102 protein-coding genes and 5 pseudogenes (1 of these 107 only partly in view) are annotated in these 114,783 nt (G+C 62.9%); 52 read left to right on the forward strand and 55 right to left on the reverse strand.

Annotation, left to right across the window (positions count from 1 at the left end; genetic code table 11):
* Positions 1-35 precede the first annotated feature (35 nt).
* Positions 36-470: pseudogene (locus tag N181_RS22025) on the reverse strand (VOC family protein).
* Positions 471-786: 316 nt separating this feature from the next.
* Here N181_RS22025 and N181_RS22030 point away from each other — a divergent pair.
* From N181_RS22030 to N181_RS22045, 4 genes are all read left to right on the forward strand, one after another.
* Positions 787-1,188 (forward strand): cupin domain-containing protein, encoded by a 402-nt coding sequence (locus N181_RS22030; RefSeq protein ID WP_037437360.1) that lies wholly within the window; start codon positions 787-789, stop codon positions 1,186-1,188.
* A gap of 46 nt (positions 1,189-1,234) precedes the next feature.
* A complete protein-coding gene (locus N181_RS22035; protein ID WP_037431910.1) occupies positions 1,235-2,554 on the forward strand; it encodes an epoxide hydrolase family protein in 1,320 nt (439 codons plus the stop codon).
* Positions 2,555-2,647: 93 nt separating this feature from the next.
* Positions 2,648-3,385, forward strand: a complete 738-nt coding sequence (locus N181_RS22040) for a response regulator (RefSeq protein WP_037431912.1) — start codon at positions 2,648-2,650, stop codon at positions 3,383-3,385.
* Complete coding sequence (locus N181_RS22045) at positions 3,385-4,710, forward strand: sensor histidine kinase (RefSeq protein WP_037431915.1); 1,326 nt, start codon at positions 3,385-3,387, stop codon at positions 4,708-4,710. The genes N181_RS22040 and N181_RS22045 overlap by 1 nt, the downstream gene beginning before the upstream one ends.
* A 64-nt stretch (positions 4,711-4,774) precedes the next feature.
* Here N181_RS22045 and N181_RS22050 read toward each other — a convergent pair whose 3' ends face one another.
* The 8 genes from N181_RS22050 to N181_RS22085 form a co-directional block, all read right to left on the reverse strand.
* Entirely contained in the window at positions 4,775-5,440 is a 666-nt protein-coding gene (locus N181_RS22050; RefSeq protein ID WP_037431936.1) for a VOC family protein, read from the reverse strand.
* A gap of 132 nt (positions 5,441-5,572) precedes the next feature.
* Positions 5,573-5,989 carry an organic hydroperoxide resistance protein gene (locus N181_RS22055; protein ID WP_037431919.1) on the reverse strand — a complete coding sequence of 139 codons (417 nt, stop codon included), beginning with the start codon at positions 5,987-5,989 and terminating at the stop codon, positions 5,573-5,575.
* Between the two features lie 349 nt (positions 5,990-6,338).
* A complete protein-coding gene (locus tag N181_RS22060; protein ID WP_037431920.1) occupies positions 6,339-7,385 on the reverse strand; it encodes an alpha/beta fold hydrolase in 1,047 nt (348 codons plus the stop codon).
* 144 nt (positions 7,386-7,529) lie between these two features.
* On the reverse strand, positions 7,530-8,474 hold the full coding sequence (locus tag N181_RS22065) for a GlxA family transcriptional regulator (RefSeq protein ID WP_037431922.1): 945 nt from the start codon (positions 8,472-8,474) through the stop codon (positions 7,530-7,532).
* Positions 8,475-8,572: 98 nt separating this feature from the next.
* A complete protein-coding gene (locus N181_RS22070; RefSeq protein ID WP_037431923.1) occupies positions 8,573-10,129 on the reverse strand; it encodes an MFS transporter in 1,557 nt (518 codons plus the stop codon).
* Between the two features lie 136 nt (positions 10,130-10,265).
* On the reverse strand, positions 10,266-11,069 hold the full coding sequence (locus N181_RS22075) for an SDR family NAD(P)-dependent oxidoreductase (protein ID WP_037431925.1): 804 nt from the start codon (positions 11,067-11,069) through the stop codon (positions 10,266-10,268).
* Between the two features lie 178 nt (positions 11,070-11,247).
* Positions 11,248-11,460: a hypothetical protein gene (locus N181_RS22080; protein ID WP_037431927.1), complete on the reverse strand. Its 213-nt coding sequence runs from the start codon at positions 11,458-11,460 to the stop codon at positions 11,248-11,250.
* A 32-nt stretch (positions 11,461-11,492) separates the two neighbouring features.
* Entirely contained in the window at positions 11,493-13,247 is a 1,755-nt protein-coding gene (locus tag N181_RS22085; RefSeq protein ID WP_037431928.1) for a cytochrome c biogenesis protein DipZ, read from the reverse strand.
* A 432-nt stretch (positions 13,248-13,679) separates the two neighbouring features.
* Here N181_RS22085 and N181_RS22090 point away from each other — a divergent pair, with 432 nt between their 5' ends.
* The 4 genes and pseudogenes from N181_RS22090 (at position 13,680) to N181_RS22105 (ending at position 16,879) form a co-directional block, all read left to right on the forward strand.
* The gene (locus N181_RS22090; protein ID WP_037431930.1) at positions 13,680-14,612 is read left to right on the forward strand and encodes a LysR family transcriptional regulator; all 933 of its coding nucleotides are present in this window, start codon (positions 13,680-13,682) and stop codon (positions 14,610-14,612) included.
* A gap of 143 nt (positions 14,613-14,755) precedes the next feature.
* Positions 14,756-15,469: an SDR family NAD(P)-dependent oxidoreductase gene (locus N181_RS22095; protein ID WP_037431931.1), complete on the forward strand. Its 714-nt coding sequence runs from the start codon at positions 14,756-14,758 to the stop codon at positions 15,467-15,469.
* A gap of 85 nt (positions 15,470-15,554) precedes the next feature.
* A pseudogene (locus N181_RS22100) lies at positions 15,555-15,790 on the forward strand (tautomerase family protein).
* An 87-nt stretch (positions 15,791-15,877) separates the two neighbouring features.
* Positions 15,878-16,879 carry a DMT family transporter gene (locus N181_RS22105; RefSeq protein ID WP_037431932.1) on the forward strand — a complete coding sequence of 334 codons (1,002 nt, stop codon included), beginning with the start codon at positions 15,878-15,880 and terminating at the stop codon, positions 16,877-16,879.
* A 293-nt stretch (positions 16,880-17,172) separates the two neighbouring features.
* Here the strand turns inward: N181_RS22105 and N181_RS22110 are convergent, their stop codons facing one another.
* The 3 genes from N181_RS22110 to N181_RS22120 form a co-directional block, all read right to left on the reverse strand.
* Entirely contained in the window at positions 17,173-19,083 is a 1,911-nt protein-coding gene (locus N181_RS22110; protein ID WP_060563889.1) for an adenylate/guanylate cyclase domain-containing protein, read from the reverse strand.
* Between the two features lie 217 nt (positions 19,084-19,300).
* On the reverse strand, positions 19,301-22,270 hold the full coding sequence (locus N181_RS22115; RefSeq protein ID WP_060563891.1) for a hybrid sensor histidine kinase/response regulator: 2,970 nt from the start codon (positions 22,268-22,270) through the stop codon (positions 19,301-19,303).
* A 37-nt stretch (positions 22,271-22,307) separates the two neighbouring features.
* Positions 22,308-23,957 carry a Glu/Leu/Phe/Val dehydrogenase dimerization domain-containing protein gene (locus tag N181_RS22120; protein ID WP_037431938.1) on the reverse strand — a complete coding sequence of 550 codons (1,650 nt, stop codon included), beginning with the start codon at positions 23,955-23,957 and terminating at the stop codon, positions 22,308-22,310.
* Positions 23,958-24,474: 517 nt separating this feature from the next.
* Here N181_RS22120 and N181_RS22130 point away from each other — a divergent pair.
* Positions 24,475-24,780 (forward strand): hypothetical protein, encoded by a 306-nt coding sequence (locus N181_RS22130; RefSeq protein ID WP_037431961.1) that lies wholly within the window; start codon positions 24,475-24,477, stop codon positions 24,778-24,780.
* Between the two features lie 108 nt (positions 24,781-24,888).
* Here N181_RS22130 and N181_RS34300 read toward each other — a convergent pair whose 3' ends face one another.
* From N181_RS34300 to N181_RS22145, 3 genes are all read right to left on the reverse strand, one after another.
* Positions 24,889-25,077 (reverse strand): hypothetical protein, encoded by a 189-nt coding sequence (locus N181_RS34300; protein ID WP_037431941.1) that lies wholly within the window; start codon positions 25,075-25,077, stop codon positions 24,889-24,891.
* Positions 25,078-25,183: 106 nt separating this feature from the next.
* Complete coding sequence (locus tag N181_RS22140; protein WP_037431943.1) at positions 25,184-25,531, reverse strand: hypothetical protein; 348 nt, start codon at positions 25,529-25,531, stop codon at positions 25,184-25,186.
* A 236-nt stretch (positions 25,532-25,767) separates the two neighbouring features.
* Entirely contained in the window at positions 25,768-26,259 is a 492-nt protein-coding gene (locus N181_RS22145; protein ID WP_037431944.1) for a hypothetical protein, read from the reverse strand.
* Positions 26,260-27,085: 826 nt separating this feature from the next.
* Between N181_RS22145 and N181_RS22150 the strand changes: the two genes are divergently transcribed.
* From N181_RS22150 to N181_RS22165, 4 genes and pseudogenes are all read left to right on the forward strand, one after another.
* Positions 27,086-29,260, forward strand: coding sequence for a polysaccharide biosynthesis protein (locus N181_RS22150; protein ID WP_234886022.1), 2,175 nt, complete (start codon positions 27,086-27,088; stop codon positions 29,258-29,260).
* Between the two features lie 323 nt (positions 29,261-29,583).
* A complete protein-coding gene (locus N181_RS22155; protein WP_086021520.1) occupies positions 29,584-30,780 on the forward strand; it encodes a glycosyltransferase family 4 protein in 1,197 nt (398 codons plus the stop codon).
* Between the two features lie 72 nt (positions 30,781-30,852).
* Positions 30,853-31,935, forward strand: a complete 1,083-nt coding sequence (locus tag N181_RS22160; protein WP_037431948.1) for a glycosyltransferase family 4 protein — start codon at positions 30,853-30,855, stop codon at positions 31,933-31,935.
* Positions 31,936-32,193: 258 nt separating this feature from the next.
* Positions 32,194-33,356, forward strand: a pseudogene (locus tag N181_RS22165) (calcium-binding protein).
* A 156-nt stretch (positions 33,357-33,512) separates the two neighbouring features.
* On the opposite strand, the gene N181_RS22170 reads toward N181_RS22165, so the two are convergent.
* The 8 genes from N181_RS22170 to N181_RS22205 all read right to left on the reverse strand — a co-directional run bounded on the left by N181_RS22170 (position 33,513) and on the right by N181_RS22205 (position 43,282).
* On the reverse strand, positions 33,513-34,475 hold the full coding sequence (locus N181_RS22170) for an NAD-dependent epimerase/dehydratase family protein (RefSeq protein WP_037431951.1): 963 nt from the start codon (positions 34,473-34,475) through the stop codon (positions 33,513-33,515).
* A 16-nt stretch (positions 34,476-34,491) separates the two neighbouring features.
* Positions 34,492-35,484 (reverse strand): ATP-grasp domain-containing protein, encoded by a 993-nt coding sequence (locus tag N181_RS22175; RefSeq protein WP_037431952.1) that lies wholly within the window; start codon positions 35,482-35,484, stop codon positions 34,492-34,494.
* Positions 35,481-36,221 (reverse strand): PHP domain-containing protein, encoded by a 741-nt coding sequence (locus tag N181_RS22180; protein ID WP_162832830.1) that lies wholly within the window; start codon positions 36,219-36,221, stop codon positions 35,481-35,483. The genes N181_RS22175 and N181_RS22180 overlap by 4 nt, the downstream gene beginning before the upstream one ends.
* A 41-nt stretch (positions 36,222-36,262) precedes the next feature.
* Positions 36,263-38,224 carry an asparagine synthase (glutamine-hydrolyzing) gene (asnB, locus tag N181_RS22185; protein WP_037431954.1) on the reverse strand — a complete coding sequence of 654 codons (1,962 nt, stop codon included), beginning with the start codon at positions 38,222-38,224 and terminating at the stop codon, positions 36,263-36,265.
* 42 nt (positions 38,225-38,266) lie between these two features.
* Positions 38,267-39,073 (reverse strand): 3'(2'),5'-bisphosphate nucleotidase CysQ, encoded by an 807-nt coding sequence (cysQ, locus tag N181_RS22190; RefSeq protein WP_037431955.1) that lies wholly within the window; start codon positions 39,071-39,073, stop codon positions 38,267-38,269.
* Positions 39,070-40,971 (reverse strand): bifunctional sulfate adenylyltransferase/adenylyl-sulfate kinase NodQ, encoded by a 1,902-nt coding sequence (nodQ, locus tag N181_RS22195; protein WP_037431956.1) that lies wholly within the window; start codon positions 40,969-40,971, stop codon positions 39,070-39,072. The genes cysQ and nodQ overlap by 4 nt, the downstream gene beginning before the upstream one ends.
* On the reverse strand, positions 40,971-41,870 hold the full coding sequence (gene cysD / locus N181_RS22200) for a sulfate adenylyltransferase subunit CysD (protein WP_037431957.1): 900 nt from the start codon (positions 41,868-41,870) through the stop codon (positions 40,971-40,973). The genes nodQ and cysD overlap by 1 nt, the downstream gene beginning before the upstream one ends.
* A gap of 182 nt (positions 41,871-42,052) precedes the next feature.
* Positions 42,053-43,282, reverse strand: coding sequence for an ROK family transcriptional regulator (locus tag N181_RS22205; RefSeq protein WP_037431959.1), 1,230 nt, complete (start codon positions 43,280-43,282; stop codon positions 42,053-42,055).
* Between the two features lie 207 nt (positions 43,283-43,489).
* On the opposite strand from N181_RS22205, the gene N181_RS22210 reads away from it, so the two are divergent.
* The 6 genes from N181_RS22210 to N181_RS22235 all read left to right on the forward strand — a co-directional run bounded on the left by N181_RS22210 (position 43,490) and on the right by N181_RS22235 (position 49,596).
* Positions 43,490-44,728 carry an extracellular solute-binding protein gene (locus tag N181_RS22210; RefSeq protein ID WP_037435525.1) on the forward strand — a complete coding sequence of 413 codons (1,239 nt, stop codon included), beginning with the start codon at positions 43,490-43,492 and terminating at the stop codon, positions 44,726-44,728.
* Positions 44,729-44,825: 97 nt separating this feature from the next.
* On the forward strand, positions 44,826-45,707 hold the full coding sequence (locus N181_RS22215; RefSeq protein ID WP_037431964.1) for a carbohydrate ABC transporter permease: 882 nt from the start codon (positions 44,826-44,828) through the stop codon (positions 45,705-45,707).
* On the forward strand, positions 45,707-46,552 hold the full coding sequence (locus N181_RS22220) for a carbohydrate ABC transporter permease (RefSeq protein ID WP_037431965.1): 846 nt from the start codon (positions 45,707-45,709) through the stop codon (positions 46,550-46,552). Before N181_RS22215 ends, N181_RS22220 begins: the two co-directional genes overlap by 1 nt.
* The gene (locus N181_RS22225; protein WP_172901069.1) at positions 46,549-47,574 is read left to right on the forward strand and encodes an SIS domain-containing protein; all 1,026 of its coding nucleotides are present in this window, start codon (positions 46,549-46,551) and stop codon (positions 47,572-47,574) included. Before N181_RS22220 ends, N181_RS22225 begins: the two co-directional genes overlap by 4 nt.
* A gap of 4 nt (positions 47,575-47,578) precedes the next feature.
* Positions 47,579-48,514, forward strand: coding sequence for a PfkB family carbohydrate kinase (locus tag N181_RS22230; protein ID WP_037431967.1), 936 nt, complete (start codon positions 47,579-47,581; stop codon positions 48,512-48,514).
* On the forward strand, positions 48,511-49,596 hold the full coding sequence (locus N181_RS22235) for an ABC transporter ATP-binding protein (RefSeq protein ID WP_060563893.1): 1,086 nt from the start codon (positions 48,511-48,513) through the stop codon (positions 49,594-49,596). Before N181_RS22230 ends, N181_RS22235 begins: the two co-directional genes overlap by 4 nt.
* Positions 49,597-49,611: 15 nt before the next feature.
* Here the strand turns inward: N181_RS22235 and N181_RS22240 are convergent, their stop codons facing one another.
* The 6 genes from N181_RS22240 to N181_RS22265 form a co-directional block, all read right to left on the reverse strand.
* Positions 49,612-50,424 carry an IclR family transcriptional regulator gene (locus N181_RS22240; RefSeq protein WP_037431973.1) on the reverse strand — a complete coding sequence of 271 codons (813 nt, stop codon included), beginning with the start codon at positions 50,422-50,424 and terminating at the stop codon, positions 49,612-49,614.
* Positions 50,425-50,475: 51 nt separating this feature from the next.
* Positions 50,476-50,859, reverse strand: coding sequence for a RidA family protein (locus N181_RS22245; RefSeq protein WP_037396206.1), 384 nt, complete (start codon positions 50,857-50,859; stop codon positions 50,476-50,478).
* A 34-nt stretch (positions 50,860-50,893) separates the two neighbouring features.
* Entirely contained in the window at positions 50,894-51,661 is a 768-nt protein-coding gene (locus tag N181_RS22250; RefSeq protein ID WP_037431974.1) for an amino acid ABC transporter ATP-binding protein, read from the reverse strand.
* A gap of 8 nt (positions 51,662-51,669) precedes the next feature.
* A complete protein-coding gene (locus N181_RS22255; RefSeq protein WP_037396212.1) occupies positions 51,670-52,329 on the reverse strand; it encodes an amino acid ABC transporter permease in 660 nt (219 codons plus the stop codon).
* A gap of 5 nt (positions 52,330-52,334) precedes the next feature.
* Positions 52,335-52,997 (reverse strand): amino acid ABC transporter permease, encoded by a 663-nt coding sequence (locus N181_RS22260; protein WP_037396216.1) that lies wholly within the window; start codon positions 52,995-52,997, stop codon positions 52,335-52,337.
* 66 nt (positions 52,998-53,063) lie between these two features.
* Entirely contained in the window at positions 53,064-53,906 is an 843-nt protein-coding gene (locus N181_RS22265) for a transporter substrate-binding protein (protein WP_037396219.1), read from the reverse strand.
* Positions 53,907-54,069: 163 nt separating this feature from the next.
* On the opposite strand from N181_RS22265, the gene N181_RS22270 reads away from it, so the two are divergent.
* The 6 genes from N181_RS22270 to N181_RS22295 all read left to right on the forward strand — a co-directional run bounded on the left by N181_RS22270 (position 54,070) and on the right by N181_RS22295 (position 60,814).
* Positions 54,070-55,128 carry a D-TA family PLP-dependent enzyme gene (locus tag N181_RS22270; RefSeq protein WP_037431976.1) on the forward strand — a complete coding sequence of 353 codons (1,059 nt, stop codon included), beginning with the start codon at positions 54,070-54,072 and terminating at the stop codon, positions 55,126-55,128.
* Between the two features lie 299 nt (positions 55,129-55,427).
* Positions 55,428-56,453: a sulfate ABC transporter substrate-binding protein gene (locus tag N181_RS22275; protein WP_037431982.1), complete on the forward strand. Its 1,026-nt coding sequence runs from the start codon at positions 55,428-55,430 to the stop codon at positions 56,451-56,453.
* Between the two features lie 6 nt (positions 56,454-56,459).
* On the forward strand, positions 56,460-57,317 hold the full coding sequence (cysT, locus tag N181_RS22280; RefSeq protein WP_037431978.1) for a sulfate ABC transporter permease subunit CysT: 858 nt from the start codon (positions 56,460-56,462) through the stop codon (positions 57,315-57,317).
* Complete coding sequence (gene cysW, locus N181_RS22285) at positions 57,307-58,194, forward strand: sulfate ABC transporter permease subunit CysW (RefSeq protein WP_037431979.1); 888 nt, start codon at positions 57,307-57,309, stop codon at positions 58,192-58,194. Before cysT ends, cysW begins: the two co-directional genes overlap by 11 nt.
* A gap of 15 nt (positions 58,195-58,209) precedes the next feature.
* Positions 58,210-59,316, forward strand: a complete 1,107-nt coding sequence (locus N181_RS22290) for a sulfate/molybdate ABC transporter ATP-binding protein (RefSeq protein ID WP_037435550.1) — start codon at positions 58,210-58,212, stop codon at positions 59,314-59,316.
* Positions 59,317-59,449: 133 nt separating this feature from the next.
* Positions 59,450-60,814, forward strand: coding sequence for an FAD-binding oxidoreductase (locus N181_RS22295; RefSeq protein WP_037431984.1), 1,365 nt, complete (start codon positions 59,450-59,452; stop codon positions 60,812-60,814).
* A 12-nt stretch (positions 60,815-60,826) separates the two neighbouring features.
* On the opposite strand, the gene N181_RS22300 is transcribed toward N181_RS22295, so the two are convergent.
* The 8 genes from N181_RS22300 to N181_RS22335 all read right to left on the reverse strand — a co-directional run bounded on the left by N181_RS22300 (position 60,827) and on the right by N181_RS22335 (position 68,822).
* Positions 60,827-61,330, reverse strand: coding sequence for an RES family NAD+ phosphorylase (locus tag N181_RS22300; protein ID WP_370008866.1), 504 nt, complete (start codon positions 61,328-61,330; stop codon positions 60,827-60,829).
* A gap of 60 nt (positions 61,331-61,390) precedes the next feature.
* Positions 61,391-61,762, reverse strand: coding sequence for an MbcA/ParS/Xre antitoxin family protein (locus N181_RS22305; protein WP_037431986.1), 372 nt, complete (start codon positions 61,760-61,762; stop codon positions 61,391-61,393).
* Between the two features lie 87 nt (positions 61,763-61,849).
* Positions 61,850-62,635 carry a crotonase/enoyl-CoA hydratase family protein gene (locus tag N181_RS22310; protein WP_037435553.1) on the reverse strand — a complete coding sequence of 262 codons (786 nt, stop codon included), beginning with the start codon at positions 62,633-62,635 and terminating at the stop codon, positions 61,850-61,852.
* A complete protein-coding gene (locus N181_RS22315) occupies positions 62,632-63,501 on the reverse strand; it encodes a hydroxymethylglutaryl-CoA lyase (protein WP_037431988.1) in 870 nt (289 codons plus the stop codon). Before N181_RS22315 ends, N181_RS22310 begins: the two co-directional genes overlap by 4 nt.
* Positions 63,498-65,486, reverse strand: coding sequence for an acetyl/propionyl/methylcrotonyl-CoA carboxylase subunit alpha (locus N181_RS22320; protein WP_037431989.1), 1,989 nt, complete (start codon positions 65,484-65,486; stop codon positions 63,498-63,500). The genes N181_RS22315 and N181_RS22320 overlap by 4 nt, the downstream gene beginning before the upstream one ends.
* Positions 65,468-65,884, reverse strand: coding sequence for a RidA family protein (locus N181_RS22325; RefSeq protein ID WP_060563895.1), 417 nt, complete (start codon positions 65,882-65,884; stop codon positions 65,468-65,470). The genes N181_RS22320 and N181_RS22325 overlap by 19 nt, the downstream gene beginning before the upstream one ends.
* 15 nt (positions 65,885-65,899) lie before the next feature.
* A complete protein-coding gene (locus N181_RS22330) occupies positions 65,900-67,507 on the reverse strand; it encodes a carboxyl transferase domain-containing protein (protein WP_060563897.1) in 1,608 nt (535 codons plus the stop codon).
* A gap of 151 nt (positions 67,508-67,658) precedes the next feature.
* Entirely contained in the window at positions 67,659-68,822 is a 1,164-nt protein-coding gene (locus tag N181_RS22335) for an isovaleryl-CoA dehydrogenase (RefSeq protein ID WP_037431993.1), read from the reverse strand.
* A 302-nt stretch (positions 68,823-69,124) separates the two neighbouring features.
* Between N181_RS22335 and N181_RS34110 the strand changes: the two genes are divergently transcribed.
* Together N181_RS34110 and N181_RS22340 are read left to right on the forward strand one after the other, a co-directional pair.
* Positions 69,125-69,268, forward strand: a complete 144-nt coding sequence (locus N181_RS34110) for a hypothetical protein (protein ID WP_162832831.1) — start codon at positions 69,125-69,127, stop codon at positions 69,266-69,268.
* 108 nt (positions 69,269-69,376) lie between these two features.
* On the forward strand, positions 69,377-69,607 hold the full coding sequence (locus N181_RS22340) for a hypothetical protein (RefSeq protein ID WP_037431994.1): 231 nt from the start codon (positions 69,377-69,379) through the stop codon (positions 69,605-69,607).
* A gap of 123 nt (positions 69,608-69,730) precedes the next feature.
* Here the strand turns inward: N181_RS22340 and N181_RS22345 are convergent, their stop codons facing one another.
* The 7 genes from N181_RS22345 to N181_RS22375 all read right to left on the reverse strand — a co-directional run bounded on the left by N181_RS22345 (position 69,731) and on the right by N181_RS22375 (position 77,488).
* The gene (locus N181_RS22345; RefSeq protein WP_037431995.1) at positions 69,731-70,435 is read right to left on the reverse strand and encodes a class II aldolase/adducin family protein; all 705 of its coding nucleotides are present in this window, start codon (positions 70,433-70,435) and stop codon (positions 69,731-69,733) included.
* Positions 70,428-71,900, reverse strand: coding sequence for an FGGY family carbohydrate kinase (locus N181_RS22350; protein ID WP_037432001.1), 1,473 nt, complete (start codon positions 71,898-71,900; stop codon positions 70,428-70,430). Before N181_RS22350 ends, N181_RS22345 begins: the two co-directional genes overlap by 8 nt.
* Positions 71,901-71,928: 28 nt before the next feature.
* Positions 71,929-72,777, reverse strand: coding sequence for a sugar phosphate isomerase/epimerase family protein (locus N181_RS22355; protein ID WP_037396323.1), 849 nt, complete (start codon positions 72,775-72,777; stop codon positions 71,929-71,931).
* Between the two features lie 2 nt (positions 72,778-72,779).
* Entirely contained in the window at positions 72,780-73,778 is a 999-nt protein-coding gene (locus tag N181_RS22360) for an ABC transporter permease (RefSeq protein ID WP_037431996.1), read from the reverse strand.
* Positions 73,775-74,776, reverse strand: coding sequence for an ABC transporter permease (locus tag N181_RS22365; protein ID WP_037431997.1), 1,002 nt, complete (start codon positions 74,774-74,776; stop codon positions 73,775-73,777). The genes N181_RS22360 and N181_RS22365 overlap by 4 nt, the downstream gene beginning before the upstream one ends.
* Positions 74,769-76,283, reverse strand: a complete 1,515-nt coding sequence (locus tag N181_RS22370; RefSeq protein WP_037431998.1) for a sugar ABC transporter ATP-binding protein — start codon at positions 76,281-76,283, stop codon at positions 74,769-74,771. The genes N181_RS22365 and N181_RS22370 overlap by 8 nt, the downstream gene beginning before the upstream one ends.
* A gap of 212 nt (positions 76,284-76,495) precedes the next feature.
* A complete protein-coding gene (locus N181_RS22375; protein ID WP_080577565.1) occupies positions 76,496-77,488 on the reverse strand; it encodes an autoinducer 2 ABC transporter substrate-binding protein in 993 nt (330 codons plus the stop codon).
* A gap of 240 nt (positions 77,489-77,728) precedes the next feature.
* Here N181_RS22375 and N181_RS22380 point away from each other — a divergent pair, with 240 nt between their 5' ends.
* The 6 genes from N181_RS22380 (at position 77,729) to paaX (ending at position 82,510) form a co-directional block, all read left to right on the forward strand.
* Positions 77,729-78,805 (forward strand): LacI family DNA-binding transcriptional regulator, encoded by a 1,077-nt coding sequence (locus N181_RS22380; RefSeq protein WP_037396289.1) that lies wholly within the window; start codon positions 77,729-77,731, stop codon positions 78,803-78,805.
* A gap of 28 nt (positions 78,806-78,833) precedes the next feature.
* A complete protein-coding gene (locus N181_RS22385; protein WP_080577566.1) occupies positions 78,834-79,322 on the forward strand; it encodes an Lrp/AsnC family transcriptional regulator in 489 nt (162 codons plus the stop codon).
* Complete coding sequence (locus N181_RS22390; RefSeq protein ID WP_037396292.1) at positions 79,319-79,945, forward strand: LysE family translocator; 627 nt, start codon at positions 79,319-79,321, stop codon at positions 79,943-79,945. The genes N181_RS22385 and N181_RS22390 overlap by 4 nt, the downstream gene beginning before the upstream one ends.
* Positions 79,946-80,099: 154 nt before the next feature.
* A complete protein-coding gene (locus N181_RS22395) occupies positions 80,100-80,552 on the forward strand; it encodes a helix-turn-helix domain-containing protein (RefSeq protein ID WP_037396295.1) in 453 nt (150 codons plus the stop codon).
* Between the two features lie 119 nt (positions 80,553-80,671).
* Positions 80,672-81,400, forward strand: coding sequence for a TfuA-like protein (locus tag N181_RS22400; RefSeq protein WP_037396298.1), 729 nt, complete (start codon positions 80,672-80,674; stop codon positions 81,398-81,400).
* Between the two features lie 222 nt (positions 81,401-81,622).
* Positions 81,623-82,510 carry a phenylacetic acid degradation operon negative regulatory protein PaaX gene (gene paaX / locus N181_RS22405; RefSeq protein ID WP_037432002.1) on the forward strand — a complete coding sequence of 296 codons (888 nt, stop codon included), beginning with the start codon at positions 81,623-81,625 and terminating at the stop codon, positions 82,508-82,510.
* A 28-nt stretch (positions 82,511-82,538) separates the two neighbouring features.
* Here the strand turns inward: paaX and N181_RS22410 are convergent, their stop codons facing one another.
* On the reverse strand, positions 82,539-83,009 hold the full coding sequence (locus tag N181_RS22410) for an Lrp/AsnC family transcriptional regulator (protein ID WP_037432003.1): 471 nt from the start codon (positions 83,007-83,009) through the stop codon (positions 82,539-82,541).
* A gap of 120 nt (positions 83,010-83,129) precedes the next feature.
* On the opposite strand from N181_RS22410, the gene N181_RS22415 reads away from it, so the two are divergent.
* The 9 genes and pseudogenes from N181_RS22415 (at position 83,130) to N181_RS22455 (ending at position 95,716) form a co-directional block, all read left to right on the forward strand.
* Entirely contained in the window at positions 83,130-85,208 is a 2,079-nt protein-coding gene (locus tag N181_RS22415) for an alpha-ketoacid dehydrogenase subunit alpha/beta (RefSeq protein ID WP_037432004.1), read from the forward strand.
* 2 nt (positions 85,209-85,210) lie between these two features.
* Positions 85,211-86,443 (forward strand): dihydrolipoamide acetyltransferase family protein, encoded by a 1,233-nt coding sequence (locus N181_RS22420; RefSeq protein WP_037432005.1) that lies wholly within the window; start codon positions 85,211-85,213, stop codon positions 86,441-86,443.
* A gap of 209 nt (positions 86,444-86,652) precedes the next feature.
* Positions 86,653-87,243, forward strand: coding sequence for an ANTAR domain-containing response regulator (locus tag N181_RS22425; RefSeq protein ID WP_014332127.1), 591 nt, complete (start codon positions 86,653-86,655; stop codon positions 87,241-87,243).
* Between the two features lie 46 nt (positions 87,244-87,289).
* Entirely contained in the window at positions 87,290-88,594 is a 1,305-nt protein-coding gene (locus N181_RS22430; RefSeq protein ID WP_050994641.1) for a CmpA/NrtA family ABC transporter substrate-binding protein, read from the forward strand.
* A 337-nt stretch (positions 88,595-88,931) separates the two neighbouring features.
* Positions 88,932-89,099: pseudogene (locus N181_RS22435) on the forward strand (ABC transporter ATP-binding protein); the annotation flags it as partial.
* A 7-nt stretch (positions 89,100-89,106) separates the two neighbouring features.
* A complete protein-coding gene (nirB, locus tag N181_RS22440; RefSeq protein ID WP_037396310.1) occupies positions 89,107-91,569 on the forward strand; it encodes a nitrite reductase large subunit NirB in 2,463 nt (820 codons plus the stop codon).
* A gap of 4 nt (positions 91,570-91,573) precedes the next feature.
* Positions 91,574-91,912, forward strand: a complete 339-nt coding sequence (gene nirD / locus N181_RS22445) for a nitrite reductase small subunit NirD (protein ID WP_037396314.1) — start codon at positions 91,574-91,576, stop codon at positions 91,910-91,912.
* Positions 91,913-91,914: 2 nt separating this feature from the next.
* A complete protein-coding gene (locus N181_RS22450) occupies positions 91,915-94,572 on the forward strand; it encodes a nitrate reductase (protein ID WP_037435568.1) in 2,658 nt (885 codons plus the stop codon).
* Entirely contained in the window at positions 94,544-95,716 is a 1,173-nt protein-coding gene (locus N181_RS22455) for a siroheme synthase family protein (protein WP_037432011.1), read from the forward strand. Before N181_RS22450 ends, N181_RS22455 begins: the two co-directional genes overlap by 29 nt.
* 26 nt (positions 95,717-95,742) lie before the next feature.
* Here the strand turns inward: N181_RS22455 and N181_RS22460 are convergent, their stop codons facing one another.
* Positions 95,743-96,237 carry an NUDIX hydrolase gene (locus tag N181_RS22460; RefSeq protein ID WP_037432013.1) on the reverse strand — a complete coding sequence of 165 codons (495 nt, stop codon included), beginning with the start codon at positions 96,235-96,237 and terminating at the stop codon, positions 95,743-95,745.
* Between the two features lie 127 nt (positions 96,238-96,364).
* Between N181_RS22460 and N181_RS22465 the strand changes: the two genes are divergently transcribed.
* A complete protein-coding gene (locus tag N181_RS22465) occupies positions 96,365-97,348 on the forward strand; it encodes a zinc-dependent alcohol dehydrogenase family protein (RefSeq protein ID WP_060563904.1) in 984 nt (327 codons plus the stop codon).
* A gap of 38 nt (positions 97,349-97,386) precedes the next feature.
* Here the strand turns inward: N181_RS22465 and N181_RS34950 are convergent.
* Positions 97,387-97,835 (reverse strand): annotated as a pseudogene (locus tag N181_RS34950) (pyridoxamine 5'-phosphate oxidase family protein); the annotation flags it as partial.
* A gap of 442 nt (positions 97,836-98,277) precedes the next feature.
* Here N181_RS34950 and N181_RS34955 point away from each other — a divergent pair.
* On the forward strand, positions 98,278-98,514 hold the full coding sequence (locus N181_RS34955; RefSeq protein ID WP_245290985.1) for a hypothetical protein: 237 nt from the start codon (positions 98,278-98,280) through the stop codon (positions 98,512-98,514).
* Between the two features lie 39 nt (positions 98,515-98,553).
* On the opposite strand, the gene N181_RS22475 is transcribed toward N181_RS34955, so the two are convergent.
* Both N181_RS22475 and N181_RS22480 read right to left on the reverse strand, forming a co-directional pair.
* On the reverse strand, positions 98,554-99,327 hold the full coding sequence (locus tag N181_RS22475) for a slipin family protein (protein WP_037396345.1): 774 nt from the start codon (positions 99,325-99,327) through the stop codon (positions 98,554-98,556).
* A gap of 14 nt (positions 99,328-99,341) precedes the next feature.
* A complete protein-coding gene (locus N181_RS22480; RefSeq protein WP_037435572.1) occupies positions 99,342-100,709 on the reverse strand; it encodes an NfeD family protein in 1,368 nt (455 codons plus the stop codon).
* A 310-nt stretch (positions 100,710-101,019) separates the two neighbouring features.
* Here N181_RS22480 and N181_RS22485 point away from each other — a divergent pair, with 310 nt between their 5' ends.
* From N181_RS22485 to N181_RS22510, 6 genes are all read left to right on the forward strand, one after another.
* Positions 101,020-102,024 carry a LacI family DNA-binding transcriptional regulator gene (locus N181_RS22485; protein WP_037396354.1) on the forward strand — a complete coding sequence of 335 codons (1,005 nt, stop codon included), beginning with the start codon at positions 101,020-101,022 and terminating at the stop codon, positions 102,022-102,024.
* A gap of 44 nt (positions 102,025-102,068) precedes the next feature.
* Positions 102,069-103,361 (forward strand): ABC transporter substrate-binding protein, encoded by a 1,293-nt coding sequence (locus tag N181_RS22490; protein WP_037432073.1) that lies wholly within the window; start codon positions 102,069-102,071, stop codon positions 103,359-103,361.
* 84 nt (positions 103,362-103,445) lie between these two features.
* On the forward strand, positions 103,446-104,387 hold the full coding sequence (locus tag N181_RS22495; RefSeq protein ID WP_037432022.1) for a carbohydrate ABC transporter permease: 942 nt from the start codon (positions 103,446-103,448) through the stop codon (positions 104,385-104,387).
* Positions 104,380-105,273, forward strand: a complete 894-nt coding sequence (locus N181_RS22500; protein WP_037396365.1) for a carbohydrate ABC transporter permease — start codon at positions 104,380-104,382, stop codon at positions 105,271-105,273. The genes N181_RS22495 and N181_RS22500 overlap by 8 nt, the downstream gene beginning before the upstream one ends.
* 3 nt (positions 105,274-105,276) lie before the next feature.
* Positions 105,277-106,998 carry a GH32 C-terminal domain-containing protein gene (locus N181_RS22505; RefSeq protein WP_037432024.1) on the forward strand — a complete coding sequence of 574 codons (1,722 nt, stop codon included), beginning with the start codon at positions 105,277-105,279 and terminating at the stop codon, positions 106,996-106,998.
* 22 nt (positions 106,999-107,020) lie between these two features.
* On the forward strand, positions 107,021-108,067 hold the full coding sequence (locus N181_RS22510; protein ID WP_037396370.1) for an ABC transporter ATP-binding protein: 1,047 nt from the start codon (positions 107,021-107,023) through the stop codon (positions 108,065-108,067).
* A gap of 35 nt (positions 108,068-108,102) precedes the next feature.
* Here the strand turns inward: N181_RS22510 and N181_RS22515 are convergent, their stop codons facing one another.
* From N181_RS22515 to N181_RS22530, 4 genes are read right to left on the reverse strand one after another with little or no spacing between them, the layout of a single operon-like run.
* Complete coding sequence (locus tag N181_RS22515; RefSeq protein ID WP_037396373.1) at positions 108,103-108,864, reverse strand: ABC transporter ATP-binding protein; 762 nt, start codon at positions 108,862-108,864, stop codon at positions 108,103-108,105.
* On the reverse strand, positions 108,858-109,928 hold the full coding sequence (locus tag N181_RS22520) for a FecCD family ABC transporter permease (RefSeq protein WP_037396374.1): 1,071 nt from the start codon (positions 109,926-109,928) through the stop codon (positions 108,858-108,860). The genes N181_RS22515 and N181_RS22520 overlap by 7 nt, the downstream gene beginning before the upstream one ends.
* Positions 109,925-111,061, reverse strand: coding sequence for an ABC transporter substrate-binding protein (locus N181_RS22525; protein WP_037432028.1), 1,137 nt, complete (start codon positions 111,059-111,061; stop codon positions 109,925-109,927). The genes N181_RS22520 and N181_RS22525 overlap by 4 nt, the downstream gene beginning before the upstream one ends.
* Before the next feature lie 51 nt (positions 111,062-111,112).
* The gene (locus N181_RS22530; RefSeq protein WP_037432030.1) at positions 111,113-112,246 is read right to left on the reverse strand and encodes an ABC transporter substrate-binding protein; all 1,134 of its coding nucleotides are present in this window, start codon (positions 112,244-112,246) and stop codon (positions 111,113-111,115) included.
* Positions 112,247-112,349: 103 nt separating this feature from the next.
* On the opposite strand from N181_RS22530, the gene N181_RS22535 reads away from it, so the two are divergent.
* Together N181_RS22535 and N181_RS22540 are read left to right on the forward strand one after the other, a co-directional pair.
* Complete coding sequence (locus tag N181_RS22535; RefSeq protein WP_037432032.1) at positions 112,350-113,159, forward strand: class I SAM-dependent methyltransferase; 810 nt, start codon at positions 112,350-112,352, stop codon at positions 113,157-113,159.
* A gap of 239 nt (positions 113,160-113,398) precedes the next feature.
* Positions 113,399-113,842, forward strand: coding sequence for a DUF4168 domain-containing protein (locus tag N181_RS22540; RefSeq protein ID WP_037396403.1), 444 nt, complete (start codon positions 113,399-113,401; stop codon positions 113,840-113,842).
* A gap of 75 nt (positions 113,843-113,917) precedes the next feature.
* Here the strand turns inward: N181_RS22540 and N181_RS22545 are convergent, their stop codons facing one another.
* Entirely contained in the window at positions 113,918-114,580 is a 663-nt protein-coding gene (locus N181_RS22545) for a DUF6766 family protein (RefSeq protein ID WP_037396385.1), read from the reverse strand.
* Between the two features lie 39 nt (positions 114,581-114,619).
* A protein-coding gene (locus N181_RS22550) for a hypothetical protein (RefSeq protein WP_037432035.1) crosses the window boundary here: on the reverse strand, positions 114,620-114,783 show its final stretch. Its footprint extends 319 nt past the window's final position; the window shows 164 of its 483 coding nt (coding positions 320-483); its start codon lies beyond the right edge, outside the window; it ends in the stop codon at positions 114,620-114,622.

The following is a 114,783-nucleotide window of genomic DNA, read 5'->3' on the forward strand; positions in this document are numbered from 1 at the left end:
GCGCCTCCAAACCCGACCTCTCCCGCGTCAGCGGGTTAGTTCAATCCTCTCCCGGTTAATTTGTCACTACAGCCTAGGAACTTGTTGCCTTCAGGGTCGCGGAAATATGCGCAGTACGGACCGTCGGAGCCTTCCCCTCTAGTGCCAGGCGCACCCTCGTCAGAGCCGCCGGCTGCCAAAGCGACCGCATGTGCCTCCTGAACCTGGGCACGAGAACGGGCCTCGAATGCCACCATCCCGCCATTGCCGACATTTGCCGTCTCGCCGTTGAACGGTCTGATCACGCCGAATTCGAGCGTCTTGAGCCCATAATAGACAGCTCTTCCGGGCTAAACGAGAACGTGCCCTATACCGAACACGGCGAGCAGCTTGTCATAAAACGCCGTTGCAGCATCCAGGTCGTTGGTGCCTACGGTGGAGTGCCCCCGCAGGCCGCGGATCTTCTCGGGTTGGGTTGTGATATCGTACATTGCGATCTTCCTCTTGCGTTGCGCTTGGCTAGGGAGCTGATTGCCCCTGCCCCCAGAGGAGATCGCGCGTCTTTGTGTATTGGTTTTTTCACCAAGACAGCCGGTGTGTATCGAACTGTAGGCAATGGCTGGTTGATACTCGCACATACGTCCTTCCTCGCGGATCCGGGACGTGAAATTCCGTCGGTACCTGCCGCGATACATGCCGTTACAAAATTCCCGCCCGGCCGACACATCGACAATACACGCCGAAGTCTAGATGTCAGCGCTTGCCTTAAAGATGAAGGCCCAACCAAGTGCGGGAAAGGATGACCTTATGAAGATGTCTCGGATCATGGCGGCTGCGCTGCTGATCGTTGGAAGCGGATTTGCGTTGCACGCGGCCAAGGCGCAGCAACCGGGAATCCAGCGCACCGACCTTCTGCAGCACGATCTCGGTGTGCCTGGCCGCGAAGCGGTCCAGGTGCGTGTTGACATCGAACCCGGCGCAGTCTCCATCAAGCACGCTCATCCGGGCGAAGAGGTGGCCTATGTTCTCGTAGGCTCGCTGGAATATCTGCTCGAGGGTCGAGCGCCGGTCACGCTTCATGCCGGCGAAGCGTTGTTCATCCCGGCCGGAGTGGCGCATGTGGCGAAGAATGTCGGCAGCGGTAAGGCATCGGAACTCGCGACATACATCGTTGAGAAAGGCACCCCGCTTGTCGTTCCGGTCAAGTGAGCGTTTCGACATGCATCCCGACAACTACAAAGAAGGAAGAGCGACAATGACCGCACAGGAGACGACCGACGCGTCCGCGCTGTCCCGCCGGGCTCTGCTCCTGAGCGGAGCCGCGCTGACAGCCCTTGGCATGTTTCGCCCTGCGAAAGCTGTCGCCGAAGCGGGCGCCACGATGCCTTTGAAGGGCGGCGACATTCGCCCGTTCCGCGTGGACGTTCCGGCGGCAGAGCTCGTCGATCTCCGCCGGCGCCTTGCCGCGACGCGCTGGCCTGACCCGGAGACGGTCGACGACCGATCTCAGGGTGTGCAGCTTGCAAAGCTTCAGGCGCTCGTGCGCCACTGGGAGGTGGCCTACGACTGGCGTAAGTCAGAGGCGAAACTCAATGCCCTGCCCCAGTTTCTGACGCGTATCGACGACCTCGACATTCATTTCATCCATGTTCGCTCGCCTCATGCGAACGCATTGCCTCTCATCATGACCCACGGCTGGCCCGGTTCTGTCTTCGAACTCCTGAAAGTCGTCGGTCCGTTGACCGACCCCACGGCGCACGGTGGGAGAGACCAGGACGCCTTCCATCTCGTGCTTCCGTCCGTTCCCGGCTTCGGCTTTTCGGAAAAGCCGAAAGGCACCGGCTGGAACCCGGAGCGGATCGCCCGCGCCTGGGACGTGCTTATGAAACGGCTTGGATATACGAGCTACGTGTCACAGGGCGGCGACTGGGGTGCCATTATTTCCGATGCCATGGGCCGCCAAGCTCCGCCGGGCCTGCTCGGCATCCATGTCAACAGGATTGAGCGCTCGACGACCATCCCGTCAGAAATTGCCAGGGCCCTGAGGAGCGGAGATCCCACGCCGGCAAGTCTGACGAGCGAAGAACGGGTGGTGTTTGACCAGGCCAGGGAGTTCCTCGGCAAGGGATTCGGATATGCGGCGATCATGGGGACACGTCCGCAAACCATCGGCTACGGTCTCGCCGACTCGCCAGTTGGATTGGCGGCGTGGTTCTATGACAAACTCGCCGACTGGGTGTTCACCCGTGGCGAACCGGAGCGCGCGTTGAGCCGCGACGATATCCTCGATAACATCACGCTCTATTGGCTGACGAACACAGGCACTTCGAGCGGCCGGATTTATTGGGAGAACAGTGCCGGCAGCGGCAAGTTGGCCCCTATCGCGATCCCGGCGGCGGTGACGATTTTTCCGGGCGAGGTTTACAAGCCGCCGAAAAGCTGGGCGGAAGGGGCGTACCACAACCTCATCTACTATAACCGAGTGGACAAGGGCGGCCACTTCGCCGCATGGGAAGAACCGGACCTGTTCAGCGCCGAGCTGCGCGCCGCTTTCCGGCCCTTGCGCCAAGCCTAACGCGTCTGCATCCTCGCTTCCGAACGGGCCGCGAGCCGGTGAATATTGCTATCACGGCTTAAGAGATGGGGCGTGAGCGGTGGAGATTACGCAATGGAGCATATCGACCACATCTTGATCGTCGACGACGACCGCGAAATCCGGGATCTGGTGTCAACCTACCTGAAGAAGAACGGTCTGCGCGTTACCGCCGTCGCCGACGGGCGGCAGATGCGCGCGTTCCTCGAGACCAATACCGTCGATCTGATTATTCTCGACCTCATGATGCCGGGCGACGACGGCCTGGTATTGAGCCGCGAGTTGCGTGTCGGCAGACACAAGGCGACGCCGATCGTCATGCTGACCGCCCGCTCCGACGAGATGGACCGCATCATCGGGCTCGAAATGGGCGCCGACGACTATCTCGCCAAGCCGTTCTCGGCGCGCGAACTACTTGCCCGCATAAAGGCGGTCCTGCGGCGCGCGCGCATGCTGCCGCCCAATCTGCAGATCTCGGAGGCCGGCCAATTATTGCGTTTCGGCGAATGGAAGCTCGACACGACGGCAAGGCACCTCGTCGATGCCGACGGCACTGCGATTGCGCTCAGCGGCGCCGAATACCGGCTGCTACGCGTTTTCGTCGATCACCCGCAGCGCGTCCTCAATCGCGATCAGCTCCTCAACCTCACGCAGGGACGCGAGGCCGAGCTCTTCGATCGCTCCATCGATCTCCTGGTCAGCCGGGTTCGCCAGCGCCTTGGCGACGATGCCCGGGAACCGACCTATATCAAGACCGTCCGCAGCGAGGGCTATGTTTTTTCGATGCCAGTCGAGATCGTGGAGCCCCGCTGATGGCGATGCCCGCATTCCTCAATGGAATTCGCCTGTGGCCGCGCACGCTCAGAGCGCGGCTGTTTGTTATCCTTCTTGCCGGCCTGACGGTCGCCCATGTCATGTCGTTTACGGCGCTGTTTTCCGAACGCTACATCGCCGCCAGGTCGGTGATGTTCAATACGCTCGAAAACGACGTCGCCACGTCGATCGCCATCCTCGACCGGCTCCCCGCGGCCGAGCGCGCCGCTTGGCTGGACCACCTTGATCGCGGATCCTACAGGTTCGTTCTGGGGCGCGGCATCCCCGGCAATCCCATGCTTGAGCCGGACGATGCCGAGGTCGCCTCCAAGATCCAGGCGGCCATAGGCACGAAATACCCGATCGAGGTCGAATCCATCCCCGGTGGAGCGCGGCGCCTCCAGGCACATCTTCGCTTGAGCGATGGCGAGCCGCTGACAATAGAGGTCACGCCAAAGGGCGTCATGCCCGTGGCCGACTGGCTGCCCTATGTGCTCATTGCGCAGCTTTCTCTGTTGGTACTGTGCAGCTGGTTTGCCATGCGCCAGGCAATCCGTCCCCTCGCCAATCTGGCGAGAGCCGCCGACACGCTTGATCTCAACAGCAACACGCCGCGACTCAGCGAAACCGGACCTAGGGAAGTCGCCTATGCGGCTACGGCCTTCAATGCGATGCGCGATCGCATCACGCAGTATCTGGAGGAGCGCGTGCAGATTCTGGCCGCGATCTCACATGATCTGCAGACACCGATCACGCGCATGAAACTCCGCGCGGAAATGGCTGAAGACTCCATCGACAGGGATAAGCTCATTCAGGACCTCGACGAGGTTGAACGTCTCGTCAAGGAAGGGGTCGCCTATGCACGCAGCGCCCATGGCAACGACGAAAAAGCCTCGCGCCTCGATGTCGCCTCGTTCATCGAGAGCCTGGCCTATGACTATCAGGATACCGGCAAGACGGTCACGGTCGGCGAAGTGAGCGACGGCGCAATCGTCACCCGGCCGCACGCTTTGAGGCGGATCCTCACCAACCTGATCGACAATGCGCTCAAATTCGGCGGCGCTGCGGAAATCGAGGCTCAGCGCCACGCCGACGACACCCTGGTCATAAAAGTCCTCGATCGCGGTCCTGGCGTCCCGGAAAGTCAGATGGAGGCCGTCATGAAACCCTTCTTCCGCTTGGAGCAATCGCGCAACCGCGACACGGGCGGGACCGGTCTCGGCCTCGCCATCGCCCAACAGCTCGCGACCGCGATTGGTGCCACGCTCACCTTGCGCAACCGCGACGGCGGCGGTCTGGTGGCGGAAATCAGTCTGCGACAATAGGCCCTCAGCCCCCTCGACAACACATCAGGGCCGCCTCGACCGCCCTGATGTGGCATCCATTTAATCACGTGGGCTGCGGCTCGCCAATCTGCTCCCGGACGATATACTCGGCGTACCAGATCGGCCAATCCTCGTCCCGGTGACCGAGCTGCTTCTCGTATTCGCCGTGGGCGGCCTCTGCGCGCCGGAAAGCGCCCGCAAGATCGGCGGCCGAGGCGAATGTCGCGGTGCTCGCGTCGATCCGCCCCGGCAGTCGCGCGGTGACTTCCTGGAAAAGCCAGCCGTTGCCATCCGGATCGCGGAACGAGGCATAGGAGCGGTAGCTGCGGCGCTCGGGATCCGCGCCGCCAACCCGGAGCCGACCAAACAGATACGGCTCGTCGTTACCCGCGTGCACGTCGCCCGCATGGAACACTTCGCTGATGTCGACGCCGCGGTCACGCAAGTCCTCGCGGGCGGCCTCTATGTCGGAAACGATGAGGTACAGCCCCTGGGCGGAGCCCGGTTCCGCATCGGTCACATTCTGCCCAAAGATGACCGAGGCGCCGGACCCGGGCGGGGTGAACTGGATCACCCGGTAGCCGTCATCCCCAGAAAAATCGGCATCGAGACGCCAACCGAGGCTCGCGTAGAATTCCTTCGAGCGCTCGACATCCGAGACGGGGACGACGATGACCTCGAGCTTCATGTCGATCGGCCGCGCTCTTTCGCTGTTGATTGCAGTGGTCATGCTTTTCTCCTTTGTTTGGGAGTCGGCGTCGCGCCTGTGCAAATTGATGCGCAGCGATCTGAACGCCGCCCCTGCGCGATGCCTGCTGGTGTTCCCGGCCGGAACCATCGGTCGGGAGCCATCTTCTCCGAGTCAGACGATGTTGATCTCGACTGCGATGTTGCCACGCGTCGCCTTGGAGTAAGGGCAGGTCTGATGCGCCCTTTCGACCAGCGCCTGTGCCGTGTCACGGTCGATGCCCGGAATGCTCACATTGAGCCGGGCCTGCAACGAATAGGCGCCTGCGCCGTGGCGCAGATCCACTTCCGCATCCACCGCCAGATCGGCCGGAAGTGTTATTTTCCGCTCGCTGGCCGCCTTTCCGATCGCCCCGATGAAGCAGGCCGACCAGCCGGCCGCGAAGAGCTGCTCTGGATTGGTCCCCGGCCTCGAACTGCCGGGTGAGGAAAGCTTGATGTCGAGGTGCCCGTCAGAACTGCGGGATGCGCCTTCACGGCCGCCGGTGGTGCGCGTCTTGCCTGTATAAAGTACTTTCTCGATCTCGGTCATGGTGTCCTTCCTTCGACAGAGTTGATGACGCCGAGCCAAATTGGCTTGTCGGACTGTCGAGGCACACATGCCGTTCCGCACGTGGATGGAATGTTTCGCGACCGGGCGGAAAAGTAAGCGAATGCTGGCAGAATGCGGAACGGACACACTACAATACGAACGCGGTGTCACAAGCGACGCGTGAAAGCCAGAAACAACGAGGGCATGTCGCCAGAAAGTGCGCCGCGATTTGAACAGGATGAAATATCAAAAGCGCGTCGCGCATTTGTTGAACGCGGACGCGCTTTAGAAGTGTACAGCGATCTTGATGCGTCTGAAAGGACGCGGCAGTCGAAGGCAGCAAAAGTGATCAGAAACGATCGACGTCAAAGACAGCCTGGGCAAAGGCCTGGGGCGCTTCCTGCGGCAGGTTGTGACCGATGCCGCCGGTGATCAACCGATGCGCGTACGTGCCGGAGAATTTCTTGGCATAGGATGCGGGCTTCGGATGGGGGGCGCCGTTGGCATCGCCCTCCAGCGTGATGGTCGGCACCCCGATGAGTGGGAATTCGGCGAGCCTTTCTTCCAGGTCGTCATATTTCCGCTCGCCGTCGGCCAGGCTGATCCGCCAGCGGTAGTTGTGGATCGTGATATCGACATGATCCGGGTTCTCGAAAGCCGCCGCGCTGCGGTTGAAGGTGACATCGTCGAAATTCCATTTCGGCGAGGCGAGCTGCCAGATAAGTTTCGCGAATTCCTTTCGGTTTCGCTCGTAGCCCGCGCGCCCGCGGTCGGTGGCAAAGTAGAACTGGTACCACCAGGCATGCTCGGCGCCGGGCGGCAGCGGCATCTTGTTGGCTTCACGGCTGCCTATGAGGTAGCCGCTCACGGACACAAGGGCCTTGCACCGCTCCGGCCAGAGAGCGGCGATGATATTGGCGGTTCGCGCTCCCCAATCGCAGCCGGCGATGACCGCCTTGTCGATCTCGAGCGCATCCATCAAGGCGACGATGTCGGCAGCGATCGCCGACTGCTGGCCATTTCGCGGCGTCTCCGCCGAAAGAAAGCGCGTCGTCCCGTAGCCGCGCAGATAGGGAACGATCACCCGATAGCCGGCCTCCGCCAGCAAAGGTGCCACGTCGACATAGGTGTGGATGTCATAGGGCCAGCCGTGCAGAAGGATGACCACAGGCGCGTCGCCCGCGCCGAGTTCGGCGTAGCCGACATTGAGGACGCCCGCGTCGATCTGCTTGAGCGAGGCGAAGAATGTGTTCGTCCCTGGCGCGATCGCCGGAGTGCCGGCATCACCGGCTGCATTTGCTGCGGCGAGGCCGCTTATGCCCAATTGCGCGGCGGCGAGCGTCAACGCCGCCACTCCCATGAACCGCCGCCGCGGCAGATTGATTTCCCCTGTCATCGATCTTCTCCGGACTGTGTGAACTGCAACAGCGGATTGCGATGTTCATGTATCTCCAATGTGAGTTCGCAAGACCCCGAATGAAAGCTCGTGTAGTTCACCCGGGCCCAGATACAGTCGGATACAATTCCACTGTCGGCTGCACTATGCAGATGCGCTATCGCGCGCATTTCGCCGGATCGTCTGCGGTGGCTGCCCGAGCGTGCGCAGAAAGGCGCGGCGCATGCGATCAGGATCCGCGAAACCGGTCTCCACCGCGATCACGTCCATGGGATGCCGACCCTGCTCCATCATCAGCCGGGCGGCCTCGACGCGGAGATTTTCCACTGCCTTGGCGGGTGACTGTCCCGTCTCGGACCGAAACGCCCGGCTGAACTGGCGCGGGCTCAGCCCCGCCGCATCCGCCAGTTCTTCGACCGACAACACGCCGCGGAGATGTGCTTTGGCGTAGTCGATCGATCTCTGGATCCGGTCAGACTTCGGCTCGAGTTCGAGCAATGCGGAGAACTGCGACTGTCCGCCGGCGCGTCGATGATAGATGACGAGCTTGCGAGCGACCGAGCGTGCGACGTCCTGACCGTGGTCCTTCTCGATCATTGCAAGCGCAAGGTCGATGCTCGCCGTCATCCCGGCCGACGTCCACACGCTGCCGTCGACGATGAAGATACGGTCTTCCTCGACCTGTACGGCCGGGAAGCGCTCCTGGAGCTGGCGCGCGAAAGCCCAATGGGTGGTGGCGCGGCGTCCATCCAGCAGCCCGGCTTCCGCAAGGACGAAGGCGCCGGTACATGGCGCCGCCACCCGGCGTGCCGTTTTGAGCGCGTGGCGCGCGAACTCGATCAGTGCCGGCGTCATCGGCTCGATCGTCGAGCTGGCGCCGAACATCACAGTATCGTAGGCGGTGCCATCGAAGGCCTTCGCGAGAACGCCGAAACCGGCCGACGACTTGACCTCGCCGCCCCTCTCCGAAAGCAGCTCTATCTCGTAAACCGGCTCGCCAAGGGCGACATTCGCCATCTCGAAGGCCGTGACCGCCGCGAAGCCCATGAGTTGGAACCCTGGAAAGACGACAAAGCCGATCCGATGCATGGCAATGACCCTCTGTCTGGAAATGCTGGATATACGATATTTGCGCCATGAGATAAACCGCCGTCGCGGGCAGACTCCCAGGCCGGCACTTCACAGTTTCACGGCGTTTCTCCTTGAGAGATCTTGACAGGGCGGCGCAATGGCGGAGAACGGCCTATTGCAGCGATTGCAACGGTGCCGAGCATCAGCAGGATGGCGACGACAAGAAAGCCATCTGCGAATGCGAGCGCCCATGTCTGCCGTTGTGCTCCGGAAGCAATCTGCGCTGATAGTAAGGCGCCCGCATCGTCGGCCATTCGGCTCGCAAGAGCTGCGAGGCTGGAGATTCGATCTACATCGAAGGCCTGGCCGAGCGACGCGCCTTCGAAGAGGGCGCCGGAATGAACCTTCTGACGCTCCGTGACGACGTTCGAGATGAAGCCGACGCCGAGCGTCGTGCCAACCAGATTGCTCATGTTGAATACGAGCGATGCCGTCGGGAGGTCCGCAGGCTTCAAGCTGCCCGTGCCGACGACCATGGCCGGAGCCAACAGCAAGAGCTGGCCCGCCGAATAGATGGCGAGCGCCTGCCAAAACTGCTCCCCAGCAGAGAGCGCCGTGCCATTGACCATGAGCGCAGTACCAAAGGCCAGGAGGACGACGCCAAGTCCCATGATCAGGCGCAGATCGCACAGATGCAGGAACCACCAGACCAGTGGCAGTGCGATCAGTTGCGCCGCTGCAGCCCACAGCATGAGTTCGGAGATTTCGAACGAGCTGTATCCTTGCACGATGGCGAGGAACTGCGGCACCAGATACGAGCTTACCACCAGGCCGGCACGCAAAAGGAAATTGAGCCCTATCGGAATGCCGAACCTCCGGGTGACGAGCAACCCTGGTGTTATGAACGGCAGTGGGGAGAAACGGATCGCGAATGCGAACCCGGCCCAGGCCGCAACGGATACGAGCGTGCCCCAGACGATCATTTCGCTTTCGAACCAGAAACGGCGCGTGCCTTGGTTGAGGACCAGTACCAAGCTCATCAGGGCAAGCGACAACAGCGTAATGGCCATCCAATCGGCCTTAAGGGCAGGCCAGTTGGGCGCATTGTTCGGAGCCCACAGACGGGCGGCAAGGGCGAGCAGCGCGCCGATTGCCGCCTGAATCAGGAAAAGGCTTCTCCAGCCGAAAATTTCCTCGACAAAACCAGAAATGACAGGCCCGGCCGTTCCGGCAAAGAGAAGCGAAAATGCCAGGATGATGACGGCATAAGGCAGGCGGGGACCGCCGGCGACCATGAAGATCGCGACGAAAGCCGCAGGCCCGTACCCACCGGCCGCGAAACCTTGCACCGAACGGAAGGCAATCATGGTGCCGAGATCGGCCGTTATCGCACAGGCGATCGCCGCCGCGGCGAACAGGACCGAACTTGCGACCAGATAGCGGCCGATACTCAACGCACCGATCAACAGGCCGGAGATGACAACCCCGACACAACTGCCCATGGTATAGGCAGTGAGTATCCAGGAACCCTCGTCCGCCGTGGAGGAAAGACCTCCCTGAATATCGGCGATGTTGGTCGACGCGAACTGCGCCGACAGATTCACCAGGAATGAACCCGCAAGCCCGGTGGCGAGAAACAGAACCTTTTGCGGTGTCAGTGCTGACCCGGTCATCTCACTTCTCCTCGGCTCTCGATGGATCGCCGCCCCCTCGCCGTCGAGCTTTGGGCGACCGGTCATGCATTGATCATGGAGGGTGCGGAACGCGCTCGACTTGGAGCGCGTTCAGCGTCGCTCCTGGACTGACACGCTACCTGATCGCGGCCCGATAGCGGGCGGCGGGGATATTGCGGGAAAGATGCGGCATGAGCTTTTGCCGCGCCGCTTCGTAGGTCTCCCAATCGGCAGCGTCCGGAAGCGATGGGATGGTGATCCGCTCGCCGAGATCGAAGCCGGCGAGCGCGGCGTCCACCATGTCCTCGGCAGGCATAACGATCTCACTCGGCACATGCTCGAGCGGCGTGCCGGCGATGCCCCAGAAATCGGTCGCGGTCGCCCCCGGGAGGACCGCCTGGATGCGGATGTTCTTATCGGCAAGTTCCTTCTGGAGCGACAGTGTGAAGGCGAGGACGAAGGCCTTGCTCCCACCATAGACGCCGTTCAGCAATTCCGGCGCGATACCGACGATCGAAGCGATGTTGATGATCGCACCAGTGCCACGGGCAACGAAGCCTGGGACCGCTGCGTAGGTCAGCCGCGTCAGCGCGTTGACGTTCAGCGCGATCATCTCTTCCATCTTGTCGATATCGGAAGCAAGCAGCGGGGCCGTAGCGCCGACACCGGCATTGTTGACCAGCAAGGTGATGCTGGCGTCGGTCTGAAGGATCTGCTCGACGCGGCCGAGGTCGGCCTTGTTGCCGAGATCCGCCGCGACCACCTCTACGGCGCGTCCGGTCTCGTCGGTCAGCCGTTTGGCGAGTTCATTGAGGCGAGCGCTGTTGCGGGCAACCAGGATCAGATCATAGCCCCTGCGCGCAAGGCGATCGGCATAGATCGCACCAATGCCGGAGGAAGCGCCGGTAATAAGCGCGGTACCTTTGGAATGCTGGGTCATGTGGGGCTCCATTCGGTTGGGTTTGGAGCCTTCATACTAGGGTGAAAGCGCTATGGCTCAAATGTCATAGATCCGGCTTTTTAGGACATGCAATGGCGCATCCTCAACCACCGTCAGGACATTCTAAGGGCCGACGCGTTCAACGCCGACCCATTCAGCAATAGACTATCGGACGCGGTCACCAGCGATAGTCCACCGAAGCCTCGGAGATGCCGGCTGCTGCAGACGCTCCCTGCATGCCGGCCGTCGGCCGGATGGCGCGGGCGTTGGCCTGCAGTGCTGGGCTGGCGAAGAGCGCCGCTAACGCGGACGGCTCCCGAGGGTCGCTGTCCCAGGCGCAAGGCGCGGCAGCGAGTGCGAAGACGGCAAAGGTGGTCACCAGAATGCGCATTTGAACTCTCCTCTTGTTTCTAACCACAATGATCATCCGAAGGTGAAAACGAAGGCTTCGACGCCCGGATCAAGGAAGCGTATCTCGAACGTCCGCTCGCGCACGTCTGCCGACTGGCGCACAAGCTGGTAAAGACGCGTCTCCGAGACCGTGCCATTGCCGTCGGGGCCGACGTCCGAGCCGTGATCCGGACCCGGTGCAACGCCGTCGACCTTCACCTGGAAACGCACTTTCTTTCCCCCTGCGCCCGGGCCCAGAACAAGGTGCAGGTCGCGTGCGCTGAACCGGTATGCGATGCCGCCGCCTGCCCGATTGAGCGTCGCTTGCTCGGCACCGACGGTCCAGTTTCCGGCGAGCCCCCACTGATTGCGGCGTGGCCTTCCAACTGTATAGTCGCGCGCCCCATCCGGCGTGACACCTTCGGGCGAGATGAAATTTCCGGCTCGCATGTAGCCGACATAGTCTTCGCCCGATTGGAGGTTGGCAAAATCGGGCGCGGCTTCGGCGCCTTTGGCGTTCGGCGTCACAAGGCCGCCATCGTCCTTTCGTCTGCCGGCCGCCTCCGCCAGCAGTTCCTGGATGACGCGCTCCGACTGAGCTTGGTCGCCCTCGCCGAAGTGATGGTGCCTGATCCGTCCCTCGGCATCGATGAAATAGTGCGCCGGCCAGTAGCTGTTGCCGAAGGCGCGCCAGATCGCGAAGTCGTTGTCGATCGCGACGGGATAGCCGATGCCGAAATCCTTCATCGCCCGTTTGACGTTGTCGATCCGCTTCTCGAAGGCGAACTCGGGCGCATGCACGCCGATCACGACGAGGCCCTGGTCCCGGTACTTCTCCGCCCACGCCCGGACATAGGGAACCGTTCGAATGCAGTTGATGCAGGAGTAGGTCCAGAAATCGACGAGCACCACCTTGCCGCGCAGTTGCTGCACCGTCAGCGGCTCGGAATTTAGCCACTCTACGGCGCCGCCTAGCGATGGGAAGATGCCCTCCACCGGCAGATCGCTTCGATAGGCCTGCTGCGGGTCGTTGGCGGCTGGTGCGGCGCTCGCCCTCGCCTCGGCGGAGTTGCCGCGCAGACGGTCGAGGAGCGACTGCTCGAGGGTCGTCGTGCTCGCATAGGACAGGCGCGCAAGCAGCCCTGCGTCGAACCCGAGCGCAATCGCCGCAACACCCGCAAGCACGGCGACGCCGAGGCCCTGCCGGAGACGCACGCCAAGACCAAGTGATCGCTTCATCGCCGCGAATACCCTTCCTCCGGCGAGCACAGCGAGGGCAAGCGAGGTGGCCGCGCCCGCGGCATAGGCCGTCAGCAGAAGCGTCGTCTCGACATTGGCGCCATGAAGGGCGGCTCCGGTCAAGACCAGCCCGAGGATCGGTCCTGCGCAGGGCGCCCAAAGGAGCCCGGTTGCGACCCCAAGGAGGACAGATGTTCCGACGCTCGCCTTCTGCCCGGCGGCCCTTTGTGAAAGCTGGTTGCCGAGTGCGACTGCCGGGCGCGTGACCATGGCCGCGACCCGCGTCGAAAGCAGGGTCACGCCGAAGCCGGCGAGCACTGCGAGCGCCGCATATCGGCCGGCTTCATTCGCCTGCACCGCCCAATCGCCGCCGATCGCGGCGAGTGTTGCCACTCCGGCGAATGTCACCACCTTGCCGATGAGCATTGGAAGAATGCTCCTGGCGAAGGGCTGACCGGCGCGGGAAAACACGAAGGGCAAGACAGGAAGGATGCAGGGGCTGACAATGGTCAGCACACCTGCGGCATAGGCAATAACGAAAAGGATCATTGTCGTCCCTCTGCAATGGACCAACGCGCTTTCCCGCACCGGTCGCGCTTCACATGCGCAGCAGGGGACCAGAGGGAAGTATCCCGCTTGTGTCCTCTCCCAAGCGGATCTGTATCAAAATGCAGGAGCGCGTCGCGGGGCTGCGCGGCAAGACCTACGCGCCGACGTGGACTATCGCAGAAGCTTGCGCGGTTGCCGCGCAAAGGAAGTCGACGAAGATGGGTTCTGGCCGGTAATCAACCGGCCGCCCAAACGCTTCTACTCATCCTTGACGAGGAACGGCACGACTTGGGTCAGTTGCACCGCCTCTTCCGTATCGGGGCTTTCCCCCGGACCGTCCGCCATTTCAGCGGGATCCCATTATTGACTGGTGGCGTTTTCGGGCGATTACTCGCGCCCTGGCAGTCACCATCCCGAAAGGCGGCAGAATAAATGGATCGTATCGATGCAATGAAGGTTTTCGTGGCGGCGATCGACGAAGGCAGTCTCGCCGGTGCCGCCCGACGGCTGAAGCGCTCGCCGACGGCGGTCAGCCGAGCGCTGAGTTTACTGGAGGCGCATGTCGGCGTGGAGCTACTGCATCGCACTACCCGCACGCTCAAACTCAGCGAAGCAGGCCAACGCTATGCGGCCGCCTGTCGACGGGTGCTTACCGATCTCGAAGAGGCCGACATGCTTGCAGGCGGGGAGCGTTCCGCCCCCCGCGGCGTATTGACGATCTCGGCGCCGCCAATCCTCGGGGAAGAGATACTTCGCCCCATCCTGGACGATTTCCTCGATCTCTACCCAGCCGTTTCGGCCCGGCTTCTCCTGCTCGACCGGTTCGTCAACCTGATCGATGAAGGCGTCGACATTGCCCTGCGGATCGGCCAGCTCGCGGATTCGTCGCTCATCTCCACCCGGGTCGGCGGCGATGTCCGGCGCGTCGTGGTCGCCTCGCCTCGATACCTCGCCAGTCATCCACGTATCGACGAGCCGACAGATCTCGCGAAACACCAGATCGTGGCCTTCACCAATTTCGGCCTCGACTCGTGGAACTTCACGCCGGCAAAGGGCGCGTCCATCCCCCGGACCGTTCAGTTCACACCGCGTTGTGTCGTCAACAGCGTGCGCGCAGCTGCCGCTTCGGCCGAGGCCGGACGTGGTCTGACCAGGCTCTATTCCTATCACGTTGCCGAATATGTGAGAGACGGGCGCCTCAAGATCGTGCTTGCCGAAGCCGAGCACCCGCCGCTGCCGGCGCATCTCATTGCCCCACAGGGACGCATGTCGGTACCGAAGGTCCGCGCCTTCGTCGACTTCGCCGCGCCGCGTCTGCGCTCTGAATTTGCTCGCCTGGCAGCGGAGGCAGGCACGCTTAACTGATTATGCCGAATTTCGGTTGAGTGCCTGCCAGCCTCCGGTTATTCTCCCAGAAACAGGACTGATCTAGCTTCTTCTGCACCAACGCCGAGGGCGAAGGGCGGACGCTTTAAGCGGCCGCTGCAAGCGAGAAAGGGATCATTTCAATGACCACCGAACAGAAGGTCGTCATCATCACCGGCGCGTCACAAGGCATCGGCGCCGGATTGGTTCGCGCCTACCGCGACCGCAACTACCGCGTCGTCGCCACTTCCCGGTCCATCAGGCCGAGCGCCGACCCGCATGTCCACACCGTCGCGGGCGACATAAGCAAGCCGGAGACCGCCGAGCGGATCGTCCGCGAAGGGCTTGAGCGCTTTGGCCGCATCGACTCGCTCGTGAACAATGCCGGCGTCTTCCTCGCCAAGCCGTTCGTCGAAATGACCCAGGAGGACTACGAGCATAACCTCGGCGTGAACGTGGCCGGCTTCTTCCACATCACCCAGCGCGCCGCTGCGGTGATGCTGAAGCAAGGCTCGGGCCATATCGTCAGCATCACCACCAGCCTGGTTGATCAGCCGATGGTCGGCATGCCCTCGGCGCTTGCGTCCCTGACCAAGGGTGGCCTGAACGCCGTGACCCGGTCGCTGGCGATGGAGTTCTCGAAGAGCGGCGTTCGCGTCAACGCGGTCTCCCCGGGGGTGATCAAGACACCGATGCACCCTTTCGAGACGCATGCGGCGCTCGCGGCCCTGCACCCGGTAGAGCGAATGGGTGAAATTCGCGACATCGTCGATGCCGTTCTCTATCTCGAGACCGCGGGCTTCGTCACCGGGGAGATCCTCCACGTCGACGGCGGCCAGAACGCCGGTCGGTGGTAATCGCCACATCAAGAGTGGCCGCACGGCAGTTCACGCGCGGGCGCCCCCAAGACAAAACCAAATCACTCTCGCAAAGGAGACCGTAATGCCTATCGTCACCGTACAGGTTACCCGTGATGGAAGCGCACCCGGCCGCAAGTCGGTCACGCCTGAGGAAAAGGCTGCGATCATCAAGGGTGTCAGCGAGGTGCTCCTCAACGTCCTGAGCAAGCCGCTGGAATCGACCTACGTCGTCATCGAAGAGGTCGATCTCGACAATGGGGCTGGGGCGGCCTCCCGGCGGAGCCGTACCGCCGAAAACGTGCCGCGGCACAATCCTGAAGCCAGGAGTCAACGCGCTAAACAGCATCCTCTGACCGGCTGGACGTCGTCTCGCCGATAGCGAAGCTTTGCCTGGAAGGAAGAGCAATGGACAAGAGATTCTCTATTGGCGTTTTTGCCGCACTCTTCGCGGCCTTTGCCTTTTCGCTCAATTTCATCGTGCCCTTCATCATCGGTGACTACTCCACCTTTGATTTTGCCCTTGTCCGCCACGTCGTTTCGGCTCTGGTCGGCCTTTGCATTCTGTTTTCGGGAAAAGGCGTGATGCAACATCTCACGCTCCGAAATTGGCTTTCGACGACCTGGCTCGCCTTCATCGGCTATGTCGGCTACTTCCTGACGGTAACGGGAGCCGCCATCTTTGCCGGTCCGGTCATCGCTCCCGCTTTTCTCGGCCTGGTCCCGATCGTTCTGGCAATCATCGGCAACCAGCGGCAGGGATCGTTGCCATGGCGATTTTTGATGATGCCGCTCATGCTGGTGCTGATCGGCCTTGTTCTCGTCAACGGCTCGGCATTCACGGCCGAAGGATTGAAGTCCGTCCGCTCGCTCTGGATCGGTATTCCGCTGGCCCTCGCAGCCGTGGCCTTGTGGGTCTGGTTCGCCATTGCCAACGAGGCTGCAATCGCCACCCGACCCGAAATGCCGTCAGCCGTGTGGTCGGCGCTCACACTGGTCGGCGGAGGCGTGTTGATGCTGGCCTTCTACCCAATTGGTGCAGCGATGCATCTCTTCCAGCTTCCCAGGCTCGGTTTCGAATGGAACGCCGCCGGTTGGCTCTATCTCTGGGGCATATCCCTCGCGCTGCTGGCCACGGTGGGCGGCGTGTGGGCGTGGAATGTCGCCTCCCGAACCCTGCCCGTCGCACTGACCGCGCAATTGATCGTCGCGGAAACCGCCTTCGGCGTCATTGGCGGGCTCATCGTTCATGGTCGATGGCCGACCGCAATGGAAGTCACCGGGGTCGCTATCCTGATCGCCGGGGTCGTCCTATCGATCCGTGTTTTCCATAAAAGTCAGGTTCGATCGGGCAAAGCTCTGTCGCGGGAATCCTGCATTTCACGGCGAGGCCTGACCGCAGCATCCTGATGACATCCGCTTACGCCGCGCTCGAGGGCCTATTGCGACGCCCGAGCGCGGCGGCCACTCCTTGGCCTGCATGCCGCCAGCCATTCCCTACGACGATCAACACCGAGTGGATCTATCCGCCGAGTGCCGATCGCGCAGCGGCTCTCGCAGCTGCAAGGGGGCTGGTCGTCACTCGGCTATCTGGTTCCCGCAGCCATTTTGCTTGGGATCGGCACCTACGTGAACGGCGCCTGCGTCCCCAGCAAATTCAGGTGGCAAGTCGTTGCACGCTTTTCTGCACCAACCGTGCAGGCCTAAAGCAATGGCCGCCTCGGGGAAAGGATGCCACTTGTCGCATCTGGAGCCCTCGCTTCTGCGAGCTGCTCGAGGAACTGCTCCATGAGCCGCGAATTGCCGAAGCGACGATTGGCCCGCTCGTCGGCGAGTGAGAACTCGGGGTCCACGTCCGTCAGGAGTGCCATCGTACGCTGCGCTCCTTGCACGTCTTCGCGCTGGATCAGGACGGCCGTGTGGATCAGCAGGCAATCCGCTTCGCGGGGCGCACGGATCAGGCATTCCCGCAGGACCTGATCGGCTTCATCGAGGCGGCCGGCCGCATAGAGTGCCTGGCCGTAGACGTAGGTGTAGTACTCCGGTGCCATCGGGTGCAGCCGACGCGCGCGCTCGGCGTTGCGCACGGCCTCGTCATAGCTTCCGAATCGGACCTGCGCCTTTGCCAGCGCCATTAGGCTGTCCGGGTCGTTCGGATTGAGTTCGACCGCCCGTTGCGCGGCCTGCATGGCGCTGGCATAGTCGCCGTTGACCGAAAGGCCGAAGCTCAGGACCTGATAGCCGACAGCAAGATTTGGATCCAGGCGAACGGCCTGGCGCGCCTCGCTGAGACCGGTTTCCACATCGGTCTGGGATGCCCTGCCGCTGAGGTTCTGCGCGAAGTCAACGATATAGGTCATGCCGAGATTGGCGCGCGCCGCGGCGTAGCCGGGGTCGAGCTCGAGAGCACGATGACGTAGCGCACGCGCGGCCATCAGGGCCTCGGCATCATTCGAGCCGTGTTTGTACCCGTCACGCGCCTTGAGGACCAGGTCGTAGGCCTGAAGGTTTTCGGTCGGGCGTTCAGCCGCGTTCGATACCTCGGACTCGCGCACGTAGGACACCAGATGCGAGACGATCTCCGCGGTCAGATCGGTCTGGAGCGCAAAGACGTCCTCGACGCGCCGGTCGTAGGTGCGCGACCAGAGATGAGCGCCGCTGCGTGCATCGATCAGCTGCGCCACCACGCGAAGCTGGTCACCAGCGCGCCTGGCGCTGCCTTCCACCACATAGCCGGCCCCAAGTCTTTCGCCGATCCTGCGGATATCCTCCGCCTGGCCGCGCAGCGCAAAAGTCGAGTTGCGCGCAATCACCTGGAGCTCGGGATTTCGCGCAAGGTTGGCGATGATGTCTTCGGTCAACCCGTCGGCGAAATAAGCCTGGTCGGTTTCGCCACTCATATTGTCAAAGGGCAACACCGCCACGGTCGGCCGTGCATCTGCGGGCTTGCCACCTGACAGTCGCACGAGGCTGTCGGTGAGATCCGCGCCGATCGCTCTTAAATCCGGCACCTGGGTGAAAACGGCGAGGACGATGAGCCCTGCAGCCCCTACTGCAAATGGCAAAGCGGCACGCCGGCGGAGAGCAATCCGCCGTATCCAAGCGCGACCACCCAGCCGGTCCGGCTCGAGCCGCACCGCGTAGACGGCGAGCGGCTCGGCTATGTTCTTGGCCTGCCTTCGCCCGATACTGTAGAAGAGCTTGTTGCGGGTCCGGTCAGCGCTGCGCACCACCGCCTCGCTCACAAAAATGCTGGCCGGCGCGGCCATGGCTTCCAGACGCGAAGCGACGTTGACGCCATCGCCGAACATGTCACCATTGTCTTCTATGACATCGCCGAGGTTGATGCCGATGCGCATACTGAACGGCCGGTCGACAAATCCGTTCTGGATTTCGATCGCCGCATCCAGCGCCTCGTTGACGCTCGGAAATGTTGCCAGAAAGCCGTCGCCGGTGGTCTTGAAGGTCCGGCCGCCATGCTTCTCGACGGTCGGGACGATCAATTCGCTGAAGGTCGCGCGCAGGGCCGCGTAGGTCGAGGATTCGTCCTCGGACATCAGCCGCGCATAGCCGACGATGTCGCCCGCTACGATTGCTGCGAGTTTGCGTTCCACTACGAGCCCTCGGCAGTTTTCGGAAGCATCTTCCCGGCACCGCCCCTGCCCGTCCACTCAAAACTCTGTGTGTGAGCGCCCTGATCTACGGACGCGTTCACGATACTTGCCCCACACAAATGTCCATCCTGAGCCGGTTGCACGCTGACGGCCAATGGGCGGCGCAAAGCACAGCGGATGGCACACCTCGATTGTGGATTGATTTGACACCAATCCTTCAGGCGCCCGATGCTGCTCGCTGAAGTAGCGGCCGCAGGCGATCCAGTTCAGCCGCCAACGCACGTTGAGCTTCGGGAACGGGTTCAAGCCTGCCTTCGCGGCCTAGATTCGCCAGCCGTTGTGCCGCCGTCACCACGCCGCCGGCACCGATCACATCCGCCGCGCCTTTCAGTGTGTGTGCTGCGCGCCTCAACTCCGCGGCATCGCCGCCGGCATGTGCCGCGTCGATGGCGGCCGTCAGTTTCGGGTATTCGACAAGGAACATTGCCGCCAACTCGCGCAAGAGCGCCGCGTCGCCGTCAAGATTGCTGAGAGCGCCATCCCAGTCCAGCGCGGACGCTTCTGCAGCCGCCGGCTGCTCCGGGATGGCGGTTGCCGGTCCGGCCACAGCGGATGCCGGCTTGGGTTGATACTGTTCGACGACGCGGAAGAGTTCGCTGGCGCGGAACGGCTTCGTCACGTAACCGTCCATTCCTGCCGCGAGACAGCGCTCGCGGTCGGCCGGCGTCGCGCTCGCAGTCAGTGCGATGATCGGCACACGGGCGCACTCGGCTCGAGCGAGCGCGCGGATCGCGGTGGTCGCGGCGAGCCCGTCCATCACCGGCATGTGAACATCCATCAGCACAAGATCGTAACTGCCATGCTCAGCCGCTTCGACCGCCTCTTGACCGTTCCCCACCGCCTCGACGCGATGGCCGCGCTTCGTCAGCAGATCAACCGCGACCTGCCGGTTGACCGCCCCGTCCTCGGCAAGCAGCACGGTGAGCCCCGGGCCCGTCCGCAGGCGCGCCGGGCTGGCAGTACCCTCGAGCTCGTCTTCCCGCATCGAGAAGCCAAGTGCGTTGGTGATCGCGTTCAGGAGATCGGACTGTTTTACAGGCTTCACAAGCAATCTGGAGACATCCAGCTTGCGCAGCAGCGCCTCGTCGCTCGGCCGACCGGCGGAGGACATCATGACGATTCGTGTCTCCTTGAGCGCTGGGCGCAGTCGCATGCAGGCCGCAAGTTCGAAGCCGCTCATCCGAGGCATCATAACGTCGAGGAGTGCGAGATCCGGTAGCGCACCAGATGCCTGTTCGAGTGCATTGAGCGCCGCCGCTCCGTCCACTGCGACGATTGGGATCATGCCCCAATTGACGACGATTTCCTCGAGGATCTGGCGATTGGTGGCGTTGTCATCGACCACCAATACGCGCCGTCCGCGCAATTCTGCCTCGCGCACCGGGCGTGCCTTTTGCGCCTCCGGCGCGAGCACGAAATCGGCTGCGAAAGTGAAGACGCTGCCAACGCCCGGCTTGCTGTCGAGCTGCATCGGTCCGCCCATCTTCTCGGCAAGTTGAGCGGCGATCGCCAGGCCGAGCCCGGTGCCCCCGTATTGCCGCGTCGTCGAGGTGTCGGCTTGGGCGAAAGCCTCGAATATGCGCTCCTGCTGCGCTGCTGGAATGCCGATGCCCGTGTCGCGCACGTCGAACTGAAGGCGTGCCCCTTGGTCTCCCTGACCTACCAAAGTGACATCAACCACTACCTCGCCATTCTCGGTGAACTTGATCGCATTCCCGACAAGATTGACGATGATCTGCCGTAGCCGTGTCGGATCCCCCATCAAGTGATCCGGCACCTCGGGAGGGATGTGGCAGGCAAGCTCCAGGCCCTTGTCGGCGGCGCGTTTGGCGAGAGTTTGCAGCGTGTCGCCCAACGTATCGCGCAGCATGAACGGGATCGTCTCGAGCTCCAATCGTCCCGCTTCGATCTTCGAGAAGTCGAGAATGTCGTTGATCAGGTCCATCAGCGTGTCGGCGGAATGGAGGATGATCGAGACGTATCTGCGCTGCTGATCGGAAAGCTCGGTCCCCTCAAGCAGTTCAGCAATGCCGATCACACCATTCATTGGCGTGCGGATTTCATGGCTCATATTCGCAAGGAATTCGCTCTTGGCAATGCTTGCCTGCTCGGCCGCATCACGGGCGCGCTCAAGCTCCTCACGCGACTTGCGCAATTGCTCCGTCCGCTGCTCCAGCTTGGCAGTGCGCTTGGCCACCAGCTCCTCCAGACGATGGCGGTGCTCTTCAAGCTCGGTAATGTCTGAATAGACACATATCGTTCCGCCGTCGCTGGTCTTGCGCTCGCTGACGCGGATAGTGGTCCCATCCTGATGCTTCAAATTGAAAGGGCCGCGCGGATTGCGGTGGCGCTCGAGGCGCTGGGCAATCCATTCATCGACTGTCTGGCCGTCGAGCGACGACAGGCCGCTTTCCGCAAAAGTTCGAATCACGAGCTCGAAGGACGCGCCCGGTGTTTCGACGGCAAATGGTTCGGCAGGCAGGACGGCACGCTCCGGCCCTGAAAAGAAATCCCGGTAGCGCGAGTTATAGACGACCAGCCGGTCCGAGGCGTCATAGAGTGCGAAACCCTCCAAGGAAGATTCGATTGCATCGAGCAACTGCCTTTGCGCGGCCTCGGCGCGCGCTGTCGCAGCCTCGGTTGTCTTGACCAGCTCCTCGAGATGCTCGCGCTGTTCCTCAAGTTCGGTAATGTCGGTATAGGCGCCGACCAGACCGCCATCGCGGGTCCGGCCTTCACTAATGCGAATCCATGTCCCGTTGTTGAGCCTCAGCTTGAATGGTGGGCCCGGATTTCGATGGCGCTCCATGCGTCGCGCTACCCACTCCTCCACACCCAACTCGCCTACTGGGGCCAACCCCTGCTCCACAGCGGAACGGATCAGGTCCTCGAACCGCATTCCCATCGCGACTCTGGGGGAAAACAGTTTCTCGAAGCGCGAGTTGAACGCGACCATCCGGTCGTCGGCATCATAAAGAACGAACCCTTCCAAAGCTGACTCGATCCCGTCCAAAAGACTGTCGCGTGCCGCTTCTGCCCGTGCCCGTGCGGCCAAGGCAGCTTCGAGCTGCTCCGCAAGCGTATGATCGCTGCAGGAGGCATGAGTAGTGTCGGTATTCTTGGTCATTGAATCCCTCCGCATCCGGGTGGGATGTTCAGGCGCCTTATGGGAATAGACCGCGCAGCAGTTTGGCCTGGGTCACGCGGGCGATCCCCTCTATCAAGGCAGCGGTACGCAGGTCCAACTGGTCATCTTCCGCACGTCGACGCGTCCGTGCAAATGCATCGAGCAAGATCGCCTTGAGCCGGTAATTGATCTCGTCGAGTGTCCAGGTCAGGTTCTGCAGACCCTGCACCCACTCGAAATAGGAAACAGTCACTCCGCCAGCATTGCCGAGAATGTCGGGAATGATATGCACTCCACGCTCGTTGAGAATCTCGTCTGCCTCGAGCGTGGTCGGGCCGTTCGCGCCTTCGGCCAGCAACCGGCACTTGATCCTCTCGGCGTTCTCGGCGGTTACCTGATTTTGCAGTGCCGCCAAGACCAAGACATCACATTCCAGTTCCAGAAGCTCGGCGTTTGAGATCGGCTCTGCATCGGGAAAGCCCGCCAGCACCCGATTTTTGGCCACATATTCCAGTAGCGCATTCACTGACAGGCCGTTGGCGTTGTAGAGTCCCGTCGACACGTCGCTGACAGCGATGATCTTGACGCCCGCCTCGGCCAGAAACCGCGCTGCAAAGCTACCGACATTGCCGAACCCCTGCACCACCGCATTCGATTTGGCCATATCAAGCCGGATTGCCTCGGCCGCAGCTTCGATGACATAGACCAACCCGCGCCCGGTCGCCTCCTTGCGTCCGAGCGAGCCCCCGAGCACCACGGGTTTGCCTGTGACCACCGCCGGAACCGCATGGCCGACCTGCTGGCTGTAGGTGTCCATCACCCAGGCCATCACCTGCTCGTCGGTCCCCATGTCGGGCGCGGGGATGTCCTTATCCGGCCCGATTATGTCGATGATCTCGGCGGTATAGCGTCGGGTCAGCCGTTGCAGTTCGCTTTTCGAAAGAACAGTAGGGTCGACGCGCACACCACCCTTGGCGCCGCCAAAGGGCAACCGCATGAGCGCGCACTTCCAGGTCATTAAGGTCGCCAGCGCTGCGACATCGCCAAGATCGACATCTTCGTGATAACGAATGCCGCCTTTCGTGGGTCCCATCGTCAGGACATGCTGCACCCGATATCCGAACACGGTCTCGACCTGCGCGCGGTCGTCGCGGAAGAACGGAAACGACACCACTTGGGTGCGCTGCGGAAACAGCAGCCGCTGGCGGATGTTGTCATCCAGATTCATGATCTGGGCGGCCTTCAGGAATTGTTGCTGGGCGAGACGGAACATCGGCGAGTCCCACTCGCCGCCATGGGCGCGCTTGCGCGCCAGCGTGTAGCGGATTGCCCTGTCGAGCGCGACGCCGTTAAGCCTGGTCTTCAGCAGAAAGTCGCTGGCACCTGCCTCGACCGCGTGCGCCGCGAGCTTCACATCGTCGAGGCCCGTCAGGATCACCACCGGGACATCCGGGGCAGCCGCTCTTATTCTAAACAGCGTCTCCAGCTCGTGGCTGTCCGGCAGGATCAGATCGAGCAGTACCAGATCAGTCGCGCCCCGCTCGAGTTGTCCAAGCCCGTCGGCCAAGCGGTCCACGGCCACCACCTCGCAGTGTAACTGCATTTCGGTGTCGAGCAGTCTTTGGATCAACTTCGCATGGAGCGGGTTATCCTCGACAAGCAATACGCGCACTGTTTGATCGCTCATGCTTTGCCCCCGCGGTGGCCACGCGGAGAGTATATCAGCTTTTGGTGCGACGGCTGAGCTTTGAAGGGGGACTTCTTCTATCATCTTCAATGGGAGATGAGGGCAACACCCGGAGCGATACACGATGGCGCCGCGGCTAGTCAGCTCCACGCAAGCTGCCCCTATGCAAAGATATTCTCGGGTTTTGAAATTGCCGGCGGGTGTCCCGCCACCCAGCCTGCCGGCGACGCGGACGACCAGGGCATCGACGAGCGGGGGCAATGATACCCGTCTCGAAGTCAGCCATGTTAGCGGGGACACCTCAATCGACCGCGCGCTCAATTCAGACAACGTCGGAATTCGGCCTAGGAGCAAAGTTTTGCCCGGCCTAGCCGAGGAGCGATGGTACGCCTCAATTCGGGGCGTCCATCCTGATCGGACAGTCAATCGATAGACGATGGGTTGTGCAAAGTTTGAGTTGACCGTTTTCGAGGGCGAGGAGACACTTGCAATCCGCAGCAAGGCAGGAGGAAAAATGATGGCCGAGCCAGACCGCTGGCGCCACATGGCAAGCGCGCCGAAGAACGGCAGTCGGATACTCGTCACGATCCGCCCGTCCGAACAGGGGGCGGCAGAAGTTGACCTCGCATATTGGTCGAATGGCGATCAGTTCGGTGCAGAAGGCTGGCGCGCCTCTGATTCCTCGCCCGGCCGCATCATCGAATACGCCGAGCCGGAATTGAAGTGCTGGATGCCGATGCCCTCGGCCAATCTCGATCGCACCTCGATGCCCTCACCTTGGGAAGGCGACGACGACCAAGAGCTCAACGGGTCAGGGATTTAAGAACTCGCGCCGCCATGTTGCGAAGATGATACGCAGCGAGTGGCAAGACGCAGTTGAGCCAAGCGATCGCGAAAACGGAACATTTTCAGGAAATCCCAACCGAACTGGTCAGTCGACGAGGCGGGCAGGTTTTCGCAGTTCGGGGAAGATGATCGCCCACAGGGCCGAGACAAGGAGTGTTCCGGCGCCTCCGCCGGCACCAGACCGAACAGCGCCGCAGTGGCCGGATTCGAATTCACCGAGTTCGTTCGAGGCGCCGATGAACAGAGAGTGGACCGCGGCTACCCGTCCACGCATCGCGTCCGGCGTATCGCATAGGAGAAGCCGTCCTCGAGCGGCGATCTATTACAACAATGCGGAACCAAAGAATGGACCAGCGGCCCGGCTGATCGTCTAAGCGTGGCTACGCGCCGAACAACGTATCGGCTCGCCTCTCAAACGACTGCCATTCTTCCGGTTCCGGTTCCGCTTCCCACTCGGATCTGTCGCGCCGGTCAGCGGTTAATGCTGCCCTGCCCCAAGCTTCAGCACGCTGCATCAGCGACGCCATCTCTCCCTTCAAGCGATGCGAGCGCTGCAGGTCGCCGGCATGCTCGGCGTTCTGGCGGGGATCGTAGAACACGCCGATCGCAGCGCTGGTTGCCTGCCGTGCCGCCTCCAATTGTTCTTTCAAGCTCTCCAGCTCGGCTTTCGCCGCAAAGTACTGTCTCATCACCGCGATGAGCTCGCGGTCACTGGCGCTGATGTCCACGATCCCTCCTCCTTGAAAGTCCTCGTTGGGGGCATTGATCGATAAGAATGGCAAATTCGGGATAGAGTTCCTGCGAAAACGACAAAGCCCGGCGCGGGACGAAGTGCGCCGGGCTTCAATAGTGACCGACAGCCTGCGAGGAGGAGGGCTGTCCGTCGGACCGCGGCTCGGGAGGAGGTGAATTGCCTCGATGAAGTTCAAGGCCTGCCAACCACGCCGAAAAATCGGAAAGTCCTTCAGACCGCGGCCTTTGCCGGATGCTTGGTTGTCGTGTCAGTCGCACCCCAGCGGACGCGGTTCATCGCCGGGAAAGGCATAACTATGTGAGGCCCGGCAGGCTTTGGCGCGCGCGCGTCTTTTTCGGACAGAAGGGTGCGACTTTCCAGGCTTGGAATGGCGGTGACGACCGACCGGACGAGCCTCGGTGAGATGCCGTAGAGAGCTGTCAGTCGACGGAAGGTTCTGGTCGCGGCATAGATCTCATCGGCGCATCGCACAGCTTCGCATACGCGTGCCTTGTCGTTGATGCTGACATAAAGCACGCCAGGGATCGACAACGGCAGCGTCGCCACAATCGGGTCCAGAACCAAGTTGATCGCCTGCGGGGCGACACCATTGAGAACAAAGACCACGACACCAGCCTGGCTTGCCCAATACCCGACCATGATCAGTTCCGTAGGCAGCCGCCCGCCAGACTCGGCAATCTCAATAACGCTTCGTGCTTGCATGTTTCGGCCCACCTCGATGAAAAAGAGGGGCTGACGCCATGACCATTATGGCAATATGCCGGATGGCGCGTGATCGACTACAATCTCATTGAAAGCTTGAATGTCTAAGCTTCAAGTACGCCGGACAGACTATCTTCTTCATCCTCGTTACACCATATGCCTTTGGATATATAGGCGCGCCGAGTTGTGCGCTCTTCTCATGAGATCCGGATCGGTCACCAAATCGCGGCGCCGATCCGCACGACGGAAGCTATCTTTCCATATTTGAATCGTAGTTGACATCCGCCTCTGACCACGACTGCATGTCTCCTTAAATCGCTCGATTTAAGGACAAAGACATGCAGCAATTCAAAGTGCTCAGCGACCTTTGCGCGCCTGATAAGGGCGCCCGGCGCTGTAGGGATAGCCAGGTCTGTCACTTTGCCGGCAGCCTACATGCGGGAGACGCTAACCCAATCAGCAGCCGGTCAACCTTTGTCGTAAATTATGATTGGCCGGCACACTGAAGACTATTTACAAGGAATTAATTACGTGCTTTTTATCGTGGTTCTCTTGGGTCGTGATCCAATCCATCGCGACGCGTAATCTTTTGTCGAATATGATTTATCAGGCCTTTCGAGCTAGTCGACGACAAAACTTACAGACGCACCGTTCTTGACCAACCATTAGGCCTTCGTCGGAGGGGTGCGGTTTTCGTTTGGCGGGACGGCAGGCTTGCAGATATTAGGAAGGGGCCGTCATGCAGCGTTTTTACAACGCCGCAAAGGCAGTGCGCGATAGTTTCCTAATGTTGCCGAGAGGGGAAGCAGCAAGATCATCGGCCAAAGTGCTGCTGGCGGTATGCGGTGCGGCCCTCGACATCGGCTTTCGGCGTCTACGAGGGGCCGTTTTCAGCGTTCAGAACTACCCTGCCCTATACGTTGCCGACCTTGGCTCCGCAGGCATTGCGCTCGCCATGGCGCTATTGCTGCGTTACGGCTTTGCAGAGCTCAGTACGAGGCCCGAGACCGCCTCTGTCCTGTTGTGGTCCGGCGCTCAGTACATCGCCATTTGCGCCATCATTTTCCCCTTGTCCGGCCTCTATAGCCGAAACTGGAAGTATGGCTCCATCTCCGATCTCTTGATCATTCTTCGCGCAGTCCTCGTGACATCTCTGTTGCTCATCTCGCTCCTGTTCTTTTCGACAAGACTGACCGATATGCCGCGAACCGTCGTCCCGATGCAGTCGCTCCTTCTGATCGCCTTCCTCGCCGCCGCGCGGCTGAGCTTTCGCGCCGAGGAAATCCCACTGGCGCGACCCGTTTTCAAGAATGGGCGCCATAAGGGGGCGGGCGACGACCACCAAGTCCCGCTGCTGCTGGTCGGAGCGGGCGACGCCGCCGAGCTTTACCTGCGCGCACTCGCCCGGGACTCGAACGCCACTCATGTGCCAGTGGCCTGCCTCGACAAAGATGCAGACCAGCTCGGGATGAGCCTTCGCGGCGTGCCGATCGCGGGGCGGGTCGAGGATTTCGAGCGGGTGGTGGCGGAACTGGAGCAAATCAACAAGCGGCCGCGTCACGTCGTTTTCACGGAAGCTCCGGCGAACTTCGGCGAAACCGCGTCCGACGAACTGCTGCGGTCCGCCGACAGGCTCGGCATTGCAGTGTCGCGCCTGTCGCAGCTGACCGAGCTCAAGCTCGCCAAAGGTGACAACCCTTACGAACTGCGGTCGATCGAACTCACCGACCTCCTCGAGCGTCCGCAAGCGGCGCTCGATCGCGAGGCGATTGCCCGTCTCGTTCGCGGCCGGCGGGTGCTAATCACCGGAGCCGGCGGATCGATCGGCAGCGAGCTGACCGCACAAGTCGCTGCGTGCGAACCGGCGGAGATCGTGCTGGTCGACAATTCAGAGTACAATCTTTACGCAATTGACATGACGCTCACCGAGACCTTCCCGAAGGTATCCCGGTGGAGTTACCTTTGCAGCGTGCGCCGCAACCAGCGTGTTGAGGAAATTTTTGATCGGCATCGGCCCGAGCTGGTCTTCCATGCAGCGGCGCTCAAACATGTACCCATGGTGCAGATGAACCCGCGCGAAGGCGTCCTCACGAACGTCATCGGCACCATGAACGTTGCCAATGCGGCAAAGAAATACGGCACGCTTGCCATGGTCCAGGTATCGACCGACAAGGTCGTGAACTCGACAAGCGTGATGGGTGCGACGAAGCGCCTTGCGGAGCTCTATTGCCAGGCGCTCGACCTGCACGGTCTTGAAACTGCCAAGGGTCCGCGGTTCATGACTGTTCGCTTCGGCAACGTGCTGGGTTCAAGCGGATCGCTGATTCCGCTCTTCAAGCGTCAGCTTGCAAGAGGTGGCCCATTGACCGTCACCGATCCATGCATGACACGTTTTTTTATGACGATCCGTGAAGCCGTGGAGCTAACGTTGCAGGCATCGGCCTACGGTTTCGAAAAGCAGCTCGGACAGGGTGAGATTTTCGTTCTCGACATGGGCGAGCCGGTCAAGATCGTCGACATTGCACGCCGGATGATCCGGCTGGCCGGTTTCACCCCGGACCAGGACATCGAGATCAAGATCATCGGTTGCCGGCCGGGCGAAAAGCTCTACGAGGAACTTTTCGACGAGAGCGACAAGCGCACTACGTCGCCGGTGCCGGGCGTCCTGGGCGCGGTTCCGGAGCCCATTCCCTTGCCGACGTTGCGCAACGCGTTCGCTCGCCTGCAGCGCGATGCGGAGCGGGGCAACGATTCGGCCGTTATCTCGGTCATGCGTGAGCTGCTTCCGCGCTATGAGCACGATGCCGACAACACTGAACCTCCCGCCATGAAGAAAAAACGGGGCCTGCTCCAGCCGAAAAGCCGCAGCAAGACTGGGGCTCCACGGCGGCAAATCTACCAAAAGAGCGCCCGCAGCGGGCTTCGAAATCTACCAAAGGAGCGCCCGCGGCGAGATTCGGTTGCCGGATTAATTGAAAAATGGGAAGCGCGGTTCGCCTGAACTCCCCTCTGTTACAGGGGCATGGCCACAAGGAGCCCTTCTCTACTGCATGATTCCTTAAATCGGAATCGATTTAAGGACAAAATCATGCAGCATTTCAAAGTGCTACAGCGACCTTAGCGCGTCCGATTGGACGCGCGGCGCTGTAGAAACCCGTCTGACGCCAAGATCCTCGGTCTCAGGTCGGGCGTGCGACCAAGCAGCAACGCCGCAACCTGCGCCGGAGCGCGGCGGCGACGACCACACCTCATGTTGCAATCGCGAAGCAATACAGGTGTCCATTCGGGAGTCCAGCCTTGAGTTCCGCCGATTATGTTGGCCGCATGCAAACAGAGGACGTCGCCAGTTTGACGCGCCGGCCCGATGCTGCGTACCCTCCGGCGCGCAGACGCGTGATCGCCATCGTCGCAAGCCTGGCGGCATCTCTCACCCTTTTTCGGTTGGAGTTGCTGAAGCGATTGGCCAGCGCCGGACATGACGTCATCGCCTTCGCTCCCGAGGACGACCCGCGGGTCGAGCAGGCGCTCGCTGAAATCGGCGTGCGCTTCATTCGTATTCCCATGGCCCGAACCGGCCTTAACCCGCTGGAGGACATCCGGACCTTTTGGTCGCTGCGGCAGCACTTCAAGCGCGTGAAGCCAGACATGATCATCCCCTATACGATGAAACCAATCATCTATGCCGGCATCGCGGCCAGAACACTCGGGATCAAGGAACGTTGCTTCCTCGTCACGGGTCTCGGCCACGTCTTTTCCGAGGTGGGCGGACGCTCGTTCAAGGCGCTGGCCATCCGCCACCTGTGCGTCCGGCTGTATCGAATGGCGTTTAGGCGCGCGACGGTGGTATTTGTCTATAACGACGCCGATGCAGAAGACATTCGCCGCTATCATATGCTGCCGGATGCTGTGTCGCCTACGATGGTTCACGGATCCGGCGTCGATTTGGAGCACTTTGCCTTCGCGCAACCAACTGGCGGGGGGCCTGTTTTCCTTATGGTTGCGCGGCTCCTGCGCGACAAAGGGGTGGTGGAATATATCGAAGCCGCAAGGATAGTGCGCCGCAGCTTCCCCGATGCCCGGTTTCAACTGCTCGGCCATTTTGACAGCAATCCGACTGCAATCTCGCGCGAAGATATCAACGATTGGATCAGCGAAGGAATATTGGACTACCTTGGTACTACGGACGACGTGCGCCCTTATCTGGTTGCATGTAACGTCTTCGTCCTGCCTTCTTACTATCGCGAAGGCATTCCGCGGAGCATCCTCGAAGCGCTGGCGACCGGAAGACCGGTAATCACGACGGACTTGCCAGGCTGCCGCGACACGGTCGAGCCAGGCGTGAACGGCATGACCGTAAAACCGCTCGACGTGATGGCGCTTGCCGATGCGATGGCATTATTTGCCCGCGATCCGGACCTCTCCGAAAGTATGGGTAGGCGGTCGCGAGAACTCGCGGAGAAGAAGTTTGACGTGCACATGATCAACCGGGTTCTGCTGGCCGGCATGGGCTTGACCGATTGACGGACATTCCATGGCGCAGCAGATCATTCCTCCGGTAAATGCGTGGGCAGAGCCGAATTTAGAGCCGCCGCGATGATTATGCATGTCATTACCAACTTCACTGCCAGTGCGGGTGCCGAGACGATGCTCGCACGCCTCCTTCACGGTTCGGCCGATGAACATATTGTCGTCGTTTCGCTGATCGGTATCTCGGATCGGAACCGCAATCTCGCTGACAATCCGAGGGTTGCCTATGTATCGCTGGCCGCCTCGTCGTTCGCCGCGCTTCCGGGCGCGATCCTGCGGCTCGCTCGGCTTATCCGCAAGGAGCATCCCGATGTAATCTTGTGCTGGATGTACCACGCGATGATCGTTGGTACGATCGCAGCCCAGTTGGCCCGCTCTGGAGCAGCGGTTTACTGGAACATTCGCCAGTCCTTGGACGATCCCGCCTCGCTTACGCGCAACTCGCGCCTCGCAATCGCCGGGGCACGGCTATTGTCGAGACGGCCGGCCGGCATCATCTACAACAGCGCGCGCGCCCTCGAGTTGCATCGGAGCTACGGCTACGCAAACCGGAACATGGTTGTCATCCCCAACGGCTTCGAGTTGCCGCGGATCGATCCGACAGAGGCGACGACGGCTCGCCGGATCGGTATCGTCGGTCGATTTCATCCGCAGAAGGATCACGGCACGTTCTTCAAGGCGGTGGCTGCCGTGCGCAAGACGCACCCGCAGGCTCTGTTTTCCGCGGCCGGCAACGGGCTTTCCCGCGACAACCGCGCTGTGATCGACTTGATGGCGGAGGCGGGCTTGCCTGAGCACGCCATCGATCTCAGGGGCGAGATTTCCGACATGCCTTCCTATTACCGCAGCATCGACGCCCTGGTGCTGTCGTCCAGGACCGAGGGTTTTCCGAACGTGATTGCGGAGGCCATGAGTTACGCCAAACCGATCGTGACGACGGACGTCGGCGATGCGGCCGCGGTCACGGGAAATGCCGGCATTGCCGTCCCCCCACGTGATCCGGATGCGCTCGCTGGAGCAATCCGCAGCATCCTCGACCTTTCGCCCAGTGAATATGCCCGCTATGCGCACCAGGCGCGGAACCGGGTCGAAAGCGAGTACGCGATCACCGCCATAGCGGCGAAATATGCCGCATTTCTAAAGCGTTAGAAGGAAGTATTGCGCACAATCAATCCAACAGCCCCTCGTACTTTCCTCTGTCATCAGGCCGCCGCAAGGAAATATTGCGCCCCGCACGACCTCCAGCGCAGTTGAGATCTATTGCCGGCTTCTATAATAAGTAGTAAACATTCGCTTTCCACTGCAAAACGTTGCGTGTCCTTGCGTCTCTGGGCGCTTTCGGGCCGGGGATCACTTTCGCGCCCCATTCTGAAATTATCCGCCTCCTGAAACTGCTAGGAGATCACGATGATTTTTAAAGGAACCAACCTCACCGACACGATTCGCGGCACCCTCTATAACGACGAGCTCTGGGGCTACGCCGGCGACGATTACCTCGAGGGCGGCGACGGCAATGACAGGCTTTTCGGTGGGCTCGGCAACGACCACATCAAGGCGGGCGCCGGTGACGACTATGCCGAAGGCGGCGACGGCAACGACAGCATCGAGGGTGGGCTTGGGACCGATACGCTCATCGGTGGTTTGGGCAACGATATCTTCGAAGGCGGTGACGGCAACGACATCATCGACGGTGGTGACGGCCACGACCACATCCTGGGCGACGGCGGAAACGACAAGATCTACGGTGGAGCAGGCGAAGAATATATCGACGCAGGTTACGGCGACGACATCATCTATGCCGGCTCGGGAAATGACGGCTTCAACAATCGCATAGATCCGGCAACTGGAAAGCTGACGCAGCAGGCTGTCTCGGGTGGCGCTGGCAACGATACGATCTATGGAGAAGAGGGCAATGACGCCCTGAAGGGCCAGTCTGGAGACGACCGCGTCTATGGCGGCATCGGCGACGACATGTCGATGGCGGCGACGGGAACAACTATCTCGATGGCGGCGACGGCAATGACGTGCTCGATTCCGAAACTGGAATCGACGAAGCCCACGGCGGCATCGGCAACGACAGGATCTCGGTCGGTAACGGCAACGACATCGCCTTCGGGGATGACGGCGACGACATCCTGTCTGGCGAAGGCGGCGCGGACTCGCTCACAGGCGGCAACGGTATCGACCTTATCTATGCCGGCGATGGCAATGACACCTTGCGCGGTGACGTCGGGAAGGACACGCTCATTGGTGAAGCGGGAAGCGACATCCTTTGGGGCGGTGCCGACTCCGACCGTTTCGTCTTCAAGGCAACCCCCGCGCTCAGCGGCCAGGACACGATCATGGACTTCCAGGATGGCGTGGACTTCCTCGTCATCGAAAAGCTCGGGGTCACGCAATATTCCAGCTCCGGTGCCAACGGGACCGTCTGTGCCTATGATACCTCCGGCGGCGACGTCTTGATAAAAGCTCACAGCTCCGGCGGCCAGGCGTTCTCCATCCTCCTGGACGACCCCAACGGCACTCTGAGCGCCGCTAGTTTTTCGAGAGGCGACTTTCTCTTCGCCTGATGCAGATCGCCACGAGGCCCTGACGCACCAATGAATTCGAGAAGGCGACACGCCTTGCGGGGTGTCGCCTTCAAGGCAACGTGCTTGCCAGCAAAAGAACAAGCAGGAGCGTTGCGACCTCCCGTTGCTATTTAGGGCCTCACTGCAGTCCCTGCCTCAGGTTCGCGAGGCAGTGTTGGTCTTGCCGCTCGCGCTCTGGAAGTCCGCAAGCCCGGTCTCTACTTTCCATGCCTCGATGCCTTGGCGGAACGCGCGCGGCGTGTAGGCCAGTTGCTCGGCGGCCCTGGCGACATTCAGCGCCGCAAAGCCCGCCGCCGCGGCGTCCCTGTCTTCACCTTCCACTCGGATCAGGGAGGGGTCCGCTCCAATCACCTCGGCAATGATACGGGCAGCCTCCAGTGACGTGCAGGCCTGCCCGCTGCCCGCGTTGAATACGCCCTCGCTTTCGGCTGCGACGGCTTCGAGAGCCAGTGAAGCCACGTCGTCGACATAGACAAGATCAACGCGGTAGGCGCCCCCATCGCGAATAATCACGGGCTGTCCGCAAGCAAGCGCGCGGATGAACGCTGTCACCATGCCTTTGCCGTGCATGCCGGGTCCGTAGACCGATGCGGGCCGAAGGACCGTCACGGGTATCCCCTTCGCTTTTCCGAATGCGAGCAGGCAAATCTCCGCTGAGAGCTTGCTCGCCAGATAATAGCTCGCGCGATTGACGGGAAAGGCGGGACTCGTCTCCGAGGCGGGCTCGGGGGCGGGCGTATACACCTGTCCCGATCCAAAGTGGACGAACTGCTGAACATCCTGCGAGGCGGCATCCATCGCAACCTGCAGCGCTCCGTTCGTGTTGAGTTCGAAACACTTGGCGGCCTGATGGGGATCGCTGAGGTCAGCAGGAATAAAGGCCGCGAGATGAAGAAGCGCATCCGCTTGCCTTACCGACGGAAGCGGCTCGCCGATCGACCACTGCTCAATGCGCAAGCGCGTATGCTTGCGCACCGTAACCCGCTCTGGATCGCGCACAAGCGCCGTGACGGCGTCGCCTCGCGCAAGTGCATGCTCAATAAGTCTCGTCCCGATGAAGCCCGTCGCGCCAGTTATCACCAGTTCCTTGGGACTCACGGCCGATCTCTTTCCCTCAGGCTTCTTCTTCAAGACGAGCGGAGGCCGTGACCAGTTCGCCGGATCTGACGACGGTTTCCGACCAGTGCCGCAATATGGTTACCGGCGTGATTTCCGGCTGAACGACCGGTTCGCCGAACAGCAAAAGCCGGATGCACATCTCCACTTCATTGAAGCCAGCATGGATTCTCACCGCGGTCGTGCCGGAAAACCGCGCATTGATCTCGAAGATCCTGGGAACGCCGTCGTCGAGGCGAAACTGGAAATTTGCAGGCCCGTAGGCGCCGAGGGCGTCTGCCGCCTGCGCCATTGCCGCGTTGAGCGCGGGAAACGGCTCAGCAAAGGCGCGGTAGGTATTGCCGTCGCGCAGGTCTCGGCGCATGACGATCGTCGCGCGACATTGCCCGTCGAAGGTCAGTGTGCCGGCCGTGTATTCGGTCGCATCGGAGCCGACATATTTCTGTATGACGATGCCGGGCTGCTCGGCTATTGCCCGCTTTAGCTGGTCTCGATCGCGGACGATGCCGAAGCCTATCGACCTGGCGCCGATCCTCGGTTTGACGATAAGCGGAAAGCCGCACTCTTCGATGAGCGCCTCCTCATCGCCCGGCAGGCAGGAGGGAACGAAGCCCAGTCCGCGTTCCCGGAGGAACTCGGAGGTAAGCCACTTGTCGTTGGCGACAGATACGACATGGGGCGAACTGATGATCACCTTGGTTCCGTAGGTCGTCTCGATCGCTTCGCGGTTAGCGGAAAGGATCGGCAATTCCACGTCGGTTCCGGGAATGAGGATGTCGGGCCGCTCGACGCGCAGCAGGTCGCCCAGCCTGTCCAGATAGTCCGGGTCCTTCGCCATCGGAACAAGATAGGCGGCATCGCCCCAGTAGAGCCCGGCCGAGAGCGGGCTCGGGTCCCCCACGATTATAGTCGCTCGAAGCGTGGAGCGCCGCAACGCGCGAATGATACCCTGTCCGAGGAGGGCGCCCGCGCCCGTGATGAAGACCTTCATGTCAGCCCTACCCCCAGTTCAAGAAGCCTGTCCCGGCAACGGCCCAACTCGCTGAGCTTGTGCGCATCGGAACCGATCGAAACGAATGGATTGATCTCGTCGCACAAGGCCAAGAATCCAGGCATATCGTCCAGGTATGAGGAGTTGATCTCGATGGCGATCCCCCGCTCGAGCGTCGCCTTCATCAGCGCGCGAAAGTAATCTTCCGGAAACCGGCCGTATCGCCTCAAGCTCATCCCACCCGGATGTCCGAGCACGTCGATCGGCGCGTTCGCAATCATGCCCATCGACAGCCGGAATTCGATTTCGGCCGTCTCCTCGAATGACAATTGCTTGAAATCGAGATAGCCGCCCTGCCCGTCCGGCAAACGGTGGACGACGCCAAGGACGATATCGCAGGCGTCGAGCACGGATTGCGACACATCCAACCGTCCATCGTCGTCCATTGCTTTCGTCTCGCAACCGACATAGACGCGCATATCGCCGACGGCATCCACAGCCGAATAGATCTCGGCCTTGAAATCGGGAAACCAGGACGTGTCTTCCCGGACATGCTCCGTGAAGGCGAGCTCGGCGAGGCCGCGTTTTTTGGCGGTTTGCAGCACCTCGAGCACCGTGGCCTCACCATCGGTCCAGTTGGTATGGACCTGGAGTTCGACATTCAGTTGCTCGCGACTGAGACCCCGAAAACGGGAGAACACAGGCTTGCCGCTATCCGTCTTTCGTTGCGGTTCCATGCTTTTCATTGCGCCCTTTGATACGTTTCCTTCTGTTTCCGTCAGTCGGAGCGCACCCAGCGGTCGTGCCACAGGTTGAACATCAGCACCGCCCACAATTGCGGACCCCAGTCGACGCGGCCGGCAAGATGTGCCTTCCAGCGACTGACGATCGGCTCGGCGCGGAAGATTCCATCACGCTGCAGGCGAGACGGCGACAGCATCTCTTCCGCCCAGGCGCGCAGCGGTCCGCGCAACCAAGCGTTGACGGGGACGCCGAATCCGCGCTTTGAAAGATTTATGAATTGTTCCGGCAGCCTTCGGGACAAGAGCTTGCGCAGCGCGGGCTTGCCGGGGGCTTCGGCAAAACACAACTCCCTTGGCGCACGCCAGGCCAGTTCGACGAAGCGGTAATCGAGCAACGGAGCGCGCATTTCCAGGCCCACCGCCATCGAAGCTCGGTCCATCTTCACGAGGATGTCGTCGGGCAGATAGTCGACCATGTCGCGGTACATCATTCTGTCGACTGCGCCCAGGCAAGCCGGTATCCGCTTCGAGGTCATTGCGGTCGGAGGCTCTGCGCCGCCGAACACGACGTCGGCCGGGTGTGACCAGAGCGTGCGAAAGTCCAGGTAGCGGGCGTCCGGGTCCTCGATCTCCAGGAGCTCGGCAAGTCTTCTTAGCCGTTTGCCGGTCACTTCGTCCTGAAGCGAAGACGGACGCGCATGGCGAGCCGCCGCGGCGGCAAATTCCAGCGCCCAGTGAGGCGCGTGCCTTGCGGCCCTAAGGGCAACGACAGGCGTTTTCCTCGCCAGCCGGTCGAAGGCGAGCATTTGCCGATAGCGTTTGTAGCCGCCGAAGAACTCGTCGCCGCCATCACCCGAGAGCGCCACCGTTACGGTTCTTCGCGCCAGCTTCGATACAAGCAGCGTCGGAATCTGTGAAGGATCGGCGAAGGGCTCGTCATACACATCCGGCAACTCGGTTACGATGCGCAGTGCGGTGTCGGGTTCTGCCGTGATCTCCGTATGATCGGTGCCGAGCTGCCTGGCGATGCCTGATGCCAGGTCCGCCTCGTTATACTGCTCCTCTAGGAAGCGCACGGTATAGGTTTTCACACGCGAGGTCGAAACTTCCTGCATAACGGCCGACACCAAGGAAGAGTCGACGCCGCTGGAAAGGAGGGCTCCCACCGGAACGTCGGAGACAAGGCGCTCGCTCACCGCCCGTTTCAATTCGGCGTCGAGCGCGTCCAAGGCTTCGTCCGGGCATTCGATCCGCTGCGCATAGCCTCGTTCCGCCGCCTCGAAAGCATCCCAATAGCTCTTGGCCCCGCTCAGGGCGGCCGACGCCGACACCGGCGGCGTATCGACCGAGAGACTCAGCCAAGAGCCATGCGGAAGCTTGAAGATGTCTCGGTAGATCGAATAAGGCGTCGGCACGTAGCCGTATCGAAGAAAAAGCGTGGCCGCCTGGGGGTCTACTTCAACGGAGCGAAAGGATGGATGCGCCCTGATGCTTTTCAGTTCGGAGCCGAAGGCAACGCCGCTCTTGGATACGCCGATATACAGCGGCTTCTTTCCTATTCGGTCGCGAGCGAAGATGATATGTCGCGTGGCACTGTCGTAAAGCGCAAAGGCGAACATGCCGTTGGAGCGCTGCAATGCACTTTCCAGGCCGTAGGTCTCTATCGCCTCCAGGAGTACTTCGGTATCGGAGTGACCGCGGAAGCGAGCGCCCTGCTCCTCCAATGCGGCCCTCAGGCCAAGGAATCCGTAGATCTCGCCGTTGAAGACGATCGAGTAGCGGCCACTGCTCGAATGCATAGGCTGGGCACCCGTGGGGGAGAGGTCAATGATGGACAGGCGGCGGTGTCCGAGCCCTACACGGCGCTCGTGATCGAGCCAGGTACCCGACGCATCGGGCCCGCGGTGAGCGAGGGCGTCCGTCATGCGCGTCAGTATCTGCGCCACCTCCTCCCGACCGCGATGCGCATAATCTATCAGGCCGGCAATTCCACACATGAGATATTCCTCTTGGCGATTTGCAGCGAACCCCTGGCGGGACTAAAGAGCCGCCAACACCGGAGACATGTCGGCCCAAGCGACGAAATGCGGATTTGCGAAGTCGCTGTCGTCGGGCTGCTTCATCTTGCCGTAGAGGAGGCGCGAGCCGTCCAGCCGGACGACCGATCCGCCGGCGGCATTGAGCACCGCATCGCCCGCCGCCGTATCCCATTCCATCGTGCGGCCGAAGCGGGGATAGACATCCGCCTTGCCTTCGGCGAGCAGGCAGAACTTGAGCGACGAGCCGACGGAAGTGTAGTCCGTGACGCCGTGCCCGGCAAGGAACGCCTCGGTCTCGGAACTGTTGTGCGAACGGCTGGCGACGGCGGTCAGCGCCGGACCGCGGGGGCGCACCTGGATCGCCTGCCGATGTCCAACCACGGCGCCGGCGCCGAAGACGAGTTTCTCGGCCCGGCCTTTGTCGGCGACATAGGCGCAGCGCTGCGCCGGGGCATAGACGATGCCGGCTACGGGAAGGTTGCCCTCGATAAGGGCAATATTGACGGTGAAGTCGTCGCGCCGGTTGATGAATTCCTTCGTCCCGTCGAGCGGATCGACCAGGAAGAACGTGCCACAACTGATATCGGGGACGCAGCCTGAGGCGACGGCCTCCTCGGCAACGACCGGGATATGCGGAAAGGCTGCCGCCAGCCTGTCGAGGATGATCGCTTCGGCCCGCTGATCCGCCTCGGTCACCGGCGAACGATCATCCTTGTAGCAGATGGTCGGGCCTGCCTCGTAGACGGCGAGGATCGAGGCGCCGGCCTCGAGCACGATGCGCTCGAAGAGTTCGCAAAGGGGCGTCATCTATCCCCCCTTTGTCCATCGAGGAATGCCTCGATTTTCAACGCAAGGGTAGTCGGGTCCTCTTCGACCGTCTTCAGATGCAGTTCGGGGTTCTCCGGCGCCTCGTAGGGCGAGGAGACGCCGGTAAAATTGGCGATCTTGCCGGCGAGTGCCTTTTCGTAAAGCCCCTTCGGATCGCGCCGCGCGCATTCCTCGAGCGGTGTGTCGACGAAGATTTCTATGAACTCGCATTCCTCCATCAATTCGCGCGCCATCTGGCGCTCGCCGCGGAACGGCGAGATGAAGGAGACAAGCACGATCAGCCCGGCATCGGCCATCAGCTTGGCGACCTCGGCGACGCGGCGGATATTCTCGACGCGATCGGCTTCGGTGAAGCCAAGGTCCCGGTTGAGCCCGTGGCGCACATTGTCGCCGTCGAGCATGTAGGTGTGCTTGCCGCGGGCATGCAGGAGCCGGTCGAGCGCGTTGGCGATCGTCGACTTTCCCGAGCCGGAAAGTCCGGTGAACCACAGCACGGCCGGGCGTTGGCTCTTCATTGCGGAACGCGCCGCCTTGTTCACATCGGTCGCCTGCCAATGCACGTTGTCGGCGCGCCTGAGAGGGAAATCGATCATGCCGGCGCCGACCGTCGCGTTGGTGGCCCGGTCGACGAAGACGAAATTGCCGGTCGCCCTGTTATCCTTGTAGGCGTCGAAGACGATCGGCGCCTGCGTCGAGATGTTGCAGACGCCCACCTCGTTCATCTGCAAGGACTTCGCCGCCTCGCGGGCAAAGCTGTTGATATTCACCTGATGCTTGAGCGCGGTAACCGTCGCGCTGACGCTGTCCGTCTCCGTCCTGAGGATGTAGCCGCGCCCGGGCAGCATGGGACTGGCGTCGAACCAGATGACATGCGCCTGGAACTGATCCGCCACGAAGGGCCTCGCGGCGGGTGCCACCAGCATGTTACCGCGCGAAGCGTCGACCTCGTCGGCAAGGACGAGTGTCACAGCCTCGCCCTCGGCGGCCGTGGGCAGATTGCCGTCGAACGTGACGATCGCCTCGACCGACGAATGCTGCCCGGATTTTGCGACGACGACCGGATCGCCGACGGAAATCCGGCCAGAAGCGATCTGCCCGGCATACCCGCGGAAATCCGCATGTGGGCGCATGACCAGTTGCACCGGAAGGCGGAAGGGCCGCTCCGCCGCGGGCGGGTCGAGCTGCACCGTCTCCAGGTACTCGAGGAGCGCCGGCCCCTTGTACCAGGGCGTGTTCTGCGATGCCGAAATGACGTTGTCGCCGAACCGCGCGGAGATGGGGATCGACTGGATGCTGACAAAGCCGAGCTTCTTCGCGAAAGCCCGGTAGTCGCGGGCGATCTCGTCGAAGACCGATTGACGGAATTCGACGAGGTCGAACTTGTTGACCGCCAGGACGAGGTGACGGATGCCGAGCAACGAGGCGATATAGGAATGGCGCCGGGTCTGCGGGAGAATGCCCTGGCGGCTGTCGATAAGGATGACGGCTAGGTCGGCTGTCGAAGCGCCGGTCACCATGTTGCGCGTATATTCCTCGTGGCCGGGCGTGTCGGCGACGATGAATTTGCGCTTCGATGTGGCGAAATAGCGGTAGGCGACGTCGATGGTAATGCCCTGCTCGCGCTCCGCCTCGAGGCCGTCAAGCAGCAAAGCGAGGTCGATTTCCTCGCCATTGGCGGTGCCCGGAGAGCCGACGCGCCCGAGATTCGTCAGTTGGTCCTCGAAGATCAGCTTGGCGTCGAAGAGCAAGCGCCCGATCAGCGTCGACTTGCCGTCGTCGACAGAGCCGCAGGTGATGAATCGGAGTACGGTCTTGCTGTCGTGTTCGGCCAGGTGCGCGCCCAAGTCGTGCGGCGGCACGGATTGAAGATACGACATCAGAAGTACCCCTCGCGCTTCTTTTTCTCCATCGCACCGGCCTCGTCTGTGTCGATCAGCCGACTCTGCCGTTCGGAGGTGCGCACCGTAAGCATTTCCCGCAATATGTCCGGAACCGTGGCAGCCTCGGAGTCGATCGCGCCGGTCAGTGGATAACAACCGAGCGTACGGAAACGAACCATTCGGTCCATCACCTCTTCGCCCGGCTCGAGGGGCATGCGGTCGTCGTCAATCATGATCAGCATGCCGTCGCGGCTCACCACCGGTCGGCGCGCCGCAAAATAAAGCGGCACGATCGCGATGTTTTCCTGCAGGATGTATTGCCAGATATCGAATTCGGTCCAGTTGGAGAGAGGAAACACCCGCATCGTCTCGCCGGCGCCGACGCGCGTATTGTAGGTCTTCCACATCTCGGGGCGCTGGCGCTGCGGGTCCCATCCATGCTGGGCGTTGCGGATCGAGAACACCCGCTCCTTGGCCCGCGACTTCTCCTCGTCCCGCCGCGCGCCGGCTAGCGCCGCGTCGAACCGGTATTTCTCCAGGGCCTGCCTGAGCGCCATGGTCTTCATGACGTGGGTGTGCAGGTTGGAGCCGTGCGTAAAGGGACCGACGCCCTGGTCGACGCCGTCCTGGTTGATATGAACGAGAAGATTGAAGCCCAGCTCCTGCGTCATCCGATCGCGAAACGTGATCATCTCCCGGAACTTCCACGTCGTGTCCACATGCAGGAAAGGAAATGGCGGCTTTGCCGGGTAGAACGCCTTCAGCGCCAGATGCAGGAGTACGGACGAGTCCTTGCCGATCGAGTAAAGGACAACCGGGTTCGAAAATGTCGCGACTACTTCTCGAAGGACGTGAATGGCTTCAGCTTCAAGTCGCCGAAGGTTGGCAAGAGACATGCCGCAACCCCTCTGACTTTCTTAAAAGACTTTTCTCTATGCATTTATCGAATGCGCCACCCATGAAGAATTGGGTGCATGCCGGCAATCGCATGGCGGCTGAAACAGCTTCGCCGAAAGGCGACATTTAAGCCCCATATCACTAATATTTCAAGTAACAACCCGATCGCGGCATCCCCCGGTCAGCCGGAACCGACCGATCTCGTCTTCAGAATGGCGGAGAAACTGGGGTCGAAGGTCCGGCTGATCGGCTCTGCGGCCGCGCCGATCGCGACCGCCCAGGGGTCGGTGAAGCCGAGTTGCAGACGCGGCGCGCTTCGCGTCCGCCGTTCGGCGATCGACGGCAGCAAGGGATGGATGGCGTCGATGAGCAGGCGGGCGAGCCCGGGCGGCATGCCGCCGCACAGCACGATCGTCTGCGGATCGAAGATCGTCTCGAGGATCTGGACGGCGCGCCGCAGTTCATAGGCGGCCTCGGTGATCCAGGCGGCAATTCTGGCGTCCGATGCGGCGGCGAAATCGTCCAGGTGGCGATAAAGCTCGGGATCGGCCGGGTCGCGATCCAGGATCTTGCACAGCGAGGCGATCGACGCCCGGTGCTCAAGCGGCGCCCGCTGATCTTCGGTTCCGTTTTCCGGCCGGCTGAGGATCATACCGATCTCGCCGGCATTGCCGTTGGCGCCGCGATAAAGCTCGCCGTCGAGGATCAGCCCGGCGCCTATGCCGTAGCCGACATAGATGCATATCGCCTGGTCCAGCCCATGGGCGGCGCCGACCAGCTTTTCCGCCGTCGCCGCGGCGGCCGAGTCATTCTGCAGGCGGACATCGAGTCCCGTTCCGATCGCCAAGGTCTCCGACAGCGGGAAGCGCTGCCAGAGGGCCATCATCCAGGGGTCGGCCGGATCGGTATCGATGCCGAAGGGGCCGGGCATGGCGACACCGAGCCCGACGAGGCGGTCTTTCGACTGCGGCGCCACTTCGGCCAGCTCCCGTCGCGTCTTGTCGATCAGCCAGAGGATGGTCTCGGTCCCCCTTTCCGGCCCTCCGGCGGGCAGGTTTGCCTCTCCCCGGGCAAGCACCGCACCGACGAGATCGACCGCAATCGTGCGCGTCATATGCCGGTCGATCTGCAGGCCGATGGCAAAGGCACCTTCCGGCACCAGCCGATAGGGGGTGGAAGGCTGCCCCCGCCCCTTGCGCACGGCGGCGAGCGAGGCGACCAGCCCGTCGCGCTCGAGGTCCTCGATGATGTTGGAAACGGCCTGCTTGGTGAGCGCCGTCGCACGCGCAAGGTCGGCGCGCGACAATTGCCCGTTCACCCGCAGCGCGTCGATCATGACGCGCCGATTATGGGCACTCGCGCCCTCCTGATTGGTGCCGCTCTTGGCCCGGATCGGGCGCATCTCGTTCATCCCACAAATCTCGCTTGACACATCTAGAATATTGAACAAGAAATAAGTCAAGACAATTGACTTAATAAGAGGTCGGAAGAACCTCTGGGAACTGACGGCAGCGGCGAGACAGGGCCGCAAACGCTTCGATCGATTTGTCGACGACCGTCGCGACGAGCGACGGATTTCTCGCATGCAGACTGGAACGATCAGCTATTGGAGGCAGCAATGTTGAAATCCACTCGCAATGCCTTACTGGGGGCGACACTTCTCGGCCTCACCTTCGCGGGCCAGGCCTACGCGGAAACGACCCTCAACGCCTTGTTCATGGCGCAGGCCGCCTATAGCGAGGCCGATGTGCGTGCCATGACGGAGGCCTTCACGAAGGCCAACCCGGACGTGAAGGTCAACCTGGAATTCGTCCCCTACGAGGGTCTGCACGACAAGACGGTCCTGGCGCAGGGTTCCGGCGGCGGCTATGACGTCGTCCTGTTCGACGTGATCTGGCCGGCGGAATATGCCAGCAACAAGGTCCTCGTCGATGTCACGGACCGCGTCACGGACGAGATGAACAAGGGCATCCTGCCGGGCGCCTGGACGACGGTCGAATACGACGGCAAGCGCTACGGCATGCCGTGGATCCTCGACACCAAATACCTGTTCTACAACAAGGAAATCCTCGAAAAGGCAGGCATCAAGGCGCCGCCGAAGACCTGGGACGAGCTTGCCGAGCAGGCAAAGGCGATCAAGGACAAGGGGCTGCTCCAGACGCCGATCGCCTGGAGCTGGTCGCAGGCCGAGGCGGCGATCTGCGACTACACGACGCTGGTCAGCGCCTATGGCGGCAAGTTCCTCGACGGCGGCAAGCCCGCCTTCATGACGGGCGGCGGTCTCGACGCGCTGAACTACATGGTCACTAGCTACACCTCTGGACTGACGAATCCGAACTCGAAGGAATTCCTCGAGGAGGATGTGCGCAAGGTCTTCCAGAACGGCGAGGCCGCTTTCGCCCTCAACTGGACCTACATGTACAACCTCGCCAATGATCCAAAGGAGAGCAAGGTGGCCGGCAAGGTCGGCGTCGTGCCGGCTCCGGGCGTCACCGGCAAGAGCGAGGTTTCTGCCGTCAACGGCTCGATGGGGCTCGGCATCACCGCAACCAGCAAGCATCCCGAAGAGGCGTGGAAATATATCGTCCACATGACCTCGCAGGAGACGCAGAACGCCTATGCCAAGCTCAGCCTGCCGATCTGGGCTTCGTCCTATGAAGACGCGAGCGTCACCAAGGGTCAGGAAGAGCTGATCGCTGCGGCGAAGCTTGGCCTTGCCGCCATGTATCCGCGGCCGACCACGCCGAAATATCAGGAGCTTTCGACCGCCTTGCAGCAGGCGATCCAGGAAGCCCTTCTCGGCCAGGCTTCGCCGGAGGACGCGCTGAAGACCGCCGCCGAAAACAGCGGCCTCTAACCGCAGAAGCGTACCGGGTCCCGCACGCACCTCGTGCGGGACCTTTCCTTGTGCGATCTCGTCGCGATCTCGATCACAGCCAAGCGAAGGTTCACCGATGTCGGCCAACTGGATTTCAACACGCGCCTGGCTGCTGATGCTGCCGCTGCTCGTGGTGATGGTTTCGGTGATCGGCTGGCCGCTCGTCGACACGGTGCGGCTTTCCTTTACCGATGCGAAGCTAGTCGGCACGGCGGGAAGCTTCGTCGGCATCGACAATTATGCCAAGATGCTGACCGGTTCGAACTTCCAGCGGGCGCTCGTTACGACGACCTGGTTCGCCGTTGTCTCGGTCACTGCCGAGATGGTACTCGGCGTGTTTGCCGCCCTTCTCCTCAATCAGCAGTTCCGCGGCCGAGCGGCGCTCAGAGCCTTGATGATCCTGCCCTGGGCCTTGCCGACGGTGGTGAACGCGACGCTCTGGCGGCTGATCTACAATCCGGAGTATGGCGCGCTCAACGCGGCGCTTACCCAGCTCGGCCTGATCGACAGCTATCGCTCCTGGCTCGGCGAACCGGGCTCGGCACTTACCGCCCTCATCATCGCGGATTGCTGGAAGAATTTTCCGCTCGTGGCGCTGATTGCGCTGGCCGCGTTGCAGGCCGTTCCGCGGGACATTACGGCCGCTGCACTCGTCGACGGCGCCGGTCCGTTCAATCGGTTCCGCTTCGTCGTCATGCCCTATCTCGCCGGCCCTCTGCTTGTCGCGCTGGTGCTGCGCACCATCGAGGCGTTCAAGGTGTTCGACATCATCTGGGTGATGACGCGCGGCGGACCGGCAAACAGCACGCGCACGCTGTCGATCCTCGTCTATCAGGAAGCCTTCTCGTTCCAGAGGGCCGGTTCCGGGGCGTCGCTGGCGCTGATCGTTACCCTGCTCGTCACCGTTCTCGCCGTTGCCTATGCCGCGCTGCTTCGCAGGGCCGCAGGAGCTTCGTGATGGAACGCCAGAACCCGCTCTTCACTGCCTTCGTCTATGCGAGCGCCCTGCTTCTCACGGCTGTGATCCTGGCGCCGATCGTCTGGCTGTTCATCATGAGCATTTCGCCGGCCGCCGATCTGAGCGCCAAGCCGCTCAACTGGTGGCCGAGCGAGATCGACCTCTCCCGTTATCGCACGCTGCTTTCAGCCGTCGAAAACAGCGCCGGCGCCGCCTTCATCGCCTCGCTCGTCAACAGCCTTCAGGTCGCCGGCATGGCAACGCTCGCTGCAATCGCGGTCGCCGTCCCGGCCGCCTGGGCGGTGTCGCGCACGCCCGCCGTCTCCTGGTCGCTCTATGCGGTGATCGCCACCTACATGCTGCCGCCGGTGGCACTCGCCGTGCCGCTCTATATGGGCCTCGCCTATTTCGGCCTGCTCAACTCGGTGTTCGGGCTGGCGCTCGTCTACCTGACCATTCTCGCACCCTTCACCACCTGGCTCCTCAAATCCGGCTTCGATGCCATCCCGAGGGAGATCGAGAGCGCCGCAATGATCGACGGCGCGCGGCTCGATCAGATCCTCAGGCTGCTGACGCTGCCGCTCGCCGCCCCCGTCATGGCGACCTCGGCGCTCTTCGCCTTCCTGCTTGCCTGGGATGAGTTCTTCTACGCGCTGCTCTTCACCTCCGACCTGCGCGCCAAAACCTTGACCGTCGCCATTGCCGATCTGGCCGGCGGCCGTGTTTCCGACTACGGGCTGATCGCAACCGCCGGGGTGCTCGCCGCCCTGCCCCCGGTGCTGATCGGCCTCGTCATGCAACGCGCCCTGATTTCCGGGCTCACCAGCGGCGGTGTAAAGGGATGATCATGCGTAGCTCGAAGCAACGTCCAGACGGGCTCGTCGCAATCGATCGCGAGATGGCCCGCCAGCACGCCGATGCCCTTGCTTCCTATGAGGGAGCGTCGGCGCTTGCGCCACGGATCGCCGCGTCGCTGCAGTCCACCGGCCGGCTTCTGCTCTTGGGCATGGGCGGCTCGCATGCGGTCGGCCGTGCCGTCGAGCCGCTCTATCGCGCCCCTGGCATCGACGCCGTCGCCCTGCCGCTTTCCGAACAGCTCGGCCAGCCCTTGGCCATTGATGGCAGGACCATTCTGATCACCTCGCAATCCGGCGAAAGCGCCGAGGTGCGGCGCTGGTTCGAGGAAACGAATGGCGGCACGGCGGAAACATTCGGCCTGACGCTCGAGGCGAACTCCTTTCTTGCGAAAGCGGTGCCTTCGCTTGTCGGCGCGGGCGGCAGCGAACAGGCTTTCGCGGCCACCCGAAGCCTGACAATCAGCTTTGCATTGCATTTCGCAATCCTTTCCGCCCTTGGTGACGACCCGGCGGAATCACTAGCTGCCATCAAGGCACCCGAAGCGCCCGATATCGAAGCCGCGCTGGAAAGGCTCGCCGACGTTCGCGCCGTCGTTACCTCCGGCCGCCGGCTGCAGGGCCTCGCCGAGGCCATCGCACTCGGCCTCGCCGAACTGTCGCGCCTGCCCTGCTTCTCGCTTGAAGGCGGGCAGCTGCGGCACGGGCCGATGGAGATGCTGGGGCCCTCGGTCGGCGTCATCCTCTTCCGCGCCGCCGACCCGACCGCCGGGCTCGTTGCCGCAATGGCTGTTTCCGCGGCCCAAGCCGGTTCGCCGGTCGTCGTCTTCGATGCATCGGGCGAACCGCCGATCGCAGGCGTGACGACAATTCCATTCAAGCCGTCGGCTGGCATGGCGGCGATCTTCGCCATGCTGCCGGTGGCGCAAGCCCTCATGATCGCCTTTGCCGACGCCCGCGTCGAAAATGCGGGCACGCCGCTGCGATCCACCAAAGTCACTCGAAGCGAGTAAAGAAATGCGTCCGCTGGCAGTCATCGGCAACGTCAATATTGATCTCATCCTCGGCCCGGCCGAACCCTGGCCGAAGGCGGGCACGGAAATCATCGTCGATCATGACGAGCTGAGGGTCGGCGGCTGCGCCGGCAACAGCGCGCTTGCCTGGGAGTCGCTTGGCGTCGGCTACGAGATCGCTGCCAATGTCGGCAACGACCAGTTCGGCACCTGGCTGAAGGAGGCGTTCGGCGCGCGGTCGCGCCACTGGCCGGTCGAAGCCGTCGGCTCGACGCTCTCCGTCGGCATCACCCATCCGGATGGCGAGCGCACCTTCTTCACCACGCGCGGTCACCTGCCGCTCTTCAGCTTCGAAGAGGTACGCGCGATGCTCGACGGAAGCCGCCTTCGCGGCGGGCTCGCCCTGCTTTCCGGAGCGTTCCTGACCGATGCGCTGACCCTTGCCTATGACCAGCTCTTCGATTGGGCGGACGTGCACGATATCGCCGTTGCACTCGATACCGGCTGGCCACTCGAAGGCTGGACGGAGGCCAACAAGCAAAAGACCATCCGCTGGCTGAAGCGCTGCCATTGTGCGCTCTTCAATGAAGTGGAAACCACCACTCTGACCAGCCAATTCGACCCGCTCTTAGCGGCGCGGAGCCTCAAGGCCGAGATGCCCGCCGACGCGATCATGGTCGTCAAGCGCGGTCCCGACGGGGCGCTCGCTATCGGCGGCGACGGTCGGGAATACTCTGTCGCCGCGCCGCGCGTCGCGGTCGTCGATACGATCGGCGCCGGCGACGTCTTCAATGCCGGCTTCCTGGCGGCGCTCGCCGCCGAGATGCCGCTGGAGGCCTGCCTTCGAACCGGCGTGACTGTCGCCTCCGAAGCGATCTCCACCCTGCCGCGCAGCTACGGCGAGCCACTTTCCGCCCTTGTTCAAGAGACCCGTCAATGAGCGCAGTCGAAATCCGCAACATCCAGAAGCGCTACGGAGATGTGGAAACGCTGAAGGGCATCGACATCGTGCTCGAAAGCGGCGAGTTCCTGGTGCTCCTCGGGTCGTCCGGCTGTGGCAAGTCCACGCTTCTGAATATCATTGCCGGACTCGCCGAGCCGAGCGGCGGCGACATCCTGATCGGAGAGCATTCAGTCCTCGGCGCCCATCCCAAGGACCGCGACATTGCCATGGTGTTCCAGTCCTACGCGCTCTATCCGAACATGAGCGTCGCCCGCAACATCGGCTTCGGCCTCGAGATGCGCAAGGTACCGGCGGCCGAGCGGGAGAAGGCGGTGCGCGACACCGCAAAGCTGCTGCAGATCGAGAACCTGCTCGACCGCAAGCCGAGCCAGCTTTCCGGCGGCCAGCGCCAGCGGGTCGCCATCGGCCGGGCGCTGGTGCGCAATCCGCAGGTCTTCCTCTTCGACGAGCCGCTGTCGAACCTCGACGCCAAGCTCCGCATGGAGATGCGGACGGAACTGAAGCGCCTGCACCAGATGCTGAAGACGACTGTCGTCTATGTGACGCATGACCAGATCGAAGCGATGACGCTCGCCACCCGCATCGCCGTCATGCGCGACGGTCGCATCGAGCAACTCGGCACCCCGGAGGAGATCTACGACCGGCCGGCGACACTTTACGTCGCCGGCTTCGTCGGCTCGCCGCCGATGAACATCCTCGATGCCGAATTGACCGGACGCGGCTTAAGGATTGCCGGCACCGAAGAGGTGTTCCCTCTGCCCGAATCTTTAATCAGCGCCGGGGCTGCAGGGCGCCGCGTAAAAGTCGGTGTCCGGCCCGAGGCACTTCGGCTGGCCACTCCCGATGCAACGGGCATTCGCCTGACGGCCCTCGTCGAAGTCATGGAATTGACCGGCCCGGAACTGGTGACGACCGCCAGGATCGGCGAGCAGCGCATCACCGCTTGCCTGCCGCCGCGGACGTCGCTCGCGCCCGGATCGACACAGGTCTTCTCTTTCGACGAAGCCGCGCTGCACCTCTTCGATCCCGACGACGGCCGCTCGCTTCTGGCGAAATGATCGCCCAGGCGTCCCTCAGCGGGCCGTGGCGGCCCGCACCGATGGCGTCCGATCGTGGCGATAACCAAGCTTCTCCGACAATTCGCCCGCCGCATCGACCAACACCCGAAGATAGGCATCGCGGTTGCGCAGACCGTCCTCCTTCGGCGCGACCAAGCAGAGGGTGGCAATGCAGATTTCTTCCGCGTCGTAGACCGGCACGGCGAAGCAGTGGGTAAAGCTGTCGACAATGCTGTTGAAGGTGAAAAAGCCGTCCTTCTTGGCCTCGCGCACCTGAGAGATGAACTCGGCCGGATCGAGGCGCTTGCCGCTCGGCAGCACGAAATCCTCTTCCGGGATGAAGGCCAGGATCTCCGCGTCGCTCATGTGGTCAACGAGAAGGCGGCCGGAGGCGGTCCACGGAATGGCGACCGGATCACCGATATTGGTGGAAATGCGGAACGGGCGGTTGCCCTCGTTCATCAGGACGACGGCGTATTTGTTGCCCTCGAGCTGGCACATCTGCGCCGTTTCGCGCGTCTCCTCGGCGACCCTTGCGAGCAGATGCTCGCTCTCGCGCATCAGGTCGAACTGCTCCGCATAGGCCGCGCCGAGGAAATAGAGCTTGCGGCCGAGGAAGACGCGACCGTCGTCGCCCCGATATTCGATGACGCCCTGGCGGAGAAGCAGGTTGACGAGTTCATAGACCGACGAGCGCGGTGCGCCGATCCCCTGCGCGATTTCGTTCGGACGCAGGGGCTGACGCTGCAGGCGCAGAAAATCGAGGATCTCGAACGCCCGGTCGAGACCTCGTGCCCTGCGATTGATCGTGTCTTCCGCCTCCGCCATCGCGCCCTCGATTGTGTTGGTCGGGCGCGCTCGAGGCGCACCCGGTTCACCTCATTTAGCCTTGTAGGCGACGCAGTCAACTTCCACCTTGCAGTCGACCATCATGCGCGATTGCACGCAGGCGCGCGCCGGCGGGTTCTTGCCGAAATATTCCGCATAGACGCCGTTGAACGTCCAGAAGTCGCGCGGATCGTCGAGCCAGACGCCGACCCTGACAATGTCTTCGACGCCGTAGCCGGCCTCATCCAGGATGGCGATCATGTTCTCGATCGCCTTGCGGCTCTCGACGACGATGCCGCCGCCGACGATCTCGCCCTTCTCCATGGCGACCTGTCCGGAGACATAGAGCCAGCCATTCGCCTCGACGGCGCGCGCAAAGGGCAAGGGCTGCTTGCCTGCACCGGTTTCGCCCGTTCCATAACGCTTGATCGTCACACGTCACTCCACTTCTTTCTTGCACACTTGTTGATCAGTTGAACGCCGAGGTTTTCAGAAATTCGGCCAGCCGTTCGGTCTTCGGCTTCAGGAACATCTCGCGCGGATTGCCCTCCTCGCCGATCCGCCCCTGGTTCATGAAGATCACCCGCGACGAGACCTCGTAGGCAAAGCGCATCTCGTGGGTGACGATGAGCATGCTCATGCCGTCCTCGGCGAGCGCCTTGATCACCTGTAGGACCTCGTTGACGAGTTCCGGGTCGAGCGCCGAGGTTACCTCGTCGAAGAGCATCAGCTTCGGGTTCATGGCGATGGCGCGGGCGATCGCGACGCGCTGCTGCTGGCCGCCGGAAAGCTGCCCGGGATAATGGTCTTTGCGGGAAAGCAGACCGACGCGGTCGAGCCATTTCTCCGCCAGCGCCCTTGCCTCGTCGCGGCTCATCTTCTTCACCTTGACGAGGCCCAGCATGACGTTGGCGGCAGCGGTCATGTGCGGGAAGAGGTTGAACTGCTGGAAGGCCATGCCGGTCAGCGCCCGCTGGCGGGCGATCTCCCGCTCCGGCTTGCGGCGGCGCACCCCGTCGGCCGTCTCGTAGCCGATCTCCTGCCCGTCGATCGCGATGGTGCCGCCCTGGAACTCCTCCAGCATGTTGATGCAGCGAAGCATCGTCGTTTTGCCGGAGCCGCTGGAGCCGATGATGCTGATCACCTCGCCTTGGCGCATCGAGCAGTCGACGCCCTTCAGCACCTCGACCGTGCCGTAGCGCTTGTGGAGATCGCGGATTTCAAGAAGACTGGTCATCGGATTCCTCACGACGGGACGGCGGTCTTGCGCTCGACGTAGCGGCCGAAGCGCTCGATGCCGTAATTAATGACGAAATAGAGGAAGCCCGCGAAGAAATAGAATTCGAGGCTCATGAAGGTGCGGGAGATCACCTCCTGCGTCCGCAGGAGCAGTTCGCCGACGCCGATGATCGACAGCAGCGTCGATGCCTTGACCATCTCCGCCGCCGTATTGACCCAGGCCGGCAGCGCCTGGCGCAGCGCCTGCGGCCCCAGCACATAGGCGAAGGTTTGCGGGAAGGTGAGCCCGATCGCCTTCGCCGCCTCGGTCTGGCCCTTGGGGATCGACTGCAGCGCACCGCGCACCAGTTCGCCGACATGCGAGCTGCAGAAGACGGCGAGCGCCAGCACGCCGGCCTGGAACGGCCCGAGATCGATGCCTACGGTGCTGAGCACATAGTAGCTCGCGAGAACCAGGACGAGCACCGGCGTGCCGCGAATGAAATCCGTATAGCCGCGCACCAGCCACTTTACCGGTCTGTAGCCGTAGGTGAGCGCCAAGCCTACGAAAACGCCCAGAACCGTGCCGACAACGATCGAGAGGAGCGAGATGGAGACCGACACGCCGAGCCCCTTGAGGAGCGGGACGCGGGCGACCCAGAGCTGATCGATGAAGCCGAAATCCATGGCGATCACCTCGGAACGGCGAGCCGCCGCTCGACGGCGCGCATCAGCGCAGCCAGCAGCGAACAGGTTGCTACGTAGAGGCAGCTCGCGACGATCCAGGTCTCGATGACACGGAAGGTCTCGACATTGATCTTGCGCGCCTCGAAAGTCAGCTCCGGCACGGCGATCGCGGCGGCAAGCGAGGTGTCCTTGAACAGCGAGATCATCGTGCTGCCCAGCGACGGCAGGACGTTGCGCAGCATCAGCGGGATGATGATCGAGGTGCGGATCTGCATCTCGGTAAGTCCGATCGCCAGCCCCGCCTCCCGCTGGCCCGGCGGCACGGCGATCAGGCCGCCGCGGAACACTTCGGCCAGATAGGCGCCGGAATAGATCGCCAGCGTCAGCACGAAGCTCTCGATCTTCCCGAGCCGGACGCCGAGCTCGGGAAGGGCGAAATAGCTAAAGAGGACAAGCACGAGGATCGGCGTGTTGCGGATGATCGTCACGTAGAGACCGGCCGGTTTTCGCAGCAGGACGCTCTTGGAAACGAGGCCGAAGGCGGTGATCAGTCCGATGACGCAACCGGCGAGGATCGCCACGACCGCGAGACCAAGGCTGAGCGCCAGCCCCTGGAGAAGCAAGTCGAACGAGCGCCAGACAGCCGCGAAGTTCAATGAATAGGTCATGGGCGAAGCCATTCCAAGCTATGCGATCGGCAGCCCCGCCTAGGCGGAGCCGCCGATGACAAAGGCTCACTTGTACTCGACCGGGAAACCGATCTGCGGCGGGGCCAGGTCCTTGCCGAACCAGGTCTTGAACGACTTGGCGTAGAAGTCGAACTCGACCCCGGTCATGGCTTCGTGCAGTGCCGTGTTGACGAAGTTCAGCCAGTCCTGATCGCCGCGCTTGACGCCGCAGGCATAGGTCTGCGGATGCCAGCCGTAGCCGGCATCCTTGTAGCGGCCCGGGTTCTGGATCATGTACCAGGCGAGCGACGACTGGTCGGTCGCTGCCGCATCGGCGCGGCCGGATTCGAGCGCCTGGTAGATGAGGTCGACGGATTCATACTGGTCGACTGTCGCTTCCGGCAGGGCCGCGTGGACCATGTCCTCCGCATAGACGTTCTGCAGCACCGATATGGTCACCGACGAGCCGGCGGCCTTCAGCGCGGCGTAGTCGGCATATTTTCCGTCGGCCTTCATCATCAGCCCGACACCTTCGCGATAATAAGGAATGGTGAAGGCGATCTGCTGGGCGCGTTCGCCGCTGACGGTCATGAACTGGCAGGTGATGTCGACCTTGTCGGTGGTGATGTTCGGAATACGCGCGTCCGACGACTGGTTGACATATTCGATCTTGTCCGGGTCGCCGAACAGCGCCTTGGCAATGATCCGACCCATGTCGACGTCGAAGCCCTGCAGCTTGTCCTCGGCGCTCTTGAAGTGCCACGGCGCATTGGTGCTGCCGGTGCCGAGGATGAGGCGGCCGCGCGCCAGAACCTCATCGAGTTTACTGGAAGGCTGCTGCGCATGCGCCGGCAGGGCGGCGAGCGCCGCGACTGCGAGGCTCGCAGCGATGGCGATTGTCTTGATCATCGGAGATCTCCCCATTTTCGTTCCCGGTGAATTGTTGTGTCCGTTATATTGGACATGCGTCCTCAATACCGGATTGACCTATCAAATGCCTCGGGGCATAACTTGTCAAGCGGCATCGGCGAGATTCGCCATCCGTGACTTCGCGTGGGAGGAACCAAGCCCGATGACCTTGCCGATCGAAACGCCCGCCGTGCTCGTCGATCTCGACATTGCCCGCCGCAACGTCCAGGCATTCCAGGCCTATGCCGATCGGCACGGCATCCGCGTGCGTCCGCACATCAAGACGCACAAGCTGCCGCAGATGGCAGAATTGCAGCTCGAGGCAGGAGCCATCGGCATAACCTGCCAGAAGGTTTCCGAAGCGGAGGCGATGGTTAATGGCAGCGCGCGGATCAAGGACGTGCTGATCACCTACAACATCCTCGGAGAAGCAAAGCTCGCGCGCCTGGCCAGGCTGAACGCGCGGGTGAGCTTGAGTGTCGTGGCGGACAACGCGACCGTGACCGACGGAATGTCGGACTATTTCGCCGGCGCGCCGAAGCCGCTCACCGTGTTCGTCGAATGCAATACGGGCGCCGATCGCTGCGGGGTCGCAACCCCAGAAGAGGCGGCCGCCCTTGCGCGACGCATTGCCGGGGCACCCGGCCTGCGGTTTGGCGGGCTGATGACCTATCCGCCGGTCGGCGGCGCGGCGCGGGTGCAGTCCTTCATGAGCGAGGCAAGGCGGCTGATCAAGGCGGTTGGGTTGCAGGTCCCGATCATCACATCCGGCGGCACGCCGAGCATGATGGAGGCGGCCGAGGCGCCGGTTGCAACGGAATATCGGCCGGGCACCTATATCTACAACGATCGTTCCCTCGTCGCCCGCGGCGTCGCGACTTGGGACGACTGCGCGCTCACCGTGCTTGCGACGGTCGTCTCCGTCCCGGCGCCGAACCGGGCTATCATCGATGCCGGCAGCAAGGTATTGACCTCCGATCTCCTCGGCTTGTCGGGCTATGGCCACGTGCTCGGCCGCGACGACATCCGCATCGACCAGCTTTCGGAAGAACATGGCCGCCTGGTTTCCGACGGGCCTATCGGCCTCAACGTCGGCGAACAGCTTCGCGTCGTTCCGAACCACGCCTGCGTGGTGACCAACATGGTCGACGCCGTCCATATCATCGAAGGGGGCGACCCGAAGGCTCAGTGGACCGTCGTTGCGCGCGGCCGCGTCCTTTAACCAGTCCAAATCTCCCGAGGCTCGAGGCGCGCGTGACGTCGCCAGGGCGACGATCGGCGAGCACTCTCGTTCCACCTCAAGCGCAAGATGCCGAAAATACGGTTATATTAGCGCAGCCCTAAGAATGAGATTCTCCTGCCGTCTCGATTGGAGGCTTGAGTCCGGCAGCGGGCACGGAATTTCGGGAAATGCTTGAACAAGGATACGACATTTCCCGAATCCGGTCGCTGGCGTCATATGTTTGCGTTGAGATAGTCGATTAAATTGATAGTTTTATCTGGCAAAGGATGGAGGTCGACATGAGTTCGAAGAAACTTGCCGGAATGGTGAAACTAGCATTTTTGGTCGGAAGCCTGCAGCTGGGCTCGATCGGCCTTGCTGCCGCAGATACCACACTTCTGAACGTGTCCTATGATCCGACACGGGAACTCTACAAGGACTTCAATGCTGCCTTTGCGGAAAAATGGAAGGCTGACACGGGTGAAACCGTCACCATCCAGACGTCGCATGGTGGCTCGGGCAAGCAGGCCCGCTCGGTGATCGACGGGCTCGAAGCCGATGTCGTGACGCTGGCGCTGGAAGCCGATATCGATGCCATCGCAAAGGCGACCAGCAAAATCCCGGCCGACTGGAAAACCCGCCTGGACAACAACAGCGCCCCCTACACCTCGACGATCGTCTTTCTAGTCCGCAAGGGAAACCCGAAGGGTATCAAGGACTGGGGTGATCTGACCAAGGAAGGCATCCAGGTCATCACCCCGAACCCGAAGACCTCGGGCGGTGCCCGCTGGAACTTCCTCGCCGCCTGGGCTTGGGCACGTGCTGCCAACGGCGGTGACGATGCCAAGGCGCAGGAATATGTGACGCAGCTCTTCAAGCACGTTCCGGTCCTCGATACCGGGGCGCGCGGCGCAACCACCACCTTCGTTCAGCGTGGCCTCGGCGACGTGCTGCTCGCCTGGGAGAACGAAGCCTATCTTTCTCTCGAGGAACTCGGCCCCGACAATTTCGAGATCGTCACGCCTTCGATTTCGATCAAGGCCGAGCCGCCGGTGGCGCTTGTCGACGGCAATGTCGATGCCAAGGGCACCCGCAAGGTGGCCGAAGCCTATCTCGCCTATCTCTACAGCGATGCCGGCCAGAAGCTCGTCGCCAAGCACTACTACCGGCCGTTCAAGCCGGAGCTTGCCGACCCGAAGGACACGGCCCGCTTCGCCGATCTCAAACTGGTCACTATTGACGAATTCGGCGGTTGGAAGGAAGCTCAGCCGAAGTTCTTCGCCGATGGTGGGCTTTTCGACCAAATCTACAAGCCGGGACAATAATATCGTATGGCCTTTCGCAGCAGCACGCGATGGCGGTTTCGGCAGCCGAGTGTCATTCCGGGTTTCGGATTGGCGCTCGGCGTCACACTGACATGGCTTACCCTCATCGTTCTCATTCCTCTCTCCGGCCTGATCTGGCGCTCGAGCGGCCTCGGCTGGTCCAGTTTCATGGCATTGGTTCTTGACGAGCGCACCGTCAATGCATTGACGATCAGCTTCGGCACCGCCTTCATCGCCGCTGTCGTCAACCTGTTCTTTGGCGTCATCCTCGCCTGGGTGCTGGTGCGTTATCGCTTCCCGGGAAAGCGGGTGATCGACGCCATGGTCGATCTGCCCTTCGCCTTGCCGACGGCGGTCGCCGGCATCGCCTTGACGGCGCTCTACGCGCCGAATGGCTGGATAGGGTCGTTCCTCGAACCGCTCGGCATCAAGATCGCCTTCACGCCGGCCGGCATCGTCGTGGCGCTCGTCTTCGTCGGCCTGCCCTTCGTCGTGCGCACGGTTCAGCCCGTCATGGAGGAAATCGACAAGGAGGTCGAAGAGGCGGCCGCGACGCTCGGGGCCAACCGCTACCAGACGATCAGCCGGGTCCTGCTGCCGGGTCTGCTTCCGGCCGGCCTGACCGGCTTTGCGCTTGCCTTTGCCCGCGGCGTCGGCGAATACGGGTCGGTGATCTTCATCGCCGGTAATCTACCTTATGTCTCGGAGATCGCACCGCTGCTGATCATCATCCGTCTGGAGGAGTTCAATTATCCCGCTGCGACCGCAATCGCCACGGTGATGCTGTTCCTCTCCTTCATCATGCTGCTCGTCATCAACTCGATCCAGGCCTGGAGCAGACGGAGATACAGCAATGGCGCTTGACACCAGCACGGCGCCATCGGCGGCGCCATCCAAACTCGTGAAAGCGGCGACCTCGGAAACGCGATTTGCGCGTCGAACGCTGATTATAGTCGCGCTCGGTTTCGTTGCCCTTTTCCTCGTCCTGCCGCTCGCGACCGTCTTCATCGAAGCGTTTCGCAAGGGACCGGCCGAATTCGCGACGGCGCTTCGCGATCCCGAGACCTTTTCGGCCATCCGCCTGACGCTCATCGTCGCCGCGATCTCCGTCCCGCTGAACCTGGTTTTCGGAGTGGCGGCCGCCTGGGCCATCGCCAAGTTCGAGTTCAAGGGCAAAGCGTTCCTGACGACGCTGATAGACCTGCCCTTCTCCGTGTCGCCGGTGATCTCCGGTCTCGTCTTCGTCCTGCTCTTCGGCGGTCACAGTGCCCTCGGTCCCTTCCTGCAGAAGCACGGCATTCAGATTCTCTTCGCCGTGCCGGGCCTGGTGCTCGCCACCGTCTTCGTGACCTTTCCCTTCGTCGCCCGCGAACTCATCCCGCTGATGCAGGAGCAGGGTACGAGCGACGAGGAGGCGGCGCTGTCGCTCGGGGCGACCGGCTGGCAGACCTTCTGGCATGTGACGCTGCCGAACATCAAATGGGGCCTGCTCTACGGCGTGCTGCTCTGCAACGCCCGGGCGATGGGCGAGTTCGGTGCCGTGTCCGTGGTTTCCGGGCACATTCGCGGCCAAACGAACACGATGCCCTTGCAGGTCGAAATCCTTTATAATGAGTACAATTTCGTCGCCGCATTCGCGGTGGCGGCAGTCCTTGCGCTTCTGGCGCTGGTGACGCTCGTCCTGAAGACGGCGCTTGAACTTCGTTACAGCGACGAGATCGCTGCCAGCCGTAGGCATTGAAAGGTCCATACATCCATGGAAGTCCGCGTCCAGAACATACGCAAGGAATTCGGCCGCTTCCCGGCGCTCGACGACGTCTCGCTCGACATCCGGTCCGGCGAGCTGATCGCGCTGCTCGGCCCCTCCGGCTCGGGCAAGACGACACTGCTGCGGCTGATCGCCGGGCTCGAGAGCCCGACCGACGGTACGATCTTCTTCGGCGCCGATGACGCCTCGAAGAAGAGCGTGCAGCAGCGAAACATCGGCTTCGTCTTCCAGCACTATGCACTATTCCGGCACATGACCGTGCTCGACAACGTTTCCTTCGGGCTGAAGGTCAGGCCATCCAGCCGGCGGCCGCCCGCCGCCGAGATCCGCCGTCGGGCCACGGACCTGCTCGAACTGGTGCAGCTTTCCGGCCTCGAAAAGCGATACCCGGCCCAGCTTTCCGGCGGCCAGCGTCAGCGCGTGGCGCTCGCCCGCGCCATGGCCGTGGAGCCGAACGTGCTGCTGCTCGACGAGCCCTTCGGCGCGCTCGACGCGCAGGTGCGCAAGGAACTGCGCAAATGGCTGAGGGAAATCCACGACCGCACCGGTCACACAACGGTGTTCGTCACCCACGACCAGGAGGAGGCCCTTGAGCTCGCCGATCGAGTCGTGGTGATGAGCAAGGGTGCAATCGAGCAGGTCGGCACGCCCGACGACATCTACGACCACCCGGTCTCGCCCTTCGTGTATGGCTTCATCGGCCAGTCGAATTGCATCAACGTCACGCTTTCAAGCGGCGAAATCTGGTTTGAGGACCGGCCGATCGGCCTGCGCGCCGCCAACGAGCCGGACGGGGCGGCCACCCTCTATTTCCGCCCGCACGACATCGAGCTCATAGACGGTTGCGGCGGCTGTCTCGCTGGCCTCGTGACGGCGAGCCGGCGGGTCGCGGGCACCCGTCACCTCGAGATCGATCTCGGCAGGGCCCATCCGCCGGTCGAGATCGAGCTGCCGCCGGAGCGCGCCTCGTCGACCGACCACACCCGCGTCGCATTCCGCCCGACCAAATGGAAGCTTTTCCGCAAGGAAGGCGACATTGCAGCCGCGCAACCCGTGGAAGAGCCAGCCAGCCAGCTGGCGCGCACCGGCACCTGACCAGCGTCGCCTGCGTGCCGCGTTACGACGCGGCACGCGCTGGTGCCGGCGTGCAGTCTGTTCTATCAAAGCGAGAGCCCTGGCCGGGATCGAAAGCCGATGCCGTTCTCCCCCTTGCGCCTGGAGCCGCCGCATGACCGTCATCGAAGAGCTTGTCCGAATCCTCGGCGACGTGGTGCTGACCGGGGACCGCATCAGCGAACGCTATCGTAGCGATGCGAGTCTCGCCGGCCGCAGCCTACCGAAAGCCGTCGTTCGCCCGGCAAGCGTCGCCGAAGTCGCAACCGCCCTGAAAATCTGCAACGAGCACCGCCAGAGCGTGGTGCCGCAGGGCGGCATGACCGGTCTTGCCGGCGGCGCCAATCCTGAAGCCGACGACATCGTCATCTCCCTGGAGCGGATGACCGGGATCGAGGAAATCGACAGCGCCGCCGCGACGATGACGGTGCTTGCCGGAACGCCGCTAGAAGTGGCGCAGCGCGCCGCCGAAGAGGCCGGTTTCCTGCTGCCGATCGACCTCGGCGCGCGCGGCTCATGCCAGATCGGCGGCAATCTCGCCACCAATGCCGGCGGCATCCGGGTCATCCGCCACGGCGTGACGCGAGACAACGTGCTGGGCCTCGAAGCCGTGCTTGCCGATGGAACCGTACTCTCCTCGCTGAACAAGATGGTGAAGAACAACACCGGCTACGACCTGCGGCAATTCTTCATCGGATCGGAGGGCACGCTCGGCATCATCACCCGCGCCGTGCTGCGGCTCCGTCCGCTGTCGGCGGGCCGTCTGACCGCCCTTTGCGCCCTCGAAAGCTATGCCGGTGTCACTGCCGTACTCAAGCGGGCGCAGCAACAGTTCCCGGGCCTGTCGGCCTTCGAGGCGATGTGGCAAAGCTATTTCGGTTTCAATTGCGCCGAGGAAGGTCTGCGGTTTTTCGAAGCGCCGCCCGCCTTCGCCGTCATCATCGAACAGGATACGCGTGGCCGCGATGACGAGCGCGAGGGCTTTGAAGCCTCCCTCGGCCAGATGCTGGAAGAAGGATTGATTGCGGATGCGTTGATCGCGCAGTCGGAAAAGGAGGCCCAGACGTTTTGGCGGGTCCGCGAAGGCCGCGGGCTCGACCGGCTGCCCTCTCTCGTCAACCTCGACGTCAGCCTGCCGATCGGCGCGATTGGCGGTTTCGCGCAGGAGTGCGACGCCGCCCTCCGCGCGGCCTTTCCCTCGGCCCATGTCTCCTTCTTCGGCCATGTCGCCGATAGCAACCTGCACATCGCTTTCTCGGCGCCGGGCGCGAATGAGCAGACGCTGCATGAGGTCGACCGGATCGTCTACGCCCTGGTCGACCGCTATCGCGGCTCGATTTCCGCAGAACACGGCATCGGCACCTTGAAACGCGACTTTCTCGACCGCTCCCGCAGCCCGGCGGAGATCGAGGTCATGCGGCGCATCAAGGCGGCGCTCGATCCGAACGGTATTCTCAACCCCGGCAAAGTTCTTGGCTGACGATGCCTCGTCCTAAAGCCACGATGCGGGCGACTTCGGCAGCCGACCTTCCGGATCGATGACGTCGAGCCGCGGCCTGCCCCGTCCATTCCAGCGCCAGAGGGCGACGCAGGTGCCTCCGGGCGACATGTAGGAGGGGTAGATCACGCCGTCGTAGCCGCGCTTCAAAAGATCGGTGTGGGTCTTATGCGTCTGCGGGACCAAGCCCTTGTCAAGTTCGTCGCGCCATTCGCAGCGATGGATTGCCTCGTCTAGTCCCAACTCGGCGAGAACATCGCCATCCGTGAGATCGGCCAGTTTTGCGTCGCGAAGCTCGAGTTGCACGATCAGCGCCGGGTGCTGGACGAAGCCCTGATTATACTCCGCCCAGGCGGTGGAAAGTTCACGCGCCGCGTAGATCGTCGGCATGCCGACCGGATTCCACCGGCCACCAAAGCGGGCGGCCCCGTCGCCGGAGAGCGGCATATGGGCCCAGCGCGGGACAAAGGCGCGCCAGAGCGTCATCGGCTCGGCCATCCTCGCCACGTCCAAGTCGGGCTGGGAGGAGGACGGGCCGCTCAGACTTTTCTTCATTCGCTAGGCGTAGACGCCGGCGCGGATCGACTCGAGATAGGCAAGAACCTTGTCGGCCTTGCCTTCGCCGACCAGATCATATGCGGTCTTGCCGGCCCAGCCGGGAATCGGCTGATGCTTGAACCAGATGACGGCACGCGCCTCGTCGCCGGCCATCTCGGAGGCCATGGCAAGGATGCGAACGACCTTGCTCAAGGCGCTGTCGACCTTTCGCGCGCCGGACTTTGCCGTCAGCGTGTTGCGCGCGACGCCAATCAGCTTGGAAAGTTCGGCAAGCGTGACGCCCAGCCGATCGGCGACAAGGCGCGCCGACAGGAACGGAGAATGGTCGTCTCCGAAGCGCGCCGCCGGAATCTGGAAATCGACAGCTATCATAACAAAGCTCGATCCTATTTTGATCTATGCAGTATTAAAATAGGATCAGTTCCCGCTCAATTCAAGCACATTTCGAGCCACGAAACATTAGCGCCGCCAAGAGGGTTCGCGGCGTTCGAAGAAGGCGGCGAGCCCTTCCCGCGCTTCGTCCGTCTCCCAGGTGTCGGCGAGTTGCTCGATCGTCGCGGCGATGACGGCATCGGTAATCGGGCTTCCGAGCGATCGTGCAAGCCGCTTGGCGCGGCCGGCTGCTCCCGGCGCCGCCGCAAGATAGGATGCAGCTTCCGCTTCGACGGCGGCATCAAATGTGGCGATGTTGACAACCATCGACACCAGTCCGGCGGTTTTCGCTTCTTCGGCCCCGAAAATCCGCGCGGACATGAACAGAGGCCGAGCCCTTGCCTCGCCGATCCGGGCGATGACATAGGGGCTGATCGTAGCCGGGATGAGCCCGAGGCGCGTTTCCGTCAGCCCGAATTTTGCGCCCTGCTCGGCGATGACGGCATCGCACACACTCACGAGACCGACGCCGCCGCCGAAGGCATTGCCATGGACACGCGCGATAAGCGGTTTCGGCATGTCGTTCAGGGCCTTGAACATCATCGCCAGCCGCGTCGCCTCGGCGATCCGCGTCTGCCTGTCGGCGGTGAACTGCTGCCGCATCCACTCCAGATCGCCGCCTGCGCAGAAGCTCTTTCCATCTCCCTTTAGAATGACCGCCCGCACGGCCGAGTCGGCTCCAAGCCGGCTGGCCACGTCCGTGAGTTCGTCGATCATCAGGGCGGAGAGCGCATTGTGCTTTTCCGGGCGCGCGAGCGTCAGCCGGACGATGCCGCGTTCATCGCTGTCGTAGCGGATCGTCTGATACGTCATGCCGTCCCCCTCAAGGATCGCGCGAAGCCGGCGGCGCGTTCGAGCTTTCCAGCATCGAGTCCCGTCGAAAAGCCTCTCCCCTGCAGGAAAGCGTTTACCGCGACCGTATCGACATTGCCCGCCGCGCCCGGTGCATAGGGGCATCCGCCGAGGCCCGCGACGGAGGCGTCGAACACCCTGAGGCCACGCTCCAGGGCGACCGCGATATTTTCGAGGGCGCGACCCGACGTGTCGTGGAAATGGCCCGCCAGCTTCGATGCGGCGATCTCGCCGAGAACCGTTTCAAGCATGGCGTCCACGGCTTCCGGAGTACCCCGCCCGATCGTGTCGCCCAGGCTGATCTCGTAGCAGCCGAGGTCGGACAGCTGCCGCGCCACGCCGGCCGCAGCCTCGGGCGCGATCGCACCTTCATAGGGGCATTCGACGACGCAGCTCACATAGCCGCGAAGCGGAATGCGATGATGACGGCACGCCTCCGCCACCGGGCGGAACCGCTCGATGCTTTCGGCGATCGAACAATTGATGTTCTTCTGCGAGAAGCTCTCGGAGGCGGAAGCGAAGATCGCCACCTCATCGGCGCCGCAGGCAAGTGCCGCCTCGAAGCCCCGCATATTCGGCGTCAGCGCTGCATAGCGCGTGCCCTGGCGTCTCGCGATACCGGCCATCACCGCCGGCGCATCGGCCATCTGCGGCACCCAGCGCGGACTGACGAAGCTCGTCACCTCGATCCGAGCGTAGCCGCAGTCGGACAGAAGATCGACAAGCCTGATCTTGTCACCGGTATCGACGAGCCGCGCCTCGTTCTGAAGACCGTCCCGCGGTGCCATCTCGACGATCGTGACTCGTTCGCCTTGCCGCGACATCATTCGGCTGCCTCCTCGTCAAGCTTGACGAGCACGGTGCCTTCGCTGACCTGCGCGCCCTCGGCCACATGCACGCTCGCAACCTTGCCTTCCCGCGTCGCCGAAAGCGTCAACTCCATTTTCATCGCCTCCATGACGACGAGCGGCTGGCCCTTGGCCACCGCCTCGCCGGCGCCGACGCGCACCAGCTTGATGAGGCCCGGCATCGGAGCGATGAGTTCGTCCTCGGCGATCTCGCTGCTGTGCCCACCCGACAATGAATCCGGCATGTGGAAGACGAGGTTGCGGCCGCCGAGGAACAGGGTCAATGTCTCACCGTCCCGGGTGAAACGAAGTACCCGCTTCTGCCCGGCGACCTCCAGCCGGGCGCCGCCCTCGAACCGATCGAGCACCAGGACCGGCAGCGTGCTCGACCCGGCATGCACCGCGAACTGATCGCGTCCGCGCGCTTTCAGGGTCGCTGTCGAGCGGCTTCCCTCATGCTCCACGGTGATCGTCCGTTGCGCGTCGCCCCAGATTTGCCAATAGCCGAGCGATGTCCACGGATCGCCCTTTGCGGCCGGCTCAAGAACGCCGGTCGCGACGATCGCCGCCAGCGCCAGGGCGTCATCGTCCGGTGCAGTCGGCGCCGTCAGCCGCTCTATTTCCCGGTCGATCAAACCCGTATCCGGCCTGCCCGACCGGAATTCCGGGTCTTCCGTCAGGCGGATGAGGAAGTCGAGATTAGTGACCGTGCCGCCGATCCGGCATTCCTTGAGCGCCGCCTGCAATTGGCCAAGCGCTGCCGACCGGTTGGGGCCATGCACGATCAGCTTGGCGATCAAGGGATCGTAATAGGGCGTGACCATGTCGCCCTGGCGCACCCCGGAGTCGATCCGCACATTGCCGTCAGGAAAGTGCAGGTGCTTCAACCGGCCGATTGCCGGCAGGAACCCCTTGGCGGGATCCTCCGCGTAGATCCGTGCCTCGAAGGACCAGCCGTCGATGGTGATGTCGGACTGCTTCTTCGGCAGGGGCTCCCCGGCGGCGACGCGCAATTGCCATTCGACCAGGTCGAGGCCGGTTATCGCCTCCGTCACCGGATGCTCCACCTGCAGCCTCGTGTTCATCTCCATGAAGAAGAAGTGATCCGGCCAGAGGCCGTCCGTGACGTCGGCGATGAACTCGACCGTCCCGGCGCCGACATAGCCGATCGCCCGTGCCGCCCTGACGGCCGCATCGCCCATGGCGCGGCGCACCTCCGCGGTCATGCCCGGCGCCGGCGCCTCCTCGATCACCTTCTGGTGGCGGCGCTGCAGCGAGCAGTCGCGCTCGAAAAGATGAACGATGCTGCCGTGCCGATCGCCGAAGACCTGGACCTCGATGTGACGCGGCCTGGTCAGATATCTTTCGATCAGCACCGAGCCATCGCCGAAGGCGGCCTCGGCTTCCCGCCGGGCGGCCTCGAGCGCCGAGGCGAACTCCTCCGGCCGGTCGACGCGCCGCATGCCCTTTCCGCCGCCACCGGCGCGGGCCTTGATCAGCACCGGATAACCGATCTCTGCCGCCTGCGCCGCGAGGAAACCCGCCTCCTGCTCCTCGCCGTGATAACCCGGCACGACCGGGACGCCGGCGCGCTCCATCAGTGCCTTTGCCGCATCCTTCAAGCCCATGGCGCGGATCGCGCTTGGCGAGGGTCCGACGAACACCATGTCTGCGGCTTCGACAGCGGCTGCAAATTCGGCATTCTCCGAGAGGAAGCCGTAGCCGGGATGAATGGCGTCCGCCCCGACGCTTCTCGCCGCCCAGAGAATACGCTCGACCGACAGATAGCTCTCGGAGGCCGTCGCCGACCCGATCCTTACCGCCTCGTCGGCAAGCGCCACATGGAGCGCATCGTCGTCGACATCGGAATAGACCGCGACGGTCGTGATGCCGAGCCGGCGGGCGGTGCGAATGACGCGGCAGGCGATTTCACCGCGGTTGGCTATCAGGAGCTTCGAAAACATGCGTCTCTCTTCTGCTTACTGCGCTGCCACCATTCGACTTCGAGGAGCCAGGCAGAATCGAAAATACCGGCCATCACCACCGTCATCGCCGGAGCCAGCGCCCCCAGATAGTCGTTGCGGATCTCGCGGTTCGCGACGAGATGATGCCTGTCGGCGAGATAGGTCGTCACCTTGACGATGTCGGCCTTGGACATGGCCGCCGCTCTCAACTGCGCATCGACGTTCAGCCAGACCTGACGGGCCTGGGCCTCGAATCCATCCGGCACGACGTCGTTCGAGTTCATCGGGACCTGGCCGCTGACGAACAGCAGGCGCCGGAAGTTCTCGATGCTGACGGCCTGCGAGTAACCGCCGCGCGGCTGCGGCGCGCTCATGGCGTTGATATTGTCGCGTTTCATCCCCAGCCTCTCCCCCTACATCCTGAACAACCCGAACCGTGTATCCTCGACAGGCGCGTTCAGCGCTGCCGACAGCGACAACGCCAGCACCTCCCGGCTTTTGCGCGGATCGACGACGCCATCGTCCCACAGTCGCGCCGACGCATAGAGCGGATGGCTCTGGCGCTCGAAGAGATCGAGAACCGGCTGGCGGAAGCGCGCCTCCTCCTCCTCGTTCCACGGCGTTCCGGCGCGCCTCAGCGCTTCACCGCGCACGGTCGAAAGCACGCCCGCCGCCTGTTCGCCGCCCATCACCGAGATGCGGCTGTTCGGCCAGGTCCAGAGGAAGCGCGGCGAGAACGCCCGTCCGCACATGCCGTAATTGCCGGCCCCGAAGGAGCCGCCGACGAGCATGGTGATCTTCGGGACCTGCACGGTCGCAACCGCCGTCACCAGCTTGGCGCCGTGCTTGGCGATGCCTTCCGTCTCGTATTTGCGCCCGACCATGAAGCCGGTGATGTTTTGCAGGAAGACTAGCGGGACCTTGCGCTGGGCACAGAGCTCGACGAAATGGGCACCCTTCAGCGCAGACTCAGAGAACAGCACGCCGTTGTTGGCGACAATGCCGACCGGAATGCCGTGGACATGGGCGAAGCCGCAGACGAGCGTCGTGCCGAAGCGCGCCTTGAACTCGTCGAACCGCGAGCCGTCGACGATCCGTGCGATCACCTCGCGAATTTCAAACGGCGTCTTCAGGTCGCCGGACACGATACCGGCGATCTCATCCGGATCGTAGAGCGGCGGTTCCGGCTCGCGAAGCTCGACGGTTCGCGGCTTCTCGCGGTTCAGCGCGGCGACGGCGCGGCGGGCGAGCGCCAGCGCATGGGCGTCGTCGCGCGCCAGGTGATCGGCAACGCCGGAGAGACGCGTGTGTACGTCGGCGCCGCCGAGGTCCTCGGCCGACACCACCTCTCCGGTCGCCGCCCTGACCAGCGGCGGGCCCGCGAGGAAGATCGTCCCCTGGCCCTCGACGATGATCGTCTCGTCGGACATGGCCGGCACATAGGCGCCGCCTGCGGTGCAGGAGCCCATGACCACGGCGATTTGCGGGATTCCGGCCGCCGACATGTTGGCCTGATTGTAGAAGATCCGGCCGAAGTGATCACGATCCGGGAAGACCTCGTCCTGGTTCGGCAGGTTCGCGCCGCCGGAATCGACCAGATAGACGCAGGGAAGCCGGTTCTCGGCGGCGATCTCCTGCGCCCTGAGATGCTTCTTGACCGTGATCGGGTAATAGGTGCCCCCCTTCACGGTCGGATCGTTGCAGACGATCATACATTCGCGGCCGGAAATCCGACCGATACCGGCAATCAGCCCCGCGCCCGGCGCGTCGCCGTTATACATCCCATGCGCCGCCGTCGCGGCAATCTCGAGAAACGGCGTACCCGGATCGACGAGGCCGGCAACCCGGTCGCGCGGCAGCAGCTTGCCCCGGCTGACATGGCGCTCGCGCGCCGTCTCTCCGCCGCCGCCGGCCGCCAGGCGCACCGCGTCCTCTATCGTCGAGATCGCTTCCGCCATGGCGGCACGGTTTGCCGTGAACACATCCGAGGATGGCGAGATGTGCGATCGCAATATTGTCATTGTCCCCCAGTCCTGCCTTCCTCGTTCCGGCGATGCGCCTCGCCTCTGCATGTTTCCTTGGATCGGAAGCGATTCCAAGGACAAAACATGCAGACCTTCAAAGTGCTACAGCGTCCTTTGTGCGTCTGAAAGACGCGCGGCGCTGTAGTGGCTATTTCGTCTCGGCAAACAATTCGCGGCCGATCAGCATGCGGCGGATCTCGCTGGTGCCGGCGCCGATCTCGTAGAGCTTGGCGTCACGCAGCAGGCGGCCGGCTGGATAGTCATTGGTGTAGCCGTTGCCGCCGAGAGCCTGGATCGCCTCGAGCGCCACGGCAGTTGCCTTCTCGGCCGCATAGAGAATGCAGCCGGCAGCGTCCTTGCGCGCCGTCTCGCCGCGATCGCAGGCCGCCGCCACCGCATAGACGTAGGCCCGCGCCGCATTCATTGTCACGTACATGTCGGCAAGCTTCCCCTGCATCAACTGGAATTCGCCGATCGGCTGCCCGAACTGCTTACGTTCATGGAGATAGGGGACGACGACATCGAGGCAAGCCGCCATGATGCCGAGCGGGCCGGCGGAAAGCACGACGCGCTCGTAGTCGAGGCCCGACATCAATACCTTGACGCCGTCGCCGACCCTGCCGAGCACATTTTCCTCCGGCACCTCGCAGTCCTTGAAGATGAGTTCAGAGGTGTTCGAGCCGCGCATGCCGAGCTTGTCGAGCTTCTGGCCGGTCGAGAAGCCGGGGAAAGTCTTTTCAATCAGGAAGGCGGTGATGCCGCGCGGCCCGCCCGCCGGATCGGTCTTGGCATAGACGACCACCACGTCGGCATCGGGGCCGTTGGTGATCCACATCTTGTTGCCGTTGAGAACGTAGCGGTCGCCGCGCTTTTCGGCCTTGAGCTTCATCGAGACGACGTCCGAACCGGCCCCCGGCTCCGACATGGCGAGCGCCCCGACATGCTCGCCCGAAATCAGCTTCGGCAGGTATTTCGCCTTCTGCGCGGCGTTGCCATTGCGGTTGATCTGGTTGACGCACAGGTTGGAGTGAGCGCCGTAGCTCAGGCCGACCGAGGCCGAGGCGCGGCTGATCTCTTCCATGGCGACGCAATGGGCGAGATAACCGAGACCGGCGCCGCCATAGGCCTCGTCGGCGGTGACGCCGAGCAGGCCGAGTTCGCCCATCTCCCGCCAGAGCGGCGCCGGAAAGGCATTGCTGCGATCCGTTTCGTCGGCCAGCGGCGCAATGCGCTCGGAAGCGAACCGGCGCACGCTGTCGCGCAATGCATCGATCTCCTCGCCAAGAGCGAAGTTCAATCCACCTTCAAACATTCCATTCTCCTCCCGACGCCCGCCGACGATCTCCTCATCGTCAGACAGCGCGCCGGCCCATGTTACCGCTACGCGGGCCTCTCGCGAACGATAACATCGCTGCCGGCTAATTTCCTTCCAAAGAGGCTGTCGGCCAAGCACGATTTAGAAAGGAAGCTCGCGCGAAAGCGGCGCAGCAATGCTTTGGGCAGCGAAAGGCGTAGGCGGGGGACGATTCGTCGGCCCATTGTTACGTTTTGGGCAAGATGCGGACATTCCAGGGTTTGCCTCGAATTGCTCACATTCGACAATCCATATAGGGCATGCCGAAGCGTACCGACAAAGCAGGCATGGCCTTCCTCGTGCTTATCTGCATCCTCATCGCCCTTGTGGTCAGCATTCTCGCACTCGAACCGGGCGTCGAGGAGGCTCCACCCGTCAGACCGGCAATCGTTCCCGACAATTAGGCTGGTTCACGGAACCGATGTCTAAGAGGTCGGCGGTAGCCCTTGCCTACTGTCTCGGATTATGGCCCCATCCACAGTCTGCCTGTGGCAACAGTTGGGTGGCTTCCGATGTCTGAGAAACCGGAAATTTTGGATCAAGTCCTGGCCGATTTGATCAGTGACCAAATCGAGCAGCGTCATGCAAACGAACTGCGAGCAATTCTCTCAACCGGCAATGAGATCACCATGCACGGCAAGTTCACCGTCGGCCGAGACTTCATCATCTATAGAACGTCGAAGGATGATAGAGGCAAATGGGCGATGACGCCCTTCTCACATATCGTGCAATTGATAATTTGACGCCGCGAGGGGCGAAGTCCTCCTGGTGGTAACGCGAGTCGTAACGAACGTCGACCACGCGTCTCCCGTGGGCAGGTTCGGATCATGATGGCATTTACCCTTGGCCGGGCCCTCCCGCAAACTTCACGCCTCGCCACGCGGCCGGGCAACATCGTTCACCCCCTCCGCATCCGGCGCCTGGCCGTAGCTCATCCGCTGCATCTGGGCGATGACGCGCTCCATCTCGTCGTCGGGCAGGATCGGCGGCTCGCCGAGCGTGAGGGCCTGAACATAGATCCGCGACAGCGTCTCGACCTCGATCGCCAGCCAGAGCGCCGATTCGAGCGTCCTGCCGAGCGAGATCTGGCCGTGCTGGCCAAGCAGGCAGGCCGTGCGGTCCTTGAGCGCGACGAGAGCGTTGTCGGAGAGCGCCTGCGTGCCGAAGGTGGCGTATGCGGCACAGCGGATCGTCGTGCCGCCGGCAATCCCGGTCATGTAGTGGAAGCTCGGGATGGTCTTGTGGTGGCAGGCAAGCGTCGTGGCATAGATCGAGTGGCAATGCAGCACGACGTCGATATCCGTGCGGGCGCGCAGAATATCGCGATGGAAACGCCATTCGGACGAAGGCCGGTGGCCGACATAGGTCCCGTCGAAATCCATCTCGACCAGGTCTTCCGGCTGCATCGTGTCATAGGGCATGGACGAGGGGGTGATCAGGAACCCGTCGCCGGCCCGGACGGAAAGGTTGCCGGCCGTGCCCTGGTTGATGCCGCTCGAGTTCATCCGCCGGCAGATGTCCACCATCTCGCGCCTGAGCGCCAGCTTATCGGTCGTTGGGTTTTCAGCCATGGAAGCTTCCTTTCGTGGGTTCGAATTCGTCTCGCTCACCCGGCCCTGCGCGGGCAAGGTTGCGCCAATCAGCGGCGTAGCGGGTAAGTTCGGTTCCAAGTTCCTTGAGATCGGTCGCCACGCCGAGGGTGAGCGGCGCCGGATCCCGGCGCGTCTGCTGGCCGGCAAGCAGCGCCGCACCGGCGGCAACACCATAGGCAGCCAAGTTGACCCGCACCTCGCGGTAGGGGAGCAGCGACGCCACAAGTCCTGCATAGAGCGGATCGCGCAGAAAGCTTCCATCAAGGACGATGAGACGATCGTCGGAAAGCGTGTCGATGCACTCGACAGTCAACAGCGCGCAATAAAGAAGCGCCAGGGCTTTGCGTTCCATTGCCGTTTCGGCCGACGGCCCGAGAATACGCCCGCGTCCGGCGCTGCCAGGGAAAACGCCGTCCCCCTCACCGAAGGAGGGAACGGCGATGGTAGACTGCGCTATCAGACGCGCGGCAATGTCGAGCGGCACATGGTCAGTCGGCGGATCGCTACCGGCGATTTGGGAGTATTCCCGCCCGCCCATCGTCAGGATGCCGCCGAGCGGATTGCCGAAGACATCGCTGTTCAAGGTCATGCCGCGATGCTCGTCGAGCCGATCGACCGGCGTCGAGCCGGAGAAGCCGACGATCCAGGTTCCCGTCGAGACGACCGTGAAATCCCGCAGCCCCGCGGCGTGATAGCGATAGTGATTGAGGCTGCTATCGTGACCACCCGCCAGAACCGCCAATCGATCGGGAAGGCCGAAGCGGCGGACGAGCTCCGGCCGGATCGGACCCAGCCTCTGCCAAGCCTTGGCAAAGGGCGGCATCAGCCTTTCCCATCCGCGGGCGCTGACGATCGCCGCCCAGCGACGCTCGGCAACGTTCCAGAGATGCGACTGCGCGCCGAGAAAGCTTGTTTCCGACGCGGCGGCCCCGGTAAGCCGCCAGGCCCAATATTGCGGAACGCCGAGATACCAGCGCGCCTGAGCGAAGGCCTGCGGTTCGCACTGCTCCATCCAGTAGAGCTGGCGGGCCTGATGCGTCGCACCGTGCATTGTGGCGCTGCCGCGATCGAGAAAGGAGCCGGCCAGCGGCGCATAGCCGTCGCGGATGTCGGCCGGCAGCGGCTGTTCGTAGTCGACCATCGGGAGCATGGCGCCATCCCCGGCATCCGGGTCGGCGCCGGTCAGGACGCCGCCGGAGCCGTGTCCGGAGGTGACGAAGGCGCTGAAGGTATGGCGCCGCGAGAGGCACGCCAACGATTCGAAGACCCATTCGCTCAAGGTGTCGAGATCATGATGGCGCCAAGGCGGACCCGGCAGAACGGGATTGGGAACGCTGAGCGTCTCGACAATCGCACCGTCTGCCGCGGCAGCGCTGAGCTTGACATTGGTCTTTCCGACGTCGAGGACGGCGACGATCGTCGCTGCGGTTTCTCGATCGCTCACCGCTGCCTCCACCTCCCGTTCCCTCGATTCAGATCAGACCATATTGCTTGGCCTTGTTGCGCAGGAAGGGAAGGCCGTTGCCCATCACTTCCTCTTCGTCCTTGGCGACAGGACGCCAGACGGCGAGACCGTAGGCCACTTCGGGCGGCATGTTGATGAAGCTTTCCATTGCGAGCCCGCCCTTGAAGCCGATCGCCGCAAGTGTCGAAAAAATCTCGTCCCAGCCGCAGGTGCCGTATCCGGGGGTGCCGCGGTCGCTCTCCGACAGATGAATGTATTTCAGGTGCTCGCGGGCATCGAGGATGCCGTTGCCGACGCCCTTCTCCTCGATGTTCATGTGATAGGTGTCGAGGTGCACGAAGATATTGTCGGCGCCGACCCGCTCGATCATCTGCACCGCCTGCCAGCCGGTGTTGATCAGGTGGTTCTCATAGCGGTTGACGGCTTCGACGCCGAGTTCGATGCCGCGCGACTTGGCGTGCTTGGCGGCTGCCGACAGCACGCGGGCGATGTTGTCGTATTCCGCTTCGGTCGGCGGCACGCCGGTCCGCTCGCCGATGCCACCATAGATGACGCCGGAGAGCGCCTCGCCGCCGAGATCGGCTGTCTTGTCGATCGCGACCTTCAGGTGCTCGATCGCCGCGTCCGGGCGCACGGAAGCCCAGGCGCGCTCCGGCAGGCCGAGCGAGCAGAGCGCGCGCAGCTCGTTTTTTTCAAGCAGCGCGCGGGTGTGTTCCGTATCGACGGCAGGCGGGTTGAGCATCGGGATCTCGATGAAATCGACCTCGTATTTGAGCGCAGCCGCAACGGCGCGTTCGGCACCCGGCCGATCCCAGTTCATGGTCCACATGCTCGTATGGACGCCAAAACCCTGCATGGTCATGATCCTCTTCTGATGATTGAAATTCTGATCTTCGAAGCGACCCAACGAAGGATCATCACGCCAACGAGCAGGATGCCCCAGACGGCGGTCGCCAGATGCTGGTTGGCTCCGATGAGGTTGAGCCCAGACGAGAGAAGCTGCAGCACAACGAGCGCCACGAAGACCGGGATGACCCGGCCGAAGCCGCCGAACGGATTGACGCCGCCGAGGAAGCAGGCAAGCACGGTGATGAGCAGGTAGGACTCGCCGTGGCCGATGCGCACCGAATTGAACCGCGCCAGCATGATGATGCCGGCAATGGCGCACATGACGCCGGAGAGCGTGTAGACGAGCACGATCGCCTTGCGGGTATTGATGCCGGAATAGCGGGTCGCCTCGAGATTAGAGCCGATCATATAGGTGTTGAAGCCGAGTTTGGTACGGCCGAGCAGCACGTGCCAGCCGAGCACGCAGACGATGAACACGATGAGCGGCACGGGGATGCCGGCGATCGAGCCATGGCCGATCGGCCCGACAAAGGCGGGGAAACCGGAAATATCGCCGCCGCGCGTCAGGAACTCGCCGAGCCCGCGCAGAAAGATCATCATCGACAGCGACACGAGGATAGGGTGGGCGCGGGTGAAGGCGATCACCAGCCCCATCACCACTCCGCTTGCCGCGCCGACCAGCACGGCCAGCAGGCAGCCGACGATGAAGATGCCGATGCCGGCGTCGACGCCGCCATTCTCCCTCAGTACCCAGGCGACGGTCAGCCCGGCGATATTCGCGGTAAAGGTGATTGCCAGATTGAGGCCGCCGGTGAGGATCGGCAGGAGCATGGCGAGCGTCAGGACCCCGAGTTCCGGAAGCTGAAAGGCGACGGACCCGAACGTCGCCGCACTGAGGAATTGCGGCGAGGCGATGCCGAAGACAAGAACCACTGCGACGAAGGCGAGACCGGGGCCGGCCATCTCAGGACCGAGTGCGGTCTTGATGCGTTCGACGATATTGGTCATCGTCCCGCCCCCTTCTCCCCGACAAGAGCCAGCAGACGCTCGATGCGCGTATTGGAAAGAGTGATGGCGATCAGGATGATGGCGCCGACGATCATCTTGAAGGCGAAAGGCGACACGCCCATCAGGTTGAGGCCGTTCTGGGTGATCGAGATCATGAGCACGCCGAGGACGCAGCCGAGCACCGAGCCCTTGCCGCCGCCGAGGCGGGCGCCGCCGAGCACGACCGCGGCAAGCACGTCTAGTTCGCGGCCGTATAGCGCATTCGGGACGACCTCCTGCGCGTAGTGGGCCTGGATGAGCCCGCCGATGCCGGCCATCAGGCCGAGCCAGCCGAAGGCGATGAACTGCATGGCGCCGATATTGATGCCGAAGCGGCGCGCCCCTTCCGGATTGTCGCCGAAGGCATAAAGCTGCCGGCCGATCGTGGTGCGGGTGATCAGCAGCCAGGTCGCGACGACGCAAACGGCCATGACCAGAACCGGCAGCGTGATCTCGATCCAGGTGCCGTCCGGCATCTCGTGCTCGAACAGGATGACGCGGTCGGTCAGCCAGTCGGGCAGGTCGTAGATCGACACGCCCCTCGTAAAGAACATCAGCAGGCCGAAATAGATGTTGAAGGTCGAGATCGTCGCGACGATCGAGATGATCCGGAAGCGGTGGATCAGGAAGGCATTGACGCAGCCGAGCAGCACACCCAGCGAACCGGCGATCAAGAGCCCGGAGATCCAACCGCCGCCACCGATCCAGCCGAGCAAGATCGCCGCACAATACTGGACGACGGAGGCGGCAACCGCGAATGAAATATCGATGCCGCCGGCGATCAGCACGACCAGCAAGCCGACGGCGAAAATGATGTTGACGGCGCTGATGTTCAGGAGGTCGAAGGCGTTGCCCAGCGAGAAGAAATTCGCCGTGGCAAAGGAAAGCACGGTGCTGATGACGACGATCACCACCAGCAGGGAGAACTCGGTCGCGTGGGTGCGGATCAAGCTACGCATAGACGGCAGCCTCGATGTCTTCCAGCCGCGCGAGGCGCGGGTCATAGGTGCCGACGATGCGGCCCTGCGTCATGTGCAGGACCCGGTCGGCGTTGAAATAGACCTCCGGTACCTCATCGGAGATCAGAATGATGGCAAGGCCGCTCTCGGCGAGCTTGGCGACGATGTCGAAGATGCCGGCGCGCGCGCCGACATCGACGCCGACGGTCGGGCAGTCGAGAATGAGCAGCTTCGGATCGGTGGCGAGCCATTTGGCGATCGCCACGCGCTGCTGATTGCCGCCGGAAAGCGTCGAGATCGCATCGGCCTGGCGGCCGATCCTGACGCCGAGATCGGCGATCCAGCGGGAAACGAGGCTGCGCTTGCGATCTTCGGAAAGCAGACCTCCGGAAAGAATCTTGCGGAGCGAGGCGATCACCAGATTGTCGGCAATCGTCTGCGGCTGGATGAGCCCGAGCGACAGCCGGTCCTCCGAGAGATAGGCGACGCCGGCCTTGATCGCGTCTCGGTTCGAGGCGAAGCGGACTTTCTTGCCCTCGATGCTGATCGAGCCGGAGGCGGGCTTCAGCATGCCAAAAAGGGCGAGCGCTAACTCGGTCCGCCCGGCGCCGAGCAGCCCCGTGATCCCGACCGTTTCACCGCGATGAACCGTCAGCGAAATGTCCTCGAACTGGCCGGGCCGGGTCAGTCCGCGAACTTCGAGCACGACCGGCTGATCGTCCTTCGGGCGTGCCCGGACGTGCTGGTCGAAGGTCTTGCCGGTCATCAGTTCGGTGATGCGCGACTGCGTCATGCCGGCGGCCGGGTAGACCCCGACCAGCGCGCCATCGCGCAGCACCGTGATGCGGCTCGAAATCTCCAGAACCTCGGCCAGACGGTGGCTGACGAAGACGACGGCGACGCCGGAATCGGAAAGATTGCGGACGATATCGAGGAGATGGTCGGTCTCCGACTGGGTGAGCGATGCGGTCGGCTCGTCCATGAAGACGAGCTTCGCTTCGCCGATAAGCGCCCGGGCGATCGCCACAATCTGCCGCTGGGCGATCGCATATTCCTTGAGCGGCAGGTCGACGTCGAGCGTGACGCCGAGACGGGCGAGCGCATCGATCGCGATCCGCCGCATGCGATTGTAGTCGACGAGGCGCGGCCGACGGCCGAGGACCTCGTGGAAGGCGATGTTTTCGGCGACGCTCATTTCCGGAAACAGCGCCAGGTCCTGCCAGATCACCTGGATGCCGCGGTCCTGGGCGGTGACCGGCGACATATGCGAATAGGTCTCGCCGTCATATTCGATAACGGCGCCGTCCGCCGGGCGGTAGACGCCGGTGATCACCTTGATCAGCGTGCTCTTGCCGCAGCCGTTCTCGCCTGCCAGACAATGCACCTCGCCGGGGCGCACCTCGAAGCTCACATTCTTCAGCGCCTTGACGCCACCGAACGTCATGTTGATGTCGCGAAGCGACAGAAGCGGCTTTTCGCCGACCGTCGCGCTCGTTGCCTGATGCATGGACCCTGCGCCTGTCGAACGTCGTTTCATGGGACTTGCCAGGCCGGCCGGAGCCGGCCCAGCAGCCGGGAGAATCCTACTGCATGTCTCCTTAAATCGACCTCGATTTCAGGACAAAGACATGCAGCAAAACAAAGTGCTACAGCGACCTTTGCGCGCGGCGCTGCAGGGCGGAATGCACGGCGCGGCATCCCGCCTGCAACTTCTGCGGACTAGAGACCCATCGCAGCGAGATCGGCGACCGTGTCCTTGTTGATCGGCACGAGCTGGTCGACGATGATGTTGCGGTTCTGGAAGTCCGGATGGATCACGCCGAGACCTTCGATTTCCTCGCCGTCCTTGACCTCCTCGCCCTTGAGGAGCTTATCAGCCATCGTCACGAAGACTTCGCCGGCCTGTTTCGGATTCCACATGAAACCGCCGGAGATCGCGTCGGACTTCACCAGCTTCTGTCCCTGGCCGGGCGAGAAGGGTCCGAGAACGAAGATCTCACCCACCTTGCGGCGCTCTTCGATGGCGCGGCCGGCGCCGATCGGGCCCTGGCTGCCGAAGGCGAGGAAGCCCTTCAGGTTCGGGTGAGCGGAGATCAGGTCGAGGGCGGTCGAGCGGCTCTTGTCGACATCCTCGGCAACGCCGTAGCGTTCACCGACCAAGGTCATCTCGGGATGGTTCTTCTTGAGATAGGCGATCGCCGCATCCGCCCAGGCATTGTGCAGCGGCACGGTCAGCGAGCCGACGAAGACCGCATACTCGCCCTTGCCACCCATCTTCTCGGCCAGCAGCTTGCCGTGCGCTTCACCGAAACCCTGAGACGAAGCGAGTTCGAAATCCCAGTCGGCGCCCTTCTGGCTCGGCGATTCATGCGTGATGACGATGATGCCCTTTTCCTTGGCCTTGGTGAGGACCGGTTCCAGCACCTTGGCATCGTTGGGCACCACGCCGATAACCTTCACGCCCTGGGCGATCAGATCCTCGATGGCGCGGACCTGCAATGCCGGGTCGGCGCTCGTCGGGCCGACCATGAAGGCGTCGAGGCCGAGCTTCTGGCCGCGCTCCTTGATGCCCACTTCCATGGCGTTGAACCACGGAATGCCGCCGATCTTGACGACCACGCCGACCTTCGGCGCGTCCTGCGCCGCGACGGAAAAGGCACCGGCGAGCGAAAGCGAAGCCGCCAGGGCGGCAGCAAGAAATGTCTTGATCATGTCTCTCCTCCACAGGTTCCCGCAACGGGAACTCTCCCGGGCGCTGGCGCGCCGGCCTCCAGTTTCAATCCTCCATGACGAGAAGCGAGTTTCCCGCCGCTGACCGCCGCCTCCTCAGACGACCCAAAGACTTGCACAATCGATATTTCTTATTTGCACAATCGATGGTGCAAAGACTATCCTGCAGACTTAATCTTTCGTCAAGCGCAAATCTGCTCTAAGAGATTCGAGGGGGCTCAGATGGCGAACAGCGGCAAGAAAAAGGCGACGATCTACGATCTCTCGGTGCTCTCGGGCAGTTCGCCCTCGACGGTGAGCGCCGTTCTGAACGGCACCTGGCGCAAACGGCGCATCAAGGAAAGCACAGCCGAACTCATCCGCAGCCTCGCCGAAACCCACCAGTATACGGCAAACCGCCAGGCGCGCGGGCTGCGCAGCTCTCGCTCGGGCCTTGTCGGGCTGCTCTTGCCCGTGCACGACAACCGCTACTTCTCCTCTCTCGCCCAGACCTTCGAGGCGCATGTGCGCAGCAAGGGCCAATGCCCGATCGTCGTCAGCGCCAGCCGCGACCCCGAGGAGGAGCGCAAGACGGCCGAAACGCTGATCTCCTATTCCATCGACGAGTTGTTCATCTGCGGCGCGACGGATCCGGACGGGGTCCACGAGGTCTGCGAAGCGGCCGGGCTGAAGCACATCAATATCGACCTGCCGGGCACGAAGGTCCCGTCCGTCATCAGCGACAATTTCGAAGGCGGCCGGCTGCTGACCGAGGCCATCATCCGCCACTTCCCCGCCGACCGACCGCTCCAGCCGACCGATCTCTATCTGTTCGGCGGCCGCAACGACCATGCGAGCCACGAGCGTATCCGCGGCTTCCGGGCCGTGAAAAAGGCAATGCTCGGGGATGATCCGGACGAATGCATCCAGCCGACCGGCTATGCCGCGAACAACGCGCGAAAGGCCTTCGAGGCCTTCTATACCCGGCATGGCAAGCTGCCCCGCGGCCTCTTCGTGAACTCGTCGATCAATTTCGAGGGCCTGCTGCGTTTCATGGCCGAGCACCCGCACGACAATTTCACCGACCTCGTCGTCGGCTGCTACGACTACGATCCTTTCGCCTCCTTCCTCCCCTTCCCCGTCATCATGATCCGGCAGAATGTCGAGGGCATGATCGCCAAGGCCTTCGAGGTGATCGAACAACCTCGCGCTGCGCCGCGAATACATCTGGTCGAGCCGGAGCTCGTGCCACCAAGGACGGCACTCACCGGACCGCTCGATGCCCTGAAAGACATCGACCTGCCACGAGGCAAGTCATAAATATCTACTGTACATTAGCATATTGACGATGTATTTTTCTGTCATGGACGCTACAGACAGAAAAATCATTGGAATTCTTGCTGACGACGCTCGCGCCTCGCTAACGGATATCGGCACGGCCGTGGACCTCTCGCCCTCTGCGGTCAACGAACGCATCCGCCGCCTGGTGACAAGCGGCGTCATCCGCCGTTTCACGCTCGACGTCGACCACCGGATCCTTGGCTTCGACGTGCTTGCCTACGTCTGGATAGCCTTGGCCAACGAGGCCGACGAAAGCGAGTTCCGCAGCTTCATCGCCTCCCATCCGGCGGTTGCGGAGTGCCATCACGTGACCGGCGCCTGGTCTTACTGCGCCAAGGTACGGATGCCGACGCTTGGCGACATCGAGCCCTTTCTGTCGGAACTGAAGGCGCGCCGCTATCTCGCCCGGAGCGAGACCGTCATCGCGCTTTCCACCGCCGCGGAGCGCGCCGTCACCTTGCCAGCGCCGGACGAAAGAAAGCGAGACAGAGGATGACCGCGTTGCTCTTCACAAAGGGACTGCTGCTCGGGCTTGCCATCGCGGCGCCGCTCGGCCCGATCGGCACGCTTTGCATCAGCCGTACGCTGGAACGCGGTTTCTGGGCCGGCGTCGCAGGCGGTCTCGGGACGGCGCTTGCCGATGCAACTTACGCGATGATGGCGGCGGCGGGCTTTGCGGCTTTTGCGACGTTTCTCTCGACGCTTTCCACGCCCCTCGGCCTCGTCGGCGGTGTCTTCATGCTGTGGCTCGGCTGGCGCGGATTGAGGCCCCGGCCGATTGCGGCGCCCGCCGAGATCGGCGCGCGCGACCTGCTGCACACGACGACCGCGACCTTCCTGCTGACCATGGCGAACCCGACCACGATCCTGACATTCGCCGCGATCTTCGCGGGCCTCGGCCTTGCCGCCGTCGGCGATGGAGTGAGCGCGGCGATCGTCGTCGCCGGCGTCTTTCTCGGATCGCTCGGCTGGTGGTTTGTCTTGAGCGGCGGCGTCACGCTCGCGAAGACCAGGCTGCCTGACGGTTTTGCCGCCTGGACGTCGCGTCTTTCCGGCCTCCTCCTGATCGCTTTCGGCCTCGCCGCCCTCGCCTCGGCGGCTGCCGGTCTGGCCGAGTAGTGACAGCATTCGGCCGGTTCCCCAGGACGTCGCCGAACCCTGCCGCAAAAGCGCCATTTCAACCAGAGAATTTAGCGCGCAGTGATTGCATCCGCTCGCCTATTCGAGCAAACTTATATATAACTGAGGCGAAAGATCGCGAGGAGAATCGCAGATGAAGAAGAATCCCAATCCGATCGATACCTTCGTCGGTTCGCGTGTTCGAATGCGCAGATTGATGGTCGGAATGAGCCAGGAGAAACTGGCCGACGGCCTTGGCATCACGTTCCAGCAAGTGCAGAAATACGAGAAGGGCACGAACCGCATCGGCGCGAGCCGGTTGCAGGCGATTGCCGATATCCTGGGTGTTCATCCGAGCTTCTTCTTCCAGCAGGACGAAAACGCGCAGTCGCGCGAGACCGCGGCCGACGTGCACGAGTCGCACGAAATCTCGTCCTTCGTCGCCTCGAAGGAGGGTATCGCCCTCAACAGGGCTTTCCTGAAGATCGCCGATCCTGTGTTGCGGAAGAAGATCATCGCTCTCGTCGCCGCCATGGCGCAATCGGGCGAAACGGAACAGACGGCCGTGCCGTCGGCGGCCCGCCACGCGGAGCCTTTGCACGGCTAAAGCTTGGGAAGCCGAGGGGTCCCGGTCATCGGCTTCAAGGGCAAGAGGCCAATCGGCCCTTTCGCATCAAGCAGCGCGCCTGTTGAAGCGATTTGCAATTTTCGCCTTGCGGAGTCCGCATGAAAATCGTGTTCGTCGGTCCGACCGTCCCCGATGCGACGAAGCTGGCCGGCGACGCACTGGCGATCCGGCCGCCCGCCACACAAGGCGATATCCTCCGCGCCGTATATGACGGGGCCGCGGTCATCGGTCTGATCGATGGCAATTTCGAGTACGTCGCCCCGGTTTGGCACAAGGAAATACTCCTCGCACTCTCGCAGGGCGTGACGGTCGTTGGTGCCGCCAGCATGGGAGCCCTGCGGGCGGCCGAATGCGCCGCCTTCGGCATGGTCGGGATCGGCGAGATCTTTCGCCAGTATATCGCCGACGAGACCGCGGACGATTCCGAGGTGGCGCTGCTGCACGCGCCGGCGGAACTCGGCTATGCGGCGCTGACCGTGCCACTCGTCAATCTGCACGCCACGCTTCGCCACCTCACGGAAAAGAACCGCCTGACCGCCTCGGATGCGGCCGACATCGCGGCCGTGGCGGCAGGCCTGTTCTACAAGGAACGGACCTGGAACGCGATCCTCTGCCGTGCCGGGCTTTCGCCGCGCATCGATGCCGCGATGCTGCGCACCGAATATGTCGACCAGAAGCGTATCGATGCACTCGAACTTTTCGAAGCACTGCGACGGATGCCGGCGGAAAGGTGTGCGCCGCAGCAGGACTGGACCTTCAATGCGACCAGCCTCTGGGCGACAATGCTGAGCCAACTGCCAGTCACCGATGGAAAGGCGGACGTCTGAACGCCTGGGCTTTGGCTCACCGTCTGCATGTTTCCTTAAATCCTAGCCGATTTAAGGATAAGAACATGCAGCACTTCAAAGTGCTGCAGCGACCTTTGCGCGTCTGATGAGACGCGCGGCGCTGTGGTGCTCCGCAACTGCCAGCGCCGATCCCGATTGTGTTCTGCCGCTGCCCGTGAAATGTGATCAGGGGCGGCAGGCGGAGAAAAGGCGAGTCGAGGGATGGCAACGGGCAAAGGGGCAGACGATCGCATCGCGGATCTCGTCGATGGCATTCTCGTCCAGACGCCGTTGAAGGCCGCCGGGTTCATCGTGACGATCTATGGAGACCTCGTGGAGCCGCGCGGCGGCGTTGTGTGGATCGGCAATCTGATCGAGACTTGCGCCGCGGTCGGCATCAGCGAGACACTGGTGCGGACGGCCGTCTCGCGGCTCGTTGCCGCTGGCCAACTGCTGGGGGAGAGAGAAGGCCGGCGCAGCTTTTACCGGCTTTCAAGAGCAGCCGGCAGCGAGTTCGCTGCCGCGGCACAGATCATTTTCGGCGGCGCTGAAGAGGAAAACTGGCAGCTCGTGCATCTGAGCGGCGCTGAGGCCGAGGAAAGGATGCAGGCGCTCGAGCGTGCCGGCTACGCGCGGCTGGACCCGCGCCTGGCGATCGGTCCGGCAAGACAGGCGGCAGGATCGGCCGACGCGCTGACCCTGCATGCCGACTCGCCCGATCCGAAGGCACTCGCTGCTTTCGTCCGGACGTACTGGAATCTCGCGCCGCACGCCGCCGCCTATCGCCTGTTCCTCGACCAGTTCCGGCCTGTTGCCGCTCTTGCACAGCAGCACCCTCTTTCACCGGCCACAGCGCTGACGATACGGCTCCTTCTGATCCATCGTTTCCGCACCGTCCTCTTGCATGATCCCCGCCTGCCCGCCGCCGCTTTGCCCCAGGATTGGCCCGGCTTGGAGGCACGCCGTCTCTTCGCCGCGCTTTACCGCCTCCTGTCGCCCGCCGCCGACGACCACCTTGGTCGTCGCTTCGTCAGTGGGTCCGGCCCGCTCCGTGCCGTGACCGAGGAGAGTGAGAAGCGTCTTTCGCTGCTCGAAACACAGACTGCTTAGCGTCTGAAATGTGCGGCGCTGCAGGGCATCACACCGGAACAGCCGTCGAATATTTCACGCTCTTCAGGGCGAAATGCGACGACGAATTCGCCACCGCGTCATGCGTCAGGATGCCGTGCATCAGCAATCGTTCGTAGTCGGCAACATCCGCCACGACGACACGCAGGAGATAGTCCCACTCACCCGACATCGAATAGCATTCCAGCACTTCTTCGTGGCTTTCCACGAAGCGCTCGAAGCTGCGGCGCGCGACCGGGTCGTGCGATTTCATCCGCACATGGCAGAAGACATTCAGCCCGCGCCCGACCGCCTCGGGATTGACGAGCCGGACGGTCCTTCCGAGCACGCCGGCCGTGTCGAGCGCCTTGATACGTCGCCAGCAGGAGGCCGGCGAGGCACCGACCGCCTCCGCCAGCGCGGCATGGCTGATGTCGGCCTGCTCCTGAAGGACTCTCAGGATCTTTCGGTCAACCGGATCGAGATTGAACGTATTCATCATAAATCTTTCGAAAATGAAACATGATCGTCAATTGGTACCGAAAATCCCGTAAGATTGAAACCGATTTGCGCCTGAGACGAGCTATTCTTCCAAATGAGGAATTCGGGAGGACATTCGAAGATGGGCCAGGCTGCACTCAAACCGGACCGGCGGAACGCACCGGACGAGAGCATCGACTGGAAGAGGGTCGTGCATCTCATGCTGCTGTCCCGGGAACTCGACGAGATGGAGGAAAAGCGCCTCGTGCCGGAGAAGAAGGTCCTCTATCAGTTCTCGGCGCGCGGCCATGACATGGCGCAGATCCTCCTGGGCTTGAACCTCACGGGACGGCATGATGCGGCCTGCGGCTATTATCGCTCGCGGCCGCTGCTCCTGTCGCTCGGGGTCGATCCAGCCGATGCGCTCGGCTCCGCCATGGCGCGGGCCGGCGGCTATTCCGATGGCCGCGACATTGGCGTCGTCTTCAACTATCCCAATCCGAACGGCGCCTCGGCGCTGCCGATGTGCGGCGGCGTCGGATCCCAGTACACGCCGACGGCCGGATGGGCACAGGCGATCACCTATTTCAGCAAGCAGCTCAGGAATGGGGATTACGACCGGGATGTCGCCGTCGTCCTCGGCGGCGATGGCTCGGTCGCCTCCAACGGCTTCTGGTCGGCGCTGACGGTCGCCACGACGCAAGGCCTGCCGATGCTTTTCTATATCGAAGACAATGGCTTCGGCATTTCGGTTCCCTCCACCTTCCAGACCCCCGAGGGCAACATCGCCGCCAATCTTGCCGCCTGGAGAAACCTGACCATTCTCGATGGCGACGGCTCAGATCCGGAGGAGGCCGCCCGGCTGACGAAGGGCGCGGTCGACCTGGTGCGCGGCGAGCGGATGCCCGTCCTGCTGCGCCTGAGGGTGCCCCGCCTCGAGGGACACAGCTTCCAGGACACCCAGACCTACAAGAGCGAAGAGCTGGTCAGAAGCGAATGGGCGCGCGATCCCTTGCCGCGGCTCAAGGATTATCTGGTTCCTGCCGTTTTGAGCGAAGAGGAATGGGAAGCGGTCGCCGGCGCTGCCAAGGCAGAGGCTGAACAGGCACGCATCGAGGCCGAGGCCCGGCCGGTCGCAGGCCCCGAGACGGTGACCCGCAACGTCTTCTTCGAAGGTGAGATGCAGGTGATGGGCGGCCAGTACTGCGCCGGTTACCGATCGCCGGAGACGACCGAGTCGTCCCAAGGCGACGGCCAGCGGATCAACATGGTGACTGCAATCCGGCGAACCCTCGACCACGAGATGTCGCTCAACGAAAAGGTCGTCCTGTTCGGCGAGGATATCGGCCCGAAGGGCGGCGTCCATGCCGTTACCCTCGGGCTGCAGGAAAAATACGGCACGACTCGTGTGTTCGACACCTCGCTGTCGGAAGAAGGCATCGTCGGCCGTGCGGTCGGCATGGCGCTGGCCGGGCTCGTGCCTGTGCCTGAGATCCAGTTCCGCAAGTATGCCGAGCCGGCGAGCGAGCAGATCAACGATTGCGGCACGATCCGCTGGCGGACCAACAACCGCTTCGCCGCGCCGATCGTTTTGCGCATGCCGGGCGGGTTCTTCAAATGCGGCGACCCGTGGCACAGCCAGACGAACGAAGTCGCCTTCGTCCATCAGCCCGGCTGGAAGGTCGCCGTTCCGTCCAACGCCGAGGATGCCGTCGGGCTACTGCGCACGTCGTTGCGCGGCAACGACCCGGTGATCTTCTTCGAGCATCGCGCCATGCTGGATCATGCCTGGGCGCGGCGCCCCTATCCCGGCGACGCTTTCGCGCTGCCCTTCGGCAAGGCGAAGTTCACGCGCCAAGGCAGCGACATCACCGTCGTCACCTGGGGCGCCATGGTGCACCGCTGCGAAGAGGCCGCGGAGGGGATTTCCGCCGATGTGATCGACCTCAGGACATTGATGCCATGGGACCGCAACGCGGTGCTTTCCTCGGTCCGTCGCACGCGCCGCTGCCTCATCGTCCACGAGGATCTCGGCACCGGCGGCTTCGGGGCGGAAATCGCCGCAGCCGTCGCCGACGAAGCCTTCATCGATCTCGATGCCCCGGTTTCGCGGCTAACCATGCCCGATATCCCAAGCCCCCATAATCCGGTTCTGCTCGACTGGGCGGTCCCCTCGACGGAGCGGATTCGCCGGAAAATCACCGACCTGCTGGAGTATTGAGGATGGACGAATTCATCGACATCAACGTCCCCGTCGAGCAGGAGGGGACGAAGGCGGTCGTCCGCAACTGGCTCAAGAAAATCGGCGAGAGCGTGAAATCGGGCGACCCGCTGGTCGAGCTCGAAACCGACAAAGTAACCCAGGAAGTCCCCGCCCCCGCCGACGGCTTCCTTACCGAAATCCTCATGGAGAACGGCGACGATGCCCTGCCCGGCGCCATTCTCGGCCGCATCGGCAGTCGGGCTGCCGGGGACGACCGTTCAGCCCCGCCTGCGCCGGCGGCCACGTTGGAGATGTCGTCTTCCCCTCCCCAGCCTCCGCATTTTTCACCGGCCGTGCGCAGCGCCGCGCAAGAATATGGGATAGACCCTGCTGCCGTTCCCGGCACCGGCCGGGACGGCCGCGTCACCCGCGCCGACATGGACAGGGCCTTTGCCGCCAAGGCGGAGCGCTCCGCAGTTGCAGCCGAAGCCAAGACACCCGAGCCGCCGACGGCACCCGCTCCAAAGATCGCCCCTGCCGACATGGGGACGACGCAGGGTTCCCGCAAGATACCACATAGCGCCATGCGCACCGCGATCGCCACGCACATGCTGCAGTCGGTGACGACCGCGCCGCATGTCACGGCCGTTTTCGAAGCCGATTTTTCAGCGATCATGCGCCACCGGGATGCGCATAAGGCGAAGCTGGGGGCGGAAGTTATCACTCTCTCGTATACGGCCTATATCGTTTCCGCCTGCGTCGTGGCAATGCGCGCCGTCCCCGAGGTCAACAGCCGCTGGCATGACGATGCGCTCGAAGTGTTCGACGACGTCAATATCGGCGTCGGAACCGCCCTTGGTGACAAAGGCCTGATCGTGCCGGTGATCCCCCAGGCCCAGCACCTCTCGTTCGCCGACATTGCGGCGAAGGTGCAGGAACTGACGGCACGGGCGCGATCGAACACGCTCAGCGCCGCGGATGTGAGGGGCGGCACCTTCACGATTTCCAATCACGGCGTATCGGGATCATTGCTCGCGGCGCCGATCATCATCAACCAGCCGCAATCGGCGATCCTCGGCGTCGGAAAGCTCGAGAAGCGGGTTGTCGTCCGCGAGGTCGACGGCGTCGACACGATCCAAGTCCGGCCGATGGCCTATGTGTCGCTGACCATCGATCACCGGGCGCTCGACGGCCACCAGACGAACATGTGGCTCACCCATTTCGTCCAGAGCCTCGAGAACTGGCCGCAATGAGCAAATCCCATGACTGCGACGTGGTTGTCACTCGGCCGGCGGGTTGCCGCCACCCGAGATCACGATTGCCGAGGATTTTTCAGCCCATTTTTTACGCAGACAAGCGCGCATCATAAGGCAATAGCCTTATTTTTATGCATTTTGATAAGCCGCAAATTATTTAGGCAGAGACATCTTGCGAAACTTGCTGCACTGCATCATGATGGAGCATGCCCCATCGAGACCTGACCATTTTAGTCATTGACGAGAACGCCATTCGCGCCTCGATCATCGAGGAAGGCCTGCGCGAAGCGGGCCACGGCAATGTCACGGTCATCCACGAAGTCCACGGGGTGGCGCGCATCATCGAGACGTTGCAGCCGGACGTGATCGTCATCGATATCGAAAACCCCAACCGGGACATGATGGAGCACCTCTTCCAGCTGACGCGCACGGTTGGCAGGCCGATCGCCATGTTTGTCGACCGCTCCGACACCGCCTCGATCGAGGCAGCGGTCGAGGCCGGCGTCTCGGCCTACGTGATCGATGGGCTGCGGAAGGAACGCGTCAAGCCCATCCTCGACATGGCCGTTAGCCGCTTCAATGCCTTCAGCCGGCTGCAGCGCGAGCTTGCCGAGGCAAAATCGGCCCTCGAGGAACGCAAGCTGGTCGAGCGCGCCAAGGGCATCCTCATGAAAATGCGAGGGCTTTCAGAAGAGGAGGCCTTCGCGCTGCTTCGCCAGACCGCGATGAACGAGAAGAAGAAGATTTCGGAAATCGCGCAGAGCGTGGTCACCGCCGCCGGATTGCTGATCCGATGAACGACGGACGCCAGCCGCACCGAGCAGCGCGTCGGGAGAGACCGGAGTGAACGCATTGACGAATATCGACGAGTCCAAGGCGAACAAACTCGCCGCCGGCGAAGCCCTGCCGGCCCCGGCAATCGCCGGACACGAGGGGTCGCGTACCGTTCGGGCCGGCTTCATTCCGCTCGTCGATGCGGCCGTGCTGATCGCCGCCGCCGAATTCGGCTTCGCGCAGAAGGAGGGCATCACCCTCGATCTGGTAAAGGACGTCTCCTGGGCGAATGTCCGCGACCGTCTCGCCTTTCGCCAGTTCGATGTGGCACACATGCTCTCGCCGATGCCCCTCGCGGCGATGCTCGGCCTCGGCTCCAATCCGTCGCCGACGATCACGCCCTTCTCGCTCGGACGCGGCGGCAATGCGATCACCCTGTCGTCGCGGCTGTATGCCGAGATGCAGAAGGAGGGCGATCTCGACACAGGCGCAACCGCCCTGGCGAATGCGCAAGCTCTGGCAACCGTGATTCGTCGCGCCCGCGCCGACGGCAGGCCGCCGCTAACGCTTGGCGTCACCTATCCGTTTTCCTCGCATAATTATGAGTTCCGCTATTGGCTGGCGGCCGGAGGAATCGACCCGGACCGCGACGTCAAGCTCGTCGTCGTGCCACCGCCGATGACATCCGATGCGCTCGCGGCCGGCGCCATCGAGGGCTTTTGCGTCGGCGCCCCATGGAATATGGTCGCCTCGGAGCGCGGCGTCGGCCGCATCGTCGCGACCAAGCAGGACATCTGGCCCTCCGCGCCGGAAAAGGTCCTCGGCATGCGGCCCGACTGGGCCGATGCCAATCCGGAGACCGTGTCGCGCCTCATCGTTGCGCTCGCTGCCGCTGCCCGCTGGTGCGACGCTGCTGAGAACCGCGCAGCACTCGCGGAGGTTCTTTCCGAGCCGCGCTACGTCGCGGCGCCCGTCGATATCCTGCGCCGGGTGCTGGCGGGCCGGTTCACCATCGACCCCGAAGGTAATCAGCGCGTCGTCGACGACTATTTCGTGTTTCATACTGGCTTTGCCAATTTCCCTCGACCGAGCCAGGCGCTCTGGATCTACAGCCAGATGGTCCGCTGGGGACAGACGGCCCTGTCTGCCGATGGGCTTGAGGCGTGCACCTCCGCCTATCGGCCCGACCTTTACCGCCGGGCACTCGGGAGACTAGCCCCGCCGGCGATGGACGACTTTGCCGCCGAAGGCGCAATGTCCGATGATCGCTTCATGGACGGGCACATCTTCGACCCGAAACTGATCAGGGATTACGTCGAGGCCTTTCCGGTGAAGGCGACCAGCCTTCCCCACGCTTCGCTCGACGATATCTGAGCGAAGGCGCTGCTTTTTTAAGCAGCATTCCCGATATCGCAGCGCACAATAATTCACCATCCGAACTGAATGGCGTCTTTTTGTGCATTTGGCGAGTATTGTAGTTCTTCAACAATATCAACCACATGAAGGGCGTCTACCGAATTGGCACGGCGCTTGCTTTTCTGAAACTGTTTCAATCAAAGGCGATTGAAACGGGCTCAGGCACCAATGGCGCCTGCCGAAGACACCGACGTCGCAAGGTCATAGCCAGAGGATCCCTCCCGATCCCGGAGCGCGAAAGTCCGAGCGGCGTTTTTTTATGCCGGTTTTCGACCGGCCAACGGATTTGAGGAAGGTGCGCATGACCGACCGCATCGTGATGATGGCCAACGGACCGTCTGCACGAATTAGCGAAGCCCTCGATGGGCCGCTCGCCCGCCCGTGCCGGCGCAACGAGTTCGCCTCCGATCGAACCTACCTGAACTGTCGCGAAGCCGTGCGCTTCGTCGAAGCTGCGGAGTGATTACCCAATGGCTGAACGCACCCCTGAAAAACTCGTCATCATCGGCAACGGCATGGCGCCGGGCCGGATGCTGGAAGAACTCTTCGAGAAGGCGCCCGGGCACTATCAAGTGACGATCTTCAACGCCGAACCGCGCGTCAATTACGACCGCATCATGCTCTCGCCAGTGCTGTCCGGCGAGAAAGACTATGAAGAGATCATCATCCATGGCGATGGCTGGTACATCAAGCACGGCATCACCCTCTACAAGGGCCACAAAATTGTCGCGATCGACCGAAACGCCAAGACGGTCACTTCCGACCACGGCGTCACGGAAAGCTACGACAAGCTGGTGATCGCCACCGGTTCGGTGCCCTTCATCATTCCCGTGCCCGGCAAGGACCTGCGCGGCGTCATCACCTATCGCGATCTCGATGACGTGCAGGCGATGCTGCTCGCCGCCCAGTCGCGCGAAAAGGCAATCGTCATCGGTGGCGGCCTGCTTGGACTGGAAGCGGCAGCCGGTCTTGCCCAGCGCGGCATGGACGTCACGGTGCTGCATGTCATGCCGACTCTGATGGAGCGCCAGCTCGACCCGGCCGCCGGCTACCTGCTTCAGAAGGCGGTGGAAGAACGCGGCATCAAGGTCATTACCAGGGCGAATACCAAACGGATCGTCGGCGAGGAAAAGGTCGAGGGCATCGAACTCGACGACGGCCGGATCATTCCGGCGACACTGGTCGTCATGGCCGTCGGCATCAGGCCGAATGCCGGCCTCGCCAAGGATGCCGGGCTTGCTGTCAACCGCGGCATCGTCGTCGACGCCGGCATGCAGACCTCCGATGGGGACATCATGGCGCTCGGCGAATGCGCCGAAGTCGGCGGAATGGTCTACGGCCTCGTCGCGCCGCTCTACGAGATGGCCCGGGTTGCCGCCTCCCACCTTGCCGGAGACCGCAAGGCGGCTTTCGTCCACTCGGACACGCCGACCAAGCTGAAGGTAACCGGCATCAACCTCTATTCGGTCGGCGACTTCGCCGACGGCGACGATCGCGAGGAGATCGTGCTGCGCGATGCCACCGCCGGTATCTACAAGCGGCTGGTGCTCAAGGAGAACCGCATCATCGGTACGGTGCTCTACGGCGACACCGCCGATGGCGCCTGGTTCAACGATCTGCTGAAGCGCGGCACCGAGATCTCCGAAATGCGCGACACCCTGATCTTCGGCCAGGCCTATCAGGGAGGGTCCCCGCTGGACCCTATGGCGGCCGTTGCAGCCTTGCCGGATGATGCGGAAATCTGCGGCTGCAACGGCGTCTGCAAGGGCAAGATCGTCTCGACGATCAGCGGCAAAGGCCTGACCTCGCTCGACGAAGTGCGGGCCCACACCAAGGCATCCGCGTCCTGCGGCTCGTGCACCGGTCTGGTCGAGCAGCTGATGTCCCTGACCCTCGGCGACAGCTACAACCCAGCCGCCGTCCAGCCGATGTGCAATTGTACCGAGCTCGGCCATGACGATGTGCGCCGGCTGATCAAGGCGAAGGGGCTAAAGACCATTCCCGCCGTTATGCAGGAGCTCGAGTGGAAGACCTCCTGCGGCTGCGCCAAATGTCGCCCGGCCCTCAACTACTACCTCGTCTGCGACTGGCCGGACGAATATGCCGACGACTACCAGTCGCGCTTCATCAACGAGCGCGTTCACGCCAACATCCAGAAAGACGGCACCTATTCGGTGGTGCCGCGCATGTGGGGCGGCGTCACCAATTCGCAGGAACTGCGTGCCATCGCCGACGTGGTCGACAAGTTCAACGTTCCGCTGGTCAAGGTGACCGGCGGCCAGCGCATCGACCTGCTCGGCATCGAGAAAGAGGACCTGCCGGCGGTCTGGTCCGATCTAGGCAAGGCCGGATTCGTCTCCGGCCAGGCCTATGCCAAGGGCCTCAGGACCGTGAAGACCTGCGTCGGCTCCGACTGGTGTCGCTTCGGCACCCAGGATTCGACCGGCCTCGGCATCCGCATCGAGAAGTTCATGTGGGGCTCGTGGACGCCGGCCAAGTTGAAGATGGCCGTCTCCGGCTGCCCGCGCAATTGCGCCGAAGCGACGTGCAAGGATATCGGCGTCATCTGCGTCGATTCGGGCTTCGAGATCCATTTCGCCGGCGCTGCCGGCCTCGACATCAAGGGCACCGAGGTGCTTGGGCTGGTCAAGACCGAGGACGAGGCGCTCGAACATATCGTCGCTCTGACGCAAATGTATCGCGAACAGGCCCGTTACCTGGAGCGCATCTACAAGTGGGCCAAGCGCATCGGCCTCGACGAGATCCGCCGGCAGATCATGGACGATGCGGAAAAGCGCAAGGCCTATTACGACCGCTTCGTCTTCAGCCAGAAGTTCGCCCAGGTCGATCCCTGGTCGGAGCGCGTCTCGGGCAAGGACAAGCATGAATTCCGGCCGATGGCGACGGTCGGGTTCAACCAGGCAGCGGAATGAGGTGATGACAATGAACTGGATTGCTATTGGCGACATCAGCGACATTCCGCTCCGCGGCGCCCGATGCGTCAAGACACCGATCGGCAAGATCGCCGTCTTCCGGACCGCCGAGAACGAGGTCTTCGCGATCGAGGATCATTGCCCGCACAAGGGCGGGCCACTCAGCCAGGGCATCGTCCACGGCACGGCGGTCACCTGCCCGCTGCACAACTGGGTGATCTCGCTCGAAACCGGCAAGGCGCTCGGTGCCGACGAAGGCGCGGTGCGCACCATCCCGGTGAAGAACGACAACGGCGCCCTCTCCATCGCGCTCGAAAACCTGACGCTGGCCGCCGCGGAGTAGACATGGCGCACGAGGTCAAGACCACCTGTCCCTATTGCGGCGTCGGCTGCGGCGTAATCGCCCGCGTGGATGATGATGGTGTTGTCGGCGTCAAGGGCGATCCCGAGCATCCGGCCAATTTCGGCCGGCTCTGCTCCAAGGGCTCGGCGCTCGCCGAAACCCTCGATCTCGACGGTCGCCTCCTCCATCCGGAGATCGGCGGCCGCCGCGCAGGCTGGAACGAAGCGCTTGACCTCGTGGCGGAAAAGTTTTCGCAAAGCATCGTCGAACACGGACCGGATTCGGTGGCCCTTTATGTGTCGGGGCAATTGCTGACCGAGGACTACTACCTCGCCAACAAGCTGATGAAGGGCTTCATCGGCTCGGCCAATATTGATACCAATTCGCGTCTGTGCATGTCCTCCTCGGTCGCCGGCCACCGGCGCGCCTTCGGAGCGGATACGGTGCCGGGCACCTACGAGGATCTGGAGCTCGCCGATCTCGTCATCCTGACCGGCTCCAACATGGCCTGGTGCCATCCGGTGCTCTACCAGCGCCTGGCGGCGGCGAAAGCCAACCGCCCGGAGATGCAGGTCGTCGTCATCGATCCACGGCGGACCATGACGGCCGACATCGCCGACATGCATCTGGCAATCGCGCCGGACGGCGACGTGGCGCTTTTCAACGGGCTGCTTGCCCACCTGGCATCGAGCGGCGCCATGGACCAGGACTATGTCTCGGCGAATACCAACGGCTTCGCCGAGGCTCTTCAGGCAGCCTCCGCGCTCGATCTCCCCGCCCTGTCGGACGCGACGGGTCTTGCGCAAAAACAGTTGCGCGAATTCTTCCGGCTGTTCGAAGCGACCGAAAAGGTCGTGACCTGCTACAGCCAGGGCGTCAACCAGTCATCCGCCGGCACCGACAAGGTCAACGCCATCCTCAACTGTCATCTTGCGACCGGCCGCATCGGCCGGCCGGGCATGGGGCCCTTCTCGCTGACCGGCCAGCCCAATGCGATGGGCGGACGCGAAGTCGGCGGGCTTGCCAACATGCTTGCCGCCCACCTGGATATCGAGAAGGCGGTCGACCGCGATCTGGTGCGGCGCTTCTGGGGGGCTCCCGCTGTCGCCTCGAAGCCGGGCCTCAAGGCGGTGGATATGTTCCGCGCCGTTGCCGACGGCCGCATCAAGGCGCTCTGGATCATGGCGACGAACCCGGTCGTCTCCATGCCCGACGCCGACGCCGTCGAGGCGGCGATCAAGGCCTGTCCCTTCGTCGTCGTCTCCGAGATGCAGCGTCAAACCGATACGGCCCGTCACGCCCATGTGGCCCTGCCCTCGCTCGGCTGGGGCGAAAAGGACGGCACGGTGACCAATTCCGAGCGGCGCATCTCGCGCCAGCGCGCCTTTCTCCCAGCGCCGGGAGAAGCCCGCGCCGACTGGTGGCAACTCGCCGAGGTCGCGCGGCGGATGGGGTTTCAGCAGGCATTCGACCATTCGTCGCAGTCCGAGATCTTTGCCGAGCACGCCGCCCTTTCCGGCTTCGAAAACGACGGGCGCCGCGACTTCGATATCAGTGCCCATGCGGCGATCGAACCGGCGGCCTATGACGATCTCGCACCCTTCCAGTGGCCGCAGCCGAAAGGCGCCGCGCCGCAAGGGACGCGCTTCTTCGCCAAGGGCGGCTTCTACCATGCGGATGGCCGTGCCCGCTTCATCGCCGTTCAGGCACCGCAGGCGCGGCGCACCAATGAGGCCTTCCCGCTGACCCTCAATACCGGCCGGGTTCGCGACCACTGGCACACCATGACCCGCACCGGCAAGAGCGCGCGGCTCTCCAGCCACCTCGCCGAGCCCTTCGTCGAAATCCATCCATGCGATGCGCAAAAGGTTGGCGTCTCCGATGCCGATCTCGTCACGATCGAGAGCCCGCACGGCGCGGCAATCGTGCGGGCCCTCGTCACCGATCGTCAGGCTGAGGGCAATCTCTTCGTGCCGATGCACTGGAACGATCAGTTCGCCTCGAAGGCGCGCATCGATGCTCTCGTCGCGCCTCTGACCGACCCGGTCTCCGGCCAGCCGGCGTCGAAGAACGTCGCCGTCCGAGCCGAACGCTTCTCGGCCAAGACCTACGGCTTCGCCGTTTCAGCCACGAAGCCCGAGGGGCTTGATGCCGCCTATTGGGCGATCGCCGCGGCCGACGGTGGCTGGCGGATGGAACTCGCCTTTGCCGATAGCGACGGCGATTTGATCGACTGGTGCCGGCGGGCCTTTTGCATTCCCGCCGAAATCGACCCGATCGGCTATACGGACCGGACCTCCGGCGAGTTTCGCCTCGCCTTCTTCGACGGCGAAAGGTTGCTCGCCGCGCTCTTCCTGTCGCCCCGGCCGGTTGCCGTGGCGCGGAACTGGGCAGTTTCGCAGCTCCGTGCTTCGCACGCCAATCTCAGCAAGCGCTTCGCCGTGGCCGCCGGTCGCCCCGGTGCCGACAAGCCGGACCCGGGCGCGACCGTCTGTTCCTGCTTCAGCGTCGGCGTCAACCAGATCACCGCCGCCATTCGCGAAGGCTGCCACAGCGTCGAGACGGTCGGTACGAAGACCAGCGCCGGCACCAATTGCGGCTCCTGCCGCTCCGAAATCAGGGGGATCATCAATGCATGCCTTGCCGCCGCTGCCGAATGATCGAGCCTCGAAACCGCAGCGCGTTGCGGCGCTTGCGACGCTGCCGCTTTTCTGGTCGTTGAAAGGCAAGCGCGCCGTCGTTGCCGGCGGCAGCGACGGCGCCGCCTGGAAGGCCGAACTCCTGGCGGCATGTGGCGCCGAAGTGCACGTCTACGCATCGCATGCGGAGCTCGGCGACGGCTTCCTCGACCTCATCGCCCGCGGCGCCGCCGATGAAAATGGTTCCTTCGTGCATCATGACGAATCCTGGCATGATGGCATGTTCGGCAATACGGCGCTGGCGATCGCTGACTGCGACGATGTCCGGGAGGCCGAGGCCTTCTTCAAGGCGGCCTGCGCGGCCGGCGTACCCGTCAACGTGATCGACAAGCCCGAGTTCTGCCAGTTCCAGTTCGGATCGATCGTCAATCGCTCGCCGGTCGTCGTGGCGATCTCGACCGACGGGGCGGCACCCATCCTGGCACAGGCGATCCGCCGCCGGATCGAGACCATGCTGCCGCCAACAATCAAGCGCTGGGCTGGGATCGCCCAGGCGATCCGCGAGCGGGTGAACGGACGACTGCAACCGGGCGCCCAGCGCCGCGCCTTCTGGGAGCGTTTTGTCGATCGGGCTTTTAGGGAGACACCGGAGGAGGGTGTTGAGGCGCGGCTGATGGTGGAGATGGATCGTCTGGCGACGCCCCGCCCCACCGTCGGCCGCGTCACCATCGTCGGCGCAGGCCCGGGCGATGCGGAACTGCTGACGCTGAAAGCGGTCCGCGCGCTGCAAGCGGCCGACGTCATCCTCTACGACGAACGGATCTCCAACGACGTGCTGGAATTGGCGCGACGCGAGGCCAAGCGCATCCTGGTCAGCCAGCCGATCCGGGATGGGGGCGTTCAAGACGGAAGCGCGTCGATAGGCGCTCTCGTCAGAGCCGGAAAACGTGTCGTGCGCCTCGAGGCGGGCGATCCGGCGACCAATGCCAACACCGAGCAAGAGGCTGCATGGCTTGGCAAGCTCGGCATTCCCGTAGAGATCGTACCGGGCGTCGCCGATCGCCGTCACCGGAGCGCGTGGGAGGAGGACGACTCCCAGGCGGTCATTGTCGCGGGCATGGCCGAGCAGGCCAATGAACAACGGCGTCGCGTCGCCGGTCATTGAGGCTGCTTTCCGGCCTGCGCCACCGGTCATCCGGAGCGATCAGTCCCGGCCTGAATCGATCTTGCGTCGCATAAGGCCTGCAAACGGTCGATGAAGGGGCTCTGAGCTGCATTGATCTTCGCCCGCGCATCGGCGAGCGTGAACCATTCGGCACGGTCCACCTCCGGGAAGGATTGGATGCGACCGCTCTTGGGCGGCCACTCCATCTCGAACAGGTTGCTGCGAATGCTGGCAATGTCGAACTCGCTCTCGCCCGCAAAGGCGGCCACCAGCTTGCCGCTCTTCAGGCGCTCTTCGCCAAGCGGTTCCAGCGCCCCCGTCACCGCGATGCCGGTCTCCTCGAAAAACTCACGGCGCGCCGCAGCTTCCGGCTCCTCGCCGGCCCCGTACTCGCCTTTCGGGATCGACCAGGCCCCGAGATCCCGGTTGCTCCAGAAGGGCCCGCCGGGGTGAACGAGCAGGACGAGAAGCGCACCGGCTTCGTATTTGTAGAGCACGATGCCCGCGCTTTTCTTCGGCATGTCCGATCCTCCGATAGATAGCCCGACGGCAGTCTCGACCTTGGCGGCCAGGGCAGGATATCATCGATGAACCGGCTTCGGATGAATGTCCGTGGCACAGCAGATCATTTCAACCAGGCCGACATCCATGCGGGCGATGGTTCTCGAAGAAATCGGCAAGCCGCTGGTGGCGGTCAAGCGGCCTCTGCCGGGGCCGCTCCCCGGCCAGGTGCAGCTCAAGGTCGAAGCCTGCGCCGTATGCCGCACGGACCTGCATGTGGTCGATGGAGACCTGCCGCGGCCGAAGCTGCCGCTCGTTCCCGGCCACGAGATCGTCGGCATTGTCGAGGCGGTTGGTAGCGGAGTGGATTCCGCCAGGATCGGTCGCCGCGTCGGCGTGCCGTGGCTCGGCCATACCTGTCGGACATGCTTCTATTGCCGCTCGAACAGGGAAAACCTCTGCGACAGTCCATTGTTCACCGGCTATAGCCGCGACGGCGGCTTTGCCACGCATGTGGTCGCGGATGCCGACTATGCCTTCGATCTCGACGCTGCCGGCGACCCCGTGTCGCTCGCGCCTCTGCTTTGCGCCGGCCTTATCGGTTGGCGATCGCTGAAGCGGGCCGGCGACGGTCAGAAGATTGGCATTTACGGCTTCGGCGCCGCCGCGCACATCGTCACCCAGCTCTGTCTGTGGCAGGGGAAGAAGGTCTTCGCCTTCACGCGGCTCGCAGACACGGCGGCACAGCGCTTCGCCCTCGATCTCGGCGCGACCTGGGCGGGTGCTTCGGACGAAGCGCCGCCGGAGCACCTGGATGCGGCGATCATCTTCGCCCCGGTTGGAGACCTCGTGCCGATCGCACTGAAGGCGGTGCGCAAGGGCGGGCGTGTCGTCTGCGGCGGCATTCATATGACCGACCTTCCTGCCATGCCCTATGCGGCGCTTTGGGGCGAGCGCGAGCTCCTGTCTGTTGCGAACCTGACGCGCCAGGACGCCCGCGAGTTCCTCGCGATCGCCGCCGAGGCCGGCGTGCGCACCCGAACCACCGTCTATCCGCTCGACAAGGCAAATGCCGCCCTCGATGATCTTCGCGCCAGCCGCTTGATTGGCGCCGCCGTGCTGGTGCCGTAAGGTCGTGTTTCGATAGACGCACGGTGGTTCAACGCCCTGTCTTCCTCCACGGCGGCACGTCCGGTCATTTCGTCGACGCTGATGCAATAAAAAAGGTGCGGTGAAGCGCCGAGCGTCTGCCGGGGCCCCGGCTTCAATCCCCCAGGCTCCCACCAGTTGACATGTTCCTGGAGAAGAGACCAGGCGTGCAGGCGCTCGGCATGCCATTGCGTCGTCTCCGGAAGCTCCTGATACTGCCCGAATAGGAGCACGCTCTTCCACTGATGCGCGCTTGAAAAGACGTCAATCTGCACGCAGACATGCGGATTGGCTCGCATCCACTCGATCTTCCGGCCCGGCATCGAGAAGCTGTAGAGGCAACGTCCGCATAGGCATAGTGGATCGGCACGACGTAGGGCCGGTCCTCCTTGGAGCAGGCGAGCCGGGCGAGCCGCCCGGACTTGACGACGGCGATGCACTCCTCTTCAGTCATTTCCCTGATGAGCATGATTCAATCCCTTCATCAAGCGATCTAAATGCTCTAGTCTATGGCCCGAGTGCCGGACCGGCCTTGACCGAGGTCAAGACCGGAGGTGTGCTGCGGCGAAGGTCGTGCGCATACGATTGATACGGATCAATGATCGCACGGGCTGGCCACCTTAGCTTGGCACTCAAAAGGCACCGCCAATCCGCCCGCGTAGAGGGCGCCCACCACTTTCCGAACGACGCGATCAGTCGTCATGCATGATTTCGATTTGCGATGAGACAGCGAGATGCTGCAGAAAAGGAGGTTCTGCGATGGCCAAGAAAATATCCGACACACTTCCCCCCGCGGCCTGGCCCCAATGGCCGGTAGGTCCCGAAGGTCGATCGCTGATGCTGTCGGCGGCGCGCTTTCAGGCCGATATGCTGCATACCGCGTTGCGCGGTCAGATCGAGGCGCTCACCTTATGCAAAGCCGCAGCGAGCAGCATCTGCAACTCTGGGAGGATCTGCTCGCGTCGGACTATGCACGCGACGGCTTCGACCTCTATTGCAGTTTCTGGCGCAATGCCTTCCAGGACTATTCCGACGAGGCGGAGCGGTTCACGCGGATGGGAGCGCAGCTTGCCACCGACGCAGCAAAGCGCGTGAGCGAGGAGCAAGAAGAGCTGACCGAGAAAGTGGCGCGGCAGATGGTGATGTGACGCCGCGGCGCTCCTGCTGCCGGTGGCGTCTCGCTTCTGTCACTCCGAGGAGCGTCCGGTCTTGGCCGCGAGCAGCTCGGCCAGCTCCATCGGGAAGGGGAAGATGATCGTCGAGTTCTTCTCGCCGGCGATGACGTTGAGCGTGCTCAGGTAGCGCAGTTGCATCGCCTGGGGCTGGCGGGCGAGGATTTGCGCCGCCTCGAGCAGCTTTGCGGCCGCCTGCTGCTCGCCCTCGGCGTTAATGACCTTGGCGCGCCGCTCGCGTTCGGCTTCCGCCTGGCGGGCGATGGCCCGGATCATCGATTCATTGATGTCGACATGCTTGATCTCGACGGTCGCGACCTTGATACCCCAGGCATCGGTCTGCACGTCGAGGATTTTCTGGATGTCGTCGTTCAGCCGATCGCGTTCCGCCAGCATCTCGTCGAGGTCATGCTTGCCGAGCACCGATCGCAAGGTCGTCTGGGCGAGCTGGCTCGTCGCGGCCATGAAATCCTCGACCTGGATCGTCGATTTCTCCGCATCGATCACCCGGAAATAGATGACCGCGCTGACCCGGACCGAAACGTTGTCATGGGATATGACGTCCTGGCTCGGCACGTCGAGCACGCGGGTCCTGAGATCGACCCGCACCATCTGTTGCACATAGGGAAGAAGCAGAATGAGACCAGGCCCCTTGACCCCTGTGAAGCGGCCGAGGGTGAAGATGACGCCGCGCTCATATTCCCGCAGGATCCGGATCGCATAGGCGATGACGATCAGCAGGACAAACAGCGCCGCGGCGAGCGGAACGAGACTTCCAAACAAGGGCATCAATTCCTCCACTTCTAGCTTCTTTTTGCCCGGCGCTCGACTTCGAGCGTCAAACCGTCCCGGCCGACGACCATCACGTCCTCGCCGGGACCGAGCGGCTCGTCGCTCACCGCCCTCCAGCGTTCCCCATGCGCGATAACGTAACCTCCGGCCCCTGCCCAGGTATCAACCTTGCCGAAAATGCCGATCATCTGCTCGCCTCCCGTGGCGATCTTGTGCCGGCGCGACAGGAACGCGAGACGGGCGACGATGAGGCTGAAGGCGAAGCTTGCGATCGCCACCCCTCCGAGAACCGGCCAGGACACCTGCAGGCCCGGCACGTCGGTGTCGAACAGGATGGCGGCACCGAGCACGATGGCCACGCCGCCGCCGAGCCCGAGAACGCCAAAGGACGGCGCGTGCGCTTCTGCCACCAGCAGCGCCACCCCGAGGATGATCAACCCGATACCGGCGTAGCTTACCGGCAGCACCGCCAGGGCGTAGAGACCGAGCAGCAGGCAGATACCGCCGATCGTGCCGGGAACCACGGTGCCAGGCGTCAGGAACTCGAAGATCAACCCGTAAATGCCGACGATCATCAGCAGCAGCGCGACATTCGGATCGGTGATCACCGAGAGGAGCCGCGTGCGCCAGTCGGGCAGGACGTCTTCAGCGGCGAGTCCCGTCGTATCAAGCCGGCTGTCGGCCTGACCGATGCGAACCGTCCGGCCATGGGCCTGCTTGAGAAGGTCCTCGACAGTGACGGCAGTGAAATCGACGACCTTCTCCCGTACCGCCGCCGGCGAAGAAAGGCTCGCGGCCTCGCGCACGGCCTTCTCGGCCCAATCGGCATTGCGATTTCGCAGTTCGGCCAGCCCACGTATATAGGCCACCGCGTCGTTGATCAGTTTTGCCTCGCCGGCACTCGATGGCGGCTTGGGGGCGTCGGGCTTTCCTTGCTCGTCGGGAGTCTCCTTGCCGTCTTCCTCGTCGCCACCGAACAGCCCTCCCCCGATGGCGATCGGCGTGGCGGCGCCCAGATTGGTCCCCGGCGCCATCGCCGCCACGTGGCTGGCGTAAAGGATATAGGTCCCGGCGCTCGCCGCCCTAGCGCCACTCGGCGCGACGAAACTGGCGACCGGCACGGAGGAATCGAGGATGGCGCGGATAATGTCCCGCATCGACGTATCGAGGCCACCCGGCGTATCCATCTGCAGGACCACCAGCGCCACGCCGCGATCCTCGGCGCGTTGCAATCCCCGGATCACATATTCCGCCGTCGCCGGACTGATCGCGCCGTTCACATGCAGGACCAAGGCAACCCGCTCGGCCGCGGACACAGATGAAACTGGAAACGCGAAGGCCGACAGCAGGAACAGCACCAGCGTGAGGATTCGGGACATTCGCCGTCCAAGCCTCTAGGTCTTACGATCGGCAGAATAGAAGCTCGGACCGCCGTAGCGGTTATCCAATCCGCTCTACCTGTCGTCGAAATTCATGCTTTCTAATATAGGGCAGAATGAGGAGAAGCGTAAGAGATGCGCATTTCCGACCTGCCGCGCAAGTTGTACCGGTGCCGACAGCGGTGTTTTGTGTGCTCGCAGGAAAACGTGGGCAAAAAGAGACTACGCCGCAGCAGCCAAGATCTGCGATTGACTCCCCTATCTGAAAGGTGATATTTATTTGAGTAATCGTTAACCCAAGGAACCCTTCGTGACCATCTCTCTAACCGACATAGCCGAACGCGCCGGCGTCTCCGTCAAGACGGTTTCGGGTGCCCTGCACGGCGGCTCGGCGAGAATGTCCGATGAGACGCGGCAGCGCATCAAGGAAATCGCCGAGGAACTCGGCTACGTCACCAATCTCGCCGCGCGCAGCATGCGACAGGGCTGGATGCCGCTGATCGGCGTTGTCGCCGACGAGTTGATCACTTCCCCTTTCGCCACCGAGATCATCCGTGGCCTGGACGGCGCTGCACGGGCCTCCGACATTGCTGTGTTCGCGATGACACTCAGCGGCCGCCGGGACATCGGCTCGGTGCTCGAGGAAGTGCGCCGCTTCCGTCCGCGGGCGATCGCCTATGCTTCAATGTATCACAAGGTTGTGTCGCTGCCCGAGGAGTTTGCCGGAACTGTCGGCGTGATGATCAATTGCCGCGACGTGAACGATCGGGTGACCTCTCTCGTTCCGGACGAAGTCGGCGCCGCCCATGAGATTACCAGCTACTTGATCGATGCCGGGCGCCGGAACATCGCCTTCATCAACCTGCCGGGTCTCCTCGCCGGTGAATTGCGCGAGGCCGGCTTTCGCAAGGCCTTGACCGAGGCTGGGCTTGACGGCGCCGGCGCTCAGGTGCTGCCGGCGGTGCGTCGCGCAACCTATAGCGACAGGGCGCACAGCCTCGTATTGTCGCATGTCACCGAGCTGATGAGGGGCGGCGAGCCCCCCGATGCGATCCTGTGCGGCAACGACCGCGTCGCGATGGAGGTCTACGCGGCGCTGAGACGGGAGGGCGCACAGATCCCCGATGATGTCGCCGTCGCCAGCTTCGACAACCAGGTCGACATCGCCTCGCGCCTCGATCCGCCGTTGACGACCATGGCCCTGCCGCATCGCGCCATGGGCCGTATGGCTGCCGACATTCTGCTTTCGAGCGATGCGGTACCCGGGGAGGTGCGCAAGTTGCCGTTCCAATTGGTGGAGCGGTCATCCGTCTGAATTCAACAGCAGTGTGAAACCCGTTGAGGAGGAGTATGATAATCATGGGTAAACGTTTACTTCAAGCACTCATAGCGTCCGCGGCCTTGGGCGTCGTCATGACCCATGCCGAGGCGAAGACGGTCATCCAGGTGATGCATCAGGGCGATCCCGGCTGGGTCACGACCTATGGCGACGTCGCCAAGCGTTTCGAGGCGGCCAATCCTGACGTCGATGTCGAACTGATCTATGCGCCACACGACGCCTATAACGAGAAATTCAGCGCCGCCGTAATGTCCAAGCAGCTGCCGGACGTCATGGAGCTCGACGCGCCGTTCCTCGCCAACTACGTCTGGTCCGGCTACCTGCAGCCGATCAAGCCGTTGATCGACCAGGACATCCTCGAAGACATGACGGAGTCCAACGTCGCGCAGGGCACCTACCCGATCGACAAGGAGCTTTACGCCGTCGGCCTCACCGATTCCTCCGTCGTCCTCTACGGCAACAGGAAATATCTGGAAGCGGTCGGCGCCCGCATCCCGAAGGGAGTGGACGACGCCTGGACGCGCGAGGAATTCGAGGGCTACCTCGAGAAACTCTCGAAGCTCGAAGGCGTGAAGTGGCCAATCGACACGTTCCGTGGCTACGGCATCAAGACCGAATGGATCACCTATGCCTATGGCCCGATCCTGCAATCGGCGGGCTGCGACCTGATCGATCGCAAAACCTGGAAGTCGGTGGGGACTCTCGATAGCGATCCCTGCGTCAATGCGCTGACGATGATGCAGAAATGGGTGAAGAACGGTTGGGTCGTGCCGCAATCCTCCGGCACCAACCAGTTCTTCGCCGAGGGGCACCCGGCCGCCCTCGCCTTTGGCGGCCATTGGATCTATGCCGAAGCCGCCGCCTCGATGAAGGACGACATCGTGGTGATGCCGCTGCCGAAGTTCGGACCGAAGGGTGTCAGCCCGAACGGCACCTGGATCTGGGGCATCACCACCGCCTCCGAACATCCGGATATCGCCGGCAAGTTCGTGAGCTTCATGCTGAAGGACAAGCAGTACCGCGACTATGCCAAGGAGGATTCCGCCTATCCGGGCCTGAAGAGCTTCGCCGCGGATTCCCCCTTGTATAACGTCGGCGGTCCGATGGCGGTCGCCTTCGAGCAGGCATCGAAGACCGCGATCGCACGCCCGCCGCATCCGGCCTATCCGGCAATCACCTCGGCCTTTATGGGAGCAGTCGACGAAATCTTCAACGACGGCGACGTCAAGGCGGCGCTGACCGCGGCGGCCGAAAAGATCGACGAAGACATCGAAGAAAACGACGGTTACCCGCCCTTCGACGACCAGCAGTAGCGCTCGTCGGCGACCGCGCCCTATCGCGCGGTCGCCCATTGGTCGCACTGCGACCGACTTACGCAGTTGATTGAGGAGGAGATCATGACCTTGCAGCAACCGGCGCTGGCCGCGACGGCAGCCTTGGCGCGCCCTGCCCGACGCAGGGACAAGGGCCGCCTGTTCCAGGAGATCGGCATGCTCGCGCCGGCTGTGGCGCTGCTGACGATCTTCCTCATCGTGCCGTTCCTCCTGTCTTTCTGGACGGCGATGACCAATCAGCCGCTGGTGCCGCGTCCGACACCGGTCCGCTTCATCGGCTTCACCAACTTTCTGAGGATCTTGAAGGACGACCTGTTCTGGATCTCGCTCTGGAACGTCTCGCGCTTCACCTTCTGGATCCTGCCGGTGCAATGCGGGCTCGCATTTGCGACGGCCCTGCTGTTGCACCAGAAGCTGCCGTTCCGCAATTTCTTCCGCGGGCTTTTCTTCCTGCCCGCCATCACCTCGATGGTCGTTGTCTGTGTCATCTGGGGGACGCTATTCCAATATCCGACCGGGCCGCTCAACCAGGTGATCGGTTTCCTTTCCGCCGGCCGCATCCAGCCGATCGACTGGCTCGGCGACCCCAACTGGGCGATGTTCTCGATCGTGCTGCTCTCGGCCTGGCAGGCCTATGGCTTTCAGATGATCGTCTATCTTGCCGGGCTGCAGGGCATTCCGGATGAACTCTACGATGCCGCCAGGATCGACGGCGCCAATGCCTTCCAGCGCTTTTGGCATGTGACCATGCCCGGCCTGAGACCCACGCATGTCTTCGTGCTGGTCATCACGACCATTCAGGCCTTCAAGCTCTATACCCAGGTCGCAGTCCTCACCCAGGGCGGACCGAGAAGCAGCACCGAAACCGTGGTGCATTACATGGTGCGCACCGGCTTCGAAGAGCAGAAGCTTGGGCTCGCCTCGGCCGTCTCGGTCATTCTGTTCCTCATCGTTCTCGTCATCGCGCTCCTGCAGCGCCAGCTTCTGAGGCGTTTCGATGTCTGATCTCGTCCTTTCCGCAACACAAATGGAGGTGAAGCGTGAGCGCTCCGCGATCGGTTCGCTGCGCCTCGTGCAGACCGCCTGCATCCTCGTCATCGCCCTCGTCATCGTATCACCGCTCTTCATGCTGCTCGTCGCCAGCCTGAAGGACGATCGCTTCCAGATCCTCGCCGACATGGGCAGCTTCCGCGCCTTCTGGGTGTCGAACCCGACGCTGTCGAACTTCGCGGAGGTCGGCAATCTTTCGGGCGAGCTCGCCTACGGTCGTTATCTCCTGAATTCGCTGTTCATTCTGGCATGCACCGTCGGGTTTGGCCTCATCGTCAACTCGATGGCCGGCTTCGTGCTCGCCTGGGGATCGCTGCGCGGCCGCGCCTTGATCCTGTCGGTCGTCATCGCGCTCTATGTAATCCCGCAGGAAAGCATCATCATGCCACTCGTCATCATGGTGTCGCGCGCCGGCATGACCGACACCTTCGCCGTGCAGATCGTGCCCTGGGTCGCCAGCCCACTTTATATCTTCCTGTTCTACCAGTTCTTCGCACAGCTTCCGAAGGAGCTCTTCGAAGCGGCCGAGATGGACGGTGCTTCGGTGTTCCGCATCTACCGCTCAATCTTCCTGCCGCTCAGCCTACCGGCGCTCGCCACGGTCTCGATCCTGATGGGGATCGAGGCCTGGAACCAGTATCTCTGGCCGATCCTGGTGACGCAGACCGATTACGCCCGGCCGATCGCCGTCGCGATTGCCACCTTCTTCGGCCAGGACAGCATCTACTGGGATCGCGCCATGGCGGCCTCGGTCCTGATGATGATCCCGATCCTCGCCCTCTATCTCGCTTTCCAGCGCTGGTTCGTAAGTTCCTTTGTTGGCTCCGCCGTGAAAGGTTGATCAATGACAAGCCATGCAAACCCCTCCTCGCTTCTCGGCAGCAGCGTCAAGACGCTGAGCGCCGTCCTGCCTGCCGGCACGACAATCCATGCCTGGCTGAAGGCCGCGCGTGCGGAAACGCTGGCCGAGCTACGCGCCAGCCAGGAGGGGCGAGAAATCGGCCGGATGATCACCCACAATTCGGAGGAATTCGAGTTCCAGGCCCTGGTGCTCGAGGCAGGCGGAGAAACAGCCCTCGCCTACGATGCCGCGGCGACGGCCGTCTCGGTTGTCTATGCCTTCTCGAACGACGACGTGCTGGAAAAGGGCATTCACGTGCTCTATGGCAGCGAGGAGAATGCCGCGCCCGCCGTTCCCGGCAGCTACCATTTCCGTCCGCCCTTCGGCTGGATGAACGATCCGAACGGTTTCGGTCGCTTCGCCGACAACGTCCACCTCTTCTACCAGCACTATCCGCACAGTCTGCGCTGGAACACCATGCATTGGGGCCACGCGGTCTCCGACGACTATCTGCACTGGAGACACCTGCCGATCTTCCTGTTGCCTTCGGCGGAGCTTTCGGCGCGCCCCGACGGTCGCGGCGGGGCCTTTTCCGGTTCGGCCATTCCGCTTGCAGGAGAAAAACCGGGCATCCGCGTCTTCTTCACCGAGCAGGTCAAGGATCGCCTGCCCGAGGAGCAGATCCAGTTGACGGCTGTCACCGGCGACCAGATCAGCGCCGGCCCTGCCGAAATCATTCTTCCCGCGCGCCCCGCCGGCCTCGACCTGACGATGGACTTTCGCGATCCCTATGTGTTGAGGGGCCCGGACGGACGCTGGAAGATGCTTCTCGGCAGCCGCGACCACGCCGGCGGCGTCATCCTGCTCTACGAGACCGCCGATCCGGACGCCGCAGGCGGCTGGATTTTCGTCGGCATTCTGCACCGCGAGAACCGTTTCGGCATGACAGCGGCCGAATGCCCCTGCATCGTGCCGCTCGACGGGTCGGCCGACGATCCGCAGACCCGCTGGGCGCTGATCTTCGGTCTCTTGACCAGCCGCGACCCGGCGACCGGCCGCCGCAATATCACCATCGCGACCGTGGGTCGCTTCGATGGCCGGAACTTCGTCAAGGAATTCGAGCAGGAACTCGATTTCGGCACCGACGCCTACGCCTTCCAGGCCTTTGTCGACCAGTCCGCGCCCGTCGGCATCGCCTGGCTCGCCAACTGGACGGAAATCTCCAAGAAGATCGACTTTCCGACGGCCATGACGCTGCCGCGCCGCGTCCTCATCAGGAATGGCGCACTGCTGACCCCGCCGATCGAGGCCGTCGACACGCTGCGTCAGCAGCTTGTCGACGAAAACCGGCTACTAGCAGGCGAAACAGTAAAGCTCGGCAACGGCGCCGTCGAGATGATCATCGATCTTGCGGCAGATGGCGCGGCCTTCGATCTCGAATTCGACCACCCGGACGTCGAACTCGGCCTCCGTCTCGACCCGGAAGGGTTGAGCATCCTCTACGACGTGCCGGACGGCAAATGGTTGCCCCGCTATATCGCTGCCGGCGCACGGCCCTCGACGCTTCGCATCTTCCTGGACAAGGGCTCGATCGAGGTCTTTGCCGACAACGGCCGCTGGACGGGGACGAAGCGACTGCCCGGCTTCGAGGGCGTTCGCTCTGCGCGCCTCAGTGCGCCGGCAGGGAACGTCGCGATCGCCAGGATCTGGCAGCTCAAGCTCTGAATGACGAGAAAGGGAGGAATGCATGGCATCCGTCACGATCCAACAGGTCCGCAAGCAGTATGGCGCCGTCCCGGTGATCCACGGCGTCTCCATGGACATTGAGGATGGCGAGTTCGTCACTCTCGTCGGCCCGTCCGGCTGCGGCAAGTCAACGCTGTTGCGCATGCTCGCCGGGCTCGAGGACATCAGCGGCGGCGAGATCCGCATCGGCGGCCGCGTCGTCAACGACGTAGCGCCGAAGGAGCGGGACATCGCCATGGTGTTCCAGAGCTACGCGCTCTATCCGCATATGACGGTCGCCGAGAACATGGGCTTCGCACTGAAGCTCAAGGGCGAAGGCAAGGCGGCGATCGAGAAGCGCGTGCGCGAGGCGGCGGATATTCTGGCGCTCGGGCCGCTGCTCGACCGCCTGCCGAAGCAGCTTTCCGGCGGCCAACGCCAGCGTGTCGCCATGGGACGGGCGATCGTCCGCCACCCGCAGGTCTTTCTGTTCGACGAGCCGCTGTCGAACCTCGACGCCAAGCTGCGCGTCACCATGCGAGCCGAGATCAAGGACCTGCACCAGCGCCTGAAGACGACGACCGTCTATGTCACCCACGACCAGATCGAGGCAATGACCATGGCGGACCGGATCGTCGTCATGCGCGGCGGCAATGTCGAGCAGATCGGCAAGCCACTCGAGCTCTACGACCGGCCGGCAAACACTTTCGTCGCGACCTTCATCGGTTCGCCTGCGATGAACCTGTTCGAGGGTTCGCCCGCCGACGAGGGATTCGTCACGCGTGACGGCGTCTTTCTGCCGATGCCGGGCGACTATCAGGGGGCGGCGGCCGCGATCTACGGCATCCGCCCGGAACATCTCGTCATCGCCGAGAGCGGCGTGCCGGCGACGGTGGTGGTCGTCGAGCCGACCGGATCTGAAACGCATGTGCTTGTGAAGCTCGGACCGTCAGATGCCAACCTGGTCCTGCGAGATCGGATCGATCTTGAACCCGGCCAGCCGGTGCGTGTCGCCCCGGATCTCGCGAAACTGCATTTGTTTTCCGCCCAGGGGACGCGCGTCAACTGACGCGCTTCCCGGAGTTCGAGTGTCGTGTCGCCCGGTCACCGAACAGGAATGGAATCGTCGACGATGATCACCGGCCGACCGAGCGAACAGGCCTCGACGCGGGCTTCGACACGATAGACGGATTTCAGCATGTCGGCGGTGATCACCGTCTCCGTCGGACCGCTCGCCGCCACCGAGCCGCTACTGATCACGATCGTATCGTCGCAATAGCGAAGCGCGTGGTTCAGGTCGTGCAACGCGATCAGCACCGCCATGCCGGATTGGGCCGACAAGCGCTTCATGAAGCCGAGCACTTCGATCTGGCGAAAGAGGTCAAGCGCCGAGGTCGGCTCGTCCATCAACAGAACCTCGGGCTTGCGCACCAGCGCCTGGGCGATCGACACGAGCTGCCGCTGGCCGCCGGAAAGTTCGCCAAGACCGCGAAACGCCAGGTCGTCGATCCTCAATGCCGCCAGCACCCGGTCGATTTCGGCAAGCTCGTCGTCCTTCACCTTCCAGCCGGAACCCTGCTTGGCCGACAGCAGAACGGATTCGTAGACCGTCAGCACCGCGTTGGCGCCGGTATCCTGCGGCATGTAGCAGATCGTCTCCGGACCCTTGGCCGTGTCGGAAAGGTGGACGAGGCCCGGACCGGCCGCGAGACCGGCAATGCGCTTGAAGAGCGTCGATTTGCCGGCCGCATTCGGCCCGATGACGGCGGTCAGGCGTCCGCCTTTGAGCTCGCCCGTATTGATGTTAGACAGCACGGTGCGCCGGCCGTAGGTGGCGCCGACCGCGTCGAGCCTCAGGGCTACCATGCCCGCCTCCTGTTGGTGAAGATCAGCACGAAGAAGAACGGAACGCCGACAAGCGCCGTGATGATACCGATCGGCAGCACCGCACCGGGAATGATCATCTTGCTGACGACGGAAGTCGTCGAAAGCAAGAGCGCGCCGCAGAGCACCGAAGCCGGCAGAAAGAAACGTTGGTCTTCGCCGACCAGCATGCGGGCGATGTGCGGACCGACGAGACCGACGAAACCGACCGTGCCGACGAAGGAGACGGGGATCGCCGCCAGCAGGCTGACGATCAGCATCGTCTCCAGCCGCAGCCGGCGAACATTGATGCCGAAGCTCGCCGCCTTGTCGTCGCCGAGTCTGAGCGCCGTCAGCGCCCAGGCATGACGGGCAAAGAGCGGTGCGGCGAAAGCCAGTACGGCCGCGGTGATCCAAACCTTGGGCCAGGTCGCCTTGGTGAGGCTGCCCATCGTCCAGAAGACGACGGCGGCGAGCGCCTGTTCGGAAGCAAGATACTCGAGCAGCGACAGCGCCGCGTTGAAGGTGAAGACGAGGGCGATGCCAAGCAGCACGATGGTCTCGACGGTGACGCCGCGCATGGTCGATGCGAAATGGATGAAGAGCGCCGCCAGCATTGCCATCAGGAATGCGTTGAGCGGCACCATGTACTGAACGGCGACTGGAAAGACCGCGACACCGGCGACGAGGCCGAGCGCGGCGCCGAAGCCGGCAGCCGCCGAAATGCCGAGTGTAAAGGGGCTCGCCAGCGGATTGGCGAGGATCGTCTGCATCTGGGCGCCGGCGACCGACAGGGAAGCGCCGACAGTCACTGCCATCAGCGCGATCGGCATGCGGATATCCCAGATCACCACACGAAGCTGGTCGCTGACGGCCCCGGAGTTGAACAGCGCCGTCAGAACGTCCGCAAGCGGGTAGTTCGCCGGTCCGAGCGCCATATCGACAGCAACTGAGAGAAACAGAGCGGCGATGAGGCCCGAAAGCATCAGCAGCCGGCGCGCGACAAGGGCGCGGTAGCGACCGCGCCCTTCAACACCGGCGATTTCGTCGGCGACGGCGGCCATCATTCACCCCCGTCCGAAAGCGAGACGAAATAGCCCGGCCGGTAGGCGATCGGAAGGAACTTCTCGTGGAATGCGCGGAAGCTCCGGTCCGGATCGATATCGGCGAAGAGCTCCGGATGGAACCATTTGGCGAATTGCTGGATCGGCACGAATTCATAGGGCGCGCCGTAGAACTGATGCCAGACGGCATGGACCCTGCCCGCCTTGACCGCATCGAGCGTGGCAAAGGCGGGCCTCTGCATCAGCCCCTTCAGCCGCTCCCGCGCCGCGCCCGGATCGGCACCGCGTCCGACCGCCACGTACTGGTTGACGTCGGACTCGGCCGACCAGTTGCTGCCGGTGACGATCACATGATCCGGGTTGGCAACGACGAGTTGCTCGGCATTGAGGTCGCCGAAGGTCGCGGTGATCACGTCGGCGCCGATATTGTGGCCGCCGGCCTTTTCCACCATCTCGCCGAAGTTCGCCGGGCCGAAGGTCCGGCAGCAGACAGTCTCGCCGGTAATGCCGGGCGAGCGCTCGATGAACACCTTTGGCCGCGTAATCGCCCCGGCTTTGGCGAGACGATCGGTGACGACAGCGATCTGATCACGACGCCAATCGATGAATTCCTTCGCCCGCGCTTCCGCGCCGAAAATCTGGCCGAGGATCTCCACGGACCTTTCGCTGTTCTTCGCCGGGTGGACGCGGAAATCGAGATAGACGACGGCGACACCGGCCGCGGCCGCCTTGTCGATGAAACCCGATTCCTCGACGGCATCTCGCGCTTCGAGGTTCAGCGTAAGCACGTCCGGCTTCAGCACGATCGCCGCCTCGAGGCTGAAATCGCCGCTCGGGATATAGCCGAAGCGCGGCAGCGTCTCTATCGCCGGAAAGCGTTCGCGATAGCCGTCGTAGGAATCCGGATCCTTCTTAATCAGATCGTCGCGCCAGCCGACGATCGTGTCGAAGACATGCTCGCCCTTGAGCGCCGCCGCAACGTGGATCTGGCGCGCCTCGCCGAGCAGGATCCGCTTGGCCGGTAGCTCGATCTCGACCTTGCGGCCGGTGACATCGGTGATTTCCGCCGCAACGGCCGTCGACGCCGCCAGCACTGCTGCAACGAGCGCTGAGAGAACGCAGTTCAGTATCCGCATGACAAACCTCTCGAAAAGCGTTCGGAGGGCTTGCGCCCTCCGATCCGGATTTTACTGGCCGACATTCAGCGACACGAAGTAGCCGCTCTTGTAAGGCAGAGGCAGGAAGCGTTCGTGCAATTCCTGGAACGTCGCCTCCGGGTCAAGATCCTCGAACAGGTCCGGATGCAGCCACTTGGCAATCTGCTGGATGGCGACGAACTGGTAGGGATTGTTGTAGAACTGGTGCCAGATGGCGTGGATATTGCCCTCTTTCACCGCCTTCACATCGGTGAAGGCCGGACGCTTCGTCAGGTTCTCGAGCTTGCGGAACGCCTCCCTTTCGTCGGCGCCATAGCCGACACCGACCCAGTTGCCGCCCGGCACGTAGCCTTCCCAATTGCCGCCGGTGATGATGATCTGATCCGGGTTAGACGCGATGATCTGCTCCGGATTGACCGTCCCGAAGGTCCCCGGGATGATGTCCTTCGCCATGTTGATGCCGCCGGCGAATTCGACCATCTTGCCAAAATTCTCGTTGCCGAAGGACATGCAGCAATCGTCCGAATAGCCGCCGGCGCGCTCGACGAAGACGAGTGGCTTGTTTGGATTGGCCTTGGCCAGCACATCGGTCACCTTGGCGATGCTGTCGGCGCGGAACTTGATGAAGTCCTCGGCCTTTTCTTCCTCGCCGAACAGCTTGCCGATCAGGCGCATGCTCGGCTCGGTGTTTTCCATAGGCTTTTCGCGGAAATCGACATAGACGAGCGGAATGCCGACCTTCTCGAGCTTCTCGATATAGCCCGCCTCTTCCGTTGCCGTCTTGGCGTCGACATTCATCAGCATGACGTCGGGCTTCAGCGCCACCGCCTGCTCGATGTCAAAGGTTCCGTCCTTCATGCCGCCGAAGGCCGGCAGCTTGGCGATGTCCGGATGCTTGGCGAGATAGGCGGCATAGGTTTCCGGGTCGGCCTTCGCCAGGTCGTCGCGCCAGCCGACGATGCGCTTGAAGGGCTCGTCCTTGTCCAGGGCGCCGACGAAATAGATCTGCCGTCCTTCGCCCAAGATCACGTGCTTGACGGGGACGTTCACCTCGACCTCGCGGCCGGTGATGTCTTTCACTTTCACCGTTTCAGCGAACGCGGCGCTTGAAAACAGGACGCACAGGCCCATGGCCGCGGCGGCCACCCTGTTGAAAACTTTCATTGATCCCTGCTCCGTTGGAAAACGCCGCCTTCTAGTATTTCATGACTTTACCAGTCAACATATATCTTTTAGAACGCTTCCAAACAGTTGAGGTTGAGTATCGATGAGCGACGTGGCGGCGGGCCGAAACTACGATCTGCGCGACGAGATCAAGGCCTATTGGTCGGAACGTGCCGCCACCTTCGATCTTTCTCCGGGCCACGAGATCTTCTCCGAGGAGGAACGCGCCGCCTGGCACCGGCTTTTCCTGCGCCATCTCGGTCGCGGCGACGGTCGCGCCGCACTCGACCTGGCGAGCGGCACCGGCGTCATCTCGCACCTGCTCGACGACCTCGACTTCCAGGTCACCGGCCTAGACTGGGCCGAGCCGATGCTCGAGAGGGCGCGGCAGAAGGCACAAAGCCGACGGCGTGCCATATCCTTCCGCATCGGCGACGCGGAAAACACGATGGAGCCGGACGACCACTACGACGTCATCGTCAACAGGCATCTCGTCTGGACGCTGGTCGATCCGGCCAAGGCCTTCACCGAATGGCTGCGCGTGCTGAAACCAGGCGGCACGCTTCTGGTCGTCGATGGCGATTTCGTCAGTACGAGTGCGCTGGAGCGGCTGTTCTCGAAACTGAGCGCCTGGGGGCAGAGCGCGGGTATTTTCAAGCCGGACGCACCCATGCACTCGCGCGAAATGATGGAAATCCATCGCAACATCCTTTCCCGCGTCCATTTCGCCAACGGGGCCCGCGCCGAGGCAGTCGTCGAACTTCTCCGCGCCGCCGGCTTCACGGACATTGTCGTCGATACCGATCTCGGCGAAATCCATCGGATGCAGGCGAAAAACTGGAACTTCTTCAAGGGACTCGCGCGACGGAGCCAGCACCGCTACGCAATCCGCGCAAGCAAGCGTGAGGTCTGAAGCCAGCAGAACCTACTACCACTAGCTGCACTCAATTCCACGTCGGGAAGAGTGTTCAAGGCCACAAAGCTGCCGCGCAATGGTCAGCAAATTGCCCCGACATCGCCTAACCGAGCACTTCTGAGGGCTACATGGTCGATCGCTGCTCCGTTGTTATCGACACGGAGCGGTTGAACGAGGCGGTATTGCTGCCGATCACGTCATGCACGTCCAAGAGGGCACGTCCAAGAGGAATGAATATGATCACTCGTTACACCCCCGTTGCATCGCTGACCGCTGCAGTCTTCAGCTTGATGGCTTTCAGCCCGGCATCGGCGCTGGAACTGGCCCAGGCACAGGAAACACAGCCGACGCAGCAGGCGCCGGCTCAGCCGGGCGCCAAGAGCGCCCCGATCAGCGAAGAGAAGATTGAGGCATTCGCCGTCGCCTACCTCCAGGTCGACAAGGTCCGGCAGGAATATTCCGCCAAGATCGGCGCGACACAGGATGCAGCGGCAAAGGAGAAGCTGCAGACCGAAGCCAGCCAGCAGATGGTTAAGGCCGTGGAGGCTTCGCCAAACATATCGGTCGAGGAATATACGACCATTCTGACGACCGCACAGAACGATCCGGCGCTTGCCAAGAAGGTCGAGGAAAAGCTTCAGAGCACCGCACCTGCGCAGCAGGCTCCAGCACAGCAGTAAGCTGCGCACCGCATCGCAGGGATTTCGGCGTTCCGGGCATCAGTGATCGGAACGCCGAAGCGATTCTGGCGGCGGCTATTTTCCGGTCGCGCCGTACGGCGCTGCGACCGGCTTGGACTCCGGCGACCCGCGGAAACGCAGGAAAATGGAAAGGACGACCAGCAGCAGGGTGGACAGGAATTCCGATTGCCAGTTCTGAAAGCATTCGAACCAGAATTCGGCATCTGCCAATCGCGTCCATAAGTCGAGAGGCGGCTCGCCATGGCGCATGGCCTCGATGTTTCCGGCCGCGGCACTGGCACGCAGGTGGAAGACAAAGCTCAGGACGAACAATCCGGCAAGGGCGATTCCCAGCGAGTAGGAATAGAGCGTCCTGACCAGTCGCCCTTGCCGAACGGGCCACGGGGCGCTCGGATCGTTCTTCATCGTCAAAGGATCTTCGTCCAGCCCGGACCGCGGACCGTCCGGATCCCTGGATTCGGCGGAGCCGCGCTGGTAGAGAAACGCCGTGAGGCAGACATAGGCCGCCATCTGCAGGAACTCGCTTTCCCAGTTTTCGAAGAGAGCCGACAGGAAGTGGCCGGTAGCGAGATAGCTGGCGACGGTTACAGTCGGCTCGCCGTGCATAATCGCCTCCTGATTGAAGGCATTCGTGCCGGAGAAAATCATGCCCGCGATGGTTGCAGAGGTGAAGATGGTCAGTGTTATGCTCAGTCCATTGTCACGCAAGAACGACATTCATTTTCTCCGCCCGTTGCGGTTCGTGTCCCCCAACCCTCAAGTGACCAGCCAGAAGAAGGCCCCCGACACGAGAATGAAAAGGCCGATCGCAGCGAGCAAGCGAAGCATCCCGGCATTAGTCGTATTGCCGAGGACCCTGTTCCAGGCATCTCCACCCGTTCCGTCGTCACCATTTTCCTGAAAGTCCGGAGCGGAGGACT

The sequence above is a fragment of the Sinorhizobium fredii USDA 205 genome, from assembly GCF_001461695.1.
GTDB classification, from domain to species: Bacteria; Pseudomonadota; Alphaproteobacteria; order Rhizobiales; family Rhizobiaceae; genus Sinorhizobium; species Sinorhizobium fredii.

Excerpts from the sequence above, each read along its gene's own strand:
- N181_RS22030 (WP_037437360.1), top strand. The coding sequence starts at position 787 with ATGAAGATGTCTCGGATCATGGCGGCTGCGCTGCTGATCGTTGGAAGC.
- N181_RS22035 (WP_037431910.1), top strand. The coding sequence starts at position 1,235 with ATGACCGCACAGGAGACGACCGACGCGTCCGCGCTGTCCCGCCGGGCT.
- N181_RS22040 (WP_037431912.1), top strand. The coding sequence starts at position 2,648 with ATGGAGCATATCGACCACATCTTGATCGTCGACGACGACCGCGAAATC.
- N181_RS22045 (WP_037431915.1), top strand. The coding sequence starts at position 3,385 with ATGGCGATGCCCGCATTCCTCAATGGAATTCGCCTGTGGCCGCGCACG.
- N181_RS22050 (WP_037431936.1), bottom strand. The coding sequence starts at position 5,440 with ATGACCACTGCAATCAACAGCGAAAGAGCGCGGCCGATCGACATGAAG.
- N181_RS22055 (WP_037431919.1), bottom strand. The coding sequence starts at position 5,989 with ATGACCGAGATCGAGAAAGTACTTTATACAGGCAAGACGCGCACCACC.
- N181_RS22060 (WP_037431920.1), bottom strand. The coding sequence starts at position 7,385 with ATGACAGGGGAAATCAATCTGCCGCGGCGGCGGTTCATGGGAGTGGCG.
- N181_RS22065 (WP_037431922.1), bottom strand. The coding sequence starts at position 8,474 with ATGCATCGGATCGGCTTTGTCGTCTTTCCAGGGTTCCAACTCATGGGC.
- N181_RS22070 (WP_037431923.1), bottom strand. The coding sequence starts at position 10,129 with ATGACCGGGTCAGCACTGACACCGCAAAAGGTTCTGTTTCTCGCCACC.
- N181_RS22075 (WP_037431925.1), bottom strand. The coding sequence starts at position 11,069 with ATGACCCAGCATTCCAAAGGTACCGCGCTTATTACCGGCGCTTCCTCC.
- N181_RS22080 (WP_037431927.1), bottom strand. The coding sequence starts at position 11,460 with ATGCGCATTCTGGTGACCACCTTTGCCGTCTTCGCACTCGCTGCCGCG.
- N181_RS22085 (WP_037431928.1), bottom strand. The coding sequence starts at position 13,247 with ATGATCCTTTTCGTTATTGCCTATGCCGCAGGTGTGCTGACCATTGTC.
- N181_RS22090 (WP_037431930.1), top strand. The coding sequence starts at position 13,680 with ATGGATCGTATCGATGCAATGAAGGTTTTCGTGGCGGCGATCGACGAA.
- N181_RS22095 (WP_037431931.1), top strand. The coding sequence starts at position 14,756 with ATGACCACCGAACAGAAGGTCGTCATCATCACCGGCGCGTCACAAGGC.
- N181_RS22105 (WP_037431932.1), top strand. The coding sequence starts at position 15,878 with ATGGACAAGAGATTCTCTATTGGCGTTTTTGCCGCACTCTTCGCGGCC.
- N181_RS22115 (WP_060563891.1), bottom strand. The coding sequence starts at position 22,270 with ATGACCAAGAATACCGACACTACTCATGCCTCCTGCAGCGATCATACG.
- N181_RS22120 (WP_037431938.1), bottom strand. The coding sequence starts at position 23,957 with ATGAGCGATCAAACAGTGCGCGTATTGCTTGTCGAGGATAACCCGCTC.
- N181_RS22130 (WP_037431961.1), top strand. The coding sequence starts at position 24,475 with ATGGCCGAGCCAGACCGCTGGCGCCACATGGCAAGCGCGCCGAAGAAC.
- N181_RS34300 (WP_037431941.1), bottom strand. The coding sequence starts at position 25,077 with ATGCGTGGACGGGTAGCCGCGGTCCACTCTCTGTTCATCGGCGCCTCG.
- N181_RS22145 (WP_037431944.1), bottom strand. The coding sequence starts at position 26,259 with ATGCAAGCACGAAGCGTTATTGAGATTGCCGAGTCTGGCGGGCGGCTG.
- N181_RS22155 (WP_086021520.1), top strand. The coding sequence starts at position 29,584 with ATGCAAACAGAGGACGTCGCCAGTTTGACGCGCCGGCCCGATGCTGCG.
- N181_RS22160 (WP_037431948.1), top strand. The coding sequence starts at position 30,853 with ATGATTATGCATGTCATTACCAACTTCACTGCCAGTGCGGGTGCCGAG.
- N181_RS22175 (WP_037431952.1), bottom strand. The coding sequence starts at position 35,484 with ATGAAGGTCTTCATCACGGGCGCGGGCGCCCTCCTCGGACAGGGTATC.
- N181_RS22180 (WP_162832830.1), bottom strand. The coding sequence starts at position 36,221 with ATGGAACCGCAACGAAAGACGGATAGCGGCAAGCCTGTGTTCTCCCGT.
- asnB (WP_037431954.1), bottom strand. The coding sequence starts at position 38,224 with ATGTGTGGAATTGCCGGCCTGATAGATTATGCGCATCGCGGTCGGGAG.
- cysQ (WP_037431955.1), bottom strand. The coding sequence starts at position 39,073 with ATGACGCCCCTTTGCGAACTCTTCGAGCGCATCGTGCTCGAGGCCGGC.
- nodQ (WP_037431956.1), bottom strand. The coding sequence starts at position 40,971 with ATGTCGTATCTTCAATCCGTGCCGCCGCACGACTTGGGCGCGCACCTG.
- cysD (WP_037431957.1), bottom strand. The coding sequence starts at position 41,870 with ATGTCTCTTGCCAACCTTCGGCGACTTGAAGCTGAAGCCATTCACGTC.
- N181_RS22205 (WP_037431959.1), bottom strand. The coding sequence starts at position 43,282 with ATGAACGAGATGCGCCCGATCCGGGCCAAGAGCGGCACCAATCAGGAG.
- N181_RS22210 (WP_037435525.1), top strand. The coding sequence starts at position 43,490 with ATGTTGAAATCCACTCGCAATGCCTTACTGGGGGCGACACTTCTCGGC.
- N181_RS22215 (WP_037431964.1), top strand. The coding sequence starts at position 44,826 with ATGTCGGCCAACTGGATTTCAACACGCGCCTGGCTGCTGATGCTGCCG.
- N181_RS22220 (WP_037431965.1), top strand. The coding sequence starts at position 45,707 with ATGGAACGCCAGAACCCGCTCTTCACTGCCTTCGTCTATGCGAGCGCC.
- N181_RS22225 (WP_172901069.1), top strand. The coding sequence starts at position 46,549 with ATGATCATGCGTAGCTCGAAGCAACGTCCAGACGGGCTCGTCGCAATC.
- N181_RS22230 (WP_037431967.1), top strand. The coding sequence starts at position 47,579 with ATGCGTCCGCTGGCAGTCATCGGCAACGTCAATATTGATCTCATCCTC.
- N181_RS22235 (WP_060563893.1), top strand. The coding sequence starts at position 48,511 with ATGAGCGCAGTCGAAATCCGCAACATCCAGAAGCGCTACGGAGATGTG.
- N181_RS22240 (WP_037431973.1), bottom strand. The coding sequence starts at position 50,424 with ATGGCGGAGGCGGAAGACACGATCAATCGCAGGGCACGAGGTCTCGAC.
- N181_RS22250 (WP_037431974.1), bottom strand. The coding sequence starts at position 51,661 with ATGACCAGTCTTCTTGAAATCCGCGATCTCCACAAGCGCTACGGCACG.
- N181_RS22255 (WP_037396212.1), bottom strand. The coding sequence starts at position 52,329 with ATGGATTTCGGCTTCATCGATCAGCTCTGGGTCGCCCGCGTCCCGCTC.
- N181_RS22260 (WP_037396216.1), bottom strand. The coding sequence starts at position 52,997 with ATGACCTATTCATTGAACTTCGCGGCTGTCTGGCGCTCGTTCGACTTG.
- N181_RS22265 (WP_037396219.1), bottom strand. The coding sequence starts at position 53,906 with ATGATCAAGACAATCGCCATCGCTGCGAGCCTCGCAGTCGCGGCGCTC.
- N181_RS22270 (WP_037431976.1), top strand. The coding sequence starts at position 54,070 with ATGACCTTGCCGATCGAAACGCCCGCCGTGCTCGTCGATCTCGACATT.
- N181_RS22275 (WP_037431982.1), top strand. The coding sequence starts at position 55,428 with ATGAGTTCGAAGAAACTTGCCGGAATGGTGAAACTAGCATTTTTGGTC.
- cysT (WP_037431978.1), top strand. The coding sequence starts at position 56,460 with ATGGCCTTTCGCAGCAGCACGCGATGGCGGTTTCGGCAGCCGAGTGTC.
- cysW (WP_037431979.1), top strand. The coding sequence starts at position 57,307 with ATGGCGCTTGACACCAGCACGGCGCCATCGGCGGCGCCATCCAAACTC.
- N181_RS22290 (WP_037435550.1), top strand. The coding sequence starts at position 58,210 with ATGGAAGTCCGCGTCCAGAACATACGCAAGGAATTCGGCCGCTTCCCG.
- N181_RS22295 (WP_037431984.1), top strand. The coding sequence starts at position 59,450 with ATGACCGTCATCGAAGAGCTTGTCCGAATCCTCGGCGACGTGGTGCTG.
- N181_RS22300 (WP_370008866.1), bottom strand. The coding sequence starts at position 61,330 with ATGGCCGAGCCGATGACGCTCTGGCGCGCCTTTGTCCCGCGCTGGGCC.
- N181_RS22305 (WP_037431986.1), bottom strand. The coding sequence starts at position 61,762 with ATGATAGCTGTCGATTTCCAGATTCCGGCGGCGCGCTTCGGAGACGAC.
- N181_RS22310 (WP_037435553.1), bottom strand. The coding sequence starts at position 62,635 with ATGACGTATCAGACGATCCGCTACGACAGCGATGAACGCGGCATCGTC.
- N181_RS22315 (WP_037431988.1), bottom strand. The coding sequence starts at position 63,501 with ATGATGTCGCGGCAAGGCGAACGAGTCACGATCGTCGAGATGGCACCG.
- N181_RS22320 (WP_037431989.1), bottom strand. The coding sequence starts at position 65,486 with ATGTTTTCGAAGCTCCTGATAGCCAACCGCGGTGAAATCGCCTGCCGC.
- N181_RS22325 (WP_060563895.1), bottom strand. The coding sequence starts at position 65,884 with ATGAAACGCGACAATATCAACGCCATGAGCGCGCCGCAGCCGCGCGGC.
- N181_RS22330 (WP_060563897.1), bottom strand. The coding sequence starts at position 67,507 with ATGACAATATTGCGATCGCACATCTCGCCATCCTCGGATGTGTTCACG.
- N181_RS22335 (WP_037431993.1), bottom strand. The coding sequence starts at position 68,822 with ATGTTTGAAGGTGGATTGAACTTCGCTCTTGGCGAGGAGATCGATGCA.
- N181_RS34110 (WP_162832831.1), top strand. The coding sequence starts at position 69,125 with ATGCCGAAGCGTACCGACAAAGCAGGCATGGCCTTCCTCGTGCTTATC.
- N181_RS22340 (WP_037431994.1), top strand. The coding sequence starts at position 69,377 with ATGTCTGAGAAACCGGAAATTTTGGATCAAGTCCTGGCCGATTTGATC.
- N181_RS22345 (WP_037431995.1), bottom strand. The coding sequence starts at position 70,435 with ATGGCTGAAAACCCAACGACCGATAAGCTGGCGCTCAGGCGCGAGATG.
- N181_RS22355 (WP_037396323.1), bottom strand. The coding sequence starts at position 72,777 with ATGCAGGGTTTTGGCGTCCATACGAGCATGTGGACCATGAACTGGGAT.
- N181_RS22360 (WP_037431996.1), bottom strand. The coding sequence starts at position 73,778 with ATGACCAATATCGTCGAACGCATCAAGACCGCACTCGGTCCTGAGATG.
- N181_RS22365 (WP_037431997.1), bottom strand. The coding sequence starts at position 74,776 with ATGCGTAGCTTGATCCGCACCCACGCGACCGAGTTCTCCCTGCTGGTG.
- N181_RS22370 (WP_037431998.1), bottom strand. The coding sequence starts at position 76,283 with ATGCATCAGGCAACGAGCGCGACGGTCGGCGAAAAGCCGCTTCTGTCG.
- N181_RS22375 (WP_080577565.1), bottom strand. The coding sequence starts at position 77,488 with ATGATCAAGACATTTCTTGCTGCCGCCCTGGCGGCTTCGCTTTCGCTC.
- N181_RS22380 (WP_037396289.1), top strand. The coding sequence starts at position 77,729 with ATGGCGAACAGCGGCAAGAAAAAGGCGACGATCTACGATCTCTCGGTG.
- N181_RS22385 (WP_080577566.1), top strand. The coding sequence starts at position 78,834 with ATGTATTTTTCTGTCATGGACGCTACAGACAGAAAAATCATTGGAATT.
- N181_RS22390 (WP_037396292.1), top strand. The coding sequence starts at position 79,319 with ATGACCGCGTTGCTCTTCACAAAGGGACTGCTGCTCGGGCTTGCCATC.
- N181_RS22395 (WP_037396295.1), top strand. The coding sequence starts at position 80,100 with ATGAAGAAGAATCCCAATCCGATCGATACCTTCGTCGGTTCGCGTGTT.
- N181_RS22400 (WP_037396298.1), top strand. The coding sequence starts at position 80,672 with ATGAAAATCGTGTTCGTCGGTCCGACCGTCCCCGATGCGACGAAGCTG.
- paaX (WP_037432002.1), top strand. The coding sequence starts at position 81,623 with ATGGCAACGGGCAAAGGGGCAGACGATCGCATCGCGGATCTCGTCGAT.
- N181_RS22410 (WP_037432003.1), bottom strand. The coding sequence starts at position 83,009 with ATGATGAATACGTTCAATCTCGATCCGGTTGACCGAAAGATCCTGAGA.
- N181_RS22415 (WP_037432004.1), top strand. The coding sequence starts at position 83,130 with ATGGGCCAGGCTGCACTCAAACCGGACCGGCGGAACGCACCGGACGAG.
- N181_RS22420 (WP_037432005.1), top strand. The coding sequence starts at position 85,211 with ATGGACGAATTCATCGACATCAACGTCCCCGTCGAGCAGGAGGGGACG.
- N181_RS22425 (WP_014332127.1), top strand. The coding sequence starts at position 86,653 with ATGCCCCATCGAGACCTGACCATTTTAGTCATTGACGAGAACGCCATT.
- nirB (WP_037396310.1), top strand. The coding sequence starts at position 89,107 with ATGGCTGAACGCACCCCTGAAAAACTCGTCATCATCGGCAACGGCATG.
- nirD (WP_037396314.1), top strand. The coding sequence starts at position 91,574 with ATGACAATGAACTGGATTGCTATTGGCGACATCAGCGACATTCCGCTC.
- N181_RS22450 (WP_037435568.1), top strand. The coding sequence starts at position 91,915 with ATGGCGCACGAGGTCAAGACCACCTGTCCCTATTGCGGCGTCGGCTGC.
- N181_RS22455 (WP_037432011.1), top strand. The coding sequence starts at position 94,544 with ATGCATGCCTTGCCGCCGCTGCCGAATGATCGAGCCTCGAAACCGCAG.
- N181_RS22460 (WP_037432013.1), bottom strand. The coding sequence starts at position 96,237 with ATGCCGAAGAAAAGCGCGGGCATCGTGCTCTACAAATACGAAGCCGGT.
- N181_RS22465 (WP_060563904.1), top strand. The coding sequence starts at position 96,365 with ATGCGGGCGATGGTTCTCGAAGAAATCGGCAAGCCGCTGGTGGCGGTC.
- N181_RS34955 (WP_245290985.1), top strand. The coding sequence starts at position 98,278 with ATGCAAAGCCGCAGCGAGCAGCATCTGCAACTCTGGGAGGATCTGCTC.
- N181_RS22475 (WP_037396345.1), bottom strand. The coding sequence starts at position 99,327 with ATGCCCTTGTTTGGAAGTCTCGTTCCGCTCGCCGCGGCGCTGTTTGTC.
- N181_RS22480 (WP_037435572.1), bottom strand. The coding sequence starts at position 100,709 with ATGTCCCGAATCCTCACGCTGGTGCTGTTCCTGCTGTCGGCCTTCGCG.
- N181_RS22490 (WP_037432073.1), top strand. The coding sequence starts at position 102,069 with ATGGGTAAACGTTTACTTCAAGCACTCATAGCGTCCGCGGCCTTGGGC.
- N181_RS22495 (WP_037432022.1), top strand. The coding sequence starts at position 103,446 with ATGACCTTGCAGCAACCGGCGCTGGCCGCGACGGCAGCCTTGGCGCGC.
- N181_RS22500 (WP_037396365.1), top strand. The coding sequence starts at position 104,380 with ATGTCTGATCTCGTCCTTTCCGCAACACAAATGGAGGTGAAGCGTGAG.
- N181_RS22505 (WP_037432024.1), top strand. The coding sequence starts at position 105,277 with ATGACAAGCCATGCAAACCCCTCCTCGCTTCTCGGCAGCAGCGTCAAG.
- N181_RS22510 (WP_037396370.1), top strand. The coding sequence starts at position 107,021 with ATGGCATCCGTCACGATCCAACAGGTCCGCAAGCAGTATGGCGCCGTC.
- N181_RS22515 (WP_037396373.1), bottom strand. The coding sequence starts at position 108,864 with ATGGTAGCCCTGAGGCTCGACGCGGTCGGCGCCACCTACGGCCGGCGC.
- N181_RS22520 (WP_037396374.1), bottom strand. The coding sequence starts at position 109,928 with ATGATGGCCGCCGTCGCCGACGAAATCGCCGGTGTTGAAGGGCGCGGT.
- N181_RS22525 (WP_037432028.1), bottom strand. The coding sequence starts at position 111,061 with ATGCGGATACTGAACTGCGTTCTCTCAGCGCTCGTTGCAGCAGTGCTG.
- N181_RS22530 (WP_037432030.1), bottom strand. The coding sequence starts at position 112,246 with ATGAAAGTTTTCAACAGGGTGGCCGCCGCGGCCATGGGCCTGTGCGTC.
- N181_RS22535 (WP_037432032.1), top strand. The coding sequence starts at position 112,350 with ATGAGCGACGTGGCGGCGGGCCGAAACTACGATCTGCGCGACGAGATC.
- N181_RS22540 (WP_037396403.1), top strand. The coding sequence starts at position 113,399 with ATGATCACTCGTTACACCCCCGTTGCATCGCTGACCGCTGCAGTCTTC.
- N181_RS22545 (WP_037396385.1), bottom strand. The coding sequence starts at position 114,580 with ATGTCGTTCTTGCGTGACAATGGACTGAGCATAACACTGACCATCTTC.